The organism is Tsukamurella sp. PLM1 (assembly GCF_023168325.1).
GTDB lineage: Bacteria > Actinomycetota > Actinomycetes > Mycobacteriales > Mycobacteriaceae > Tsukamurella.
This window is the reverse complement of record NZ_AP025688.1, coordinates 1,875,849-1,990,769: the sequence shown is the minus strand read 5'-3', so window position 1 is coordinate 1,990,769 and position 114,921 is coordinate 1,875,849. Positions and strand designations below refer to the sequence as shown.

Annotated in this window: 90 protein-coding genes, 5 tRNA genes and 31 pseudogenes (2 of these 126 running past the window's edge); 43 read left to right on the top strand and 83 right to left on the bottom strand. The window is 71.6% G+C overall.

The genetic code is table 11. The features are described from left to right. Positions 1-503, top strand: the 3' portion of a protein-coding gene (locus MTP03_RS10320; RefSeq protein ID WP_248491828.1) for an ABC transporter substrate-binding protein. The gene continues 295 nt to the left of window position 1, outside the view; 503 of the gene's 798 nt are visible here — the last part of the coding sequence; its start codon lies off the left edge, out of view; it ends in the stop codon at positions 501-503. A gap of 3 nt (positions 504-506) precedes the next feature. Beyond that, complete coding sequence (locus tag MTP03_RS10315) at positions 507-1,496, top strand: LLM class flavin-dependent oxidoreductase (RefSeq protein WP_248491827.1); 990 nt, start codon at positions 507-509, stop codon at positions 1,494-1,496. On the opposite strand, the gene MTP03_RS10310 is transcribed toward MTP03_RS10315, so the two are convergent. The 15 genes and pseudogenes from MTP03_RS10310 to MTP03_RS10245 form a co-directional block, all read right to left on the bottom strand. Then, positions 1,493-2,881, bottom strand: coding sequence for a class I adenylate-forming enzyme family protein (locus MTP03_RS10310; RefSeq protein ID WP_248491826.1), 1,389 nt, complete (start codon positions 2,879-2,881; stop codon positions 1,493-1,495). The genes MTP03_RS10315 and MTP03_RS10310 overlap by 4 nt on opposite strands. Beyond that, entirely contained in the window at positions 2,809-3,117 is a 309-nt protein-coding gene (locus tag MTP03_RS10305) for an AMP-binding protein (protein ID WP_248491825.1), read from the bottom strand. Before MTP03_RS10305 ends, MTP03_RS10310 begins: the two co-directional genes overlap by 73 nt. Before the next feature lie 55 nt (positions 3,118-3,172). Then, a pseudogene (locus MTP03_RS10300) lies at positions 3,173-4,473 on the bottom strand (LLM class flavin-dependent oxidoreductase). A gap of 34 nt (positions 4,474-4,507) precedes the next feature. Further along, positions 4,508-5,533: pseudogene (locus tag MTP03_RS10295) on the bottom strand (MsnO8 family LLM class oxidoreductase). Beyond that, on the bottom strand, positions 5,533-5,991 hold the full coding sequence (locus MTP03_RS10290; RefSeq protein WP_248491824.1) for a hypothetical protein: 459 nt from the start codon (positions 5,989-5,991) through the stop codon (positions 5,533-5,535). The pseudogene MTP03_RS10295 and the gene MTP03_RS10290 overlap by 1 nt, the downstream one beginning before the upstream one ends. Positions 5,992-6,692: 701 nt before the next feature. Then, positions 6,693-8,381 carry an alpha/beta-hydrolase family protein gene (locus tag MTP03_RS10285; RefSeq protein ID WP_248491823.1) on the bottom strand — a complete coding sequence of 563 codons (1,689 nt, stop codon included), beginning with the start codon at positions 8,379-8,381 and terminating at the stop codon, positions 6,693-6,695. A gap of 143 nt (positions 8,382-8,524) precedes the next feature. Further along, a complete protein-coding gene (locus tag MTP03_RS10280) occupies positions 8,525-8,842 on the bottom strand; it encodes an A24 family peptidase (RefSeq protein ID WP_248491822.1) in 318 nt (105 codons plus the stop codon). Then, on the bottom strand, positions 8,740-9,339 hold the full coding sequence (locus tag MTP03_RS10275; RefSeq protein ID WP_248491821.1) for a thioesterase family protein: 600 nt from the start codon (positions 9,337-9,339) through the stop codon (positions 8,740-8,742). The genes MTP03_RS10280 and MTP03_RS10275 overlap by 103 nt, the downstream gene beginning before the upstream one ends. Then, positions 9,336-10,148: a shikimate dehydrogenase gene (locus MTP03_RS10270; RefSeq protein WP_248491820.1), complete on the bottom strand. Its 813-nt coding sequence runs from the start codon at positions 10,146-10,148 to the stop codon at positions 9,336-9,338. Before MTP03_RS10270 ends, MTP03_RS10275 begins: the two co-directional genes overlap by 4 nt. Next, positions 10,145-10,546 carry an endolytic transglycosylase MltG gene (locus MTP03_RS22750; protein ID WP_256465258.1) on the bottom strand — a complete coding sequence of 134 codons (402 nt, stop codon included), beginning with the start codon at positions 10,544-10,546 and terminating at the stop codon, positions 10,145-10,147. Before MTP03_RS22750 ends, MTP03_RS10270 begins: the two co-directional genes overlap by 4 nt. After that, the gene (locus MTP03_RS22745) at positions 10,516-11,517 is read right to left on the bottom strand and encodes an endolytic transglycosylase MltG (RefSeq protein ID WP_256465257.1); all 1,002 of its coding nucleotides are present in this window, start codon (positions 11,515-11,517) and stop codon (positions 10,516-10,518) included. The genes MTP03_RS22750 and MTP03_RS22745 overlap by 31 nt, the downstream gene beginning before the upstream one ends. Continuing rightward, positions 11,514-12,002, bottom strand: coding sequence for a Holliday junction resolvase RuvX (gene ruvX / locus MTP03_RS10260; RefSeq protein ID WP_256465256.1), 489 nt, complete (start codon positions 12,000-12,002; stop codon positions 11,514-11,516). The genes MTP03_RS22745 and ruvX overlap by 4 nt, the downstream gene beginning before the upstream one ends. 2 nt (positions 12,003-12,004) lie before the next feature. Further along, positions 12,005-14,675 (bottom strand): annotated as a pseudogene (alaS, locus tag MTP03_RS10255) (alanine--tRNA ligase). A 102-nt stretch (positions 14,676-14,777) separates the two neighbouring features. Further along, positions 14,778-16,147 (bottom strand): annotated as a pseudogene (locus MTP03_RS10250) (replication-associated recombination protein A). Further along, entirely contained in the window at positions 16,144-16,584 is a 441-nt protein-coding gene (locus MTP03_RS10245) for a hypothetical protein (protein ID WP_248491819.1), read from the bottom strand. Before MTP03_RS10245 ends, MTP03_RS10250 begins: the two are co-directional and overlap by 4 nt. A gap of 212 nt (positions 16,585-16,796) precedes the next feature. Here MTP03_RS10245 and MTP03_RS10240 point away from each other — a divergent pair, with 212 nt between their 5' ends. Beyond that, positions 16,797-16,991, top strand: a complete 195-nt coding sequence (locus tag MTP03_RS10240) for a hypothetical protein (RefSeq protein WP_248491818.1) — start codon at positions 16,797-16,799, stop codon at positions 16,989-16,991. A gap of 272 nt (positions 16,992-17,263) precedes the next feature. On the opposite strand, the gene MTP03_RS10235 is transcribed toward MTP03_RS10240, so the two are convergent. Continuing rightward, entirely contained in the window at positions 17,264-17,569 is a 306-nt protein-coding gene (locus tag MTP03_RS10235; RefSeq protein ID WP_248491817.1) for a helix-turn-helix transcriptional regulator, read from the bottom strand. A 52-nt stretch (positions 17,570-17,621) separates the two neighbouring features. Here MTP03_RS10235 and MTP03_RS10230 point away from each other — a divergent pair, with 52 nt between their 5' ends. The 6 genes and pseudogenes from MTP03_RS10230 to MTP03_RS10210 all read left to right on the top strand — a co-directional run bounded on the left by MTP03_RS10230 (position 17,622) and on the right by MTP03_RS10210 (position 22,424). After that, positions 17,622-19,205: an ABC transporter substrate-binding protein gene (locus tag MTP03_RS10230; protein ID WP_248491816.1), complete on the top strand. Its 1,584-nt coding sequence runs from the start codon at positions 17,622-17,624 to the stop codon at positions 19,203-19,205. After that, a pseudogene (locus MTP03_RS10225) lies at positions 19,202-20,226 on the top strand (ABC transporter permease). The gene MTP03_RS10230 and the pseudogene MTP03_RS10225 overlap by 4 nt, the downstream one beginning before the upstream one ends. Next, entirely contained in the window at positions 20,223-21,032 is an 810-nt protein-coding gene (locus MTP03_RS10220; RefSeq protein WP_248491815.1) for an ABC transporter permease, read from the top strand. Before MTP03_RS10225 ends, MTP03_RS10220 begins: the two are co-directional and overlap by 4 nt. Beyond that, the gene (locus MTP03_RS10215; protein ID WP_248491814.1) at positions 21,029-21,757 is read left to right on the top strand and encodes an ATP-binding cassette domain-containing protein; all 729 of its coding nucleotides are present in this window, start codon (positions 21,029-21,031) and stop codon (positions 21,755-21,757) included. Before MTP03_RS10220 ends, MTP03_RS10215 begins: the two co-directional genes overlap by 4 nt. Next, positions 21,643-21,882 (top strand): annotated as a pseudogene (locus MTP03_RS23625) (hypothetical protein); the annotation flags it as partial. The gene MTP03_RS10215 and the pseudogene MTP03_RS23625, both read left to right, overlap by 115 nt. A gap of 92 nt (positions 21,883-21,974) precedes the next feature. Next, positions 21,975-22,424, top strand: a complete 450-nt coding sequence (locus MTP03_RS10210) for an ATP-binding cassette domain-containing protein (protein WP_371820940.1) — start codon at positions 21,975-21,977, stop codon at positions 22,422-22,424. On the opposite strand, the pseudogene MTP03_RS10205 reads toward MTP03_RS10210, so the two are convergent. The 4 genes and pseudogenes from MTP03_RS10205 to aspS all read right to left on the bottom strand — a co-directional run bounded on the left by MTP03_RS10205 (position 22,364) and on the right by aspS (position 27,523). Then, a pseudogene (locus tag MTP03_RS10205) lies at positions 22,364-23,277 on the bottom strand (transglutaminase N-terminal domain-containing protein). The gene MTP03_RS10210 and the pseudogene MTP03_RS10205 overlap by 61 nt on opposite strands. Then, positions 23,268-24,221, bottom strand: coding sequence for an alpha-E domain-containing protein (locus MTP03_RS10200; protein ID WP_248491813.1), 954 nt, complete (start codon positions 24,219-24,221; stop codon positions 23,268-23,270). Before MTP03_RS10200 ends, MTP03_RS10205 begins: the two are co-directional and overlap by 10 nt. A gap of 266 nt (positions 24,222-24,487) precedes the next feature. Then, positions 24,488-25,504 (bottom strand): annotated as a pseudogene (locus tag MTP03_RS10195) (circularly permuted type 2 ATP-grasp protein); the annotation flags it as partial. A 217-nt stretch (positions 25,505-25,721) separates the two neighbouring features. Next, positions 25,722-27,523, bottom strand: a pseudogene (gene aspS, locus MTP03_RS10190) (aspartate--tRNA ligase). 95 nt (positions 27,524-27,618) lie between these two features. On the opposite strand from aspS, the gene MTP03_RS23620 reads away from it, so the two are divergent. From MTP03_RS23620 to MTP03_RS10180, 3 genes are read left to right on the top strand one after another with little or no spacing between them, the layout of a single operon-like run. After that, positions 27,619-27,840, top strand: coding sequence for a hypothetical protein (locus MTP03_RS23620; RefSeq protein ID WP_371820939.1), 222 nt, complete (start codon positions 27,619-27,621; stop codon positions 27,838-27,840). Continuing rightward, positions 27,837-28,517, top strand: coding sequence for a neutral zinc metallopeptidase (locus tag MTP03_RS10185; protein WP_371820938.1), 681 nt, complete (start codon positions 27,837-27,839; stop codon positions 28,515-28,517). Before MTP03_RS23620 ends, MTP03_RS10185 begins: the two co-directional genes overlap by 4 nt. A gap of 19 nt (positions 28,518-28,536) precedes the next feature. Then, the gene (locus tag MTP03_RS10180) at positions 28,537-30,165 is read left to right on the top strand and encodes a DUF885 domain-containing protein (RefSeq protein WP_248491812.1); all 1,629 of its coding nucleotides are present in this window, start codon (positions 28,537-28,539) and stop codon (positions 30,163-30,165) included. A gap of 253 nt (positions 30,166-30,418) precedes the next feature. Here MTP03_RS10180 and MTP03_RS10175 read toward each other — a convergent pair whose 3' ends face one another. Next, positions 30,419-31,306, bottom strand: coding sequence for a diacylglycerol kinase family protein (locus MTP03_RS10175; protein WP_248491811.1), 888 nt, complete (start codon positions 31,304-31,306; stop codon positions 30,419-30,421). Further along, complete coding sequence (locus tag MTP03_RS10170) at positions 31,303-32,889, bottom strand: FAD-binding oxidoreductase (RefSeq protein ID WP_248491810.1); 1,587 nt, start codon at positions 32,887-32,889, stop codon at positions 31,303-31,305. Before MTP03_RS10170 ends, MTP03_RS10175 begins: the two co-directional genes overlap by 4 nt. 15 nt (positions 32,890-32,904) lie before the next feature. On the opposite strand from MTP03_RS10170, the gene MTP03_RS10165 reads away from it, so the two are divergent. After that, the gene (locus tag MTP03_RS10165; RefSeq protein WP_248491809.1) at positions 32,905-33,510 is read left to right on the top strand and encodes a TetR/AcrR family transcriptional regulator; all 606 of its coding nucleotides are present in this window, start codon (positions 32,905-32,907) and stop codon (positions 33,508-33,510) included. Beyond that, positions 33,507-35,054, top strand: a pseudogene (locus MTP03_RS10160) (glycerol-3-phosphate dehydrogenase/oxidase). The gene MTP03_RS10165 and the pseudogene MTP03_RS10160 overlap by 4 nt, the downstream one beginning before the upstream one ends. Here the strand turns inward: MTP03_RS10160 and MTP03_RS10155 are convergent. The 7 genes and pseudogenes from MTP03_RS10155 to MTP03_RS10125 all read right to left on the bottom strand — a co-directional run bounded on the left by MTP03_RS10155 (position 35,048) and on the right by MTP03_RS10125 (position 40,977). Continuing rightward, positions 35,048-36,201: pseudogene (locus MTP03_RS10155) on the bottom strand (GTP-binding protein). The pseudogenes MTP03_RS10160 and MTP03_RS10155 sit on opposite strands and share 7 nt — an antisense overlap. 46 nt (positions 36,202-36,247) lie before the next feature. Then, positions 36,248-36,739, bottom strand: a complete 492-nt coding sequence (locus MTP03_RS10150; protein ID WP_248491808.1) for an SRPBCC family protein — start codon at positions 36,737-36,739, stop codon at positions 36,248-36,250. Beyond that, positions 36,736-37,131, bottom strand: a complete 396-nt coding sequence (locus tag MTP03_RS10145; RefSeq protein ID WP_248491807.1) for a metalloregulator ArsR/SmtB family transcription factor — start codon at positions 37,129-37,131, stop codon at positions 36,736-36,738. The genes MTP03_RS10150 and MTP03_RS10145 overlap by 4 nt, the downstream gene beginning before the upstream one ends. Positions 37,132-37,164: 33 nt before the next feature. After that, on the bottom strand, positions 37,165-38,202 hold the full coding sequence (locus tag MTP03_RS10140) for an Rv2578c family radical SAM protein (protein ID WP_248491806.1): 1,038 nt from the start codon (positions 38,200-38,202) through the stop codon (positions 37,165-37,167). A 54-nt stretch (positions 38,203-38,256) separates the two neighbouring features. Continuing rightward, on the bottom strand, positions 38,257-38,946 hold the full coding sequence (locus MTP03_RS10135) for a hypothetical protein (RefSeq protein ID WP_248491805.1): 690 nt from the start codon (positions 38,944-38,946) through the stop codon (positions 38,257-38,259). A 7-nt stretch (positions 38,947-38,953) separates the two neighbouring features. Next, a complete protein-coding gene (hisS, locus tag MTP03_RS10130) occupies positions 38,954-40,243 on the bottom strand; it encodes a histidine--tRNA ligase (RefSeq protein WP_248491804.1) in 1,290 nt (429 codons plus the stop codon). Then, entirely contained in the window at positions 40,240-40,977 is a 738-nt protein-coding gene (locus MTP03_RS10125) for an MBL fold metallo-hydrolase (protein ID WP_248491803.1), read from the bottom strand. Before MTP03_RS10125 ends, hisS begins: the two co-directional genes overlap by 4 nt. 108 nt (positions 40,978-41,085) lie before the next feature. Here MTP03_RS10125 and MTP03_RS10120 point away from each other — a divergent pair, with 108 nt between their 5' ends. After that, positions 41,086-42,156 (top strand): peptidylprolyl isomerase, encoded by a 1,071-nt coding sequence (locus MTP03_RS10120; protein WP_248491802.1) that lies wholly within the window; start codon positions 41,086-41,088, stop codon positions 42,154-42,156. Positions 42,157-42,213: 57 nt separating this feature from the next. Here MTP03_RS10120 and MTP03_RS10115 read toward each other — a convergent pair. The 7 genes and pseudogenes from MTP03_RS10115 to MTP03_RS10085 all read right to left on the bottom strand — a co-directional run bounded on the left by MTP03_RS10115 (position 42,214) and on the right by MTP03_RS10085 (position 50,977). After that, positions 42,214-44,489: pseudogene (locus MTP03_RS10115) on the bottom strand (bifunctional (p)ppGpp synthetase/guanosine-3',5'-bis(diphosphate) 3'-pyrophosphohydrolase). 116 nt (positions 44,490-44,605) lie between these two features. Next, positions 44,606-45,232 carry an adenine phosphoribosyltransferase gene (locus tag MTP03_RS10110; RefSeq protein WP_248491801.1) on the bottom strand — a complete coding sequence of 209 codons (627 nt, stop codon included), beginning with the start codon at positions 45,230-45,232 and terminating at the stop codon, positions 44,606-44,608. Further along, positions 45,225-46,368 (bottom strand): annotated as a pseudogene (gene secF / locus MTP03_RS10105) (protein translocase subunit SecF). Before secF ends, MTP03_RS10110 begins: the two are co-directional and overlap by 8 nt. Then, positions 46,369-47,906: pseudogene (secD, locus tag MTP03_RS10100) on the bottom strand (protein translocase subunit SecD); the annotation flags it as partial. Between the two features lie 80 nt (positions 47,907-47,986). Beyond that, the gene (yajC, locus tag MTP03_RS10095; RefSeq protein ID WP_248491800.1) at positions 47,987-48,319 is read right to left on the bottom strand and encodes a preprotein translocase subunit YajC; all 333 of its coding nucleotides are present in this window, start codon (positions 48,317-48,319) and stop codon (positions 47,987-47,989) included. A 101-nt stretch (positions 48,320-48,420) separates the two neighbouring features. Next, positions 48,421-50,542, bottom strand: a pseudogene (locus MTP03_RS10090) (ATP-dependent DNA helicase RecQ). Between the two features lie 81 nt (positions 50,543-50,623). Then, on the bottom strand, positions 50,624-50,977 hold the full coding sequence (locus MTP03_RS10085) for a DUF488 domain-containing protein (protein WP_248491799.1): 354 nt from the start codon (positions 50,975-50,977) through the stop codon (positions 50,624-50,626). 85 nt (positions 50,978-51,062) lie between these two features. Here MTP03_RS10085 and MTP03_RS10080 point away from each other — a divergent pair, with 85 nt between their 5' ends. After that, complete coding sequence (locus MTP03_RS10080) at positions 51,063-51,485, top strand: hypothetical protein (protein ID WP_248491798.1); 423 nt, start codon at positions 51,063-51,065, stop codon at positions 51,483-51,485. Positions 51,486-51,573: 88 nt separating this feature from the next. On the opposite strand, the gene MTP03_RS10075 is transcribed toward MTP03_RS10080, so the two are convergent. The 5 genes and pseudogenes from MTP03_RS10075 to MTP03_RS10055 form a co-directional block, all read right to left on the bottom strand. Then, entirely contained in the window at positions 51,574-52,164 is a 591-nt protein-coding gene (locus tag MTP03_RS10075) for an alpha/beta hydrolase (protein ID WP_248491797.1), read from the bottom strand. After that, a pseudogene (locus MTP03_RS10070) lies at positions 52,161-53,497 on the bottom strand (MFS transporter). The gene MTP03_RS10075 and the pseudogene MTP03_RS10070 overlap by 4 nt, the downstream one beginning before the upstream one ends. 23 nt (positions 53,498-53,520) lie before the next feature. After that, positions 53,521-54,573 carry a 3-keto-5-aminohexanoate cleavage protein gene (locus MTP03_RS10065; RefSeq protein WP_248491796.1) on the bottom strand — a complete coding sequence of 351 codons (1,053 nt, stop codon included), beginning with the start codon at positions 54,571-54,573 and terminating at the stop codon, positions 53,521-53,523. Between the two features lie 63 nt (positions 54,574-54,636). Next, positions 54,637-55,509, bottom strand: a complete 873-nt coding sequence (locus tag MTP03_RS10060; RefSeq protein ID WP_248491795.1) for a TauD/TfdA family dioxygenase — start codon at positions 55,507-55,509, stop codon at positions 54,637-54,639. Positions 55,510-55,542: 33 nt separating this feature from the next. Continuing rightward, a pseudogene (locus MTP03_RS10055) lies at positions 55,543-56,522 on the bottom strand (quinone oxidoreductase). Between the two features lie 128 nt (positions 56,523-56,650). Between MTP03_RS10055 and MTP03_RS10050 the strand changes: the two are divergent. The 3 genes and pseudogenes from MTP03_RS10050 to MTP03_RS10040 all read left to right on the top strand — a co-directional run bounded on the left by MTP03_RS10050 (position 56,651) and on the right by MTP03_RS10040 (position 60,974). Then, positions 56,651-57,682 (top strand): AraC family transcriptional regulator, encoded by a 1,032-nt coding sequence (locus MTP03_RS10050; protein WP_248491794.1) that lies wholly within the window; start codon positions 56,651-56,653, stop codon positions 57,680-57,682. Positions 57,683-57,775: 93 nt separating this feature from the next. Further along, a complete protein-coding gene (locus tag MTP03_RS10045) occupies positions 57,776-59,032 on the top strand; it encodes a bifunctional glycosyltransferase family 2/GtrA family protein (protein WP_248491793.1) in 1,257 nt (418 codons plus the stop codon). Next, positions 59,029-60,974, top strand: a pseudogene (locus MTP03_RS10040) (glycosyltransferase family 39 protein). Before MTP03_RS10045 ends, MTP03_RS10040 begins: the two are co-directional and overlap by 4 nt. Position 60,975: 1 nt before the next feature. On the opposite strand, the gene ruvB reads toward MTP03_RS10040, so the two are convergent. From ruvB to MTP03_RS09920, 24 genes and pseudogenes are all read right to left on the bottom strand, one after another. Continuing rightward, positions 60,976-62,016: a Holliday junction branch migration DNA helicase RuvB gene (gene ruvB, locus MTP03_RS10035; protein WP_248492118.1), complete on the bottom strand. Its 1,041-nt coding sequence runs from the start codon at positions 62,014-62,016 to the stop codon at positions 60,976-60,978. Between the two features lie 48 nt (positions 62,017-62,064). Next, a pseudogene (ruvA, locus tag MTP03_RS10030) lies at positions 62,065-62,662 on the bottom strand (Holliday junction branch migration protein RuvA). Further along, positions 62,659-63,243, bottom strand: coding sequence for a crossover junction endodeoxyribonuclease RuvC (ruvC, locus tag MTP03_RS10025; protein WP_248491792.1), 585 nt, complete (start codon positions 63,241-63,243; stop codon positions 62,659-62,661). The pseudogene ruvA and the gene ruvC overlap by 4 nt, the downstream one beginning before the upstream one ends. Before the next feature lie 105 nt (positions 63,244-63,348). Continuing rightward, a complete protein-coding gene (locus MTP03_RS10020; RefSeq protein ID WP_248491791.1) occupies positions 63,349-64,788 on the bottom strand; it encodes a VanW family protein in 1,440 nt (479 codons plus the stop codon). A gap of 11 nt (positions 64,789-64,799) precedes the next feature. Next, positions 64,800-65,048 carry a hypothetical protein gene (locus tag MTP03_RS10015; protein ID WP_248491790.1) on the bottom strand — a complete coding sequence of 83 codons (249 nt, stop codon included), beginning with the start codon at positions 65,046-65,048 and terminating at the stop codon, positions 64,800-64,802. A gap of 73 nt (positions 65,049-65,121) precedes the next feature. Continuing rightward, positions 65,122-65,877, bottom strand: coding sequence for a YebC/PmpR family DNA-binding transcriptional regulator (locus MTP03_RS10010; protein ID WP_248491789.1), 756 nt, complete (start codon positions 65,875-65,877; stop codon positions 65,122-65,124). A gap of 50 nt (positions 65,878-65,927) precedes the next feature. Continuing rightward, positions 65,928-67,322, bottom strand: coding sequence for a wax ester/triacylglycerol synthase family O-acyltransferase (locus MTP03_RS10005; RefSeq protein ID WP_248492117.1), 1,395 nt, complete (start codon positions 67,320-67,322; stop codon positions 65,928-65,930). Between the two features lie 51 nt (positions 67,323-67,373). Next, entirely contained in the window at positions 67,374-67,976 is a 603-nt protein-coding gene (pdxT, locus tag MTP03_RS10000) for a pyridoxal 5'-phosphate synthase glutaminase subunit PdxT (RefSeq protein ID WP_248491788.1), read from the bottom strand. Positions 67,977-67,998: 22 nt separating this feature from the next. Continuing rightward, positions 67,999-68,823: an acyl-CoA thioesterase II gene (locus MTP03_RS09995; RefSeq protein WP_248491787.1), complete on the bottom strand. Its 825-nt coding sequence runs from the start codon at positions 68,821-68,823 to the stop codon at positions 67,999-68,001. 19 nt (positions 68,824-68,842) lie between these two features. Then, positions 68,843-69,391 carry a PP2C family serine/threonine-protein phosphatase gene (locus MTP03_RS09990; protein WP_248491786.1) on the bottom strand — a complete coding sequence of 183 codons (549 nt, stop codon included), beginning with the start codon at positions 69,389-69,391 and terminating at the stop codon, positions 68,843-68,845. 249 nt (positions 69,392-69,640) lie between these two features. Then, positions 69,641-70,936, bottom strand: a complete 1,296-nt coding sequence (locus MTP03_RS09985) for an RDD family protein (RefSeq protein ID WP_248491785.1) — start codon at positions 70,934-70,936, stop codon at positions 69,641-69,643. A 115-nt stretch (positions 70,937-71,051) separates the two neighbouring features. Continuing rightward, positions 71,052-71,957, bottom strand: a complete 906-nt coding sequence (pdxS, locus tag MTP03_RS09980) for a pyridoxal 5'-phosphate synthase lyase subunit PdxS (RefSeq protein ID WP_256465252.1) — start codon at positions 71,955-71,957, stop codon at positions 71,052-71,054. Between the two features lie 216 nt (positions 71,958-72,173). Next, entirely contained in the window at positions 72,174-73,751 is a 1,578-nt protein-coding gene (locus tag MTP03_RS09975; protein WP_248491784.1) for a serine/threonine-protein kinase, read from the bottom strand. Positions 73,752-73,761: 10 nt separating this feature from the next. After that, positions 73,762-74,777: pseudogene (locus tag MTP03_RS09970) on the bottom strand (NUDIX domain-containing protein). Between the two features lie 13 nt (positions 74,778-74,790). After that, a complete protein-coding gene (locus MTP03_RS09965) occupies positions 74,791-75,915 on the bottom strand; it encodes a glycosyltransferase family 4 protein (protein ID WP_248491783.1) in 1,125 nt (374 codons plus the stop codon). Continuing rightward, positions 75,916-76,841, bottom strand: a pseudogene (locus tag MTP03_RS09960) (phosphatidylinositol mannoside acyltransferase). Between the two features lie 124 nt (positions 76,842-76,965). Next, a pseudogene (gene pgsA / locus MTP03_RS23615) lies at positions 76,966-77,445 on the bottom strand (phosphatidylinositol phosphate synthase); the annotation flags it as partial. Positions 77,446-77,502: 57 nt separating this feature from the next. Further along, positions 77,503-78,052: pseudogene (locus MTP03_RS09950) on the bottom strand (HIT domain-containing protein). A 33-nt stretch (positions 78,053-78,085) separates the two neighbouring features. Then, on the bottom strand, positions 78,086-80,083 hold the full coding sequence (gene thrS, locus MTP03_RS09945) for a threonine--tRNA ligase (RefSeq protein WP_371820965.1): 1,998 nt from the start codon (positions 80,081-80,083) through the stop codon (positions 78,086-78,088). 118 nt (positions 80,084-80,201) lie between these two features. Then, complete coding sequence (locus tag MTP03_RS09940; protein WP_248491781.1) at positions 80,202-81,761, bottom strand: alpha/beta fold hydrolase; 1,560 nt, start codon at positions 81,759-81,761, stop codon at positions 80,202-80,204. Further along, positions 81,689-81,919, bottom strand: a complete 231-nt coding sequence (locus MTP03_RS09935) for a hypothetical protein (RefSeq protein ID WP_248491780.1) — start codon at positions 81,917-81,919, stop codon at positions 81,689-81,691. The genes MTP03_RS09940 and MTP03_RS09935 overlap by 73 nt, the downstream gene beginning before the upstream one ends. Next, positions 81,919-82,341 (bottom strand): TIGR02611 family protein, encoded by a 423-nt coding sequence (locus MTP03_RS09930; RefSeq protein ID WP_248491779.1) that lies wholly within the window; start codon positions 82,339-82,341, stop codon positions 81,919-81,921. Before MTP03_RS09930 ends, MTP03_RS09935 begins: the two co-directional genes overlap by 1 nt. An 18-nt stretch (positions 82,342-82,359) precedes the next feature. After that, positions 82,360-82,578: a hypothetical protein gene (locus MTP03_RS09925; RefSeq protein ID WP_248491778.1), complete on the bottom strand. Its 219-nt coding sequence runs from the start codon at positions 82,576-82,578 to the stop codon at positions 82,360-82,362. Continuing rightward, the gene (locus MTP03_RS09920) at positions 82,575-83,072 is read right to left on the bottom strand and encodes a hypothetical protein (protein ID WP_248491777.1); all 498 of its coding nucleotides are present in this window, start codon (positions 83,070-83,072) and stop codon (positions 82,575-82,577) included. The genes MTP03_RS09925 and MTP03_RS09920 overlap by 4 nt, the downstream gene beginning before the upstream one ends. 395 nt (positions 83,073-83,467) lie before the next feature. Between MTP03_RS09920 and MTP03_RS09915 the strand changes: the two genes are divergently transcribed. From MTP03_RS09915 to MTP03_RS09900, 4 genes are all read left to right on the top strand, one after another. Further along, positions 83,468-84,196, top strand: a complete 729-nt coding sequence (locus MTP03_RS09915) for a hypothetical protein (RefSeq protein ID WP_248491776.1) — start codon at positions 83,468-83,470, stop codon at positions 84,194-84,196. Beyond that, on the top strand, positions 84,142-84,810 hold the full coding sequence (locus MTP03_RS09910) for a hypothetical protein (RefSeq protein ID WP_248491775.1): 669 nt from the start codon (positions 84,142-84,144) through the stop codon (positions 84,808-84,810). The genes MTP03_RS09915 and MTP03_RS09910 overlap by 55 nt, the downstream gene beginning before the upstream one ends. After that, entirely contained in the window at positions 84,807-84,947 is a 141-nt protein-coding gene (locus tag MTP03_RS09905; RefSeq protein ID WP_248491774.1) for a hypothetical protein, read from the top strand. The genes MTP03_RS09910 and MTP03_RS09905 overlap by 4 nt, the downstream gene beginning before the upstream one ends. Before the next feature lie 805 nt (positions 84,948-85,752). Beyond that, the gene (locus MTP03_RS09900) at positions 85,753-87,666 is read left to right on the top strand and encodes an HNH endonuclease signature motif containing protein (RefSeq protein WP_248491773.1); all 1,914 of its coding nucleotides are present in this window, start codon (positions 85,753-85,755) and stop codon (positions 87,664-87,666) included. Between the two features lie 43 nt (positions 87,667-87,709). On the opposite strand, the gene MTP03_RS09895 is transcribed toward MTP03_RS09900, so the two are convergent. The 3 genes from MTP03_RS09895 to MTP03_RS09885 form a co-directional block, all read right to left on the bottom strand. After that, positions 87,710-88,144 (bottom strand): VOC family protein, encoded by a 435-nt coding sequence (locus MTP03_RS09895; protein WP_248491772.1) that lies wholly within the window; start codon positions 88,142-88,144, stop codon positions 87,710-87,712. A 37-nt stretch (positions 88,145-88,181) separates the two neighbouring features. Then, complete coding sequence (locus MTP03_RS09890; protein WP_248491771.1) at positions 88,182-88,541, bottom strand: MmcQ/YjbR family DNA-binding protein; 360 nt, start codon at positions 88,539-88,541, stop codon at positions 88,182-88,184. A 98-nt stretch (positions 88,542-88,639) separates the two neighbouring features. Next, positions 88,640-88,711, bottom strand: a tRNA-Val gene (locus MTP03_RS09885). A 261-nt stretch (positions 88,712-88,972) separates the two neighbouring features. Here MTP03_RS09885 and MTP03_RS09880 point away from each other — a divergent pair. The 5 genes from MTP03_RS09880 to MTP03_RS09860 all read left to right on the top strand — a co-directional run bounded on the left by MTP03_RS09880 (position 88,973) and on the right by MTP03_RS09860 (position 89,868). Then, positions 88,973-89,044, top strand: a tRNA-Gly gene (locus tag MTP03_RS09880). Positions 89,045-89,061: 17 nt separating this feature from the next. After that, positions 89,062-89,135: transfer RNA gene (locus MTP03_RS09875), tRNA-Cys, on the top strand. A 51-nt stretch (positions 89,136-89,186) separates the two neighbouring features. Next, positions 89,187-89,261 (top strand) — tRNA-Val (locus MTP03_RS09870). A gap of 53 nt (positions 89,262-89,314) precedes the next feature. Next, positions 89,315-89,389, top strand: a tRNA-Gly gene (locus tag MTP03_RS09865). 152 nt (positions 89,390-89,541) lie between these two features. Further along, positions 89,542-89,868, top strand: coding sequence for a hypothetical protein (locus tag MTP03_RS09860; RefSeq protein WP_248491770.1), 327 nt, complete (start codon positions 89,542-89,544; stop codon positions 89,866-89,868). On the opposite strand, the gene MTP03_RS09855 is transcribed toward MTP03_RS09860, so the two are convergent. Then, entirely contained in the window at positions 89,865-90,071 is a 207-nt protein-coding gene (locus tag MTP03_RS09855; protein ID WP_248491769.1) for a hypothetical protein, read from the bottom strand. The two genes, MTP03_RS09860 and MTP03_RS09855, sit on opposite strands and share 4 nt — an antisense overlap. Before the next feature lie 119 nt (positions 90,072-90,190). Here MTP03_RS09855 and MTP03_RS09850 point away from each other — a divergent pair, with 119 nt between their 5' ends. From MTP03_RS09850 to MTP03_RS09840, 3 genes and pseudogenes are all read left to right on the top strand, one after another. Next, complete coding sequence (locus MTP03_RS09850; RefSeq protein WP_248491768.1) at positions 90,191-91,753, top strand: acyl-CoA carboxylase subunit beta; 1,563 nt, start codon at positions 90,191-90,193, stop codon at positions 91,751-91,753. 41 nt (positions 91,754-91,794) lie between these two features. Further along, positions 91,795-94,019: pseudogene (locus MTP03_RS09845) on the top strand (heavy metal translocating P-type ATPase). A gap of 5 nt (positions 94,020-94,024) precedes the next feature. After that, positions 94,025-94,330, top strand: a complete 306-nt coding sequence (locus MTP03_RS09840; RefSeq protein WP_305852792.1) for a metal-sensitive transcriptional regulator — start codon at positions 94,025-94,027, stop codon at positions 94,328-94,330. A 187-nt stretch (positions 94,331-94,517) separates the two neighbouring features. Here the strand turns inward: MTP03_RS09840 and zapE are convergent, their stop codons facing one another. Then, positions 94,518-95,546, bottom strand: coding sequence for a cell division protein ZapE (gene zapE, locus MTP03_RS09835; RefSeq protein WP_248491767.1), 1,029 nt, complete (start codon positions 95,544-95,546; stop codon positions 94,518-94,520). 58 nt (positions 95,547-95,604) lie between these two features. Here zapE and MTP03_RS09830 point away from each other — a divergent pair, with 58 nt between their 5' ends. Next, positions 95,605-96,216 (top strand): dihydrofolate reductase family protein, encoded by a 612-nt coding sequence (locus tag MTP03_RS09830; protein WP_248491766.1) that lies wholly within the window; start codon positions 95,605-95,607, stop codon positions 96,214-96,216. Between the two features lie 133 nt (positions 96,217-96,349). Here the strand turns inward: MTP03_RS09830 and MTP03_RS09825 are convergent, their stop codons facing one another. Beyond that, positions 96,350-96,514, bottom strand: coding sequence for a hypothetical protein (locus MTP03_RS09825; protein ID WP_248491765.1), 165 nt, complete (start codon positions 96,512-96,514; stop codon positions 96,350-96,352). A gap of 269 nt (positions 96,515-96,783) precedes the next feature. On the opposite strand from MTP03_RS09825, the gene MTP03_RS09820 reads away from it, so the two are divergent. From MTP03_RS09820 to msrB, 3 genes are all read left to right on the top strand, one after another. Continuing rightward, positions 96,784-97,458, top strand: coding sequence for an alpha/beta fold hydrolase (locus MTP03_RS09820; RefSeq protein WP_248491764.1), 675 nt, complete (start codon positions 96,784-96,786; stop codon positions 97,456-97,458). 85 nt (positions 97,459-97,543) lie between these two features. Beyond that, a complete protein-coding gene (locus tag MTP03_RS09815; protein ID WP_248491763.1) occupies positions 97,544-97,798 on the top strand; it encodes a hypothetical protein in 255 nt (84 codons plus the stop codon). A gap of 26 nt (positions 97,799-97,824) precedes the next feature. Next, positions 97,825-99,534: a peptide-methionine (R)-S-oxide reductase MsrB gene (gene msrB, locus MTP03_RS09810; protein WP_248491762.1), complete on the top strand. Its 1,710-nt coding sequence runs from the start codon at positions 97,825-97,827 to the stop codon at positions 99,532-99,534. 18 nt (positions 99,535-99,552) lie between these two features. On the opposite strand, the gene hemQ is transcribed toward msrB, so the two are convergent. From hemQ to hemE, 3 genes and pseudogenes are all read right to left on the bottom strand, one after another. Continuing rightward, positions 99,553-100,254 (bottom strand): hydrogen peroxide-dependent heme synthase, encoded by a 702-nt coding sequence (gene hemQ, locus MTP03_RS09805; protein ID WP_248491761.1) that lies wholly within the window; start codon positions 100,252-100,254, stop codon positions 99,553-99,555. Between the two features lie 33 nt (positions 100,255-100,287). Further along, positions 100,288-101,553, bottom strand: a complete 1,266-nt coding sequence (gene hemG / locus MTP03_RS09800) for a protoporphyrinogen oxidase (protein ID WP_248491760.1) — start codon at positions 101,551-101,553, stop codon at positions 100,288-100,290. Then, positions 101,550-102,622 (bottom strand): annotated as a pseudogene (gene hemE, locus MTP03_RS09795) (uroporphyrinogen decarboxylase). Before hemE ends, hemG begins: the two are co-directional and overlap by 4 nt. A 95-nt stretch (positions 102,623-102,717) precedes the next feature. On the opposite strand from hemE, the pseudogene MTP03_RS09790 reads away from it, so the two are divergent. The 4 genes and pseudogenes from MTP03_RS09790 to MTP03_RS23600 all read left to right on the top strand — a co-directional run bounded on the left by MTP03_RS09790 (position 102,718) and on the right by MTP03_RS23600 (position 104,560). Continuing rightward, positions 102,718-103,331: pseudogene (locus MTP03_RS09790) on the top strand (DUF3000 domain-containing protein). Further along, the gene (locus MTP03_RS23610; protein ID WP_371820937.1) at positions 103,309-103,605 is read left to right on the top strand and encodes a hypothetical protein; all 297 of its coding nucleotides are present in this window, start codon (positions 103,309-103,311) and stop codon (positions 103,603-103,605) included. Before MTP03_RS09790 ends, MTP03_RS23610 begins: the two are co-directional and overlap by 23 nt. Continuing rightward, positions 103,602-104,174: pseudogene (locus MTP03_RS23605) on the top strand (HRDC domain-containing protein); the annotation flags it as partial. The gene MTP03_RS23610 and the pseudogene MTP03_RS23605, both read left to right, overlap by 4 nt. Before the next feature lie 137 nt (positions 104,175-104,311). Further along, positions 104,312-104,560, top strand: a complete 249-nt coding sequence (locus tag MTP03_RS23600) for a hypothetical protein (protein ID WP_371820936.1) — start codon at positions 104,312-104,314, stop codon at positions 104,558-104,560. A gap of 4 nt (positions 104,561-104,564) precedes the next feature. On the opposite strand, the gene dxs is transcribed toward MTP03_RS23600, so the two are convergent. From dxs to dut, 7 genes and pseudogenes are all read right to left on the bottom strand, one after another. After that, complete coding sequence (gene dxs / locus MTP03_RS09780; RefSeq protein WP_248492114.1) at positions 104,565-106,505, bottom strand: 1-deoxy-D-xylulose-5-phosphate synthase; 1,941 nt, start codon at positions 106,503-106,505, stop codon at positions 104,565-104,567. Positions 106,506-106,545: 40 nt separating this feature from the next. Then, positions 106,546-106,749, bottom strand: a complete 204-nt coding sequence (locus MTP03_RS09775) for a hypothetical protein (RefSeq protein WP_248492113.1) — start codon at positions 106,747-106,749, stop codon at positions 106,546-106,548. An 890-nt stretch (positions 106,750-107,639) separates the two neighbouring features. Beyond that, positions 107,640-107,747: pseudogene (locus MTP03_RS09770) on the bottom strand (hypothetical protein); the annotation flags it as partial. After that, positions 107,731-108,432: a DUF3159 domain-containing protein gene (locus MTP03_RS09765; protein WP_248491759.1), complete on the bottom strand. Its 702-nt coding sequence runs from the start codon at positions 108,430-108,432 to the stop codon at positions 107,731-107,733. The pseudogene MTP03_RS09770 and the gene MTP03_RS09765, both read right to left, overlap by 17 nt. 9 nt (positions 108,433-108,441) lie before the next feature. Next, positions 108,442-108,795: a hypothetical protein gene (locus MTP03_RS09760; protein ID WP_248491758.1), complete on the bottom strand. Its 354-nt coding sequence runs from the start codon at positions 108,793-108,795 to the stop codon at positions 108,442-108,444. 339 nt (positions 108,796-109,134) lie between these two features. Beyond that, positions 109,135-109,962: a DUF3710 domain-containing protein gene (locus MTP03_RS09755; protein WP_248491757.1), complete on the bottom strand. Its 828-nt coding sequence runs from the start codon at positions 109,960-109,962 to the stop codon at positions 109,135-109,137. A gap of 59 nt (positions 109,963-110,021) precedes the next feature. Further along, positions 110,022-110,483, bottom strand: coding sequence for a dUTP diphosphatase (gene dut / locus MTP03_RS09750; RefSeq protein ID WP_248491756.1), 462 nt, complete (start codon positions 110,481-110,483; stop codon positions 110,022-110,024). A gap of 41 nt (positions 110,484-110,524) precedes the next feature. Here dut and MTP03_RS09745 point away from each other — a divergent pair, with 41 nt between their 5' ends. Then, positions 110,525-110,998 (top strand): DUF3093 domain-containing protein, encoded by a 474-nt coding sequence (locus tag MTP03_RS09745; protein ID WP_248491755.1) that lies wholly within the window; start codon positions 110,525-110,527, stop codon positions 110,996-110,998. A gap of 54 nt (positions 110,999-111,052) precedes the next feature. Here the strand turns inward: MTP03_RS09745 and MTP03_RS09740 are convergent, their stop codons facing one another. Continuing rightward, positions 111,053-111,352 (bottom strand): DUF4193 domain-containing protein, encoded by a 300-nt coding sequence (locus tag MTP03_RS09740; protein WP_248491754.1) that lies wholly within the window; start codon positions 111,350-111,352, stop codon positions 111,053-111,055. A gap of 247 nt (positions 111,353-111,599) precedes the next feature. On the opposite strand from MTP03_RS09740, the gene cei reads away from it, so the two are divergent. Continuing rightward, on the top strand, positions 111,600-112,319 hold the full coding sequence (gene cei / locus MTP03_RS09735) for an envelope integrity protein Cei (protein WP_248491753.1): 720 nt from the start codon (positions 111,600-111,602) through the stop codon (positions 112,317-112,319). Positions 112,320-112,322: 3 nt separating this feature from the next. Here the strand turns inward: cei and MTP03_RS09730 are convergent. Next, positions 112,323-113,191, bottom strand: a pseudogene (locus MTP03_RS09730) (inositol monophosphatase family protein). Between the two features lie 86 nt (positions 113,192-113,277). On the opposite strand from MTP03_RS09730, the pseudogene ppgK reads away from it, so the two are divergent. Together ppgK and MTP03_RS09720 are read left to right on the top strand one after the other, a co-directional pair. Then, a pseudogene (gene ppgK, locus MTP03_RS09725) lies at positions 113,278-114,020 on the top strand (polyphosphate--glucose phosphotransferase). A gap of 218 nt (positions 114,021-114,238) precedes the next feature. Continuing rightward, positions 114,239-114,921 (top strand): annotated as a pseudogene (locus tag MTP03_RS09720) (RNA polymerase sigma factor) (it continues 774 nt past the right edge of the window).

Genomic DNA, 114,921 nt, shown 5'->3' with positions numbered 1-114,921 from the left:
AGGTCGTCGACTTCGCGACGTACCTCAACGACGGCCAGTCCTTCGTCGGCTCGTCGAACTCCGGCCTGACGAGTGTGAAGACGCTGGAGGACCTGTGCGGCAAGAAGGTCGTCACCGGTTCGGGCACCACCTTCCAGCAGATCCTGGAGAAGGGCGTCGGCCAATGCACGTCGAAGGGCAAGCCCGCGTACACCGTTCAGTACCTCGACGAGCAGGGCGCGATCATCCTCAGCCTGCAGAACAACCGCGTCGACGCGTACTTCGGGCCCACGCTCTCGCTGCGCTACCTGGTGGACAAGGTGCCCGGCACCACGTTCCTCGGTGAGTACTCCACCACGACGGTCGGTTTCGTCACCGCGAAAGGCTCGCCGCTCGCGCCCGCGGTCAGCCGGGCGATCAACACTCTGATCGAACGAGGCGAGTACCAGAAGCTGTTCGAGAAGTGGAAGGTCCCGCAGTCGGCTCTACCGAAGTCCGACGTCAACCCGGCCGCTGGGTTCTGACCCGTGGCGATCGAGTCGCTCGCCTTCCTCACGCCGGGCAACTACCCCGACGACGATCCCGCCGCCGGCCTGGAGGACACACTGCGGCTCATCGAGTTCGGCGAACGCCTGGGCTACCGGGGCGCGTGGGTGCGCCAACGCCACCTGGAGCACGGGATCTCCTCCGCCGCCGTCTTCCTCGGAGCGGCGTCGCAGCGCACGTCCACGATCGAACTGGGCACCGCGGTCATCCCGATCGGCTACGAGACCCCCTTCCGGCTGGCGGAGGACCTGTCGCTCGCGGACGCCCTGTCCCATGGCAGGCTGCAGCCGGGCTTCTCCACCGGGATGCCGCACGCGGATCTGCTCGCCGACGCGGTCTTCGACGGTGACTGGCGGACGTACGAATTCGGTCACGCGCGGGTGGCGCGCACCGTCGAGCACCTGCGCGGCGCGTACCTCGGCGACGAGGACGCGCGGATCGAATCCCCGGGTAACGTGCAGCGCCCGCGCCTGCAGCCGCACGCGCCGGGCCTCGCCGACCGCTGTTGGTACGGGGGAACGTCACTGGGCTCGTCGCGGTGGACCGGCGAGGCCGGCCTGCACCTGCTCACCGGCAACATAGTCTCGGCGGCCGGGACCGACTCCGACGATTTCGGCACGGTCCAGGCGGCGCTGATCGACGCGTTCCGTGCCGCGGGCGGGGCGGGTAAGCGTGTGGCCGTGGGCCGAGTGATCGTGCCGACCGACAGCGCCGACCGCACCACCGCTGCGCGCTACCGCGAGTACGCGCGCTCCCGGTACGACCGCACCCGGAAGGCGCACGGCGACAAGCGCACTCTGTTCGCGGAGGATCTCGTGGGACCGATCGCCGAGATCGCGGAACGCCTCGCCGCCGACCCCGCGTTCTCCCCGGAATCCGGCCCCGTCACCGAGCTGCGTCTGGAACTGCCGTACGAGTTCGACGTCCGGGAATACGAGCAGATCCTCACCGACGCACGCGGTCTGCTCTAAGTGTGGGTCGCGCGCAGCGTGCGGACCAGGTTCTTCTGGATCTTGCCGGTCGCGGTCTTGGGCAGGGCGTCGACGAACACGATCTCCTTGGGCGCCTTGAAACCCGCGAGGTTCTGGCGTGCGTACTCGAGCAGCGCGTCACCGTCGGCCTCACCCGACGGTGCGGTCACGACGAAGGCGGTGACCGCCTCGCCCCAGTGCTCGTGCGGCGTACCGACGACGGCGACCTCGGCGACGGCGTCGTGGCCGAGCAGGACGCGTTCGACCTCCACCGAGGAGACGTTCTCGCCGCCCGACTTGATGATGTCCTTGGCGCGGTCGGTGAAGTAGACGACACCCTCGTCGTCGAGGTAGCCGATGTCGCCACCGTGGAACCAGCCGTGCGCGAAGGCCTCCGCGTTGGCGGCGGGGTTGTTCCAGTAGCCCTCCATGAGTTGCGGCGAGCGGTACACGATCTCGCCGACCTCGCCGGGCGGGAGGAGGGCACCGCCCTCGCCCATGACCGCGACGTCGGTGGAGACGGTGGCGGGGCCCCACGAGTCGTCCTTGACGCCCTGGTGACCGGCCCACTGGAGCTCCGAAGCCGGCGTCGTCTCGGTCTGGCCGGAGCCGAGAATGATCGCGGCGGAGGCGAACCGGGCGCGCAGCGCCGCGAGGAGTTCGGCCGGCATCGGCGCCATCGCGTACATGCCCGCGACGAGGAACGAGGTGTTCTCGTCGTTCAGTTCGGGCCGGGCCAGCAGGGCGGCCCACATCATCGGCAGCAGGGTGATGTGCGTGACGCGGTGGTCGACGAAGGCCCGCGCCAGCTTCTCGGGGTCGAATCCCCGCAGCAGCACCGCAGTTCCGCCGGTGATGAGTGTCGGCATCATCAGCGCGTCGAGCGCGGTGACGTGGAAGAGCGGCAGCGCGATCGGCTGGACCACGGGCACGGTGTCCGGGCGCAGACCAAGGCCCACCGCAGAGGACAGCGCCGAGATGTGCACCGCCACATGGCTGGTGACCACGCCCTTCGGGCGCGCGGTGGTACCGGAGGTGTACAGGCAGTGCAGCACGTCGCGGTCCTCGACGATCGTCTCGACAACGGAGTCATCCGGATCGAACAGGTCCGCCAGCGGGCCCGACGGTACGCCGCCCACCTCCGCGGGCAGTACCCCGCCGCCGTTGGCCACGAGGTGCACGGCCTCGACCCGGTGGTCGGCTGCGTCGAGCGCTGCGGCGAGGGCCGGGGCGAAGACGTCCTCGCTGATGACGGCGCGGACGCCGCTGTCGGCGAGCTGGTAGGCCACGTCACCCGGCGCGAGCAGCAGGTTCAGCGGCATGGCCACCACGCCGAGCTTCGCGCACGCGAACAGCGAGACCACGAACTCCCAGCGGTTCTGCATCTGCAGCGCGATCGCGTCGCCGCGCTGGTACCCCGCGCCCGCAGGCCGCGGGCCAGGGCGTTCGCGCGGGACTCGAGCTCGCGGTACGACACGCTCTCCGCGCCGTCGACGAGCGCGATCCGGTCGCCGAAGGAGCGGGCCCCGCGGGTGGGCAGATCGCCGATGCACACCCGGTGGGTGAGGTTGACCACCAGAGGGTCGACGCCGGACAGGTCGGGACGCATACCGAGGCTCATGGCCGCACGGTAGTTCCTCCGACCTGCGGCCGCCACCGATTCCGGTGACTATTCGCTAACCCACTCGCCGGGCGGGGGCGGCACCGTCGGGCCGCGGCAGCGCGAGGTGCTCGCGGAGCGTCGCTCCCTCGTACTCGGCGCGGAACGCGCCCCGCTCCTGCAGCAGCGGCACCACCCGGTCGATGAACTCGTCGAGCCCGGTCGGGGTGAGGTGCGGTACCAGGATGAAGCCGTCGGCGGCGTCGGCCTGGACGAAGGTGTCGATCTCGTCGGCCACGGCCTGCGGGGTGCCCACGAACTGCGGCCGCGTGTTGAGCTCGATCACGAGCTCGCGGATGGAGAGTCCGCCGGCCTCGGCGCGCTCACGGTACGTCGCGACGATCTCCCGCGGATCCGCGTGCAGCACCCGGCCCTGGACGGCCGGGGCGTCGAAGACCGGCTCGACGTCGGGCAGCGGACCGTCGGGGTCGAAGGACTGCAGCTCCCGGCCCCACACCTGCTCGAGGAAGTTCAGCGCGGTCTGCGGGCTCACCTGCCGGCGCCGGATGTCGCGGGCCTTCTCCTGCGCCTCGGCGGTCGTGTCGCCGACGACGGCGGCGGCGCCGGGGAAGACCTTGAGGTGGTCCGGGTTGCGCCCGCGGTCGGCGGCGCGGCGCTTGACGTCGGCGTAGAACGCTCGGCCGCTCTCGAGCGAGCCGTGCCGGGTGAAGATCGCGTCCGCCTGCGCCGCCGCGAAGTCGCGCCCCTCGCCGGAGTCGCCCGCCTGCAGCAGCACCGGGTGCCCCTGGGGCGCGGGCGGGAGCGGAGCCGCGCCACGCACGTCGAACTGCGCGCCGTGGTGCACGATCTCGCCGCTGCTCCAGCCGTCCCAGAATCTGCGCGCGACGGTGACGAACTCGTCGGCGCGGCGGTACCTGTCGGCGTGGGCGAGGTACCCGCCGCGGCGGAAGTTCTCGCCCGTGAAGGCGTCGAGCTCGTCACCATGTTCCACGCGGCGCGGCCGCCGCTCAGGTGGTCGAGGGTCGCGAATTGCCTGGCCACGTCGAAGGGCTCGTTGAAGGTCGTGTTGATGGTGCCGGCGAGACCGATGCGCTCGGTGACGGCGGCCAGCGCCGCGAGCACGGTGAACGTGTCCGGACGGCCGACGACGTCGAGGTCGTGGATGCGACCGAGGTGCTCGCGCAGCCGCAGCCCCTCTGCGAGGAAGAAGAAGTCGAACTTCGCGCGCTCGGCGGCGCGGGCGAGGTGGACGAAGGAGTCGAACTCCACCTGACTGCGCGCCGCGGGGTCCGACCACACGGTGTTGTGATTGACGCCCGGGAAATGCGCCGCGAGATGGATCGACTTGCGCTGCACCCCTCCCGAACTGGCACGTCCGAATACCGTGTCGTCACAACAGTCCCCATTCCTTGGCGAGCAGTTCGTGGCTGCGCAGTCGCGCGGCGTGATCGTGCGTCACCGACGTGATCACCAGCTCGTCGGCCCCGGTGCGCTCGACGAGCGCGCGCAACCCGTCCGCGACGCGGCCGGGCCCGCCGACGAACTGCGTCTCGGTGCGGTCCGCGACCGCGGCCCGGTCCGGCGCTGTCAGCCCCGCGCTGTCGCGCGGATACGGTGCCGCCCCCGTCCCGAACCGGATCGAGTGCACCCAGGCGGAAACCGGCCGCTAGATCCACGGCGGCCGCATCGGTCTCGGCGACGACGACGTCCGCGCTCACCACGAGGTGCGGCCGTGCCAACCGCTCCGACGGCACGAACGCGTCCCGGTACGCCTGCGCTGCCTCCACGGTGGTGGAGGGGCTGACGTGGTAGTTCGCGACGAAGGGCAGGCCGCGGGCGCCGGCGAGCCGCGCGCTTTCCCCGCGCTACTGCCGAAGATCCACACAGGCGCGTTCTGCGCCGCCTCGGCGACCGGGGAACGCAGCGAACGGCCTCCGGCGCGATACGTGCCGCCCACCAACGCCAGAACGTCCTCGACCTGTCGCGAGTAGCTCGGCGGTTCCGCCTTCGGGTGGTAGAGCTGCTCGTAGCCGGCGACGATCGCGGGGTTCGGCGCGGGCGCTCCCGGCGGGGGCGTCCGCAGGCGCTGGCCCGTCCGGCCGAGGCCGATGTCCACCCGTCCGGGATGGAGCGCCGCGAGCACGCCGAACGCGTCGGCGACGGCGGGTGCGGTGGTGAAACCGATGAGTACGGCGGCGGAGCCCACCCGGATGCGGTGGGTGGCCGCCAGGATCTCACCGATCAACACGACCGGGGCCGCGCTGGCGACGTGGGCGAAGTGGTGCTCGGCCACCCAGTACCGCCCGTAGCCCCAGTCCTCGGCGCGGCGCGCCAGATCCAGAGTGTTGCGCAGCGCATCGCCGACGGTGCCGCCCGCGGGGATCGGCGCGAGGTCCAGGACGTTCAGCCCGGTCATCAGGCCCCCCTCACGGCGACGAAACGGTTGACCGCTGGTGCGAGGCCGAGGACCTCGCGGAGCGTTCCTGCCCGAGGCGCGCCGGGCAGCAGAGGCGTGAAGGCCGCGCGGATCCTGGGCAGGTCGACGGCGTTGACGCCGGGACGGAGCCGCGCACCGTCGAAGCCGAGGGACTGCCACCCGGAGACGGTGCGCGCCAGCGACTCCCCCGTCCCGGCGAAGACGAGCGTGTCGTCGTCCGCGGGTTCGCGGCGATCCAGCTTCTCGATACGGCGCTGCGCGGTCCGCGCGGAGTCGGCGAGGTGGACGGTGACGTCGACGAGGAGAAGCGAGACGCCGGCGGCGCGGAGACGTCGCGCGGTGTCTGCGAGCTCCGCGTCGGGCGCGGCGGGAACGATCGCGACGTCCGCGTCGGCGGCGACGGACTCCGCAGCGGCGTCGGTGACGCGGACGATCACCGGCGGCCGCCCCTGCGGGGCCGGGGCGTGATCGACGGCCCCTTCACCGCGAAGTTCTCTCCCCGGAAGTCTATGTAGTGCAGGCGGTCCCGGTCGATGAACCGCCCGGTCTCGGCGTCCTTGACGATCGCGTCGTCCTCCCAGCTGTCCCACAGGTCGCGCAGTACGGCGATGTACTCGCGCGCCTCTGCGGCGCGGCTGCGCTCGTCCTGCGGCGCCTTCCGGCCGAAGAGCGCGGCGTCCCCGCGGCCCCCGTGGTGGCCGGGAGCACCCCGCGCGGCCCCCGCTCACGTAGTCGAGCGTCGCGATCGCCTTGGAGGCGTGGAAGGGCTCGGTGTGGGTGGCAGTCACGGTGGCCACCAGGCCGATCCGCGGGACCGACGGTGCCACCCGCGCCGCGAGCAGCACGGCGTCGAAGCGACCGCTGAGGCGGTCGCGGGCGGTGAGGGTGAACGAGTCCTCGAAGGTCACGAAGTCGGCGGCGGCCGCCTCGCGGAGCGGGCCAGCCCAACCCAGTGCTCCGCGGAGGTGGCCTCCAGTGGGTCCGCACCGACCTCCGCGAACGCTGCGGGATGCCAGCCGAACGGCTCCAGGGCGATCCCGAGGACAGGGCGTGTGGTAGGCGCGGTCACGGATTCGACGGTAGGCCGCGCGATTTCGTCTGTGACCCCTTGCGCTCACCGTGGATGCAAGGGAATCGCTCAGGGAAGGCGCCCGTTCATGGCGTCTTCGATCCGCTGCACGGTGGCATGGGGCAGTCGTGAGTCGAGGATGTCGCGCCACAGCCAGACCGCGTCGGGACCGAAGGAGTGCCCGAATCCATCGGGCACCTCGGCCGAGAACACCATGTCCAGGGTGATCTGCCAGAACGAGACGACGGGAAGCCAGCGCATCTTCGGGTCCACGTCGGGTCCGAGCGGCTCGCGCAGCCAATCGGGCCGCTGGTACAGCAGCTGCCAGTTCCACCAGGTGATCGGGTCGCTCGCGTGCTGCCAGTAGACGATCCTCGGGAACCGCCACTCCGTGTTCGGGTCGTGCAAGTCCTGAACGCGGGAAGCGAACCGGATGTTGCGGCCGGCGTCGACGACCGGCAGCCGCTCGTACGATCCCGGGTCGCGCGACTGCGTGAGTCCTCGCCAGGGCTCCGCGAAGTTGGGCGTCCCGACCATCAGCGCACCGTCGACCTGGGCCAGCATGTCGGCGGCGTCCGAGAACGCGCCCTGCCCGCCGTAGCTGCCGAGGCTCTCGCCGAACACCACCAGCTTGGGACGGGAACCCGCGGGCAGCTGCTCCCAGCGGGCGCGGACCGCACTGAACAGAGCCTTCCCGGCATCGAGCGGCGGTTGCCGGTCCGCGACGAAGGAGAGCGCGCTCGGCAGGAACGAGTACTGCATCGCGGCGATGGCCGTATCGCCGCCGTTCACGAACTCGAACGACGTCGCGACGTTGGGGTTGATCCAGCCGCGACCAGTGGTGGTGACGACGGCGAGCACCTTCCGTTCGAATGCGTGGGTGCGTTCGAGTTCTGCCACCACCCGCGCCGCGACGCCGTCGACGGAGTCCGCCGAGACGCGCCCGGCGTACACCCGGATCGGTGTCTTCGCCGGCGTGGCTATGACCTGGGAGATCCGGTCCGCGCTCGGACCGCCGGCGACGAACGTCCGGCCCTCGCGGCCGAGCGAATCCCAGGGCTCGTGCGATGCGGCCGACCCGCTCCGCTCCGGCGCCGTCGGCTGCTCGACCCCGTCCGGGGTGCTCTTGTCGGTCAGCTCCGCCGTGCCCTGTGCGGCGCCGATGACGCCGCGGTCGACGATTCCCTGGACGGTGAGGACCAGCAGCACCGCCACCAGCACGAGCGAACCGGCCGCTGCGATGGGCCGGGGCACCACGCGCAGCAGCGCGTTCCGCATCCAACGGCCCAGCACGCGGATCCCCCGGCCGATATGCAGGACGACCAGTGCGACGACGAGCGCGAGGGCGACGACGGCCGCGTACATCGGCCCCGGATCGCGCTCGATTCCCATCATGTCGCGGACGATCTGCTGCCAGTCGTGGCCGATCACGGTGAGGACCGGGACGGTCACCACGGCCGCGGCGGCGAGCACGCACCACCCGATCCGGCGCAGGCGGCCCGACCAGCGGGGACGGATCCCGGCCGCCCGCGCCAGCGCCTGGACCACCGCCCCGATCCCGTATCCGGCGACCACCGACAGCCCGGTGGCCACCGACTGCAGGTACCACGGCCGCGGCAGTAGTGACGGTGTCATCGACCACCCGAAGAAGACGATCACGAGCACCAGCCCCACGGGTGAGAAGCGCTGCAGCCGGTGTCGTACGACCGTCGCGAACCCCTTGCGGGCGGCCGCATCCGACGATGTCCGATCGCTCATGTGAACCTCCCGTGCTCCCACCGCGGTCACCGGAACGACGCCGATGAGCGAACACTACACGGGGACTTCACGCGTTTGCCGGCGAGCCGGGTCGCCCCTGACTCACACCGCCGCGACGAGAGCCACGGCAACCGCCGCGGCGATCATCGTCGGTCCGTGGGGCGCGGTGCGGTCACGCGCGAGCAGCACCCACGCGAGCGTGAGCAGCTGCGCGCCGAGGATCGCGAGGAGCACCGCGGGGACACCACCGCACCAGGCGACGGCGGCGCGAGCGCAGGCGCCAGCTTCACGTCGCCGGCGCCCATGCCGCGGGCGAGGAAGGCGGCGCCGTTCACTGCGGTCCACAGGACCGCCCCGATCAGCGGGGCGGGGGCACCGTCGAACCAGGTCCAGAGCGAACCGAGGACGGCGACGCACGCCGCGGGCAGGGTGAGCACGTTCGGAAGGCGGCGTTCACGCACGTCGAACCAGCACAGCGCGGCGCACCACACTGCGAGCAGTACCAGGATCGATCCCCCGAAGAGCCCCCACTCCACGGGGCCAGTGTGTCAGGCCTGCAACGCCTCGCGCAGCGCATCGGGATCGGGATCGAACCGGAGCCGTCCGTGGCGATCACCGCGTACACGATGCGCCCGGCGACGGCTTCGGTCGGCTCCTCGGCGTCGAGGTCGGTGACGAAGACGAACTCGATCGTGAAGCTCTTGGTCCCGATCCGCCCGGTCCGCATGACCAGCTCGGTATCGCCCTCGTCGGTCAGCCCGGCCGCGTAGTCGAGCTCGACGTGCACCACCTGCGAGTCGTAGCCGGCGGCGAGCATCACCTCGTACGGCGTGCCCCGGTCGGCGTAGAACTCGCCGATCGCCGTGTCGACGTAGCCGAGGTACCACATGTTGAACATGACGCCCTGGCGGTCGATCTCGTAGTACCGCGGCCGGAACCGGTAGCGGAAGTCCGTCATGACACCTCCCTGGACGCGGCCAGTGCAGCCGCCATCGCCTCCCGCGGCGCGGGCCTGCCGGTGAACCACTCGGCCTGACGGTACGCCGGTGCAGCAGCATCGTCAGGCCGCCGGCGGTGCGCGCCCTTGGACTCGGCGGCAGCCACGAGCAGCGTGGGCCACGGGTCGTAGGCCACATCGGCGACGGCCGGGGCGGCCGAGGACAGCGCGTCCATCAGCGGGAAACCGTCGGGCTGGGCGGAACCGGGCAGCGTCGAGACGACGACGTCGGCCTGCGGCACGGCCGCCGCGGCGAGCGGCGCCCAGGCCGCGGTGAGCCCGAAGGTCTCGGCGGAGGCGAGCGCGCCCTGCGCCCGCTCCTCCGAGCGGGCGAGCACCGTCGTACCGGTGAAGCCGCGGTCCGCGAGCGCGGCGAACACCGGCCGCGCCGTGCCGCCCGCGCCGACGACGATCGCGGTGTCCCCCGCCGCCCCGCACTCGTCCAGCAGGCCGGCGGCACCGTCGACGTCGGTGCAGTCGGCGAGCCACCCAGACCCCGTGCGGACCAGGGTGTTGGCCGAGCCGACGGTGACCGCGCGATCCGTGCGCTCGTCGGCGAACTCCAGCGCGGCGAACTTGCCGGGCATGGTGACCGATAGGCCGACCCACTCGGGGCCGAGGCCGGCGACGAGGCCAGGGAGCGCCTCCGCGTCGCACTCGACGCGCTCGTACGTCCAATCGAGGCCGAGCGCCGCAAACGCGGCGTTGTGCAGGACGGGCGAGAGCGAGTGTGCGATCGGGGTTCCGAGGACGGCGGCGCGCCGCGTCACCGGCCGCATCCCACGGTGAGGAACTTGGTGTCGCACGCCTTCTGCCGGTTGCGCTCGTGCTGCGCGAAGTCGTCGGTGAACAGCGTGGTGCCCTTGTTGTCGACGGTGACGAAGTACAGCCACGGCCCGGGAGCGGGATTCTCGGTCGCGACCAGTGCGTCGGTGCCCACGGCGCCGATGGGAGTGGCGGGCAGGCCCGTCTTGGCGTAGGTGTTCCACTCGGTCTTCTTGAGCAGCTTCTCGCCCGCGACGTCGATGCCGGTCACGGCCTCGCCGTAGTTGACGGTGGAGTCCATCTCCAGCTTCTGGTTCTTGGCCAGCCGGTTGAGGATGACGCGGGCGACCTTCGGGTAGTCGTCGGCCTGGTTCACCTCGCGCTCGACGATGGAGGACGACACCAGCACCTCGTACGGCGCCAGCTTCGCCGCGGAGGTCCGGCTGGCGTTGAGCAGCCCCCGCCCTCGTACACGGTGGCCGATTCTGTGATGAGCTCTTTGAGGATCGACTGCGGCGTACCGGACGGGTCGATCTGGTCCCACACGCCGGGCGCGATGAGCCCCTCGAGCCGGCGGTGGTCGCCCTTGAGCCGGACGACGGTGGCGCTGGCCCACGAGGGCACGCCCAGGTCGGCGGCCGACGCGGTGGACGCCACCTTGACGAAGTCCGCCTTGGAGATCCTCTTCTTGACGCCGTTGACGGTGTGCGCCGTAGCCGCAGAGAGCTGCGTGAAGATGCCGGGCGCGACCTTGTTGTCCCGGCTGCGCTTGTCGTCGAGGACGGCGCCGGCCGGGACGTTGAGCATCCCGACCCGGTGCGTGCGCGCCGGATCGGCGAGCATCTGCACCACCTCGGCGGCCGGCATCGTCTTGCGCAGCTCGTAGTAGCCGGCCGAGATCGGCTTGTCGCCGGCCGCCCGGTTGAAGGCACCGACGGACTTCACGACGCCCGCGTCGAGAAGGTTCTGCGCGAAATCCGAGTTGTTCTGGCCCGTGATGTGGACGACGACCTCGGCGCCGGCCTGGCCCGCCGCGTAGTCCTCCGGCGCCGCCGAGCCGCCGAACAACGAGTGCCGCATCGGCCACAGGACCGCGCCGGCGACCACGAGGAAGACCACGACGAGCGAGAGCAGCGCGATCCGCCGCCGGCGCCGGACCTTCGCCTGCGGCGTCGCCCCGCCGCGCCGCTTGGGCGACCGCCCGCGCGGCGGCTTGGGCGGCTTCGACGGCGTGGCCGCCCTACGCCGCCGCGGCGCGGGATCGACGTCCTGGGCCACCACACGCTGGGGCTTCTGCTTACGGGGCGGCGGGGCGGCGCGGTGACGGCCGACCGACGCCGGCTGGGCGCGCTCGTTGTTCCACCCGTCGCTCACTGATCGACCTCCTCGGAGCCGGCGATCGGCCTCCGCTCATCGAGCCATCCCTGCAGGATGGCCACCGCGGCGGCCTGATCGATCACCGCTCGCTGCTGCTTGGCACGCACCCCATTGTCACGGAGCGCGCGCTGCGCGGTGACCGTGGTGAAACGCTCGTCTGTGAAACATACCCGCGGTGGCGTTGCGTTCCCACGACCCAATGCTCCGGCGAGCCGCCGGGCGAAAGCCTCCGCCATCCGCGCGGACGCTCCCTGCTCACCGCGCAGGGTGCGCGGCATCCCGACCACGATCTCGATCGCCTCGTAGTCCGCCACGAGTTGCACGATCCGCCGGAGGTCGGAGCCGTCCTTGGCCGCACGGACCGTCTCGACCGGGGTCGCGAGGACCCCGTCCGGGTCCGATACCGCCACGCCGATGCGGGCCTTGCCCACGTCGAGGGCCAGCCTGCGGCCCCGCTCCCAGGCCGGTTCCGGGCCACCCACCGTCAGGCGCCCACCGTCCGCGCGACATCTGCCCGGACGGCGGAGAGGGCACCGTCGATCCCGGAGGCGTCCGAACCCGCGCCCTGTGCCATGTCCGCCTTGCCGCCGCCGCGGCCGCCGACCGACGGGGCCGAAGCCTTGACCACGTCGCCCGCCTTGACGCCCAGGTCCTGGGCCGCGTCGTTGACCGCCACCACGAACGGGACCTTCTCGCCGTCGACGGCGAACAGGGCGATGACGGCGGGCTCGGCACCGAGGCGGCCCTTGAGCTGGGTGACCAGGCCGCGGAGCTCGCCCGCCGCGACGCCCTGCGGGGCCTTCGCGGCGACGAGCCGGACTGCGCCGACGCGCTCGGGCGACGAGGCGAGTTCGGCGAGCGCCGACAGCGCGGCCTGGGCGCAGCTTCTCCAGTTCCTTCTCCGCGTCCTTGAGGCGGGTGACCAGCGACTCGACGCGGGCCGGCACCTCCTCGGAGGGCACCTTGAGGGAGCTGGACAGCGCGGAGACGAGCGCGTGCTCCTTGGCGAGGTACTTCTGCGAGTCGAGTCCGACGTACGCCTCGACACGGCGTACGCCGGAGCCGACGGAGCTCTCGCCGAGCACGGTGACGGGGCCGACCAGGCCCGAGCTGGCGACGTGCGTGCCGCCGCACAGTTCCATCGAGAAGGGGCCGCCGATCTCGACGACGCGCACCCGGTCGCCGTAGTTCTCGCCGAACAGCGCCATCGCACCGCGCTGCTTGGCGGTCTCCAGGTCGGTGACATCGGTGTTGACCGCGTAGTCGGCCTGCACCGCCTCGTTGGTGACGCGCTCGATGTCGGTGCGCTGGTCCTCGGTGAGGCCGCCGGACCAGCGGAAGTCGAACCGCAGGTAACCGGGCTTGTTCAGCGAACCGGCCTGCACGGCGTTGGGGCCCAGCACCTGGCGGAGCGCGGCGTGGACGAGGTGGGTGCCGGAGTGGCCCTGCGTGCTGCCGTGGCGGTGGCCCGCGTCGACCTCGACCGTGACGGCGTCGCCCTCGGAGACCTCGCCCGCGGCGACGGTGCCCTGGTGTCGCCACAGCGTCTTGGCGATGCGCTGCACGTCGGTCACAACGATCTGCGCGCCGGCAGCCGTCGTGATGGTGCCGATGTCGGCCAACTGGCCACCGGCCTCGGCGTAGAGCGGGCTGCGGTCGAGCACGATCTCCACGTCGTCGCCCTGATGCACGACCGGTACGCGGACACCGTCGCGGACGAGGCCGAGGACCTGCGCGTCGGAGACCAGTTCGTCGAAGCCGGTGAATTCCGTGGGGCCGCGGTCGAGGAACTCGCGGAACACCGACAGATCGGCGAGCGCCGACTTGCGGGAGTTCGCGTCGTCCTTGGCGCGCTGACGCTGCTCCGCCATGAGCGCGCGGAAGCCGTCCTCGTCGACCGTGAGCCCGGCCTCGGAAGCCATCTCCAGCGTGAGGTCGATCGGGAATCCGTAGGTGTCGTGCAGCGTGAAGGCGTCGTCGCCGGAGAGCACCGTCTTCCCCGAGGACTTGGTGGAGTCGACGGCGTTGCCGAACAGCGTGGTGCCCTGCTCCAGGGTCTTGAGGAACGCCTGCTCCTCGCCGGTCGCGACGGTGCGGATCCGCTGCGCGTCGTCGGCGAGTTCGGGGTACGACGGCGTCATCGTCGAGATGACGGTGTCGACGAAGGCGCCCATGGACTCGCCGGTGGCGCCGAGCAGGCGGGCCGAGCGGACGACGCGGCGCAGCAGGCGACGCAGCACGTAGCCGCGGCCGTCGTTACCGGGGTTCACCCCGTCCTGAATGAGCATGACCGCGGTGCGGGTGTGGTCGGCGATGACGCGGAACAGACGGTCGTGTTCGGCGTCGCCGGCGTTGTAGCGCTGCCCGGTGAGCTCCTGCGCGCGGTCGATCACCGGGCGCAGCAGGTCGGTGTCGTAGACGTTGTCCACGCCCTGCAGCAGGAAGGCCACGCGCTCGACGCCCATGCCGGTGTCGATGTTCTTCTTCGGCAGCTCGCCGAGGATCTCGAAGTTCTCCTTGCCGCCGCCCTGGCCGCGCTCGTTCTGCATGAAGACGAGGTTCCAGATCTCGATGTAGCGGTCCTCGTCGGCCTCGGGGCCGCCCTCCACGCCGTACTCCGGACCGCGGTCGTAGAAGATCTCCGAGCACGGTCCGGCGGGGCCGGGGATGCCCATCGACCAGTAGTTGTCCTTCATGCCGCGGCGCTGGATCCGCTCGGGGACCTGTCCGACCTCGAGCCACAGGTCGCGGGCCTCGTCGTCGTCGAGGTAGACCGTCGACCACAGGCGCTCGGGGTCCATGCCGAAGCCGCCCTCGTCGACCGGGTTCGTCAACAGCGACCAGGCGAACCGGATCGCGTCGCGCTTGAAGTAGTCGCCGAAACTGAAGTTGCCGGCCATCTGGAAGAAGGTGTTGTGCCGCGTGGTGATGCCGACCTCTTCGATGTCCAGCGTGCGGACGCACTTCTGGATCGAGGTCGCGCGGTCGTAGGGCGGGGTCTGTTGGCCCAGGAAGAACGGCACGAACGGGACCATGCCCGCGATGACGAACAGCTGATTCGGATCGTTCAGGACCAGCGATGCGCTCGGCACCTGCGTGTGTCCGGCCTTGACGAAGTGGTCCGTGAACCGCTTCCGAATCTCATGGGTCTGCACTGTGGTCCTTCGCGTCCTCGACATGTGTTGCGACCCGACCACCCTACCGGCGCGCCGCGAGCCACGCACGTGCGTTGCCCGGCCGCGGTGACGTGGTGCCCTCTACCGACGCCTTAATATCCCCCGCAGCCGAGTTACCCGTGGGCCGATCTCCCGTTCGAAGCCGTGATCCGTGGGCCGGTAGTAGTCGGCGCCGACCAACTCGTCGGGCGGGTACTGCTGCGCCGCGACGCCGCCCGGGACGTGGTGCGGGTACACGTATCCCTGCGCGTTGCCCAACTTCTCCGCGCCCGCGTAGTGCCCGTCGCGCAGGTGCGGCGGAACGGCCCCGGCCTTACCCGCCGCGACGTCCGCCAGTGCCGCGCCGATCGCGGCGACGACGCCGTCGGACTTGGGGGCGCTGGCGAGATGGATGGTCGCCTGCGCGAGCGCGAGCCGCGCCTCCGGCATGCCGATCAGCTGCACCGCCTGCGCCGCCGCCGTCGCGACGAGCAGCGCCTGCGGATCGGCCATCCCGATGTCCTCGGAGGCGTGCACCACCAGTCGACGGGCGATGAACCGCGGGTCCTCGCCCGCCGCGATCATGCGGGCCAGGTAGTGCAGCGCCGCGTCGACGTCGGAGCCGCGGATCGACTTGATGAAGGCGCTGATCACGTCGTAGTGCAGGTCGCCCGCGCGGTCGTAGCGGACCGCCGCCGTGTCGATCGACGATTCGACCGCCTCGAGGGTGATCTCGTCGCCGCCCTCCCCCAGCGTGACGTCGGCGGCGGCCTCGAGCGCGGTGAGCGAGCGCCGGGCGTCGCCGCCCGCGAGGCGCACCAGGTGCTCGCGCGCCTCGGACGAGATGGTGAGCGCGCCGTCGTACCCGCGCGCGTCGGTGAGCGCGCGATCGATCAGCTCCGAGATGTGCGCCGGCTCCAGCGGGCGCAGCTGCAGGATCAGCGAGCGCGAGAGCAGCGGCGACACCACGGAGAAGCTGGGGTTCTCGGTGGTCGCCGCCACGAGCAGCACGACCCGGTTCTCGACGGCCGCGAGCAGCGCGTCCTGCTGCGCCTTGGAGAACCGGTGCACCTCGTCGATGAACAGCACGGTCTGCTCATCGACCAGCAGGCGCCGCCGCGCCAGCTCGATCACCGCGCGCACGTCCTTCACGCCCGCCGACAGCGCCGAGAGCGCCTCGAACCGGCGGCCCGTCGCTCCCGAGATCAGCGACGCGATCGTCGTCTTGCCGGTGCCGGGCGGGCCGTACAGGATCACGCTGGCGGCGCCGGCACCGTCGATCAGCCGCCGCAGCGGGTGCCCGGTCCCAGCAGGTGCTCCTGCCCGAGGACCTCGTCCAGGTCTCGGGGGCGCATCCGAACCGCGAGCGGGGTGCCCGCGTGTGTCGGCACGAACTCGACCGGCCCGCGGGACGACGGTGCCTCCGGTGGCGCGCCGAGGTCCCCGTCGTCACCGAACAGGGAGCCGGTCACAGCGCGCGGACCCGATCCGCGGCAGCGGCGGCGAAGTCGTGCACGCGCGGATCGGCCGCGGCGAGACGGTCCCAGCGGGCCGCGAGCTCGGCGTTCGACCATGCCGGCAGGCTGTCGAGGTGGCCGGCGTCGACCCGGCTGCCCGCGTCCAGGTCCAGCGCCCAGTAGGTGGCGAGGGTGAGCCACGCGAGCTTCGCTGTGGTCACATGGCGACGCAGCGCCACATCGTCGGCCAGGCGCGGCCACAGCCGCACCACCTCGGACCGCCACGCCTCCACGATCGCCACGTCGAGCTCGGTGGCGTGGCCGTCCTCGGTGCAGTCCGGATAGGTCAGCAGCACGTACGCCACGTCCAGCGCACCGTCGCGGAAGCCCGCCCATTCGTAGTCGAGGAAGCGCACCGCGCCGCCCACGACGTGCGTGTTGTCGGGCCCCACGTCCGACGGGCTGAACGCCCGGAAGGGCCCTCGGTGAACATCGCGACCGCCGCGTCGAGCACCGCGCGCGCCGCGTCGTCGACTCCCCCGACGACTTCGGGGACGACCTCCGCGGCACGGGCCGCCTCCCCCGCCACCGGGTCGTTCCGGGAATCGGTGTGCTCGCGCCGGGCGAGCGTCGAGAGGTCGCGTTCGCGACCGTAGGTTCCCGCGTGCATACGACCGAGCGCCTGGGCCCACGCGGACAGCACCGTCGCCGCGCCGGACGACGGCGTCCTGCGCAACCGGTCCGCCATCGTCTCACCCTCGCCGAGGTCCTGCAGCACAAGGATCCGCTCCTCGGCGTCGGACGCCAGCAGCTGGGGCCCGGCCGCGAGTCGACGGGAAGCGCGGTGGCGAACTTGTAGGCCGCGCCCTCGCGAGCGAACGCCTCCGAGTAGTCGCCCCGCCCGTGATCTGCGGCGCGCAGCTGGCTGATCACGACGGTGCGCGGCAGCAGCGGGTTGTTGTGCCGCACCTTCGCGCGCATCACCAGCGTGCGACCCGAGCCGCCCAGATCCTCCGGGTCGGCCAGCTCGACGGGTGCACCGACCCGGCGACTGAGCAGGCCCTCCACCGCGGTGAGGGCCGCATGTGTCGTCTCGTACCCCAGCGCGGCAACCATCACTCCCAACCTACCTCAGCCGCCGTGGGTGACGCCCAGGATGTCGTGCAGGATCCGGTGCACGATCACGTCCGACCGGAGGCGGTAGCGCACCGTCCGGCCGTCGCGCTCGGTGAGCACCCAATCGGCCTCGCGCAGCACCCGTAGCGCCTGCGACGCGGCGTTCTCGCCGACGTCGGCGCGCGCGGCCAGTTCGCGCACGCCGAGCCCGGGACGATCGTGCATGGCGATGATCAGCCGGAGCCGGGTGGCGTCGGACAGGAGCGCGAAGCGCGCCGCCCACGCGTCGGCGTCGAGGGCTCGAAGGTGATCGTCGGTCATGTCGCGCTCTCTCGTCTCACATCTGTCCAACCGAACAGATATGGTGCTCGGCATGCGCACGGCCCGCCGCACCGTCGGCCTCATTACAGCACTAGCACTGGCCGCGGCGGCGTGCTCGGCGGAGACCGGCGGCGCGGACGACCGGCTCGTACTCGCGGAGACCCAGCCGTTGGGCGGCTTCAACCCGCTCACCGGGTACGGCGAGCTCGGCGTCTCGCCGCTGTACGAGGGCCTGTACCGGCCCGAGGCACCGTCGGACGACCGGGTCCCGGACCTGCGGCCCGCACTCGCCGCCTCCGCCCCGGAGCGGATCGCGCCGCGCACCTGGCGGATCGCGCTGCGCGACGGCGTGACCTTCTCGGACGGGTCCGCCTTCGACGCCGCGGACGTCGTCGCGACGTACCGCGCCGCGCGCGATGAGAAGGTCGCCGCCGACATCGCGACCCACGTCGCGCCCGTCGAGGACGTGACCGCGGAGGGGCCGCGCACCGTCGTCGTGCGGACGGCGACGGACGGCGAGCCGACCCCGTACCTGCTGCTCGGCATCGTCCCGTCGGAACGGGTGGAGGCCCGCGCCGCGTCCGCGTGGGCGCTGAACCGCGAGCCCGTCGGCACCGGACCGTACCGGCTGGAGTCGCTCGCCACCGACCAGGCCGTCCTGGTGGCGCGCACCGACCGGCCCGGCGCGCAGATCCCGGCGGTCCGGCGCATCGTCTACACGCTGGTCCCCGACGACAACGCCCGCGCGCAGCGCGTGCGGGCCGGGGAGGTCGACGGTGCGCTGCTCCCGCCCCGCCTCGCCGCGTCGCTCGACGGGCGCGACGGGGTCCGCAGCGTGACCGTGAAGTCGGCCGACTGGCGCGGCGTCTCGCTGCCCGCGGGGAATCCCTTCACCGCCGATCCGGCCGCCCGGCGCGCGATGAACCTCGGCGTCGACCGCGCAGGCATCGTGAGCGGCGTTCTGGCGGGCGCCGGGGAGCCCGCGAGCACGCCGTACTCGTCGGTGTACGGCGCGGCGTACGACGCCGGCGCGCGGTTCGCGTTCGACGCCGGCGCGGCGCGGCGCACGCTCGACGACGCCGGGTGGGCCGCCGGCCCGGACGGGATCCGCACGCGCGGGGGCGACCGGGCGGCGTTCGACCTGCTGTACCCCGCCGCGGATTCGGTCCGGCGCGACCTCGCGGTGGCGTTCGCGGCGGCGATGAAGCCGCTCGGGATCGTGGTGACCCCACAGGGGAGCAGCTGGGACGACATCGAACGCCGGACGGGCGACGCCGCGATCCTGCTGGGCGGCGGTGAGACGCCGTTCAGCATCGACTCGCAGGGCTATGACGCGCTGCACACCCGCCTGCCGGACTCGTCGCCGTACAGCAACCCCGGGGACTTCACCGCGCCCGGCCTCGACGGCCTGCTCGACCGGGCGCGCGAGCTCTCGGCGGGGCCCGAGAAGGACGGGCTGTACCGGCAGGTCCAGGCCGCGTACACCGCGCAGCCGTCGGCCGTGTTCCTGGTGCACCTGCACCACACGTACGCGGTCCGCTCCGGCGGCTGGAGCACGCCCGCGCCGATCCTCGAGCCGCATTCGCACGGCGTGACCTGGGGTCCGTGGTGGAACCTGACGGCGTGGCGACGCTGACCCCCGAACGGGGCCTCCACCCGGGCACTCGGCCGGCGGGACGGCGGCGCCGGGGCCGGGCGGTCGCGCGGCTCCTCCTGGTGCGGCTGGCGGTGGCCGTGCCGCTGCTGGCGCTCGTCTCGCTCGCGCTGTTCCTGCTCGCCGACCTCTCGCCGTTCGACCCGCTGGCGTCGCTGCTCGGATCGAACTACCAGTCCGCGACGCAGTCTGGCGCGAGGCGGCCCGCGCGGCCCACGGCCTCGACGCGGGCTGGTTGTCCCTCTGGTGGCACTGGCTCGGCGGCCTAGCGGGCGGCGACCTCGGTTGGTCGTCCACGCAGGAGCGGCCCGTCGCCCGGGTGCTCGCAGAGGGCTCCCGTTCACCGTCGGGTTGTCGGCCGCGGCGCTGGTGTTCGCGACCGCGATCGCGCTGGTCCTGGGCGCGCTCGCGGGCATGCACCGGAGCGGCCCGCTGGACCGGGCCGTCAGCGGTGCCGCGACGGCACTCGCCGCCACTCCCCGTTCGTCGTGTCCCTGCTGCTGGTCGCCGTGTTCGCGGTGGGACTGCGGGCACTGCCCACGTCCGGCGCGCGAGCGCCGGGCGACCCGTACTCGGTGGGCGGGTTGGCCGCACACGCGGTGCTGCCGCTGCTGGCGCTCACGCTCTCCCAGGTCCCGTGGCTGGTGCTGTCGATGCGCGCCGCGGTACACGACGCGGTCGGGTCCGACGCCGTGCGCGGCGCCCGCGCCCGGGCGTGCGCGGCGGTCGGCTGCTCCGGGGCCACGTGCTGCCGGTCTCGGTGCTCCCCGCCCTCGCCCTGGTGGGGACGCGACTGCCGGAGGTGATCGCGGGCGCAGCGGTGGTCGAGGTCGTGTTCGGCTGGCCCGGCGTCGCCGCGGCGCTGGTGGATTCGGCTGCTGCCCTGGACTTCCCGCTGTTCGCCGCGCTGTCGCTGGGGGCCGCGGCGGCGGTGCTGCTGGGCTCCGCCCTGTCGGACGCCGCCGCGATCTGGCTGGACCCGCGGATCGAGCTGGCCGGATGAGGGCCCGGACCGCGACCCCGTGGGTCGTGCTCGGCGCGACCGTCGCCGTCGCGGTGCTGCTGCCCCTCGCGGCGGGACCGCAGACCGCCGACTTCGGGGCGGCGCTGCGCCCGCCCGGGCCCGGCGCGGTGCTGGGCACCGATCACGCGGGCTACGACCTGGCCGTGCGCACCGCGCAGGCGCTCCGGATCTCGCTGCTGCTGGCCGCGGTCTGCGCGGTGGTGTCCACCGTGATCGGGGCAGCGGTGGGGGCCGCCGCCGCGGGTTTCGGGGGCCGGCTCGACGCGATCGTGATGCGGCTGGTCGACGCGGTCAACGCGCTGCCGCACCTGGTGGTGGGCGTGGTGATCGCCGCGCTGTGGCGGGGCGATCCGGTCGCCATCGTGGCGTCCATCGCGCTGACGCACTGGCCTGCGGTGGCCCGGGTCGTGCGCGCCGAGCTGCTCGCCGCGACGTCCTCGGGCTGGGTGGAGTCGTCCCGGTTGGCGGGGGCGTCGACGGTGTTCGTGACGCGCCGCCACCTGCTCCCCGCGGTGACCGGCCAGGCGCTGGTGGCGGCCGTGGTGCTGCTCCCCCACGCGGTGTGGCACGAGAGCACACTGTCGTTCCTCGGGGTCGGACTGTCCCCGGACCGCGCGAGCCTCGGCGCGCTGCTGGGCCAGGCCCGCGGCGACGTCCTGGTCGGCGCATGGTGGACCCTCGCCGTGCCCGGCGCGGCCCTGGTGATCACGGCGCTCGCGTGCGCGGCGTGCGGGTCCGGCCTGCGCCGGCTCACCGCCGCCCCGACCCCGCAGGTGTGGCGATGACCGCCCGCGTGCGGGGCCTGACGGTCCGCGCCGGCGCGGCCACGGTGCTCGACTCCGTCGACCTGGCCCTCCCCGCCGGGACGGTGACCGCCCTCGTGGGCGAGTCCGGGTGCGGCAAGTCCCTCGTCGCGTCCGCGCTGTGCGGGCTGCTGCCGGCGGGCACCGTCGGGACCGGGGAGGTGACGGTGGCCGGCCGGGCGCTCGCCCCGCGGGACCCGGGGTGGGCACGGCTGCGCGGCCACGTGGTGGGCGTGGTCCCGCAGTCGCCGGCCACGTCGTTCACCCCCGTCCGGACGCTCCGCTCGCAACTCGCCGAGGTCGTGGGTGTGCTCTCCTCGCCGCACTCGCCGGCCGAGCTCTCGCTGGCCGCCGGCCTCGATCCCGACGCCCTCGACAAGTACCCGCACGAACTGTCCGGTGGCATGGTGCAGCGCGCCGCCGTGGCAGCGGCCGTCGCCGGGGAGCCCGCGGTGCTGCTGGCCGACGAGCCGACGTCGGCGCTGGATCCGGCCACTGCCCGCGGCGTGCTCGGGCTGCTGCGCGGACACGCGGACGCCGGCGCCGCGGTCCTGGTCATCACGCACGACCTGCCGGCGGTGCTCGCCGCCGGGTGCGAACAGCTGGCCGTGATGCGCGCCGGTACCGTCCTGGTCCAGGGCCCGCCCGCGGGGGTCGAACGCGGCGCCGACGCCTACACCGCCGCATTCTTCGAGGAGGTCGTGTGACATCGCCGATCCGCGCCCGGGGCATCGTCGTCCGCCGGGGCCGCGAGCGGGTGCTCCCCGGCATCGACCTCACCGTCGCGCCCGGGGCCGTCACCGGCGTGCTGGGCCCGTCGGGCTCCGGGAAGACGACGCTGCTGCGCGTCCTGGCCGGGCTGCTGCCTCCCGACGAGGGCACCGTCGACCACGGCGCCGGCGCCCGCGTCCCGCGCCCGGCGCGGTGGCCCTGCTGGCCCAGAACCCGCGGACCGCGTGCAACCCGCGGTGGCGGCTGCGGCGGATCGTCGCGGAACCGCAGGAGATCGCCGGCGCACCCGATGCCCGGGCCGCCGCGGACGCCGCCCGCGCCGCGGGACTCGACGGTGCGCTGCTGGACCGGTTCCCGGCACAGGTCAGCGACGGTCAGCTGCAACGCGCGTGCCTGGCCCGCGTGCTGCTGCAGGCGCCGCGGTTCGTGTTCGCCGACGAACCGGTCGCGATGCTCGACCCGGTGTCGGCGCGGGCCGTCCTATCGGTCCTGGACGAGCTGACGGCCGCCGGCACCGGCCTGATGCTCGTCAGCCACAACGCGGCGCTCGTGCGCCGCCGGGCCGCCGAGCTGGTCGAGCTTCAGTCGAGCGGCGCCACGTCGACCGAGACGCCGATCCGCGACCCCTTGGACTCGGTGTAGATCACGCCGCGCAGCGGCGGGACGTCCTCGTAGTCCCGGCCCCACGCGACGGTCACGTGCCGTTCGTCGACGAACTTGTTGTTCGTCGGGTCGAACGGCAGCCACTGATCGCCCGGCAGCCACACCGCCGCCCACGCGTGCGTCGCGCCCGCGCCGACGACGCGGTCCTCGCCGGGCGGCGGCTCGGTGGCGAGGTAGCCCGACACGTAGCGGGCCGCCAGCCCCTTGGACCGCAGGCAGGCGATCGCCACCCGCGCGAAGTCCTGGCAGACGCCCTCGCGGCGTTCCATCACGGTGCCGACCCGGGTGGAGACGTTGGTGGCACCGGACTTGTACGCGAAGTCCGTGTAGATCCGTGTGGTCAGCTCCTCGATCGCCTCCACCAGCGGCTTGCCGGGCGTGAGGATCGCGTCGGCGTAGGCGCGCACCGCATCGTCGATCTCGGGCGGCCGCTGGTCCAGCCGGAACTGCACCGCGGTCGCGCCGGCGTCGCCCACCGGGCGGGCCAGCTCCACGGCGCGAGCGCCGGCCCCTCGTCGGTGACGGCGCGGTCGAGCGGGTCGACCGCGACCAGGGACTCCCCGCGCACGGTGAGCTCGGTGTGCGGCGTCGTGACGTGGAAGTACGTGTCGGTGTTGCCGAACGCGTCGACGCCCTCGGATCGGTCGGTCGGCTCCGGACCGATGGTGATCGTGTGCTCCTCGACGCGCTGGTCGGGCAGGTCGCGCGGCGCCAGGTAACAGCGGCCGAAGCTGGACGTGACCTCGGCGTCGTATCGGTAGGTGGTCTCGTGGACCACGCGGTAGCGGCGGGTCGAGGAGGCCTCGGTCCGCCGCGAGAAGCTCAGCCCCACGACTGCACCCCCACCCAGATCGGACGCGCCGCGGCCGGCAGCGCGAACCGCGTGCGCTCGAGCACGTCGGAGACCTCACGCAGCCCCTCGTCGACCGCGTCGAGCAGGGCCGCGAGTTCGCCGCGCCGACCGTCTGCGACGGTGTCGGCGTCGTCGGGGTCGAACCGGCCGAGCCGGGCCAGCAGTTCGGTCGCGGTGCGCTCGGCGGCAGCGCTGCGCAGCTCGTCGGGCAGGTGTTGCAGGTCCCGCGACAGCGCGCCCAGCGCCGACACCAGCGACCGGGGGTTCGTGGCGTCGAAGAACATGAGGTCGACTGCCGCGCCCGCCCGCAACACGGCCCGGTGCCGCCGGCGGTAGGTCACGGCCGACTCACAGGTCACCAGGTAGGCGTCGAGCAGGCCCGCCTCGACCTCGGTCCCGTGCTCGGGCACCACCATCGCGCGGGTGACGGCCGCCAGCTGCAGCGATCGTTCGATCCGGCGGCCCGCGTCCATCATCAGCCACGCCGGGTCCTCGACCAGCGACTCCCGGGCCAGGCCGGCGAACGCGAGCAGCGAAACGAGCACGTCGCCGAGCGTCTCGTCGAGCTGCTCGCCCTCGTCGTCGACGTCCTGCGCGAGCCGCCCCAGCGACCGCTCGGCCCCGCTCAGCACCAACCAGGTGTCGGTGGACATCTGGTCGCGCACCGCCCGCAGGCAGGCGCGCAACCGCACGCCCGAATGCGCGACGGTGCCAGGCAGTTCGGTGTCCAGGGTGAGGCGCCGCAACCGCGCGAGGACGTCGGACTGCTCGCTGCCCTCCGCGACGATCCGCCCGAGGTGCTCGGTGACCGACACCTCGACCACCGCGTCGAGCAGGGGCTGCAGCGCGGCGGCGCCGGCCTGCCACGGGCGGTGCCGGAACTCGCGGCTGCGGTCGTGCGCCGTCGACAGCAGCCGCACCATCGCCTCGGTGCGCTCGGCGTACCTGCCGATCCAGAACTGGTCCGACAGGACGCGGGCGTCGCGATCGGCGCGGACGGCCGGACGCTCCGCGGCACCCGCGGCGCGGTCGAGACGCGCGCCGACGCACGCACGTCCTCCGGCGTCGGCACCCAGACGTCGCGGGCCGCGGACGCGTCGAGCAGGGCGCCGGCGGCACCGTCGAGCAGGACCTGGCCGAGCCCGCCGGGCAGGACCGTGTACCCGGACTCCTGGCCGAGGGAGAAGGCGCGCAGCGCGAAGCCCTTGTCCACGACGGAGCCGCGGTCGAGCGCGGGCCGGGTCGCGAGCGGCGTCGGCGTCTTGAGGCACCAGACGGCCGGGTCGGCGGCGACCCGGGATCGGAGCCCGGCCGCGTCGTCGGCGGTGAGGGTCGCGCCCACGATCCGCTCGCCCGCGGCGAAGTCGATGAGGAGCAGCTCGTCGAGCGGACCGTCGAGCGCGGCGCGCCCGGCCGGGGTCGCGGCGTGCAGGGTGGGCGTCGACGCGAGCAGCAGGTCCTCGTCGAGCAGCGCGCGGCACAGCTGCGGCAGATAGGCGTGCAGGGCGGGGTTCTCGAGCACCCCGGAACCCAGGGTGTTGACGACGGTGACCGCTCCCCGGGTCATCATCTCCACGAGTCCGACCACGCCGAGCTGCGAGTCGGTGCGCAGGTCCAGCGGGTCGGAGAACTCCGAGTCGACGCGGCGCAGGATCACGTCGACTCGCTTCATCCGGCCGAGCGCGCGCATGAACACGCCACCGTCGCGGACCGTCAGGTCGGCGGCCTCCACCAGCGGGAAGCCGAGCGCGGATGCGAGGTACGCCTGGTCGAACGCCGTCTCGGAGAAGGCGCCGGGGCTCAGCACGACGACGGTCGGGTCGTCCACGCCGGGCGGCGCCACGTCGAGCAGTTGCACCCGCATGGCGGTCGCGAACGACGACAGCGGGCGCGGCGTCTCGGCGCGGAACTCGCGCGGCAGGGCCCGGGACGTGACCCGCCGGTCGGCCAGCGCGTAGCCCACGCCCGACGGTGCCTGGGTCCGGTCCGCCACGGCGGCCCAGTCGTCCGTTCCGTCCGGGACACCGAGGTCCACGCCGTGCAGGAACAGGGACCTCGGGCCGGGCGACGGTACGCCGACGGCCCGTCGGATGTACCCGGGGTGCGCGAACAGCACCTCGGGCGGCACGAGCCCCGTCCGGACTGTGCGCTGCTCGCCGTAGAAGTCGCTGAGCACCGCGTCCAGCAGCAGCGAACGCTGCGCCACGCCCCGGGCCAGGAGATCCCACTCGTCGGCGCCGAGGAGCACGGGCAGCGGGTCGAGCCGCCACGGCACGGGCTCGACCGGTTCGGCGGCCGCGGGCACCGCGTCGAGGGCGTTGTAGGTGATGCCCTCGTCGTCGATCAGGCCACGGACCCGCGCCGAGAGCCGGCGCAGGCCGGCCGGGTCGAGCCCGCGGAGGCCGTCGATCGTCACCGCGGACCTATGCCTTCGTCGCGCCCTCCGGCGCGGCCGGGCCGGCCTCCGGCTTCTTGGGCTTGGCGTCCATGCCCGACTCGCGGCGCTGCTGCGCGGTGATCGCTGCGGGCGCGTCGGTCAGCGGGTCGACGCCGCCGCCCGACTTCGGGAACGCGATGACCTCGCGGATCGATGACGCGCCGGCGAGCAGCGAGACCACGCGGTCCCAGCCGAAGGCGATGCCGCCGTGCGGCGGAGCGCCGTACGAGAAGGCGTCGAGGAGGAAGCCGAACTTCTCGCGGGCCTGCTCCTCGTCGATGCCCATGATCGCGAAGACGCGCTCCTGAACGTCCTTGCGGTGGATACGGATCGAGCCACCGCCGATCTCGTTGCCGTTGCAGACGATGTCGTAGGCGTAGGCCGGGCGCTGCCCGGGTCGGTGTCGAAGGTGCCGATCGACTCCGGCTTGGGGCTGGTGAATGCGTGGTGCACCGCCGTCCAGGCACCGTCGCCCACGGCCACGTCGCCCGAGGCGGTCGCGTCGTCGGCGGGCTCGAACAGCGGGGCGTCGACCACCCAGGTGAAGGCCCAGTCGCCCTCCTTGATGAGGCCCAGCTTGTCGGCGATCTCGCCGCGGGCCGCACCGAGCAGGGCGCGCATCGTCTTGGTGGGGCCGGCGGCGAAGACGCAGTCGCCCGGCTGGGCGCCCACGTGCGCGGCGAGGCCCGCACGCTCGTCGTCCGAGAGGTTCTTGGCGACGGGTCCGGTGAGCTCGCCGTCCTCGCCGATCAGCACGTACGCGAGGCCGCGGGCGCCGCGCTGCTTGGCCCACTCCTGCCAGGCGTCGAGCTGGCGACGGGGCTGGCTCGCGCCGCCCGGCATGACGACCGCGCCGACGTACGGCGCCTGGAACACCCGGAACGGCGTGTTCGCGAAGTACTCGGTGCACTCGACGAGTTCGAGCCCGAAGCGCAGGTCCGGCTTGTCGGAGCCGAAGCGGCGCATCGCCTCGGCGTACGTCAAGCGCGGGATCGGGGTCGGGATCTCGTGCCCGATGAGCGACCACAAGGCCTTGACGATCTGCTCGCCGAGCGCGATCACGTCCTCCTGGTCCACGAAGCTCATCTCGATGTCGAGCTGGGTGAACTCGGGCTGCCGGTCGGCGCGGAAGTCCTCATCGCGGTAGCAGCGCGCGATCTGGTAGTACCGCTCCATGCCGGCGACCATGAGCAACTGCTTGAACAGCTGCGGGCTCTGCGGCAGCGCGTAGAACGTGCCGGGGCGCAGGCGCGCGGGCACCAGGAAGTCGCGGGCGCCCTCCGGGGTGGACCTGGTCAGCGTTGGCGTCTCGATCTCGACGAAGTCGTTGAGCGCCAGGATGTTCCGCGCCACCGCGTTGGCCTGGCTCCGCAACTTGATCGCGGCCGCGGGGTCCTCGCGGCGCAGGTCGAGGTAGCGGTACTTCAGGCGCGCCTCCTCGCCCGGCTCCTCGTCGAGTTGGAAGGGCAGCGGCGCCGACTCGTTGAGCACGGTCAGCTCGGTGACGTTCACCTCGATCGCGCCCGACGGCAGGTTCGGGTTCTCGCTGCCCTCGGGCCGCTTCTCGACGGTGCCGGTCACCAGCACGCAGTACTCCGAACGCAGCCGGTGCGCCTGCTCGGCGACGTCCGACTCACGGAACACCACCTGCGCGACGCCGGAGCTGTCGCGCAGGTCGATGAAGATGACACCGCCGTGGTCACGCCGGCGGGCGACCCAGCCCGCGAGGGTGACGACGGTGCCGGCGTCATCCGCTCGCAACGATCCGGCCAGGTGGGTGCGCAGCACTTCGGGGTGTCCTTTCGATGGCAAAGATTTCAACCCTGACATGCTACGGGGCGAACCGGTTCACCATCTCACCCCACTCATGGAAAGCTGTCGGCATGACCTTCCGGGATGACAGCTCCATCGACACCAGCGGTGCCAGCGCAGGCGGCGGTGGCGGCGGCATGGGCCGCGGCATGATGATCGGCGGCGGAGGCATCGGTGCAGTGGTCGTCGTCGTCTTGGGCCTGATCTTCGGCGTCGATCTCACCGGCGGTGGATCGTCGCAGGATCCGCAGCAGGGCCGGGCCAGGGGATCTCCGCCGGGCAGGAACAGGTGAATCGCGACATCGCCGCGTGCAAGACCGGCGCGGACGCGAACAAGAACACGACGTGCCGCATCGTGGCCACGTCGAACTCGCTCGACAAGGTGTGGGCGACCCTGGTCCGCGGCTACAAGAAGCCGAGCGCGCTCAAGATCATGCCGACGGATGCCGCGGCCATCAACACGGGCTGCGGCGTCGCCGATGCCGGTACCGGGCCGTTCTACTGCCCCGCCGACAACGTCGCCGTGTTCCAGCTCGACTTCATGGACCGGGTGATCAAGAAGATGGGCGGCTCGAACGCCCCGTTCTCGCAGGAGTACATCGTGGCCCACGAGTGGGGCCATCACATCCAGACGCTGCTCGGGGACATCAACAAGGCACAGCAGGGCAGCGGCGCCCAGGGCGGCTCGGTCCGGGTCGAGCTGCAGGCCGACTGCTACGCCGGCGTGTGGGCCTCCAAGGCCGACAAGGGCGAGGGCGCGATGCTCCAGCCGCTGACGCAGCAGGACATCTCGGGCGCCATCCAGTCCGCCGAGGCGATCGGCGACGACACCATCCAGCGCAACGCCGGCCGCACCGTCAACCCGGAGTCGTTCTCGCACGGCACCTCCGCGCAGCGGGTGAAGTGGTTCAACCAGGGCTACAAGACGGGCTCCCCGGCGCAGTGCAACACCTTCACCGGTTCCATCTGATCGCGCTAGCCTCGCAAGGGTGACTGACTCGTTCACCCCCACTCCCATCGACGCACTCGCGGACCGGCTGGCCCTCCGCCTCGCCGAGGCCGACCCGATCGAGGCGACAGCGGTCGGGATCACCGATGTCGACGACCGGCTCACCGACTTCTCCCCCGCGGGCGTCGCGGCGCGGATCGCGGTCGCGCGGGAGACGCTCGCCGAGTTGTCGACCCTGACGCCGGAGTCGGACGCCGACCGGGTCACCGCGGAAGCGCTGCGCGAGCGGCTCGGGGTGGAGATCGAACTCGCCGATGCGGGGCGGACCGTCGGCGACCTCAACGTGATCGCCTCGCCGCTGCAGGCGATCCGGGACGTCTTCGACCTGATGCCCGACGGTGACCCGCGCCTCGCGCCGCGCCTCGCGGCCGTGCCGCAGGCCGTCGAGTCGGCGATCTCGGGCCTGCGGGCCCGCCTGGCCGACGGCTCCTGGCCGTTCCCCGCGCTGCAGGTGCGCGAGGTTCTCGCGCAGGCCCGCGAGGCGGGCGAGCAGGTCGCGGCCAACGCCGCACGCGCGGCCGACGTCGCGCCCGGCGTCACCGACGACATCCACGCGGCCTTCGAGCGGTTCGCGGAGGTCCTCGAGACGGAGATCGCCCCGTGGGCGATCCCGGTGGACCAGCCGGGCGGCCTCGGCGTGGGCCGCGAGGTCTACCCGCTGTACTCGCGACTGTTCCTGGGCACGGCAGTCGACCTGGAGGAGACCTACGCCTGGGGGCAGGAACTCCTCGCGTCCATCGTCGCCGAACAACACGACGTCGCGGCCCGTCTGTACCCGGGCGCGACGGTCGCAGAGACCCTGGCGAAGCTCGACGCCGAGCCGCGGTACGTGCTCCAGGGAACGGACGCCCTGCGCGAGTGGATGCAGCGGACCTCCGACGAGTCGGTATCCGCCCTCGCGAGAACGCATTTCGACATTCCCATGCAGCTGCACCATCTCGACTGCCGGATCGCACCGAGCAGCAACGGCGGCATCTACTACACCGGACCGTCCGCCGACCTGACGCGGCCGGGCACGATGTGGTGGTCCGTACCGCCCGGTGTCACCGAGTTCCACACGTGGCAGGAGAAGACCACCGTCTACCACGAGGGCGTGCCCGGCCACCACCTGCAGATCGGGCAGGCCGTGATCGCGCCGCTCAACCGGTGGCGCAAGCTCTACTCGTTCACGTCGGGCCACGGCGAGGGCTGGGCGCTGTACGCGGAGCGACTCATGCGGGACCTGGGCTTCCTCGACGACGACGGTGACCTCATGGGCATGCTCGACTCCCAGCGGCTCCGGGCCGCGCGCGTGGTGCTGGACATCGGCGTGCATTGCGGCTTCGACGCGCCCGCCGAGGTCGGCGGCGGCGCGTGGACCTACGACAAGGGCTGGGCCTTCCTCCGCTCGCACGTCGCCATGTCGGACGAGCAACTGCGCTTCGAGTACCACCGCTATCTGGGCTGGCCCGGCCAGGCACCGTCGTACTCCGTGGGCCAGCGGGTGTGGGAGCAGACCCGCGACGGCTACCTCGCGGCGCACCCCGGCGCGTCGATCAAGGACTTCCACCGCGACGCCACGGCGCTGGGCGGCATGGGCCTGGACACGCTGCGCGCAGCAATCGTCTGAGCGGCCTCGGGTTCAGCGTGATCGCCGATCGGTACGGCCGGACCACCTCGCTGTCGCTGACGATCGGCCGCGTCGCGAGCGGCTGGTGCTCAATCCACCTCCATCCCGTCGAACCGCAGGTCGCCGGTGTCGGCCATGAGCGGCACGACGCACATCTTTCGAAGCGTTCTGCGGAGATTCCGCGAGTCGCTTCGCAGAACGCCTCGAAAGATGTTGTCCCCCAACGGACACCGCCACGGATGCGACGGGCGGGTCAGCGGGGCACGAGCACCGGGAGCACGGCCCTACGGATCCCGACGGTAACGGGCAGCTCCTGCAGGTAGTCGCCGTCGGCGTGGACGGGGATCGGCCGGTCGGCACCGACCACGACGTCCCGCCCGCTGAAGGTCAGCACCTCCGCCCGCGCGACGTGGGCGCCGGTCTTGGCCTCCCCCATCGCGCTGATGAGCCTGAGCTTGTTCCCGGCTCCGTCGACGGCGAGCACATCGATCCGGCCGTTGTCGGACGCGGCCGCCGGCACCATGTGCAGGCCGCTGCCGTACCACCCCGAGTTGGCGATCACCACCATGTGCACCGGACCGGACAGCACCTCGGCACCGTCGACCTCGATACGGAAACCGGCGGGCTTCCACCGCAACGCGGCGATCGCGGGCGCGAGCCGGTACGCGAGCGGGCCCATCCAGCGCAGCCTGTTGATCAGCTCGGTGGCCACCGAGTCGAGGCCGACGTACACGTTCCCGACGGCGATCTCGTCACCGACCGTGAGCACGTCCAGATCGCGGCGGCGGCCGTCGCAGAGCACATCGGCGACGGCGGACGGGTCGTCGGGGAGCCGCAGGTGCCGGGCCATGTCGTTGCCGCGGCCGGCGGTCACGATCCCCATCGGCGCGCCGGGCACCCGCAGCACCCCGGAGGCCACGTCGCGGATCTGGCCGTCGCCGCCGACGGCCACGGTCAGCGCGCCGGACGCGGCGGCCTCCGCGGCGAGCCGTCGGGCATCGGCACCGGAGGACGACGCCGAGACCCGTGCGGACACGTCCCGTCGGGCCAGCTCCGCGGCCACGGCGGCCCAGCGTTCCCACGCGGCGCCGCCGCCGGAGATCGGATTCAGGACCGCGACGACGTCGGACGTGCCGGTCATGGGAGCAGGATCCCGGGATTGAGCACGCCCTGCGGATCGAGCGCGGATTTCACGGCGCGCAGCGCTGCGAGCTGCACGTCGCCGATCTCCTCGAGATAGGCGGATCGGTGGTCGGTGCCCACCGCGTGGTGGTGGGTGATCGACGCACCGGCCGCGCGGATGGCGGCGTTCGCCGCGCTCTTCGCCGCGCCCCATTGCGCCAGCGGATCCTCCAGGGCCTTGCAGATCACTGTGAAGTACAGCGACGCGCCCGTCGGGTAGACGTGCGAGATGTGGCACATCACCACGGCGGGGGTGCCGAGGTCGCCGAGCGCGCCGGTGATCGCCGACGTCACGTCGGCCTTGAGCCGATCGACGTTGGACCAGAAGGTCACCGTCTCCAGCGTCTCGACCAGGGCCCCCGCATCAAGCAGCGGATCGCGCAGGTACGGCCCGCGGAACCGGCCGGCGCGCCACGCCTCGCCCGGTTCCGGGCCGAGGAAGGAACCACCGAGCTCGGCGAGCCGCGCGGAGACGTATCCGTCGCGGCAGTCGACGTCCACCTCGTCGCCCTCGAAACCCACGATCATCAGGCATCCGCCCACGGCGGCCTTGCCCGCCGCGCCCGGATCGGCGAGGTTCAGACCGGTTTCCGCCTCGTCGGACAGGCGCAGCACAGTGGGCCGAACGGAACCCTGCGCGAGCACGCGCATGGCGCGCGCGCCGGCGGCGAAGTCGGCGAAGTGCCAGCCGTAGAAGCGGCGCACCGCCGGGACCGGGTGCACCCGCACACGCACCGCGGTGACCACCCCGAACGCGCCTTCGGAGCCGAGGAACAGCTGCCTCAGATCGGGCCCGGCGGCCGACTTGGGGGCGGTGCCGATCTCGGCGACGCCCTGCGGCGTGGCCACCGTGAGTCCGACGACCATCTCGTCGAACCGGCCGTAGCCGATGGATGCCTGCCCGGCGGAACGGGTCGCGGCGCAGCCGCCGACGGTGGCGCCCTCGTAGGACTGCGGGAAGTGGCCGAGTTCGTAGCCGCGTTCGGCGAGCAGCCGCTCCGCGTCGGGGAGCCGCGTGCCGGCCGCCAGTGTGGCGATCTGCGACACCTCGTCGAGGTCGATGAGGCCGGTCATTCCGCGCAGGTCCAGGGCCACGACGGGCCGCGCCTGGTCGGGGGCGAGCCCGCCGGTCACCGAGGTACCGCCGGCGAACGGGCTGACGGTCAGGTCCTTCGCCTCACATACCGCGAGGACCTCGGCCACCTGCTGGGCGGTCGACGCCGTGACCACCACGTCCGGCGCGTCGGAGGTGTCGCCGGCGCGGAACTTGAGCAGGTCCGGCGTGGAGTATCCGCGCAGGTGCGCGATCCGGGCCGCGTCCTCGAGGGAGACCGCCGCGCCGGTGCGCTGCAGCGCCGACAGCGCCCGCCCCGAGACACGCGAGGGCATGAGGAACAACCCCTGCGCGCCGGATGCGGCACCATCGATACCGAGCATGGTGAGTGCGCCGCGCACCGAATCGGACAGGTGCATCGGAGCACCGGGATCGCCCCACCGACCGGGCTCGAAGGCCACGACGGGGATCTGCACCTCGGAAGTCATGATACATTTGTACACATGATGTCGCAGGATCTCAATCCACGGTCGGCCCCGCCTCGCTCGGCCAACGCGGTCGATGACGAGTTGATTCTCGACGCCGCGCGTGACCTGATGTCGACGATCGGCATCCGTCGCACCACGATGGCCGACGTCGCGCGTACCGCCCAGGTCTCCCGCGCCACCCTGTACCGCCGCTACCCCAATGTCCAGGCGCTCGCCGCGGCGGTCACCACCCGCGAGTTCGTCGCCGCGCTCGCCACTGTCGGCCTGTTCGACGGTGCCACCGGCCGCGAGACCGTCACGCGCACCGTCGTCCACGTGACCTCGTCGGCCCGCGCACATCCGCTACTGCGCCGCATCATCGAGCTCGACCCCGAGTTCCTGCTGCCGTACCTGTTGCACCGCACCGGCCGGACCTCGCGAGCGCAGCTCGAGGCCCTCACCGCCGGGATCGCATCCGGCCAGGCCGACGGCAGTATCCGGCAGGGCGACGCGCGCGAGCTCGCCGCCGTCGTGCTCCAGGCCGCGTGGTCGTCCACCTTCACCGGCCCGGTGTTCACCGAATCCACCGAACTGCTCGACGCGCAGCTGTTCGACCTCCTCGACCGGTACCTCGCGCCGTGACAGCGCCTCTCGAGACCGTCGCCCCGTCCACCCGGCTCTCGGCGGCCCGGCGCGCCGCCGACCTCACAGCGCTGGTGGCCGACTCGTCGGTCGACCTGCTGGTGATCGGCGGCGGGGTCACCGGCACCGGCGTCGCCCTCGACGCCGCGAGCCGAGGCCTGCGCGTCGCCCTCGTCGAGAAGCACGACCTGGCGTTCGGCACCAGCCGCTGGTCGTCCAAGCTCGTGCACGGCGGGCTGCGCTATCTGGCTTCGGGCGCCGTGGGAATCGCCTACGAGAGCGCCGTCGAGCGCGACGCCCTGATCCGCACCATCGCCCCGCACCTGACCCGCCCCTGGCCCAGGTGGTGCCCCTCCTCGGCGACGTGTCCCGACGGGACGCCGCCCTCACCCGGGCCGGCTTCCTCGCGGGCGACCTGCTGCGGCGCGCGGCGCGCACGCCGACGTCCGCACTGGCGCGGCCGCGCCGCATCTCCCCCGCCGACGTGATCGCCCTGGCACCCACCGTGCGACGCGCAGGCCTCCGCGGCGGCCTTCTCAACTGGGACGGCCAGCTCACCGACGACGCCCGGCTCACCGTGGGCATCGCGCGCACCGCTGCGAGCCACGGCGCGACGATCCTCACCCACTGCGGCGCCACCCAGGTCACGGGCACTGCGGCCACCGTCACCGACGAGCTGACCGGCCACTCGTTCACCCTCCGCGCCCGCGCGGTGGTGAACGCGACCGGCGTGTGGTCGGGCACCGTCGATCCCGCGATCCGGTTGCGCCCCAGCCGGGGCACCCACCTCGTGTTCCGGCAGGAGAGCTTCGGCGGGCTCACCGCCGGCCTGACCGTGCCCGTACCCCACACGTTCGGCCGGTACGTGTTCGCGCTGCCGCAGCCCGACGGGCGGGTCTACGTGGGCCTGACGGACATCGAGGCCGACGGTCCGCTGCCCGACGTCCCGACGCCCTCGGCCGACGAGATCGACTTCCTGCTCGCGACGGTGAACCTCGCCCTCGGCACGCCCCTGACCCGCGACGACGTGGTGGGCGCGTTCGCCGGCCTGCGGCCGCTGCTCGATTCCGGCGCCGGACAGACGGCGGACGTCTCCCGCAAGCACGCCGTCCTCACCCGCGGCGACGGCCTGGTGACGGTGGTCGGCGGCAAGCTCACGACGTACCGCCGGATGGCGCAGGACGCGGTCGACGCCGCACTCGCCGCATCGGCCTGGCGGCCGGCCCCTGCGTCACCCGGGCCCTTCCCTGGTGGGCGCCGCGCCGCAGGACGCCTTGCGCCGCATCGACGCCCCGGAACGGCTGGTCCGCGCGTACGGCACCGAGGCGCCGGCGGTCCTCGCCCTCGCCGCGGCGGACCCCGCCCTCGCGGAGCCCGTGGCTCCCGGCACCGAGGTCACCGGAGCCGAGCTCGTGTTCGGCGCCCTCGTCGAGGGAGCGACGACCGAGGCCGACCTCCTCGAGCGCCGCACGCGCCTGTCCCTCATCCCGCCGGTCGCAGCAGCAGCGGCGGGTGCCGCGCGGGCCGCGCTCGCCGCTCAGTGACGGTGCGCCGGCACGTTCCACGCCGGTAGCCGGTCCGGGTAGTCGACCCACGCGGCCGGCCCTTCGGCGACCTCGTCGTCGGTGAGCAGCGCACGGTCGAGCAGCTCCCGCATCCGATCGGCGTCGAGCCGGACGCCGATGAAGACCAGCTCCTGCTGCGGCGCACCGTCGACCTGCGACCAGTAGGCGGCGGGCTCGATGGTGAGGTTGGGCCCGGCCTGGGACCAGACGCCGACCAGGTCCGGACGGCTCGCGATCCAGCAGAAACCCTTGCTCCGAGCACGGCACGGACGTCCGCGAGCGATTCGAGCAGCCGCTGCGGATGGAACGGCCGGTCGGCCCGGTAGGCCATCGAGGAGATCCCGTACTCCTCCGTCTCGGGCGTGTGGCCGCCGATCACTTCGTCGTCCCATCCGGCGACCGAGGACGCGGCGTCGTGGTCGAACAGGCCGGTGCCGATCACCTCGGCGACCGCGATCTCGCCGCGCGGCAGCGGCCGCACCCGCGCCCGCGGGTTGAGCCGCCGCACGGTGGCCTCGACGGCGCCGCCGGCGGCCGCGGAGACCAGGTCCAGCTTGCTGATGAGCACGACGTCGGCGAACTCGACCTGGTCGATGAGCAGGTCGGCGATGGACCGCTCGTCGCCCGCGGCGGCGCCGAGGCCGCGCTGCGCGAGGCTCGCGCCCCGGGCGATCTCGCCGAGGAACGTGCTGGCGTCGACCACGGTGACCATCGTGTCGAGGGCGGCGAGGTCGCCGAGGCGGCTGCCGTCGTCGAAGGTCCAGTCGAAGGTCGCGGCCACGGGCATCGGCTCGGAGATGCCCGTGGACTCGATGACGAGATGGTCGAAGCGCGGTCCGCCCTCGGGGGTGCGTTGCCGCGCGATCGCGCCGACGGCGTCGACGAGGTCCTCGCGCAGGGTGCAGCAGATGCACCCGTTGCTGAGCTCGACGAGCTTCTCCTCGGTGCGGTCGAAGCCGCCGAGGTCGACGAGCGCGGCATCGACGTTGACTTCGCTCATGTCGTTGACGATCACCGCGATCCGCAGGCCGTCGCGGTTGGTCAGGAGGTGGTTGAGCAGCGTGGTCTTGCCGGCGCCGAGGAAGCCGGAGAGGACGGTGACGGGCAGTGGGGCTGAGGCGGTCATGCCACTAATAGTAATCATTTCCATTAGTGATGCACGGCCACCCCCGCTACCGGCCGCCGTAGTGCGCGGACATCGCCGGGAAGTAGTCCGCGAAATCTGGTGCCGCGCAACCGTTCTCGGCAGCGACGAGCGCGTCGAGGTAGTACTCCCAGCCCGGCCCCACCTCCGCAGCGTTCGCCGCGGCATCGAGGTGGTGAACGAAGGTCAGCCGGGTGCGGTCGCCGTCGCGCTCGACGAGCGCCTCGAGATCCCACTCTCCGTACTCGTCCTTCGCGCGCACCCCGAGGCGGCGGGGCGGCTCACACGCGGTGATGGTCATGGGCATCACCGGTGAGCCCTCCTCGAAGCCCATCGTCACCTGCACGACGGATCCGACACCCGGATCGCCGCCGGTCCAGCCACCGAACCACCGCGCGGTGCGACCGGGTTCGGTGATCGAGGCCCAGACGTCGTCGACGCCTGCGTCGAAATAGCGCTCGAGTATCAGGTCGCGTCCGCCGTCGGTGGCTTCCACGCGACCCGTCGCCTGCTTCGTCATGCCGTTCCCCGTTCGTGTGCTTCGTCGATCCCGGTCGTGCCCGTATCTCCTGCTGCACGGGCGTTGTCGCGCCGCGCGCGGCGCACCTCGGTGTCCAACGCGGGCGAGCCGAGCAGCCCGGCGAGCCGAGCGGTCCCGCGCACGTGCGCCAACCAGCCGTCGACCTCGTCGAGGGCGGCGACCCGCAGGACGTACGAGCGCTCCCGGCCGTCACCGCCGGGCGGTCCGCCCTCGACGAGGCCCGCATCCCGCAGGACGCGCAGGTGCCGACTGACGGCCGGCCGGCTGATGTCGAACTCGGAGGCGATCCGCCCCGCCGTCATCGGAGCGCCACTCAACAGCACCACGATCCGTCGTCGCACCGGATCGGCGATGGCCGCGAAGACGCTCACCCCAGAAGCGTAACGGATCTGTTACGCATCTGTCTAGAACAACGACTCCTGCAGGTCCTCGGCGACCGAGCCCCGGACGCGCGAAACACGCGGCGAGCGCGGCGGGCTCGCGTACGGATCCTCCAGCCGCGTCAGGCCGAACTCTTCGAGCATCGGCTCCACCCGCCTGCGCAGGTGCGTGCGGTACTCGGCCGACACCCGCCCCGTCGACCCGTAGAGCTGCCGGTACCGCCGGACCAGCATCGGATGATTCTCGGCGAGCCACCCCAGGAACCAATCCCGGTAGCGTCCGGTGAGATTGAGGGCCATCACCGATGCGGTGGCCGCGCCCGCCTCCGCCAGCGCCGCGAACAGCGTGCGCAGCGACGCCGTGTCATCGGTGAGGTACGGCACGACCGGCGCCACCATGACGTGACAGTCGAATCCCGCGTCGGCGATCGACCTGATCAGTTCCAGCCGGGCCGCGGGCTTCGGCGCGCCCGGCTCCAGCGAGGCCTGCAGCTCCGGATCCGACAGGGCAAGCGAGACCGCGAGCTGGACCGGCACCGTGGTCGCGGCGGTCGCGAGCAGCGGCAGGTCCTGGCGCAGCAGCGTGCCCTTGGTGAGGATCGAGATCGGCGATCCCGCGCCGGCCAGCGCCCCGATCACGCCGGGCATCAACCGGTAGCGGCCCTCCGCCCGCTGATAGGGGTCGGTGTTCGTCCCCAGCGCCACCGGCTCAGCCCGCCAGGACGCGCGCCGCAGCTCCTTCCTGAGCACCGAGACCAGGTTGGTCTTCACCACGATCTGGGAGTCGAAATCTCCCCCGGCGTCGAACTCCAGGTACTCATGGCTCGACCGGGCGAAGCAGTAGGTGCACGCGTGAGTGCAACCACGATAGGGATTGACCGTCCACGAGAACGGCATCGCCGACGACTCCGGCAGCCTGTTCAGCGCGCTCTTGCACACCACCTCGTGGAACGTGACGCCCTCGAACTCCGGCGTCGTGACCGTGCGGCCCAGCCCCTCCAGCCCGGGGAGCGCACGCACCCCCGAGCCGGACCCGCTCAGTAACTGACCATCCCATCGCACACCGCAAGTCGAACACGTTGTTCGATTACAGTCAAGTATTCGAACGCGCGCGTCCTACCAACGGGGCCGGGCGATCTCGTCGACCTCGTCGGCGGTGAACACCAATTCGTCGGCGCCGCCCACCTCGCGCGCGATCCCCGCGGCCCGGCACAGCGGACGCTCGCGCAGGGGCACGGACGTGGCCTGTGCACGAGCCTGTTCCGCGAGGACGCGCGCGATGTCCCGCGTCTCCGGCCGGCGGTTGCGCTCGAGCGCCTCGGCGAGCCGCCGCACGCCCAGCATCGGCAGCTCCCGACCCCGCACACGGCCCCGCCCGGACCCGTACAGGGCGACGGGGACGCGCACCGTCGTCCTGCCGTGCCGTACGCGCAGCGACACCTGGATCAGCTCGGCGACCTCGGCCACGAGATCGACCTTCTCGGCCGCGAGCAGGTTCACCCGCCGCGTGCGCAGTGTGCGCCGGGTGAGCACGCGGTGGTCGAGTACCACCCGGCGGCGCGCCACACCGAGGTATCCGCCCAGTCCCGGGGTCGCGCCGGCGACGAGCACCACGCTCCCCCACACCGGCCCGGCGAGGACCGCCACGACCACCGCGACGAGCACGGTCACGGCCAGCCCCACGCCGAGGGCCCGCCGGACCTTCGGCAGGGTGAGCTGCGGCGGGATCAGATCCACATCGACGGCGTCCTCCGCGCTCAGCTCCCGCGGATCGCGGGCGCCCGGCTCGGCAGGACTCGAGGACACGGGCGCGCTACCCGGCGCTCTCGGTCACGATCACGCCCACGACGGTATCGAGCGGGACCGCCCGCTGCTCGCCCTTCGCGAGATCCTTGACCATCACCACGCCCTGGTCGAGCTCGGAATCCCCCAGGATCAGGGCGAATCGGGCGCCGGAACGGTCCGCGGCCTTCATCGCGCCCTTCATCGCGCGGTTGCCGTACGCCATGTCCGACGCGATTCCCGCGGCCCGCAGCCGGCCCAGCAGCGGGACCATCGCATCGCGCGCCGGGTCGCCGAGCGGCACCCCGAACGCCGTCACGCGGGGCGCCGACGGCGCGCGCTTCCCCTCGGCCGCGAGGGCGAGGAGGGTGCGGTCGACGCCGAGCCCGAATCCGACGCCGGTGACGCCCTCTCGGCCGCCCAGCTGCTCGACGAGGCCGTCGTAGCGCCCGCCGCCGCCGATCCCGGACTGTGCCCCGAGACCGTCGTGGACGAACTCGAAACACGTCTTGGTGTAGTAGTCGAGGCCGCGGACCAGGCGCGGGTTCACCACGTACGGAACCCCGAGCGCGTCGAGGTAGCCGAGCACCTTCTCGAAGTGCTCCTTCGGCTCCGCCGTGAGGTTGTCGATCATGAGCGGCGCATCGGCCGTCATCGCCCTCACCTCGGGCCGCTTGTCGTCGAGCACCCGCAGCGGGTTGATCTCGGCGCGCCGACGGGTCTCCTCGTCGAGGTCGAGGCCGAACAGGAACTCCTGCAACTTCTCGCGGTACTGCGGCCGGCAGGTGCCGTCGCCGAGGCTGGAGACCTCCAGCCGGAACCCGTCGAGCCCCACGCTGCGATAGGCACGGTCGGCGACCGCGATCACCTCGGCGTCCAGCGCCGGATCATCGACGCCGATCGCCTCGAGCCCCACCTGCTGCAACTGCCGGTAGCGACCCTCCTGCGGCCGCTCGTACCGGAAGAACGGGCCGGCGTAGGCCGCCTTCACCGGCAACTGGCCGCGGTCGAGGCCGTGCTGCAGGACGGCGCGCACCACGCCCGCCGTGCCCTCGGGACGCAGCGTGACCGAGCGGTCGCCGCGGTCGGCGAACGTGTACATCTCCTTGGCCACGACGTCGGTCGACTCGCCGACCCCGCGTGCGAACAGCGTGGTGTCCTCGAAGATCGGCAGCTCGATGTAGCCGTACCCCGCCTCGGCGGTCGCCCGCAGCAGCGCGGTGCGCACGGCGAGGAAGTCGGCGGAGCTGTTCTTCTCCCCCGACGGCACCGGGATGTAGTCGGGAATGCCCTTGGGAGCCTGGAAGCTACCGGCGCTCACAGTCCGTATCGTCCTTTCCGCTCACCCGGCGTCTGCGTGCCCGTGAGCCCCTGCAGGAACGGGTTCGACGCCCGCTCCCGTCCGATGGTGGTGGCGGGACCGTGCCCGGGCAACACGACGGTGTCGTCCCGCAGGGGCAGCAGCTTCGCCGCGATCGAGGCCAGCAGTCGCTCGTGGCTGCCGCCCGGCAGGTCGGTCCGGCCGATCGAGCCCTGGAAGAGCACGTCACCGTCGAAGGCGACGGTGACCGTCTCGCCCTCGACCGGGGCACCGGCATCGTCGACGGCCGGGGCGTCGACGGTGAACACGACGGAGCCCGGCGAGTGTCCGGGTGCGTGCGCGACCCCGAACGTGATGCCCGCGAGCTCGACGGTTTCACCGTCGTCGAGCTCGATCACCTTCTGCGGTTCGACGAACTCCTGGTCACCGATCATCGCGCCGAGCGCGGCGCCGATCCCGACCGCCGGGTCGGCGAGCATCGGCCGGTCGTCGGCGTGGATGTGCACCGGGATCCCGAACTCGTCGGCGAAGGGCTGCGCCGTCCACGTGTGGTCGAGATGACCGTGCGTGAGCAGCACCGCGACGGGGTTCAGGCGGTGCTCCGCGAGGAGCGCCTTGAGCGGCTCGACGGCGTCCTGACCGGGGTCGATGACGACGGCGTCGGAGCCCGGACCGTCTGCCACGACGTAGCAATTGGTCTGGAACACCCCCGCCGGGAATCCGGTGATCAGCATCCGGCCATTGTGTCACCAGACCCGGTGGCGGCGTCCATCAGGTTTAGCTGGCAGACTTGGCGACCAGTTGTGCCCGCCGGATTTCGGTAATGAGGAGGTCGTCACACCGTGCCGAGCAATGAAGAGCGCCGCCAGGCAGCCCGCGAGAAACTCGCGAAGCAGAACGAGCGGCGTGAAGCCGACGCGCGCAAGCGCAAGATCAAGGCCGGCGCGGTCGCGGGCGTCGTCGTGGTCGCGCTGGTCGCGGCGGGCTGCTACATCTGGCTGCCGCAGGGCCCGCGCGCCCCGCTCCGCGTCGGCGCCGAGGACCGGTTCCGCTCGCTCCACGTGACCTGCGACTTCAAGGACCGGCCGGATCAGGTCGCCGCGGCGCGTAAGAGCATCGACGACATGAAGAAGCAGATCGCCCAGGCCAAGACCCAGTTGGCCGCACTCAACGCCGAGCAGAAGACGGCACTGCAGGAGCAGATCACCACCGCCGAGGCCCGCAATGCGGAGACCGAGAAGATGATCCCGCAGTTGGAGAAGATCTCGGAGCGCAACAAGGGTGTCACCAAGCCCGGCGGCGTCGACGTCCCCAACACCGGGACATTGACCGGCTCGATCACCACCAACCAGGGCGTCATCGGGTTCGAGCTGGACCGCTCGAAGGCCCCGTGCAACGTCGAGACCTTCGTCACGCTGATGCAGGCCAAGTACTTCGACAACACGATCTGCCACCGCGAGACCGCCAGCGAGTCCCCTGACAAGAAGTCCGGCCTGTACGTGCTGCAGTGCGGCGACCCGTCAGGCACCGGCCTGGGCGGCCCGAACTGGACCTCGCCGGACGAGGCGCCCACCTTCCTCAAGGCCGCCGACGGTGCCGCCACCCAGCCGGGCGCCTCGCCGAACGTGATCTACCCCGCCGGCACCATCGCCGTGGCGAACGCGAACAACGCGCAGTCCGGCACGTCGAACACCGGCTCCAGCCAGTTCTTCCTGGTCTACAAGGACACCACGCTGCCCGCCGACTACTCGGTCATCGGCAAGACCGACGACGCGGGCCTGACGGTGCTGCAGCAGGTCGCGAAGAAGGGCATCAAGGCGAAGGCCAGCACGGCGCCGAAACCGGGCCAGCCCGTCACCGACGGCGAGCCCATGCAGCCCGTGACCATCACCTCGATGGCACTCGCGCAGTAGCCGCGTGGACCGCACGCAGGGCCCCGCCCGGCGGGGCCCTGCGTCGTGTGCGGACCGCTACTGCGCGGACGTCACCCGGTACACGTCGTACACGCCCTCGACGTTGCGCACCACGTTGAGGACGTGCCCGAGGTGCTTCGGATCGCCCATCTCGAAGGTGAAGCGCGACACCGCGACCCGGTCCCGGACGTGGTGACCGACGCGGAGAGGATGTTCACCTTCTCGTCCGCGAGCACCTTCGTCACATCGGACAGCAGCCGATGCCGGTCCAGCGCCTCCACCTGGATGGCGACCAGGAACACCGAGGACGCCGACGGCGCCCACTTCACGTCGAGGAAGCGCTCCGGCTCCTTGCGCAGCTCGGCGACGTTGGTGCAGTCCGTGCGGTGCACGCTGACGCCGCCGCCCCGGGTGACGAAGCCGACGATCTCGTCGCCCGGCACCGGCGTGCAGCACTTCGCGAGCTTCGCAAGCACGCCGGGCTGCCCGGTGACCAGCACGCCCACGTCCGTCGTGGCCGTGGGGCCCGCGAAGGTCGACGGGGTGTTCCGCTCGGCGAGCTCCTCGGTGGCCTCCTCGATGCCTCCCAGCTGCTCGACCATCCGCTGCACCACGGTGTGCGCCGACACCTGGTGCTCGCCGACGGCCGTGTACAGCGCGGAGACGTCCGCGTACCGCAGCTCCTTGGCTATCCCCGCCATGGACTCCGCGTTCGTCAGGCGCTGCAACGGGAGGCCCGAACGGCGCACCTCCTTGGCGATGGCGTCCCGGCCGTTCTCCAGCGCCTCCTCGCGCCGTTCCTTCGCGAACCACTGCCGGATCTTGGCCTTCGCCCGCGGCGAGACCACGAACGACTGCCAGTCGCGCGACGGGCCCGCGTTCTCGGCCTTGCTGGTGAACACCTCCACCACCTCGCCGTTCTCGAGCTTGCGCTCGAGGGCGACGAGCCTGCCGTTGACGCGGGCGCCGATGCAGCGGTGCCCCACCTCGGTGTGCACGGCGTAGGCGAAGTCGACCGGGGTGCTGCCCGCGGGCAGCGTGATCACGTCGCCCTTCGGGGTGAAGACGAAGATCTCCTTGACCGCGAGGTCGTACCGCAGCGATTCCAGGAACTCCCCCGGGTCCGCCGCCTCCCGCTGCCAGTCGAGCAGTTGACGCATCCACGCCATGTCGTCGACCTCGGACAATTCGCGCGAGTCAGACCCCTTGCCACCGCCGTTGCGGCCCTTGGTCTCCTTGTAGCGCCAGTGCGCCGCGATCCCGAACTCGGCCGTACGGTGCATCTCGCGGGTGCGGATCTGCACCTCCAGCGGCTTACCCTCCGGCCCGATCACCGTGGTGTGCAGCGACTGATAGACGCCGTACCGCGGTTGCGCGATGTAGTCCTTGAACCGGCCGGCCATCGGCTGCCACAGCGAATGCACGACGCCGACGGCGGCGTAGCAGTCGCGCACCTCGTCGCACAGGATCCGCACGCCGACCAGGTCGTGGATGTCGTCGAAGTCGCGGCCCTTGACGATCATCTTCTGGTAGATCGACCAGTAATGCTTCGGCCGGCCCTGCACATCGGCCACGATCCGCTGGGCGCCGAGCGCGCCGTTGATCTCGGCGCGCACCGACGCCAAGTAGGTGTCGCGCGACGGTGCCCGGTCCGCCACCAGCCGCACGATCTCGTCGTACTTCTTCGGATGGAGGATGGCGAACGCGAGATCCTCCAGCTCCCACTTCACCGTGGCCATACCCAGGCGGTGCGCGAGCGGCGCGATCACCTCGAGCGTCTCGCGAGCCTTGCGCGCCTGCTTCTCCGGCGGCAGGAAGCGCATCGTGCGCATGTTGTGCAGCCGGTCCGCCACCTTGATCACCAGGACGCGCGGATCCCGCGCCATCGCGATGATCATCTTGCGGATGGTCTCCGCCTCGGCCGCGTTGCCGAGCGCCACCTTGTCCAGCTTGGTGACGCCGTCCACCAGATGCGCGACCTCGGCGCCGAACTCCGCCGTGAGCTGCTCCAGGCTGTACCCCGTGTCCTCGACGGTGTCGTGCAGCAGCGCGGCCACCAGCGTGGTCGTGTCCATGCCCAGTTCGGCGAGGATCGTCGCCACCGCCAACGGGTGCGTGATGTACGGGTCACCCGACTTGCGCATCTGCGTGGCGTGCCGCTGATCCGCCACGTCGTACGCGCGCTCGATGAGCGCGACATCCGCCTTCGGGTACACCTCCCGGTGCAACGCGACCAGCGGCTCCAGCACCGGCCGCACGTGGTTGCGAGTGCCGGTCATCCGCCGCGCGAGCCGCGCGCGGACGCGGCGGGTGGTGGATCCGGTCTGCTCCAGGTTCGGGCCCCGGGCGTCGACGGTGCCTCTGCCGTGGGAGTGCGCGCGGCGTCGGGGCCCTGAGACTGCAACGACATGGTGCCTCCCCGTCCTCTGATCGTGAGCGGACTAGGGATTCAGCCTACCGATATCGCCTCGACCGCGACGGGTCCGCCGGGTAATTGCGCGAGGCGCGCCCGACCGCCCAGCGCCGCGAGCTCCAGCACCACCGCGACACGATCCACCACGGCGCCCGCGCGGCGCAGCAGCGCCACCGCGCCGGAGACCGTGCCGCCCGTCGCCAGGACGTCGTCGACCACCAGGATCCGCTTCCCCGCCAGCTCGATCCCCTCCGCCGGGATCTCCAGCGCCGCGGTGCCGTACTCGAGCGTGTACTCCTCGCGCAGCACCGGCGGCGGCAGCTTGCCCGCCTTGCGCACCGCGAGCATCCCCACACCGAGGCGCAGCGCCACTCCCGAGCCCAGAAGGAAACCGCGCGCGTCCAGACCCGCCACCAGGTCGACGGCGACGGCACCGTCGGGCTCGGACGCGCGACTCGCCGCGGGACCGGAATCGCGGCCCGCCGCGGGACCGGAATCGCGGCCCGCCGCGGCGAGCCCGTCGATCACCGCGGCGAGACCGGCACCGTCGGCGAACACCGGCGTGAGGTCGGCGAACACGACCCCCGGCTCCGGGAAGTCCGCGACGTGCCGCGTGCACCGCGCGATAGCGGCGCGCGCGGCTGCGGCACGGCCATCAGTCACGGCGGCGCGACCGCTTCGTCTGCGGACGGGCCGGGGCCTTGTCGAGCTTCACCGCGCCATCGGCCACGGTGTCCTCCGCCGAATCGGCCTTGGCGCGCCGCGCCAGCACCTTCGCAGTGTGCTGCTTGTACTCCGGGCGGCGCTCCTTGAGGCTGACCAGCAACGGCGCCGCGAAGAACACCGACGAGTACGTGCCGACCACGACGCCGACGAGCTGGATCAGGCCCAGGTCCATGAGGGTGCCCACGCCGAGCAGCCAGGCCGCGACCACCATGAGCGAGATGATCGGCAGCGCCGAGATCACCGTGGTGTTGATCGACCGCATGAGCGTCTGGTTGACGGCGAGGTTGGCCTGCTCGCCGTACGTGCGCCTGGTCGTGTGCAGGACGCCGCGCACGTTCTCGTCCACCTTGTCGAACACGACGACGGTGTCGTACAGCGAGAAGCCGAGGATCGTGAGCAGGCCGATGACGGTGGCCGGGCTGACCTCGAAGCCGGACCAGGCGTAGAAGCCCGCGGTCACGATGACATCGAAGAACAGCGACGCCAGCGCCGCGAGGGCCATGTCCCACTCACGGAACCGGACCGCGATGTAGATCGTGACGAGCACCAGGAACACCACGAGTGCGATCAGGCCGCGTTGCGTGATCTGCGCGCCCCAGGTGGAACTGACGTTGGAGAAGCTGATGCTGTTCGCGGACGGCTGCCCGTCGCGCCCCGGGGGTGGAACGTCTCGAACAACACCTCCCGTGCCTTGGTGATCTGGTCGTTGTCGAGCTCGGACAGCGACACCTGGTAGGTCGCCGCGGCACCGGTGCCCGCGGTCTGCACCGCGGACGGCTCCACGCCGGTGGCGCTGCGCACCGTCTCGCGGACCTTGGCGGTATCGACCTCGGCGGTGCCGACCGGGAACGACACCTGCGTGCCGCCCTCGAAGTCGATGCTGAACTTGAAGCCCGGGATCAGGATGCCCAGGATCGCGACGACGATGACGATCCCCGTCGCGATGTAGTACTTGCGGCGCTGGCCGACGATGTCGAACGCGCCGGTGCCCGTGTAGAGCTTGGTGAAGAAGCTCGCCTTCTTCTCGGATTCGAGAACTGTGTCGGTCATGCTCACGCCTCCCCGGAGGTCACAGCGGCGGCCCGCCTACGCTCGCGGCCGATGGCGGCCACCGCGCCGAGGCCGTTCATCGACGGCTTGGCGAAGAACTCGGTCTTCGACGCGAAGTACACCAGCGGGTGCGTCACCAGGAACACGATCACCACGTCGAGGATGGTCGACAGGCCGAGCGTGAACGCGAAGCCCTTCACGTCACCGACCGCCAGCGCGTACAGCACCACGGCCGAGAGCAGCGACACCGCGTTGCCCGTCCAGATGGTGCGCCGGGCGCTGGCCCAGCCGCGCGGAACCGCGGAACGGAAGCTTCGCCCCTCCCGGATCTCGTCCTTGATGCGCTCGAAGTACACGACGAACGAGTCCGCCGTCATGCCGATGCCGATGATGATGCCCGCGATGCCGGACAGGTCGAGCGAGTAGCCCACCCAGCGCCCGAGCAGCACCAACAGCCCGTAGAGCAGGGCCACCGAGAGCGACAGCGACAGCGCCACCAGCACGCCGAGCGCGCGGTAGTACGCGAGCGCGTAGATCAGCACCAGGATCAGGCCGATAGCGCCGGCGATGAGGCCGGCCTTGAGCGACTCGAAGCCGAGCGTCGCGCTCACCGTCTGCGCGGTGCCGGACTTGAAGCTCAGCGGCAGCGAGCCGTACTTGAGCACCGCAGCCAGATCGGCGGCGCTCTGCTGGGTGAAGCTGCCGGAGATCTGCGTCTGCCCGCCCGTGATCGGCTCGTTGATCTGCGGCGCGGTGATCACCTGCGAGTCCATGACGAACGCGGCCTGCTTGCCGCGGTTGTTCGCGGTGAAGTCGGCCCACACCTTCGAGGCGTCGCCCGTGAACTCCAGCGTCACCACGTACTGCACCTGATTCTGCGGCACCCCGGACGACGCGTTCTTGATCGACTGACCGTCGATGATCGCGGGGCCCAGCGTGTACACCGTGCGGCCCTGGCCGGGCTGGCCCGCCTCCGGCCGGTCGCAGGTGACCAGGGGCTTGTCGGGCTGGTCGTTACCGGCCAGGGGTCCGACGGTGCGCTGCAGTTGAGGGCGTCGGCCGCCTTCTTCTGCACCGCGGGATCGGTGGACTGCCGGGTGGCCCGCGCGTCGGCGATCGCCTTCTTCGCCGATTCGGGATCGGTCATGTCCGGGGCGGGCGTGTTCACCTGATTGGCCGGCTGCGACCCGAGCACCGGGCGCACCTTGAGCTGCGCGGTCTGGCCGAGGGTGCGGGCCTGGTCACCGTTCGTGCCCGGCACGGTGATCACCAGGTTGCTGCCGTTGATCTTCACCTCCGAGCCGGAGACGCCGAGGCCGTTCACGCGCTTGTTGAGGATGTCGCGCGCCTGCTCCATCTGCTCCGTCCGGGGCGGCTGCCCGTCGGGCGTGATCGCCTGCAGCGTCACGGTGGTGCCGCCCTGCAGGTCGATGCCCAGCTTGGGTTCGGGCTTGCGGTCACCGGTGAAGAACACGAGTGAAAAGACCACGATCAAGATCAAGCCGAAGGCGATGAGGAGCCGCGACTCGTTCGTGTCGCTACTCGATGTTTTCCTGGCCACGGGTGGTTACGACTCCTCGGCGTGGAGAAACTCCTCCGGCGACGGCCGCCGGAGAAGTGGGCGATAGGGGCGGGTACGGGTCAGCGATCCTCGGGGCGCTTCTCGAGGTCGATCTCGGCCTCGTCGGCGATGTTCTCGATCGAGGGGGCGTCGAGTTCCTCCGGCGTCAGGATCTTCGCGATGGCGCGGCGCACCCACGTGGTGGTGACGCCGGGCGCGATCTCCAGATCGATCGTGTCGTCGCCCAGGCCGACGACGGTGCCGTAGAGACCGGTGCTGGTCATGACCTTGGTGCCGACGGTGAGGCCCGCCTGCATCTCCATCGTCTCGTTCATCTGCTTCTTCTGCTTCCGGAACTGGAAGAACATGAAGACGAGCATCAGCACGAGCATCAGGGGCAGCAAGAGTTCCATATCGGTCTCCTCAGATCGGGGGCCGCGGGCGCTCCGCGGGTGGGACGCCGCCCGGGTCGCGGACAGCACTCAAGGTTCCAGTGTTCCACATGTCGCGGAACTCAGGCGGGACGGTGCACCACCAGCGGCAACACCACCGTCGCACCGGCCTCCCGCAGACGCGCCGCCGCGACCGTCACGGCCCACCCCGTGCCCGACTCGTCGACCACGAGCAGCACGGACCGCCCCCGCACCGCGTCGACCGCCGGGCCACCGACCGCGATCGCGTCGAGCCAGTGCGCGGCCTCCTGCGCACCTGACGCGTCGCGGCCCGGGGCGGGTCCGCTCGGCATCGGGAGACTCGCCCGAGCGAGCCGCCCGACCTCCGCGATCCGGTCCGCCACCGGCTCCACCGGCGCAGGACGATCGGTGAGCTGCAGCGACACCACCACCTCGGGACGGGCACGCCACTGGTCCTTCCACCGAGACAGCGCCGCCACCGCGGCGTCGGCAAGATCCGCGGTCGCCTGCGCATCCCCCGCCCGGGCGGCGCCGACGGTGCCCGCCCACTCCGGCGCGTCGGCGAAGACCAGGACACGCCCCGGCTCCGCCGCGAGATCGGGCCGGATCCGGCCCTTGCGACCCGAGACGCCACCCGGCCACATCTTGCGCGCCTCGAGCACCTGGCTCTGCGACCGCAGCGCGCCGGCCACTGCGCGGGCGGCGTCTGGCGGCACCGGCTCGCCGAGCCCGTCCGGGACGTGCCCCAGGCACACCGAGCAGCGGCCGCAGGGGCCGCCTCCGGATCGTCCAGCGACTCGGTGAGCAACTGCATGAGGCACCGTTCGCCGCGGGTGTAAGCCCGCATGATGTCGGCCTCGCGGCGACGGGTCGCGACGATGCCGTCGTAGTGGGCGCCGTCGTAATGCCAGGGAGCGCCCGTCGCGCGGTAGCCGCCCTCGACCCGCTCGACGGCGCCGTCCACCGCGAGTTGCTTGAGCATCAGATCGATCCGCGTACGCCGGATACCGGTGGCTGCCTCCAGCGCGATCGCCGACTGCCCTCCCCGGACTCGTCCTCCGACAGCGCGCCGAGCACCCGGTCCATCTGTTGCGGATCCGGGATGGTGGCGGTGGCGAAGTAGTCCCACACCCCCGCGTCGGATTCGGACGGCAGCAGCGCCACGACGGCGTGATCGATCGCGCGGCCGGCGCGGCCCACCTGCTGGTAGTAGGACACCGGCGAGGGCGGCGAACCGACGTGCACCACGAAGCCCAGGTCGGGTTTGTCGAACCCCATCCCCAGCGCGGAAGTGGCGATGAGCGCTTTGATCTCGTTGGCCCGCAACGCGTCCTCGAGGCGGGCGCGGGTGTCGGGGTCGAGCTTGCCGGTGTACGCCGCCACCGGATAGCCCGCACCGTGCACCGCCCGGACACCGTCCACCAGGCGGTCCGCGTCCGCCACCGTCAGCGCGTAGACGATGCCCGAACCCGGCAGGTCCGGCAGATGTTTCGCAACCCACGCGTACCGCGTGATGGGCGCCAGCGCCGGCAGCACGTTGAGCTGGAGCGAGCGACGCGCGAGGGGGCCGCGCAGGACGAGGGTGGCGTCCCCCAGCTGGGCCGCCACATCCGCCGTGACGCGGGCGTTCGCGGTCGCCGTGGTGGCGAGCACCGGCGTCCGCGGGTGCAGCCTGGTGAGCACATCGGAGACGCGGCGGTAGTCGGGCCGGAAGTCGTGACCCCAGTCCGACACGGCGTGCGCCTCGTCGATCACGAGCAGGCCGAGCGAACCCTCCAGCGCGTCCAGCACGCGCCGGCCGAACGACGGATTCGCCAGCCGCTCCGGCGAGACCAGCAGAACGTCCACCTCGCCGGCGGCGAGCGCCGCCTCGATGACACCCCATTCCTCGAAGTTGGACGAGTTCAGCGTTGCCGCGCGCAGCCCGGCACGCTCGGCCGCCGCCACCTGGTCCCGCATGAGCGAGAGCAGGGGCGAGACGATGAGCGCGGGCCCCGCACCCTCGGCCCGCCGGAGCGCAGTGGCCACCCAGTACACGGCGGACTTGCCCCAGCCTGTGGCCTGCACCACCAGCACCCGGGCGGCGGGTTCGAGGAGCGCCGCCACCGCGGTCTCCTGGTCGGCGCGGAGCGCCGCACCCGGGCCGGCGAGGGCCTCGATCACCTGGCGCGCCCGCTCCGCGCGGACACCGGTGAGCCCGCTCCCAGGCCGCTCGACGGTCATGTCCTCGGTCATGTCGATCCCCTGATCGGTTGCGTCCGCAAGGCTAGCGGCCCGGTCCGACAGGAATCCGGGCGCGGCTCACTACGCGGGGTGTTTCCGCAGGTAATCGGCGAGGACGGTGGCCTGCTGCCGCACCGGGTCCTTGGCCGCGTACAGCAGGGTGACGGTCGGATGCTCCGCGACGATCCGCTCCAGTTCCGCGGTCGCGGGGTTCGCCTCGAGTTCGGCGGTGTAGCGGCGGGCGAACTCCTCGAACCGCTCCGGCACGTGGCCGAACCACTCGCGCAGCTCGGTGCTGGGGGCGATCTCCTTGTCCCACAGGTCCAGGTGCGCACGGACCTTGGAGACGCCGCGCGGCCACAGCCGGTCGACCAGCACTCGGAACCCGTCCTCCGGCAAGGGCTCCTCGTAGATCCGCTTCGTCCGCACCGTCATGCCTCCACTGTGCCACCGCGGAGCGCGTGGGGCGCACCGGGCACCCGCCGCCGCCCACCTGGTAAGGCGGGCCTAACGTGGGACCATGAACACCGTCGCCGCCGCCCTCGCCTTCGTCTGGCTCGGAATGATCCTCGCGATCTCGTTCCTGGAGGCCCCCGTCAAGTTCCGCGCGCCCGGGATCACGGTGCCGCTCGGCGTCGGCATCGGCCGGCTGGTGTTCCGGGCGCTCAACGCGTGCGAGGCAGTGCTGGCCGTCGGCGTCGCCGTCGCGCTCGCCGTGGGCCCGCACCGCACCGTCACAGTCATCCTGTTCGTCCTCGCCGCAGTCGACCTGGCCGCGTGCGTCGGCCTGCGCCGGGTGATGGACCGGCGCGTGATCGGCGATGCCGCGACCCACGAGATCTCCGACGAGATGCCCCGGCACAACCTGCACTTCGCCTACATCGGCCTCGAGGTGGCCAAGGTGGGGCTGCTCATCGCACTGGGAGTGACGGCCCTCGCGTGACGGTCTCCCCCAGGGTCGCGCTCGGCCGCCCCGTCCCACATCGGGTTCCAGTGCCCCGCCTCGCGCATGGCGCCGACCACCGACTCGCTCACGAGCGGCTCCCCGACGCCACGATCTCCGCGACGAGATCGTCGATCAGCGGCCACTCCCCGTGCCCCGACACCGGGTTGAGGTGCCCGGCGTCGCCGAGGTCCTCCAGCCGGCTCCCCCAGGCCTCCGCGAGGCCGGCGGTCACCCGGTACCTCGCCAGCGGGTCGGTGCGACTCGCGGCGACGACGGTCGGGAAGGGCAATCTCCTCCGCGGGACGGGCTCCCACCCCTCGGCCGCGAGCTCCGCCGGCCGCGGGTGCGGTTCCGGCCAATCGACGCCGAAGTCGGGTGGCGTGACGAGGACGGCGCCCACCACGGCGTCGAGCGCCGCGTCACCGTCGGCCAGCGACCGGAGCCAGTGCACCGTCGCGAGCACGCCCGCGCTGTGCGCCACCAGGATCACGGGTCCGTCGACGGCCGCGACCGTCTCGGCGAGCAGCCGGATCCGTTCCTCGATCGAGTGCCACAGCGACTCCTCGGGGAACGGCACCGCGACCGCCCCGGGCGTCCGGGCAGCGTACAGCTCCTGCCAGTGCGACGGTGCGCTCCCCCGCAGGCCCGGCACGATCACGGGCACGGGCGCGGTCACCGAGCCGCCTCCGCGTTGAGGGCCTGCAACTTGGCGAGGCCGCGCGGGTGCAGGCGCTTGCCGAAGACCATGAACAGCACGGCCGGCACGTAGACGAGCGGGGCGAGCTGCAGCGCGCCCAGCAGGCCCAGCCGGTCCGCGAGCGCACCGATGAGGATGGGCGCCAAGGCGAGACCGAGAAGGTTGTTCGCCAGCGTGAGCGTGCCCATCGCCGAGGCCTGCACCGAGCGGTGCGTCAGCGACGCGACCATGGCGGCCGCCGTGCCGGAACTGCCCGCGGCGAAGAAGGCGCCGATGCCGAGCAGCACGAGCTGCGCTGTGCCCGTGGGCATCCGGAAGGCGATCAGCAGGGCGACGAAGGCGATCGCGCAGTACGCGATACCCGCCGTCCACTTCCGCGTGCCGTCGTGCAGGCTGTACCGGTCCGCCAGGAACCCGCAGACGATCATCCCGGAACCCACCAGCAGTACGAACACCGCCGCGGCGCCTCCGGCCTTATCCACGGAGAGGTGATACGCCTCCTTGAAGTACGTCGGCAACCAGGTGAGCATGACCGCGGCCATGAACATCTGCAGGCCGCTGCCGATGTACGCGCACATCACGGGCGAGTTCGTGAACAGGCTCGACAGCGGGGCGCGTCCGGCACGGATCGGCTCGGCCCTCTCCCACGACGGTGCCGCCCCGGCCTCGTCGACCTGGTTGCGGGACACGCGCGCCTCCGTGACCACGAGCTTGAACACCGCCACCAGCAGCAGTCCGAGGACCGCCATCGCGCCGAGCGACCAGCGCCACCCGAAGTGGACCGCGATGAGGCCGCCGAGGCCGGTGCCGACCATGGTCCCGAAGGAGCCGCCGGCCATGAAGGACGCGGAGAGCGCGGCGTGCACCCGGGGCGCGAACAGGCTGAGCACCAGCGCGATGCCGACGCTGCCGTACGCCGCCTCGCCGACACCGACCACGAACCGGGCGGCGAGGAGCTGCTCGTAGTTCTGCGCGAACGCGCAGGCCAGCGTGGCGACGGACCAGAGCACGGCCATGAGGACGAGGCTGCGCACGCGGCCCCAGCGGTCCGCCAGGATCGAGGCCGGCAGGGTCAGCAGCCCCACCATGAGGGCGACCACGGAGATGAGCGAGCCCTGCTGGGCCTTGTCGAGATGCAGCTCCTGCCCCGGGGGACGAAGACCGCGGCGAGCACCTGCCGGGACATGTAGTCGGACAGGAGCAGTGCGAACGCGAGACCGAAGACCACCCACGGGTAGATCCGCCGGCGGGACCGCACGGGTCCCGCCGGCGTACCGTCGGCGTCCTCGACGTCACCCGAGCGGGTGGGCATGAGGGCCATTGTCATTCATCCGTTCACGCGTGCTGGGTGAAACCGAGCTGGCCGACCTGGCGGTTCGGCGCGTAGCCGAGCTTGGCCAGGGTCTCATCGACGGACGAGTACTGCTCACCGATGTGGTAGATGTCGCGCGCCTCCTTGCCGGTGGCCACGTCACGGCCGAGCTCGTGGCTGATCCGCACCAGCTGCTTGACCTGGTCGACCGACTTGATCTTCTCGCCGGGCTTGCCCCAGATGGTGTCCTCGTTGCCGCAGCGGGTGTGCAGGCCCAGCGCGATGGCCATGGTGTTGACCGGCAGCACCGAGCGCATGAGGGTCTCGAGGGTGAGGATCGCGCCGTCCGGCACCCGGTTGATGAAGTTCATGATGTTGTACGGGTTGGGGCCGTCGAAGCCGCCGCCGATACCGACCCAGGTGACGTTGAGAGGGCCCATGTACTTGCCCCGGCGGATCAGGCGCTCGACGGTCTCCAGCTGCGGGATCGAGCTGAGCTGGAAGTGCGGCTGGATCCCGTTGGCGGTCAGGCGGCGCAGGTGCTCCTCGACCCACTCGGGGCCGGCCGGCACCGTCATCTCGCGGTAGGTGTCGTAGAGCTCCGGACGCTGCATGGAGGTGCCGGCGATGTCCTCGTCCGTCATCAGCTCCATGATGTTCATCTGGCTGGTGTTGATCGCGATGGTCACCTGGTCGGGCTTGGGATCGAGCTCGGCCAGCATGTGCCGGGTGTCGTCCGAGAGCCACTTGGCGTCCGCGCCCTCGCCCTCGGGGGCGAAGGAGATGGAGCCGCCGACCTGCAGGATCATGTCCGGAACGGCCTCACGCAGACCGGAGAGCAGCTCGTTGAACTTGGAGAGGCGCTTGGAGCCGTGGCCGTCCTCCTCGCGGACGTGGATGTGCAGGACGGTGGCGCCGGCCTCGTAGCAGTCGACGGCCTGCTGGACGTGCTGCTCCATGGTGAGCGGCAGGTCCTCGCGGAAGTCGTCGAGCTCCCACTCGGGGCCGTAGGGCGCAACGGTGATGACCTGCTTCTCCTGGACCTCGGGGAACAGGGCGTCGTCGTGGAAATGCATGATGTACTCCTTGATGGGTGGGTTGATCGGGCTGAATGTCTCTGTGTCGGTGATGATTCGGGGTCAGAAGGGGCGGTCGCCGACGATGCCGGCGCGCTCCATCCTCCGGACCGCCGGCCAGTAGTCCTGGACGGCGTAGTGCTGGGTGCAGCGGTTGTCCCAGATGGCGAAGCTGTCCCGGCTCCAGCGCCAGCGCACCTGGAACTCGGGGACCGCGGCCTGGCGCTGCAGGTACTGCAGGAGATCGCCGGCGCCGGGGGCGTAGTCGAAGCCGAAGCGGACGTTCTCGTCGTTGTGGAAGTTCGTCAGGTGCGTGGTGAACGAGTTGACGAACAGGATCTTCTCGCCGGTGTCCGGGTGGGTCCGGACGACGGGGTGCTCCGCGTCGGGGAACTTCGCGTGCATGGCGTGCCGCTGCTCGATCGGCAGGCGCGCACCGAAACTCGCCTCGATCGAGTGCCTGGCCCGCAGCGGTGCGATCCGCGCCTTCACGTCCTCGGGGAGCGCGTCGTACGCGGCCACCATGTCGACCCAGATGGTGTCGCCCCCCACCTCGGGACCCTCCACGCAGCGGAGCACCGACCCGAAGGGCGGGCACTCGCGCCAGGTGGCGTCGCAGTGGAAGGCGTTCTCGTACGCCTCACGATCACTGTCGAGGTCCTTGTAGATCCGCACCAGGCCCGGGTGTTCGGGGTCGCTGCCGAGGACGGGGTGGTCCTCCAGTTCGCCGAAGCGGCGGGCGAGGGCGACGTGGTCGGCGCGGCTGATCGGCTGATCGCGGAAGAACAGCACCTTGTGCTGCACGAGGAGCGCACGCAGCTCGGCGAACAGGTCGTCGTCGTGCGCGACCTCCGCGAGGTCGACATCGGTCAGTTCGGCGCCGATGTGCGCGGTGAGCCGCCGGGCGTTCATGGTTCGGGGGACGGTGACGGTCATGGCGGTAGTCCTTTCCGATGTCGGATCGGGGGATCAGGGCAGGAGGATGGAGGAGCCGGTCAGCGCGCCGGACTCGAGTTCCTTGTGGGCGCGGGCGGCGTCGGCGAGCGGGTACCGCTGGCCGATCTCGATGCTGATCCGGCCGGCGGCGATGTGGCCGAACAGCTCTCCGGCCAGCTCGGCGCGTTCGGCGGGGTCGGCGATGTAGTCGGCGAGCCCGGGCCTAGTCACGAACAACGACCCCTTGATCGCGAGCTGCATCGGATCGATCGGGGGGATCGGGCCCGACGAGGTGCCGAAACACACCAGCAGGCCGCGCTTGGTGAGGCTGTTCAGCGAGGCGTCGACGGTGGCGGCGCCGATGCTGTCGAGCACCACGGGGACGCCGGCGCCGCCGGTGATCTCGCGGACGCGCTGGGCGGTGTCCTCGCGGCGGTAGTAGATGATGTGGTCGACACCGTGGGCCCGGGCGACCTCCGCCTTCTCCTCGGTGGAGACGGTTCCGATCACGGTGAGGCCCAACAGCTTCGCCCACTGCGCCACGATCAGGCCCACGCCGCCGGCCGCGGCGTGCAGCAGGATCGTCTCGTCGCCGCGGAACGGGTGGACGCGACGCATCAGGTACGAGGCGGTCAGCCCCGCATCGTGCACGCGGCCGCGGTCTCGAAGTCCACACCGTCGGGCAGGTGGATGAGGTGCCGGGCCGGCAGCACGAATTCGGAGCTGTACGCGCCGAGCGGGGTGCCGGTGTAGGTGTAGGTCACGCGGTCGCCGGGGGCGAAACCCTCGACCCCGGGACCGACGGCCTCGACCACGCCGGCGGCCTCGACGCCCATGCCGTTGGGCAGGGGCACGGGGTACAGGCCGGTGCGGTAGTAGATGTCGGCGAAGTTCAGGCCGATCGCGTGGTGGCGCACGCGCACCTCGCCCGCGCCCGGAGCGCCGACGGTGACCTCTTCCATACGCAGCACGTCGGGCCCGCCCGTCTCGTGGAATCGGATCGCGTTGGCCATGTCGTGGGTCCTCCAGATGTGTCGAAGTGGTGCGTTCGTCGATGTGATGCGGACTACATTAGGAAGCCGGCACGGCCTAGAATGTTCCTCACGGGACACGTAGGTATTCATATCGGGACAGGAGGGTGATGCCAGTCACAGCCAAGAGGTCCACTCCGCCGCTGTCCCGGTACGCGGCCCTCGCCAGCTATCCAGACCTGGCACGATCGCTCGGCGCAGACCCCCGCGCCCTGATGCGCGCGTCGGGCCTGGACCCGAGCGGAGTGGCGATGCAGGACCGGTGGGTGCCCGCGTCCGCCGTCAACGATCTGCTCGAACGCACCGCACAGGCCGCGGAACGCGACGACCTGGGGCTCCGCCTGGCCGAACTGCGCCGGCTCTCGCACCTCGGCCCGCTCAGCCTGGTGCTCCGTGAGGAGCCCGATGTCCGCAGCGCGCTGCGGCTGCTCGTCCGCAACGAGCGGATGTACAACGAGGCGCTGCACACCCGTCTGTCCATCGCGGACGGGATCGCGACGATCCGCGTGGAGCTCGAACTGGAGAAGCCCGCGCCCGTCGGCCAGGCGATCGACTTCGCCGTGGGCGTGGTCCACGCGATCCTGCGCGATCTGATCGGCGGCGGGTGGTCGCCGCTGTCCGTCTCGTTCGGGCATCCGCCGCACCTTCACCGCGAGACGCCCCGCCGGATGTTCGGCGGATCGCTGCGCTACGACGCCGACTTCAGCGGAATCACTCTCTACGAGCGGGATCTCGACCGCCCGACCACGACGGCGGACCCGCAGTTCCGGGCGTACACGCGCCGGATCGTCGGGGCGGTCGACGAGCAGGCGGCACCCGAATCCACCGAACGGATCCGCGAGCTCGTCGACATGCTGCTGCCCACCGGCCGGTGCTCGGCCGATCAGGTCGCCCGCAGCATCGGCGTGGACCGGCGCACCGTGCACCGGCGCCTGGCCGCGGAGGGCACCACGTTCACACAGGTGGTCGACGATGCCCGGGCCGCGCTGGCGCAACACCTGGTCGCCGGCCGGCGGTACACGTTCACCGAGATCGCGAGCATCCTCGCGTTCTCCAGCCCGTCGAACTTCTCACGCTGGTTCCGCGGCCGGTTCGGCTCGACGCCGCGCGCCTGGCGGATGGCCGCAACCGTCGGCGGCTAGCACCGGGACCGGGCCGGGAGCCGGGCACGGTTCCCAGTGACCGCACAGACGTACGACAGGAGCGCGGCAGCAGCGCAATCGAAGGTTGTCCGCATGACAACCGAGACCGCCCCCGACCGCACGGTCACCTCGACACAGGACCGGACCGAGCCGTCACCGGACGCCCCCGTTCTCGACATCGTGATCCCCGTGTACAACGAGGCCCACACGATAGTGCCCTGCGCGGAGACGCTCCGTGCGTACCTCGATGCCGCACTGGGCATTCCGGCGCGGATCACCATCGCGGACAACGCCAGCACGGATTCCACGCTCACAGTCGCCGAGGGCCTCGCGACCCGGCTCGACGGTGTCCGCGTGGTGCACCTGGACGCGAAGGGCCGCGGCCGCGCGCTCCGCCGCGTGTGGGCGGAGTCCGACGCCCGCGTGCTGGTGTACATGGACGTCGACCTCTCGACCGACCTCAACGCCCTGCATCCCCTGGTCGCACCGCTGCTCTCGGGGCACAGCGACATCGCGATCGGCACCCGCCTGGGACGGGGCGCGAACGTGGTGCGGGGCCCGAAGCGGGAGTTCATCTCCCGCGGCTACAACCTGCTCCTGCACGCCGCTCTCCGGGCCCGCTTCTCCGACGCGCAGTGCGGCTTCAAGGCGATCCGCACCGACGTCGCCCGCGAGTTGCTGCCGCTGGTCGAGGACGGCGAATGGTTCTTCGACACAGAACTGCTGGTGCTCGCCGAACGCGCCGGCCTGCGCATCCACGAGGTCCCCGTCGACTGGACGGACGACCCCGACAGCCGGGTGGACATCGCCGACACCGTGCGCAAGGACCTGAAGGGCGTGTACCGGGTGGGGCGGGCGCTGGCCGCGGGCGCGCTCCCCCTCGACGACGTCCGACGCGCCCTCGGGCGCGAGGAGCCGCAGCTGGCGGGCGTCCCCCGCAACATGATCGGCCAGCTGGCCCGGTTCGCGGCGGTGGGCGTCGCGAGCACGATCGCGTACGCGGCCCTCTACCTGTTGCTGCACTCCCTCCTCGGGGCACAGGGGGCGAACTTCGCCGCGCTGCTCATCACCGCCGTCGGCAACATCGCGGCGAACCGGTCGTTCACCTTCGGCGTGCGCGGCCGCGAGGGCGCCGCCCGGCACCACCTCGAGGGGCTCGTCGTCTTCCTCCTCACGTGGGCACTGACGGCGGGAAGCCTCACCGCGCTGGTACATCTCGCGCCCGACGCGAGCCGGGGCCTGCAGCTGGCCGTCCTGGTGGTCGCGAACCTGGTGGCCACCGTCACCCGTTTCCTGGGGCTGCGCCTGATCTTCCGCGCCGCGACCGCCGAGCGGGCGGGGCGCCGATGACCAGGACGCGCGAACGCATCGCGCTCTCCGCGCTCCTGCTCGGCACGGCCGTCGCCTACCTCTGGGGGCTCGGAAAGTCGGGGTGGGCCAACGCCTTCTACTCCGCCGCCGTGCAGGCCGGCACCGTCAGCTGGAAGGCCATGTTCTTCGGCAGCTCCGACGCCGCGAACTCGATCACCGTCGACAAGCCTCCCGCCTCGCTGTGGGTGATGGAGGTCTCGACCCGCATCTTCGGCGTGAACACCTGGGCGATGCTGGTGCCCGAGCCCTCCTCGGGGTGGCCTCCGTCGGACTGCTGTATGCGACGGTGCGCCGCCGTTTCGGCCCGGTAGCCGGCCTGCTCGCCGGGCTGCTCCTCGCAGTGACACCGGTGGCGGCCATGATGTTCCGGTTCAACAATCCGGACGCGCTGCTGGTGCTGCTGATGATCGCGGCGACGTGGGCGATGCTGCGCGCCGTCGAGGACGGCCGGTGGCGGTGGCTGATCGCGTGCGGCGCCTTCGTCGGCCTGGGCTTCCTCACCAAGCAACTCGCCGTGATGCTCATCGTCCCCGGTCTGGCGCTGACGTACTTGGTCGCCGGGCCGCCGAAGCTCGGCACGCGCGTCGCGCAGTTGTTCGCCGCGGGAGCCTCGATGGTCGTCGCGGCCGGATGGTGGCTGCTGACGGTCGAGCTGTGGCCCGCCTCGTCGCGGCCGTGGATCGGTGGCTCGCAGAACAATTCGATCCTCGAGCTCACCCTCGGCTACAACGGCCTCGGCCGCCTCAACGGCGATGAGACGGGAAGCGTCGGCCCCGGCCGCGGCGGCATGGAGATGCCGCCGGGCTTCGAGCTCCCCGCGGGGATGGAGACGCCTGGGCGCGGCGGCGGGATGTTCGGCGACTCCGGGATCCTCCGGATGTTCCAACCTGAGCAGGCCGGCCAGATCGCCTGGCTGCTCCCCGCGGCATTGATCGCGATCGCCCTCGTGCTGATCCTGCGCCGACGGACCGAACGCACCGATGGCGATCGCGCCGCCGTGATCGCCTGGGGCGGCTGGCTTCTGGTCACGGGGATCACCTTCAGTCTCATGGCCGGGATCTTCCACGCCTACTACACCGTGGCGCTGGCCCCGCCGATCGCGGCACTGGTGGCGATCGGCGTCGCCGTCGGCTGGCGCGAGCGCGCGCGGACGTGGGTCCGAGCGGTCGGCGCCCTCGCCGTCGCCGCCACGGGCGGAACTGCCTGGTACATCCTGGATCAGACGCCCGCGTGGAACCCGTGGCTGCGCTGGACCATCACGGCCGCCGCAGCCGTGGCCGCCCTCGCGCTGCTCACGACTCTGCTCCCCGCACGGCGCCGCACGGGGCACCTCACCGGCCTCATCACCGTCGCCGCGTTGTTCTCCGCGGTCGCCGGGCAGGTGGCCTTCACAGCGGAGACCATCGCCTCACCCAGGCAGGGCGCGATCGTCTCAGCCGGCCCGTCGAGCGGCCACGGCTTCGGCGGTGGCCCGGGCGGCGGGAAGCGGATGGACCGTCTCGGCCCCGCGGACGGCGCGGTGCGAGGGCGCGACACCGAACGTCGGGGCGGCGGACCGTCGTTCCTGACGGGCAGCACGGCCGGGCCCGAGGTAACGGCCCTCCTCCTTCGGGACGCGGACCGGTACACCTGGGTCGCGGCGACGGTCGGCGCGAACGCTGCGGCCGGCTACCAACTGGCGACGGAGAAGCCCGTGATGCCGATCGGCGGGTTCAACGGCACCGATCGCGCCCCTACTCTGGTGCAGTTCCAGCAGTACGTGGCGGACGGGCGGATCCACTACTTCCTCGCCGAATCCGGTGGCGGATTCGGTGGATTCGGGTCGGGTACCGCATCCGAGATCCGCACGTGGGTGGAGAAGACCTTCGCGCCGCGCACCGTCGACGGGGTGACGGTGTACGACCTGACCGCCCCGAAGTAGGTCAGAAGAGGCGCTCGTCGCCGGCGTCGAAGTCGCCGCGGACCTCGATGCCGGAGGCGAGCGCTCCCGCGGGCGGCTCGAGCCCGAGGTGGTGCCAGGCCGCCATGGTGGCGACGCGGCCGCGCGGCGTGCGGGCGAGCATGCCCGCGCGCACGAGGAACGGCTCGCACACCTCCTCGACGGTGCCCGGCTCCTCGCCGACGGCGACCGCGAGGGTCGAAACGCCCACGGGCCCACCGCCGAAGCTGCGGATCAGGGCTCCGAGCACGGCGCGGTCGAGCCGGTCGAGGCCCAGCTCGTCCACGTCGTACACCTTGAGCGCGCCGCGCGCCACGTCGACGGTGACGCTGCCGTCCGCCCGGACGTCGGCGAAGTCGCGGACGCGGCGCAGCAGCCGGTTGGCGATACGGGGCGTGCCGCGGCTGCGGCTACCGATCTCCGCGGCCGCCTCCCGCTCGATCGTGATGCCGAGGATCTTCGCGCTGCGCTCGATGACCTGCACCAGGTCGGCCGTCTCGTAGAAGTCCATGTGCGCGGTGAAGCCGAAGCGGTCGCGCAGCGGGCCGGTGAGCGCGCCGGACCGGGTGGTGGCCCCGACCAGGGTGAACGGCGCCACATCGAGCGGGATGGACGTGGCACCGGGGCCCTTGCCCACCACCACGTCGACGCGGAAGTCCTCCATCGCGAGGTAGAGCATCTCCTCGGCGGGCCGGGCCATGCGGTGGATCTCGTCGATGAACAGAACGTCGCCCTCGACGAGGTTCGACAGCATCGCGGCGAGGTCTCCCGCGCGCTCCAGCGCGGGACCCGAGGTGACCCGCAGGGCGGTGCCGAGCTCGCCGGCGATGATCATCGCGAGGCTGGTCTTGCCGAGGCCGGGCGGCCCGGACAGCAGGATGTGGTCGGGGGTGCCGCCGCGCAGCTTCGCGCCGTGCAGCACCAGCTGCAGTTGTTCGCGGACCTTGGGCTGGCCGATGAACTCATCGAGCGATTTGGGGCGCAACGACTCCGAATCGTCGCCGACGAGGGCCGCCGGGCCCATGATGCCCTCGGCCTCCTCGAACTCGCTGCCGACCTCGTCGTCGTGCATCTAGCCGCGCCCCAGCGACTTCAGCGCGTCGCGCAGCAACTCGGACACCGGCTTGCCGGACCCGGCCTCGACCGCGGCGGCGACGGCCGGCTCCGCCTGTTTCGGGGTGAAGCCGAGGCCCTCGAGCGCGTCCAGCAGCTGTTGTGCGACACCGCCCGCGGGCACCGTCGACCCGGCGACGGCACCGCCGTCGGTGGGCGACGCCGACACCTTGTCCTTGAGCTCGATGTGGATCCGCTCGGCGACGCGCTTGCCGATGCCGGGGATCAGGCACAGGGTCTTGAGATCGCCCGACGCGATCGCCGTCTGCATCTGCGCCGGATCGAGCACCGCGATCGCCGCCATCGCGAGCCGCGGGCCACGCCCTGCACCGTCTGCAGCAGGTGGAACAGCTCCTGCTGCGGCGCGTCGGTGAAGCCGTACAGGGTCTGCGAATCCTCGCGCACCACCATGGAGGTGAGCAGGAAGCCCTCCGCGCCGCGCGTGAGCGCCCCGCCGTGGCCGGGGCGACCAGCACCTTGTAGCCCACACCCGCGCACTCGACCACCACGTGGTCGAGCCCGATGTGCCGTACCTCGCCGCGCAGCGACGCGATCATCGCACTCCTCCTGATACGCGGCCGGCGCTGCGCTGCGCCGCGAGCCGCTGCTCGAACATCTTCTTCTGTTCCGCCGCCTTGCGTTCGGCCTCGGCCATGCGGGCGATCATCGGCGCGCGCCAGCTGTGGCACACGGCGAGCGCGAGCGCGTCCGCCGCGTCGGCCGGCTCCGGGGCCTTCTGCAGGCCCAGGATCCGGGTGATCATGGCGGTGACCTGAGCCTTGCCGGCGTTGCCGTTTCCGGTGACCGCGGCCTTCACCTCGGACGGGGTGTGGAAGTGCACGTCGATACCGCGGCGGGCCGCGGCCAGCGCCACGACGCCGCCCGCCTGCGCGGTGCCCATCGCGGTGGACACGTTGTGCTGCGCGAAGACCCGCTCGATCGCGATGACGTCGGGCTCGTGGGTGTCCATCCAGAACTCGGCGGCCGTCCACACCGCCAGCAGCCGCTCCGGGAGCGGCATGGTGGACGGCGTGCGGACCACATCCACATCGAGCGCCGTGACCCTGCGCCCCACTCCGGTCTCGACCACCGACAGGCCGCAGCGCGTGAGCCCCGGGTCCACGCCCATCACTCGCACACCCGCACCTCCCGCGCACCGGTCCGGCAGCACCGAACAGTCAAACCTTTGTTCGAGAGCATACCTTGCATGCTGCACCGCGAGCGTCAGCAACACACGTCGGCGCTACTCGCAGATGACAGTGGGGACGGGGTCGTACTTCACGGTACGCGTGTGGCGCGAGATCACGCCGCCGGTCTTGGCGTCCGTGATCGTCCGGGTGTTGCTGGTGGTGAATCCGGGCTGGCCGGTGCTCGCGACGCAGTGCGGCCCCTTCGGAAGCCGGATCGTGCTCGGCTGCGTGGGCAGCGAACGCGAACCGGTGCTCGACTGCACTTCACGGGTCTTGGTGCTCCACATCCGGACCGTCACCGACGACGCGCCCGCGCTGGACTCGATGACGATGCCGTGCGGGGTGTTGTTGGTGAACCGCAGGTCGATCGCGCCCTCGAACACCGTGGCCTCACGGGCCTCGGGGTAGCGGGAGATGTAGTAGCTGTGCTCCGTGTGACCGGCGTCCTCGAGCCCGGCGAAGTAGGCGGCGTTGTAGAGAGTGGTCGCGAACTGCGAGATGCCTCCGCCCACGGCCTTGTCCGGGCGGCCGTTGTTGATGATCCCCGACTCGACGTAGCCCTGCGCGGTGCCGCGCGGGCCGGTGAAGCCGTTGAGCGAGAAGGTCTCCCCCGGCAGCACGACGGCGCCGTTCACCTCCTGCGCCACGCGCCGGATGTTCACGCCCGAGGCGTCGCTGAACCCGCCGGTGGAGAACTCACTCACCACCTCGCGCACGCCCAGTTCCTTGGCCCGCGCGGTCGTGAGCTTCGGCTCGACGGCCTTGAACTGCGCCGTCGCCGTGCGGCCGCGGCCCGGCCCCTCCACGACGGCCTTCGCGAGCGCGTCGAGCGTCGGGTCCCACACCACCTCGCGACCGGGGACGGACTCGGTCACCGACGGTGTGCCGCCCGACAGGCTGAACGAGGCGTCCTCGGGCTCACTCACCGCCGAATCCAGGCGCACGTCCAGCACCTTGCGCGCGGCCGCGCGGTCCACCTGCGGGGCGAGCCCGCCGGCACCGTCGGGCCGGAACGACAGGAACTTCCCGATGTCCCCCGCCGTCACCCGCGCGACCGTGCCCGCCGGCACGCCGGCGCCCTCGCCGCGGAGGACCACGTCGGACGCGACCGCCTGCGCGGCGGCGCCGGCGGCGACCGCGCGGGCGGTGTCCACGCTGACCGTCGGCGTGACGTGCTCGGTGGGCACCGTGATGTCCGTGGAATCGGGCCACGCCTCGGCGACCGCGGCGGCGGCCTTCGCGGGATCGATCCGGTCGCCCACCTTCGGCTCGACGACCACGGGCCGGCCGTCGCGGTACACGACGGCCCCGTCGCCCGCCGCCGACGTCAGGGTCGTGGCGGCCTTCGCGACCGCGGCGTCGAACACCGCTCGGTCCACGGTGGAGGCGGCGTGGACATGCCGGTCGCTGACCAGTCCCACGACGTCGCGCCACGGCGACCGCTGCGCGATCGCGCGCTCGACGGTGCCGCGCACGTCCATCCGCAGCCCCAACTGCTGCGGCGTCAGCTCGACGGCGCCCTTACCGGTCCGCAGGGTGACGCGCGCCGCGTCGGCCCGCTCGGCCGCCGGCGCCGGCGCTCGGCCGCCTCGTCGCGCTCCAGCGCGCCGAACGGGACGCCGAGCGCGGTGGCGCCGTGCACCGTCTCGGCGCGCCCGGTCTCCCAGACCGCCGCCCCACCCGCTCCGAGCAGCAACGCCGCCACCAGAGCGAGGGCCGGAACCCGGCGCAGAGCCGTTCGAGTACGAGTCACATCCTGAGAATATCCTGACGCCTTCGGTTACCGAACAGTAGACCCGATTCGAGGCGCTAATTCTGAACAGGGTTCAGTCGTCTTCGAGCTGCGCCAGGACCTCGTCGGAGATATCGACGTTGGTGTAGACGTTCTGCACGTCGTCGCTGTCCTCGAGTGCGTCGACCAGCTTGAACACCTTGCGCGCGCCGTCCGCGTCGACCGGCACCTCGACCGAGGCGCGGAAGCCCGACTCCGCCGACTCGTAGTCGATGCCGGCCTCCTGCAGCGCCGTGCGCACCGCGATCAGGTCCGTCGGCTCCGAGACGATCTCGAACTGCTCGCCGAGGTCACTGATCTCCTCCGCGCCCGCATCCAGCACGGCCATCAGGACGTCGTCCTCGGCCTGATCGTTCTTATCGAGCGTGACGATGCCCTTGCGGGCGAACAGGTACGACACCGAGCCCGGATCCGCCATGTTGCCGCCGTTGCGGGTCATCGCGACACGGACCTCGCCGGCGGCGCGGTTGCGGTTGTCGGTGAGGCACTCGATGAGCACGGCCACGCCGTTCGGGCCGTAGCCCTCGTACATGATCGTCTGCCAGTCGGCGCCGCCGCCCTCCTCGCCGCCGCCGCGCTTGCGGGCGCGCTCGATGTTGTCGTTGGGAACGGAGTTCTTCTTCGCCTTCTGGATCGCGTCGTACAGCGTGGGGTTGCCGTCGGGATCGCCTCCGCCGGTGCGCGCAGCCGCCTCGATGTTCTTGATCAGCTTGGCGAACAGCTTGCCGCGCTTGGCGTCGATGGCCGCCTTCTTGTGCTTGGTGGTAGCCCATTTGGAATGGCCGCTCAAAGGAACCTCCGGGTCTCGTCGGTGTGGGTCACAACGTCAACCCCACGATTTTACGCGTAGGCCTTCTCCAGTTCCGAGAGCGCGTCTTCCAGATGATGGATCAGCCGCTGCACCTTGGGCACCGCCGTCCGGCACGCGACGATGCCGAACTCGAGGTTCCGGTTGTTCGTGCAGATGGTGATGTTGGCCGCCTGACCCTCCCATGCGATCGACGCCGGGTACACGCCGTCGAGGTGGGCACCGTTCCAGTACATGGCCTCGCGCGGCCCCGGAACGTTCGAGATGACGAGGTTGAACGGCGGCCTGGTCAGACCCCGGTACCCGGGCAGCATGCCCGGCGCCAACCCGGCGATGTTCGCCGCGCTCAGCGCGAGGATCTGCAGCGGCGAGAGCTCGCCCATCACCTTGCGCGCCGCCTTGACCGAGTCCTGGATCACCGTCACCCGCTGCGCCGGATCGGTGAGATCGGTTCCCAGCGTGGCGATCACTGCGCCCACCGCGTTGGACGAATCCTCCTCCCCCTCCTTCCGGAGGGAGACCGGGACCATCGCCGTCAGCGACCGATCGGGCAGCACTTCCAGCTCCTCCAGATACGCGCGCAGCGCGCCGCCGCACATCGCAAGCACGATGTCGTTCACCGTGGCGCCCGCCTTGCGCCGCACCTCATCGATCCGGTCCAGCGAGTAGGACTGCGCGACGAACCGCCGCGCCCCGCCGATCGGCACGTTGAAGATCGTGTTCGGCGCCTGGAACGGGGCCATGTAGTCGTGATCCCGGAACGAGGTGCCGACCACCTTGAGCGACGCCGGCAGCATGCCCAGCACCTCGCCGGTGAGGCCGCCGACCTGCTTGACGGTGTCGAGCGGGTTGAACGGGAGCAGGCCCTTGGAGGCCCCTTTGGTCTCCAACTCCGACGGTGCCGGCCGCTTCCGTCGGCCGAGGCCGGGCTGCCAGACGACCCTGCCCTCGCGGTCGTTCGGGTCGGGCGAGAGCGCCAGCGTCATGTACCGCAGCGCGGACACCCCGTCGACCAGCGAGTGGTGCACCTTGGAGAACACCGCGAACCGGCCGTCCTCGAGCCCCTCGACGACGTGCACCTCCCACATCGGGCGGTGCCGGTCGAGCAGCGTCTCGTGCCAGAGCGAGACCTGCTGGAAGAGCTCGCGGATGCGCCCCGGCTGCGGCAACGCCGAGTGCCGGACGTGGTACTCGAGGTCGATCTCGTCCACGTCCGACCACCACGTGTTCCCGAGAATGCCGACCGGATCGGCCGGGCGTCGGCCGAACTTCTCGCTGACCGCCACGTGCGACCGCATCGTCTCCACCACGGAGCGCACGTAATCCGGGCCCGCCCCCTCGGGCGGGGTGAACAGCTGCAGGCCGCCCACGTGCATCGGATGTTCGCGGGACTCCGCCATCAGGAACATCGAATCGGTCACCGGCATGTAGCTCACGAGGCCACTCCTACTCCATCACGCCATGGGGAGGCATTGTCTTCAGCCGCGCCGCACCATCTCCAGGAACCGCCGGTGGATTCGCAGATCGCCGGTGACCTCGGGATGGAAGGATGTGGCCATCGTCACACCTTGCTGCACTGCGACAACCGTACCCGCCGACGCGCCCGCGTCAGCGGGCACCCTGGCGAGCACCTCGACGCCGTCGCCGACCCGCTCCACCCACGGGGCCCGGATGAACACCGCGCGAACGGGCGCACCGTCGAGCCCGGCGACCGCGAGGTCGGTCTCGAACGAGTCCACCTGCCTGCCGAACGCGTTCCGGCGCACCGTCATGTCGATCGTCCCGAGGCAGCGCGCGTCGGGCCGCGTGTCGAGCACCTCGGAGGCGAGCAGGATCATCCCGGCGCACGAGCCGTATGCGGGCAGACCCGCGGCGAGGGCCTCGCGCAGGGGGTCGAAGAGGTCGAAGACACCCAGCAGGCGGCTCATGGTGGTCGACTCGCCGCCCGGGATGACCATGCCGTCGACCGCCGCCAAGTCGGCGGCGGTACGCACGGCCGACGTCCGCGCGCCCACCGCCTCGAGCGCCTGACGATGCTCGCGCACGTCACCCTGCAGAGCCAGTACCCCGATCGTCGTCACGGGGAACCAGCCTATGCGGGCGCTACTTGCGGTAGCGGTGCAGGCCCTCTTGGATGACGACCGCGACGAGCGAGCCGTCGCGCGCGAAGATCCGGCCGGCGGTGAGCGCCCTGCCGCCGCCCGCCGACGGCGACGTCTGGTCGTAGAGCAGCCACTCGTCGGCGCGGAAGGGGCGCAGGAACCACATCGCGTGATCGAGCGAGGCGACCTGCGTGTCGACGCCCGGGTGAGCGACACGGGCCGACCCGAGGAGCGTCATGTCGCTCATGTAGGCCAGGGCGCTGACGTGGGTGTTCTGGTCGTCCGGCAGCGGAGCGATGTGCCGGAACCACACCTGCTGGTGCACCGCGCGGCGCGCGTACGGCTCCGTGAGCTCCTGCGGGACGATGCGGATGTCCCAGTCGCTCCACTCCTCGAACAGCCCGATGCTCTCGCGCGTCGCGTTCGGGTCGTCGCGCGGGCTCATCACCGACTCCGGTTCCGGCGTCGGCGGCATCTCGTCGGTGTGCTCGATGCCCTCCTGCCCGGGGAGCTGGAACGAGGCCGACATCGAGAAGATCGCCTCCCCGTCCTGCACCCCCGTCACCCGGCGCGTGCAGAAGGAGCGCCCGTCGCGGATCCTGTCCACCAGGAACACCGTGTCGGCGTCGGGGTTGCCCGGGCGCAGGAAGTAGCCGTGCAGGGAATGCACCTGCATCTCGTCGGGCGCCGTCGAGATGGCGGAGCGCAGTGCCTGGCCGGCGACCTGGCCGCCGAAGGTGCGCACCAGGATCGACGGTGCGTGGATCCCCCGGAAGATGTCCCGGTCGATCCGCTCCAGACTCAACAGCGCTCGGATGTCAGCCACGAGCGATGACTCTACTGCCTCACCAGTCCGCGCCGGTCGGTTCGGTGGTCGCGTCCACCACGATCACCGTCACGTTGTCGCGGCCGCCCGCGTTGAGCGCTGCGGAGACCAACTGGTCGGCGCACTCATCGATCGGGACGTCACTGTCGAGGATGTGCCGGATCTCGTCGTCGGTCAGCTCGCCGTTGAGCCCGTCGGAGCACACCAGCAGCTTCTCCCGGGGCTGCGCGGGGACGATCCAGAAGTCCGCATCGGGCTCCATCCCGGCGCCCAGGGCGCGGGTGATCACGTTGCGCCGCGGATCCACGCGGGCCTGTTCGGGGCTCAGGAAGCCGCCGTTGATCAGCTCCTCGACCTGCGAGTGGTCGACGGTGAGCTGCTCGAAGTAGCCCTCGGCGAGCCGGTAGGTCCGCGAGTCGCCGATGTTGACGACGAGCCAATGCGGAACGCCCTCGTAGGTGGTGAGCAGCACGCCCGTCACCGTGGTGCCGGCCCGCTTGCCGGTCTCCGAGTCGATCGCCTCGATCGCGGCGTGCGCGTCGCGCAGCCGGTCGACGACCTTCTCCATGACCTCCTGCGCGTCCGCCGGCTCGGGCCGAAGACCTCTGCGAGCGCCTCCAGCGCGGCGGCCGAAGCGACCTCACCCGCGTCGTGTCCGCCCATGCCGTCGGCGAGCAGGAACATGCCGGGGCCGGTGAGCGCACCGTCCTCGTTGGTGAGGCGGACACGCCCCGGATTGCTGATGGCGACCCACTTCATGGACACGCCACCCTGCGCCCCGTAGACGATCTCGGAGCGAGCCTCCCCGCGTCCGTCGTCATCCGCCGAACACCTTGAAACTCCGCTGCCCCATGTGCACGACGCTGCCCTTCTCCACGGCGTACCTGACTCCCTTGGTGAGCTCGGTCCACGACTCGCCGAACGCGATCGCCGAACCGTTGGTCGAGCCCACGTCCTCCACCCACAGTTCACCGCGGGTGATGCCGAACAACAGGTGGGTCTTGGACACCGAGGCGGTGTCGTCCACCAGCACGTGCTTGGTGATCTTCGCCGCGTCCGCGCCCTGCGGGATGACCGGCTCGCGGCCGATGATGCCGTCGCTGCGCACATCCACCGAGTGGCCGTCGTCGAACCGCAGCACGATCGGCGCGCCGCCGGGCTGCATCGGGGCCGGTGCGGCGGGACGGGCCTGCGGGGCCTGCGCGGCCGGCCGGGGCGCCGTCTGCTGCTGCGGGACCGGCGGAGGACCGGCGGGGCGGGGCGGCTGCGCCTGCTGCGGCGCCTGTGGCTGCGGAAACGCCTGCGGCGGCTGGCCGAACGCGGCGGCCGGCGGCAGCGGGGCGGCCGGCGCGTCGCCCTCCGTGGGCGGCGGGCCGAAGCGCGGCGGGATCGGGCGCAGGCCCGGGACGTCGTCCGGGAGCGGCGGCAGCGACGGCGGCTGCAGGCGCTCGCGGACCTCCACGACCTCGGTCTCCGCATTCGCGGCCAGCGGCTCGACGCCCGTCTCCGCCTGCGGGTCGGCGGCGGGTGCGGTCGGGGGCAGCGGGGTGGGGATGCGCTGCAACCCCTGGTCCTGTTCGCCCGTCACCAGTCCGCCCAGCGGGCCCGACGGTGCCGCAGCACGGCGGGCCGGGGCCTCGACGTCAGCGTCGTCGATCACCGTGGACCGGGAGGCCTTCTCGTGGACGCCGCGCCGCGCACCGTCGGCGAGGACCGACCAGCCGGGCAAGTACACGAGGGGGGCGAGGACGTTGAAGACCACCGAACGGATGGCCGCCGACGGGAACCCGACGCGGTGGAACGACTGCGCGTCGACCACCGTGAGCCCGGCCAGCATCTTGCCGGGGCTGGCGCCGAACAGGCCGTGCAGCACGATCGACGCGACGATCGCGACCGCGGCCCCGATACCGACGAACGGCCACCCCATGTCCAGGCCGGCCACCACGTTCACGATCAGCGCGATTGCCACCACCGTGGCGGCGATGCACAGGTCCGCGATGTACGCGAGCACGCGCAACACGATCGGCGCGGCCTCGACCTGGGATCCGCCCGAGATCACGGAGGTCTGCGCCCCGTACTCCTGCGTGGTCCGATCCGTTGCTCGCTCTGACATCCTCCGCCTCACTGCCTACAGAAATTCCAGCACTCGTCGTCCCGTCCACCGGGCACGCGACATGCGCAGCCTCGACGCTAGCGCGATTCGACGAGCACCGGCGGCCGACATGCCGTCACCAGCCGCGTTCGGCCAGCCGATGCGGCTGCGGGATGTCGTCGACGTTGATGCCGACCATCGCCTCGCCGAGTCCGCGGGAGACCTCGGCGAGCTTGCCGGGATCGTCGTAGAAGGTGGTGGCCGCGACGATCGCCTTGGCCCGCTGCTCGGGGTTGCCCGACTTGAAGATGCCCGAGCCCACGAAGACGCCCTCGGCGCCGAGCTGCATCATCATCGCCGCGTCGGCCGGGGTGGCGATGCCGCCCGCGGTGAACAGGGTGACCGGCAGCTTGCCGTTCTTGGCGACCTCGACGACCAGGTCGTACGGCGCCTGCAGTTCCTTGGCGGCGACGTACAGCTCGTCCTCGGGCAGCGAGGTCAGGCGGCGGATCTCGTCGCGGATCTTGCGCATGTGGGTCGTGGCGTTCGACACGTCACCGGTGCCGGCCTCGCCCTTGCTGCGGATCATCGCGGCGCCCTCGGTGATGCGGCGCAGCGCCTCGCCCAGGTTGGTCGCGCCGCAGACGAACGGCACGGTGAACGCGAACTTGTCGATGTGGTTGGTGTAATCGGCCGGGGTCAGGACCTCGGACTCGTCGATGTAGTCCACGCCGAGCGCCTGCAGGATCTGGGCCTCGACGAAGTGGCCGATGCGGGCCTTCGCCATCACCGGGATGCTGACGGCGCTGATGATGCCGTCGATCATGTCGGGATCCGACATGCGGCTGACGCCGCCCTGCGCCCGGATGTCCGCGGGCACGCGCTCGAGCGCCATGACCGCCACCGCACCGGCGTCCTCGGCGATCTTCGCCTGCTCGGGAGTGACGACGTCCATGATCACGCCGCCCTTGAGCATCTCGGCCATGCCGCGCTTGACGCGCGCGGTGCCGGTGACGGGTGCGGTCTGGGGATCAGTGGTCACTGTCGTGAACTCCTTCGGGGCCGGGACGTTGACCTACCAGTATTCCCGATGACGGTGCGCGGTCCCAGGCCGGGTCGACAGGCCGGGCGCCGACGGCACACCCGAGGATCGCGTCGTGATCACCTTCCCGCGGTGGTTCGCGACTGCAGCAGGTGGTTGCAGCCCTGTGAGCAAGAAGGAAACCCCGCGGGAAGAATGCGGGCCGAGCCAGCGACGTCAGCGGGTCCAGGAGGAGCGGGCGGGCTCAGTGGCGACGGAGCGTCCGTCGCCGCGGGTGATCACCAGGCCGCTGGAACTCACGGTGTAGACGGTGTCGTTCTCGGCCTCGCCCTTCACGTCGCGGTTCACCGCGCGGAACACCCCGCCGGCGGAACGACTCGCGGTCAGCGTCAGGCCGCTGTTGTCGCCGGACGCCCGTGCCCCGCGGTAGGTGTAGTCACCGTCGGCGCTGCAGATCACGACCCGGGAACCCGACCCGGCCCCCGAGGTGAGCAGCGCGAACTCCAGGGTCTCGCCGCCGCTGCAGCGGGCCGGGCTCCCGACGAACCCGTATTGGTCGGCTCCTGGCACCGTCGGCGCCGGCTGGGAGGCGGTCGCCGTCGCCGTCGCGGTGACAGTCTCGGTCTCGGTGGCGCCCGTCGGATCGGTGGCGGCCGGGGGCGTGGGCGTCGGCGTCGGCGTCGGCGCGGCGGCCCCGGAGTCGCGCCCGAACGCCAGGTACCCCACACCCGCGAGCGCCACCACCAGCACCGCGACCAGCGCGGCGAGCGCGATCACCTTCCCGTTCCCGCCGGAACCGCTCCCACCCGCAGCAGCGGCGGGTGCCGCCGGCACGGGACCGGTCGGGGTCGCGCCGTACGCCGGCACGGGCGTGGGCGGCGGGGTGGGCCGGAGGACGGTGGCGGGCGCGACCGGTGGACGCTGCGGCGCGGTCGGCCCGACGGTGCGCGGCCGCACCCCGCCCGCGAGCGCGGCACGGAACGCGGCGGCGAACGCGGCGTTGTCGGGGAACCGGTCCCGCGGCTTCTTCGCCATCGCCCGCTCGAACACGGACAGCAGGCCGGCGGGCAGTCCGGTGAGCCGGGCAGCGGGATCGGGCACCGGCGCCTGCAGGTGCGCCATCACTACCGAACTCGGCGATCCAGGACCGAACGGTGGAGTCCCGGTGAGCAGCTCGAACGCGGTGCACGCCAGCGAGTACTCGTCCGCCCGGTTGTCCAGCGGGTCGCCCTCGATCACCTCGGGGGCGAGATAGGCCATCGTGCCGACGGCCGTCCCCGTCGCGGTGAGCGAGCTCGCGTCGTCGCTCGCCTTGGCGATGCCGAAGTCCACCAGTTTCACCGCGGGCGGACGACCGCTCCGCGCGGGCTCGAGCAGTATGTTGCCGGGTTTGACGTCGCGGTGCGTGAGGCGCCGCTCGCTCCACGCCCAGTCGAGCGCGGCGCCCACCTGCTCGATGACGTGTGCGACGGTCTCCGGCGGCAGCGGGCCCCGGGTCCGCAGCACCTGGGCCACGTCCTCGCCCGCGATGAACTCCATCGTCAGCCACAGGCGGCCCTCGTACTCGCCCCGGTCGTAGATCGTCACGATGTTCGGGTGCCGCAGCCCGGCGAGGATGTCCGCCTCGCGCTGGAACCGCGCCGCGAACTCGGGGTCGCCGCCGAACTGCGGCCCCAGCAGCTTCAGCGCGTCCTGCCACGGCAGTCGCGGATGGTCGACGAGGAACACCTCGCCCATCCCACCGGCGCCGAGGCGCCGCACCACGCGGTACCCGGAGATGTCGTTCGGCTCCATGCGACCCTCCTCAGTCGATCGCGACGGGCTCGTCCGGCGCGGTCCCGGCGGCGAGCGCGGCCCGCACGTCGGGGATCAGATCCGCGAGCGCCGCGGGGTAGACGGGGTCCGGCAGGTCCCGGATCTCCTCGGGCGTGCACCAGCGCATCTCGTCCAGGGTGCGGCGCTCGAGCTCCGTCCACCCCGACGGTGCGGGTTCGAAGCGCTCGCACGCGGCGGCGAAGAAGAACTCGACGGAGTCGATCACGGCACCGTCGAACGCGAAGACGGCCTCCCGACGGAACAGCGGGCCCACGAACTCCGGCGCCGTGAGCACGAGCCCGGTTTCCTCCCGCACCTCGCGCACCGCGGCCGCGCGCAGTTCCTCCCCGCGCTCTACTCCCCGCCCACGGTGAACCACCACCGGCTATCGGGGTTGCGCGGCTCGTGTCCCTGCACCACCAGCACGGCGCCGTCGGGGGCGACGAGGATCACGCGCGCCGAGACGCGCCGGTCGTCGGCGCGGGCCAACAGCGCGGCGGGCAGGATCCCGCCGCGGTCGACGATGTCGAAGTAGCGCGGCATCGGCGCGGTGCCGCCCAGGTGCAGCCAGCGAACGAACCGGCGGCCGCGCAGTGCCCGGGTGTCGCGGACGGCGTCGTTGTGGAACCGCCGGGCCATCGTGACGCGCGTATCGGCGTCGGCGACCTCGGCGACCAGCGAGCGCGGCAGCTTCTCGATGTCGATCGCGCCGATCGCGGCGGACAGCCGGTTCTCCATCGGCTCGCGATCCTCGACGCCGGCGTTCTCGGCGCGGTCCGCCGCGGCGCGCAGGGCCCGCCCCTCGTCGGCCGGCAGCGTGGCGGCGACGGCCCGGGCGACGGCGGACCGTCGGGCCAGGGCGGCCTCGAGCGCCTGTAGGGACAGATCCACCCGCACGTGCAGCCGGTCCAGACGGTGCGCGGTCTGGTACGCCAGGGCGGCCACGATCAGGACGGCCATCACGATGAGGCCGATGACGAGCACGGTGGTGGCGGTCAGATTCAGCACGGCGTCCTCATCAATCGTCTATCGACACGACGACACCCGGCACGGCGACGGTCTCGTACACGCGGATGACCTGCTCGGCCACCACCGACCAGTCGAACCGCCACACCACTTCGGACGCGCGGGTCACGAGCTCGGCGCGGCGGAAGTCGTCGGACAGCAGGCCCGCGACGGCGCGGCCGAGGGCGGCACCGTCGCCGATGGGGAACAGCAGGCCGGCCTCGCCCCCGTCGAGCACGCGCTCGAAGGCGTTGAGGTGGCTCGCGACGACGGCGGTGCCGGCGGCCATGGCCTCGACGAGGACGATGCCGAAGCTCTCGCCACCGAGGTTGGGGGCGACGTACACGTCCGCGGAGCGGAGCGCGGCGGCCTTCTCCTCGTCGGTGACCGCCCCGAGCAGGCGCAGGTGCTTCGCGTACGGGCCGGCCTCGCGGAGCAGCTTCTCCTCGTCGCCGCGGCCGATCACGAGCACCTCGACGTCGGGCTGCGCCTCCACGATCGCGGGGAGCGCCTCGAGGAAGACAGCCATCCCCTTGCGCGACTCGTCGTACCGGCCGAGGAACAGCACCGTCTTCCCCGGGCGCGGGTAGCCGGGCAGCAGGGGCCCGTCGGCGAACGCGCGCACGTCCACCCCGTTGGGGATCTCGATGGCGTCGGACCCCAGGGACTCCATCTGCCACCGGCGCGCGAGTTCCGACACGGCGATCTTGCCGCGGATCTTCTCGTGCGAGGGCCGCAGCACGCTCTGGAACACCGAGAGCACCAGCGACTTCTCCGTGGAGGTGTGGAACGTCGCCACGATCGGGCCGTCGGCGATCGCGAGCGCCAGCATGCCCAGGCTCGGCGCGTTCGGCTCGTGCACGTGCAGCACGTCGAACTCGCCGTCGCGGATCCACTTGCGCAACCGGGCGAACGCCTTGGGGCCGAAGGACAGCCGCGAGACGGAGCCGTTGTACGGGATCGCCACCGCCTTGCCGGACGAGACGGCGAAGTCCGGCAGTACCGTCGACTTCGACGACGGCGTGAGCACCGACACCCGGTGCCCCCGATCGATCAGCACGCGCGCCAGGTCGACCACGTGGGCCTGCACGCCGCCCGCCACGTCGAACGAGTACGGGCAGATCATCCCGATCCGCATCTAGGCTCCGCCCGCCGCATCGCCGCCGGTGCCCAGGACCCGCTCGCGCCGCGCCTGCGACCAGTCCGCCTCCCACAGCGGCTGCAGCATGTGCCAGTCGGCGGGGTGCTCGGCGATGTTGCGCTCGAAGGCGTGGGCGAGTTTCTGCGTGGCGTCCTCGATGCCGCCGGACACGTCGATCGGGTCCTCGGACTTGAAGCCCCAGGCGTCGCCCTCGAACCAGCAGTGCACCGGCAGGAGCGGGGCGCCGGTGTCGATCGCCAGCTTCGCGGGGCCGGCGGGCATCCGGGTGCGCTCGCCGAAGAACGTGACGGGGACCCCGTGCCGCGCCAAGTCGCGCTCGCCGAGCAGGCAGATGGGCCGGCCCTCGCGCAGCCGCTGTGCCAGGGCGGGCATGGGCGGCTGCTCGCCGCCGGACAGCGGGAAGATCTCGAACCCCAGCGACTCGCGGTACTCGACGAACCGCCGGAACAGCGATTCGGGCTTGAGCCGCTCGGCCACGGTCGCGAACCGCCCGTACCGGTGCACCAGCCAGACGCCGGCCATGTCCCAGTTGCCGCTGTGCGGGAGCGCCAGTACGGCACCGGTTCCCGCGTCCATCGCCTCGTGCAGGCTCGGCACGTCCACGTACTTCTCGAGCGTCGCGCCGAGCTGCGCCAGGTCCATCGACGGAAGCCGGAACGACTCGCGCCAGTACCGGGCGTACGACCGGGAGGACTCCTCGATCAGGCTCTGCGGCACCGCATCCGGGGTCGTGCCGAGCACGCGCGCGAGGTTCTTGCGCAGCTGCGTGTTCTCGCCACGGCGCCGATGCGCCCGCCCACGTCGTCGATGAGGAACTTCGCGGCGAACTCGGGCACGCGCTTGGCGAGCGCCCAGCCTGCGCCGTACGCGAGGTCGGCCGCCTCCTCCCGGGGGTCGATCACGCGGGTCCCTCCCCTTCGCCGCCCGACGGTGCCGCGGCCGCGATCGGCAGCAGCTCGGTCGCCCCGGCGAGCGCCGCACGCTGAGCGCGCGCTGCACCACGGTGACGATGCTGGTGACCGCGAGGAACCACATCGCCAGGTGGATCGCCCACCAGACGCCCAACCCGGTGAAGCCCGCGCCCACGAGCACGATGATGAGCCGTTCCGGGCGCTCGATCCAGCCACCGTCGCCCCTGAGACCGGAAGCCTCCGCCCGGGCCTTCGCGTAGCTGATGACCTGCGAGGTGACCAGGCAGATCAGGGTGGCGATCAGCAGGTTGTAGCGGTTGTCCTCGGTGAACACGGCCCACCAGGCGAGGCCCGCGAAGACCGCGCCGTCGGCGACGCGGTCGCAGGTGGCGTCGAGCCAGGCCCCGAACCGGGTGCCGCCGCCGCGCACGCGGGCCATCGCGCCATCCAGCATGTCGAACATGACGAAGAACCAGATGATCATGGTTCCCCAGAACAGCTGGTCCGCTGGGAACAGCCAGAGCGCCGCGCCGACGGAGCAGACGGTTCCGAAGAGCGTCACCGCATCGGGCGTCAGACCGGTCTTGATCAGCACCTTCGCGATCGGATGGGTGACCTTCGACACCGCCTCACGACTGAAGATCGCGGACACTCAGACCTCCTCCCAGGCCTTCGCCATCAGCGCGCGGGTCTGTCCCAGCAGCTGCGGCATCACCTTAGTGCCCGAGAGCACCGTGATGTAGTTCGCGTCGCCGGGCCAGCGCGGCACGATGTGCTGGTGCAGGTGCTCGGCGATCGACCCGCCGCCCGAGCGGCCCAGGTTGAAGCCCACGTTGAACGCTGCGGGCCGGGAGATCCGCTTGATCACCCGGATCGTCTTCTGCGTGAGCTTGATCAACTCGAACGCCTCGTCGTCGGTCAGGTCCTCGAGGTCGGCCACCTGCCGGTACGGCACCACCATGCAGTGTCCGGGTTGTACGGGAAGAGGTTGAGCACCACGTAACAGTGCTCGCCCCGGGCCACGATCAGCCCGTCCTCGTCCGCGAGCTTGGGGATCTCGAGGAACGCGGTACTGCCCTCCGGGACGGGAGGGTATCGACGAGGTACCGCATCCGGTACGGCGTCCACAGCCGCTCGATGGTCTCGTCGCCGTCGCCGACCCCGAAGTCGGTGTGCGCGCCGCCGCCCGTGGCGTCCGTCATCGGTTCCTCTCCCGTCTCGTCCGTCGGTCCCCGTCAGGCGGTGCCGACGGTGCTCTCCGCCGGGCCCAGCAACTCGGCCGTCGGGGACTCGTTGCGGCGCGCGTGCACCCAGTCGACGATCCGCTGCACGGCGTCCTCGACGGGCACCTGGTTGACCTGGGTGCCGTCGCGGAACCGGAAGCTCACCGCGCCGGCGTCGCGATCGGTCTCGCCGGCGAGCAGCATGAACGGCACCTTCTGCGTGGTGTGGTTGCGGATCTTCTTCTGCATGCGGTCGTCGCTGTGGTCGACCTCGGCGCGGATCCCGTGCTTACGCAACTCGCGGATCACCGTCTCCAGGTGGTCGCCGAACTGCTCGGCGACGGGGATGCCCACGACCTGCTGCGGGGTGAGCCACGCCGGGAACGCGCCGGCGTAGTGCTCGGTGAGCACGCCGAAGAACCGCTCGATGGAGCCGAACAGGGCGCGGTGGATCATGACCGGGCGCTGCTTGGTGCCGTCGGGCGCGGTGTACTCGAGCTCGAACCGCTCGGGCAGGTTGAAGTCCAGCTGGATGGTGGACATCTGCCAGGTGCGGCCGAGTGCGTCCTTGGCCTGTACGGAGATCTTCGGGCCGTAGAAGGCGGCACCGCCCGGATCCGGCACGAGGTCGAGGCCCGAGGCCTCCGCGACCTGCTGGAGAGTCTTGGTCGCCTCCTCCCAGACGTCGTCGGAGCCGACGTACTTCTCCGGATCCTTGGTGGAGAGCTCGAGGTAGAAGTCGTCGAGGCCGTAGTCCTTGAGCAGCGAGAGCACGAACTCGAGGGTCGTGGTCAGCTCCTCGTGCATCTGCTCCTTGGTGCAGTAGATGTGGGCGTCGTCCTGCGTCATGCCGCGCACGCGGGTCAGGCCGTGGATCACGCCGGACTTCTCGTACCGGTACACCGAGCCGAACTCGAACAGCCGCAGCGGCAGCTCGCGGTACGAACGGCCACGGGCGTCGAAGATCAGGTTGTGCATCGGGCAGTTCATCGGCTTGACGTAGTAGTCCTGGCCCGGCTTGGTGACGTTGCCCTCGTCGTCGTACTCGGCGTCGAGGTGCATGGCCGGGAACATCCCGTCCTTGTACCAGTCCAGGTGGCCCGACACCTCGTACAGCGTGCTCTTGGTGAGGTGCGGGGTGTTGACGAAGTCGTAGCCGGCGTCGATGTGCCGCTGCCGCGAGTACTCCTCCAGCTCCTTGCGGATGATGCCGCCCTTGGGGTGGAAGACCGGCAGACCGGAGCCCAGCTCGTCCGGGAAGCTGAACAGGTCCAGCTCGGCGCCCAGCTTGCGGTGGTCGCGCTTCTCCGCCTCGGCGAGCAGCTCGAGGTACTCGTCCATCGCCTCGGGCGACTCCCAGGCCGTGCCGTAGACGCGCTGCAGGTCGGCGTTGTTCTGGTCGCCACGCCAGTACGCCGCGGAGCTGCGGGTCAGCTTGACGGCGGGGATGTACTTGGTGGTGGGCACGTGCGGGCCGCGGCACAGGTCGCCCCAGATCCGCTCGCCGGTGCGGGGATTGAGATTGTCGTAGGCGGTGAGCTCGGCGCCGCCGACCTCCATGACCTCGCTGTCGTCGGCCGCGCCCTTGTCGTCGATCAGCTCGAGCTTGTACGGCTCGCCCGCCAGCTCGGCGCGCGCCTCGTCCTTCGACTCGTACACGCGCCGCGAGAAGCGCTGCCCCGACTTGATGATCTGCTTCATCTTCTTCTCGAGACCCTTGAGGTCCTCGGGGGTGAACGGCTCAGCGACGTCGAAGTCGTAGTAGAAGCCGTCCTTGATGGGCGGACCGATGCCGAGCTTGGTGCCGGGGAAACCGTCCTGCACCGCCTGCGCGAGCACGTGCGCCGCCGAGTGGCGGATCACGCTGCGCCCGTCCTCCGTGTTCGCCGCGACGGACTCGACCTCGGTGTCGGTCTCGGGGACCCAGCTCAGGTCCTTGAGCGTGCCGTCGGCGGTCTTGACGACGACGACGGCCTCGGGGCCCTTGTTGGGAAGGTCCAGCTCGCGCATAGCTGCCCCGGCGGCGATGCCCGCCGGGACGACGAAGGTGGTGCTCACAGTGCTCCTAGTCATGTAGCGGGCGGCATACCTGGCCGCACGCGGTTGTCAGTGCCACCGATCCTATCGGTCAGCCGATCGCCGTCCGGATCCAGGAGATCACGCGCGCGTCGTCGAGATCGGCCTCGTCGGTGTGGTCGCCGTCGCGGAGATCATCGGTCACCTCGTCGCCGATCGCCCGCATCGCGGCGACCGCGGACGTGGACCATGCGGTGTTCACCAGGGTGTCCGACCGTCCGCGGGTGATGTAGACGGGCATCGTCGTCCGCTTCTGCGGCACCCGCGAGGCCGTGAGGTGGGCGGTCAGCGCCGCGAGTCCCGCCGCGGTGGGGCGGTACTGCGCCGGCGGGACCGCGGCCGGGTCGAACCGGAGCTGCTCGTTCGTGCAGGTCGTCGCGTCCGGCCGGGCCGCCCGCAGCAGCGGTCCGCTGAGCAGGTCGGCCAGTGCGACCCGCGGCTGCGTGGCGACGACGCCCCGGGCGACGTACGGCAGGACCGAGCGGTGCACCGCGGAGGCCCGCCCGGATTCGACCTCGCCCACGAGCGGCGTGAGGTCGAGCGCGGGCGAGGCCAGCGCGGCCCCTCGATAGCGGACGGCCGGCGTGTAGCCGGAGGCCAGTTCGGCGGCACGCGCGGCGGCCTGCCCACCCTGGGAGACGCCGAAGAGCGCCACGCGCGCGGTGTCGATCCTTCCGCCCGCAGCTGCGATCGCCGCGGGAGCCGAATCCAGCACGTCGTACGCGGCCTGCTGCGCATCGACGTACGGGTGGGCGCCGGGCGAGCCGAGTCCGCGGTAGTCGGTGGCGACCACGGCCCAACCGGCGCCGGTGAGCCTCTCGATCGTGCGGAGCGATCCGCGCAGGGTCGCGTCCTGTGAGGGAGCGCACCGGGTTTCGACGCCGGAGGTGCCGTGCGCGAACACCACGAGCGGGACCTTCTTGCCCGCCGCCGTCCGGGGCAGGAAGACGGTGCCCGTGACGTCGCGGACGGAGCGGCCGGACCGGCTGTCGACGCTGGACCGGTACGTGATCGTGCGGGCCGAGGCCAGACGCGCGACGTACGTGCGGTCGATCGCTGTGGCCGGCGCCGACGCCACGAGATCGCCGTGCCGGCCCGCCGCCGCCACCGGGGCGGCGGGAACCGCGAGCGCCACGAGGCATACGGACGCCGCGGCGACAACGTGGCGGGACTTCCGAATCGCGGTATCGCGCATGCCCTTCGCCTTTCCCCGGGAAGCGGACTGCGGCGATCGTACGTGAGAGTAACTACTGCCGCAGGCGCTCGAGGCGTTCCCCTGGCGTCGCCGCGGGCAACTCAGGCATTTCGTGCACCCGGGGCACTGGTAGAGCATGCAGCAGGAGCCCCGTCGGACGACCAGGCCGCGCCCCGGCACCTGCTCGAACCGCGCGGGCGGGGCCTGCGGGCCGCAGGCCGTGAGCGCACCGTCGGCGGCGACGGACGGGACGGGCGCGCCGAGCGCGGCCGAGGCGATGGAGTCCGTGGCGATCGCCCAGAGTGAGCGTTCGGTGGCGCCGGAGGCCGCGGCGATCGCCGGGATCAGTGCGTGGAAGGTGCGCGCGAGGCTCGCGTCCGGGTCGGCCGACGGTGCCGCCTCCCCGGCTCCGGCCACCCGCCGGAGCCGGACCGCACCGGGGCGCTCGCGGCGTCGCGGCCGGCGGCGGCGAGGCGGGCCAGCGCACCCGACAGCGCGTACCAGTAGAGGACGCCGGCCACCCTGTCGTCGGGGGCCGCGACGCCGAGCCGCAGCGCGCCGATCGCTGCCTTCATCAGCCGAAGATCGGGCTGGCCAGCCAGGCCCAGTGGATGCCGAACCACCCGGCGATCATCTTCGCCGCGCCGAGCAGCCACACGGTGGCGAGCACGATCGCGCACGTACCGAGAGCGAACAGCCCCTTGATCACGACGTTCTGCCGGCTCAGCCACTCGGCGAACGCGTCGTACTTGGACCGCGCGAACCGCAGCAGCCGGTGGGCCCATTCGAATTCGGTGGCCAGGATGCCGAGGCCGGCGAACACGATCAGCCACCCCGGGCCCGGGTACGGGATCGCGACGATGCCCGCGATCAGGACGACGCCCCCGATGACGCCGACCGCGATGCGCCACACGAGGCTCCCCTGCTTCGTGGACTTGATCCTCGCCCGCCACGCCCGCGGGCCGGACGTGGCGACGTTCCTGCGCTGGTCGGGCATGGTTCCACCGTACCGGCGTCAGCCGGCGACCTCCTCGAGCAACGGCAGTGCCACCGCGTCGGCGATCGCCGGCGCAACGATCTGCAGCTCGTAGTCGAGGATCTGCACCGCGACACCGAAGGCGTGTTCGACCTCGACGTAGTCGCGCGATGTCGGCTCGGTGCCGCGGATCCGGTCGCGGTCCTCGCGCGGCAGGTAGCCAGACGGTGCCCCCGTCCGCAGGCCCGCTAGGTTCACGAGTGCGGCCCGCAGCGCGTCGAGCGCGACCGCGGCCGCGGGACCGTCGCCACGGCGCAGCGCCGCCCGAGTGCGGAGCGCGGCCAGCCACGCGGGTCCCACCACGTCCGGCGGGCCCGACGGCGCCGCCCCGTGCGGCCCGGTGGGACCGAACACCTGCTGGAACGGTTCCCCGGGCGCGGCCCGAACAGCGCGCCGGGGACGATCGTGACGCGCGCCGTGAGCAGATCCGGCAGCAGGTAGATGAGTGCGCCGTCCTCCCGGGTGTGATGCAGCGCACCGAAGTCGTTGTGCAGCAATCGCGTCCAGTGTCCTCGCAGCTCATCGAGAACGGCGCCCGGCGCCGCCGCGAGTAGCAGGTCGATGCCGGTGTCGTCGTCGAGAGCGCCTGCCGCCGCCGCACCGACCACAGCTCCAGCCGTGACGCCTTCCAGGCCCTCCGCGGCCGCGATCATCCGGTTGGCGACGTCCTGACGTTCCGTGGGAGTGAACACATCGTTCACGGTAGCCCGGGGTAGCCACGCGAGTCCGTTGGACACCGATGTGCGCGGTCCACGATTCTTGCGATCGCTATTCAAAACATAGCCACACGTTACGACAAAAACACGTTTCAATTCCCGGCGATCGCAAAGCTACCAGCGAGTTTGCCTCATCGGTTCACCTAATTCGTTGTTCCATCGGCGGGAACATCCAATCGGATGAATCGCGGAGTAAATGGTGACTTTTCACACACCGAGCTGATAACTTCAGAGCTTCCAGCAGATGCACAGGCGCCGCTTAGAGCACTCCTACCGAGCGCAGACGCCTCGATTTTCTGATGGGTCCCACGCAACAAACCGGTGTTCTCACCCGAGTCCGCCGTGCCTTCATGAACCGGAGGTCGTCCCCCATGTCCCGCAAGTCCCCCAAGCACGCACGCAAGACGGTGCGCCGCGGCGCCGTCGCGGCGGGTGCCATCGCCGCCACCGCGGCCATGACCATCGCCGTCCCCACAGGCGCCGCCAACGCCGCCCCCACCAGAAACCCCCAGATCGACGGACTGCTCGCAGCCGCACCCTACGCACCCGGCCTGCTGACCAGCGCCGGGATCCTCGCGGTCGCGCCCCGGATCACCCAGCTGACCGACGCCTACGCGGAGAACGTCCCCGTCCTCCCCGGACTGTTCCCCGTGAGTAACTCAGCGAGACCGATCGTGTCGGCCGCAGGCCTGCTGCCGTACACCCACACCCCGAACTGGACCGGCGTGGGTGCTGAGAACGTGTTCAGCGCGGGCGCCCCCTTCGGGCTCGGCGGCGTCACCAACACCACGTACGGAATGACCGGCATCTACAGCCAACTGGTGTCGATCCCGGGTCCGCTGCCACTACCCCCAATCGCCATACCGGCAGGCACGGGTAGCACCGCGGGCAATGTCACCGCCATCACAGGCCCGCTGGGCAGCGCCCTGAATCTCCAGTCATCGCTGACGTCCGTGGTCGGTCTGGACGGCAACACCACGTGGACACCGGCCCTGGGTCTGGGCGGCACGTTCCCGCTGGGGCTCGGCACCGCCAGGCGACGATCGTGCCGGTCACCGTCACCTACGGTGAGGACACGTTCCTCGTCGGCCTGCCGGTGATCAACCTCGGGCTCAACATCCCCGGCATCATCGACACGAGCCTGGCGATCAATCTGGGCCAGATCGGTTTCCAGGACGGCAATCTGGTACTCACGACGCCTACCATGAACGCGAACCTCGACACCCCGCTCGGAGGCGGTGAGTTCAACCTCACGCCCGGCACCGTCTCGGTGGGCACTGGAGGTCTGAACGTTTCCGCGCCGGGCGCGAACGGCAACGTCAACATCCTGGACACGGTGACGGCTGAATTCGCCGTGACGGGCGGCGAAGTCGAGGTCACCCCGACCGGCGCCACCGTGACCGGTCCGACGATCGAGGGCGAGGTCGACACTCCGTTGGGCGGTGGTAGCACCACCGTCGAGACCGGTGGCGGCCACGTCGGCACCGACGGCGCGTCGGTCACCGGGCCCGATGTCACGGCCGAGGTGTCTACCCCGGTCGGCGTCGGCGGCAACGTCGATGTCGATACGGGCTCCGGCAGTGTCGGTACCGACGGCACCGTCGACGTCACGGGCCCGAGCGGCGAAGCGGAGCTGAACACCCCGCGGGTGACGTCGGCGGCGGCGTCGACACCGGCAGCGTCGTGGCCGGCCCCGGGACCGGGGTGGACGTGACCGGACCGTCGGGCGAGGTTTCCGTGACCCCGGCGGGCGGCGACACCACCACGGTCGAGGCGAGCACCGGCGGCGGCAGCGTCGACACCGACGGCGACGTCGACATCGATCCCCCGAGCGTAGACGTCACCGACTGATCACAAAGGACGCCGAATGGCCGGGACGAACCGTCTCGGCCATTCGGCGTGACTTCGGAACGCGCACGAATTCAATCGCGATAATCGGACCATTTCCCGCGTTTCGTTGACCGTGAGCAATAGACATTGTTTCGGCATCGCATAGACCACGAATACGCGCGTCGTCTAATCGGATGAATGCGGACCGTTGCCCGCGCCGGCCACGCTCCGGGCGATCGACGTTGCGATGTGGCTCCGGCCTGTAATGCACTGATCGCAGCGCGGTCGTCGCGTTGCGATTCCTGTTCTGGGACGCCGCGGATTCCGGAGGTCACGACCGATCTCGGCCTGTCAGACGGCATCCTCGGCCTCGCACAGTCCGTCCCGGCCCGAATCGCCCACCCGCAGCCGGCACCACAGTCTGGCGATGCCGATCGCGGCGGTGGCCGTCGCGGGGCTCCTCCTGGAGGGCACCGCGACCGACTGGTCTGGCCTGCTTATCTCCCGCGATCTCAGAGGGGCGGCGCCGTCGGATCCGGCGTCGTGGTCGCGTTGAGCGTGGCGATGTTCGTCTCGCGTTCGGCCGGTGATGCTGTAATGGCGCGAGTCGGGCGCGTCCGGTACCTGTTCGGGTCTTCGACGGTGACCGCCCTCGCCTCCGTCGCGCTCCTCGCAGAGAACGAGGACGAGGACGTCCCGCGGTCCTGCGAATGCCCGGCCCACACAGCGCCAGCGGAGCTCGGGTCGCACCTGCAGCGAGTCCGGTGAACAATTCGATTGAACCAGACGTTGTGCACCCCGACTCGAACACGTGTATCATTGAGTCATGGAGCTACCTGGAGCGATTCGCGACCTACCTGGGGAGATGATTCCCGAGGAGTTGGCGGGTGTGCACGGGTATCGGGAGCGGTTGTCGAGCTTGGTGTTCGAACAGCAGCGGGCCGAGAACGCGGCGTTCTGCCAGCGGACGGCGGCGGTGTACTGCCTGTACCGCACGATGTACGCCGACGCCGAGGCAGAGCTTTTGGGACTGCCGGCGGACGCGGAGCTCGGTGATCTGCGGGCACGGCGGCGCGATCTGCGGCTGCGGGAAACGGCGCTGCAGGCGCAGGTCTGCCTGGTGCTGCGGATCGGCACGACCGCGGCGGACCGGGCGGTCGACGAGGCGGTGGGGTTCGTCGAACGCCTGCCCCGGGTGTTCGCCCTGATCGCCGCGAACGTGATCTCCGTGGCGGGCGGCCGGGAGGCGTTGCGCCGTTCGCGGGTCCTCGACCGGGCGAAGGTCCGCGAGTTCGACGGTGCCCTCGCCGACCGGCTGCAGGCCGATCCGCGGGAACTGCTCGCGATCCCCGCGCTGCGCGAGTACGCGAACCTGCTGGTGCAACGGATCGACCAGGACGCGGCGGTCAAACGCCAGGAGCGGTCCCGGGACGACCGCACCGTCACCTTCCGCCCGGAGGACGACGGATTGGCGTCCGCGTTCGCCCTGCTGCCCGCCGAGGATGTGCTGGAGTTCCAGCGCCGTGTCGACGACATCATCGACACGGTGTGCGACCACGATTCGCGGTCCGTCGCGCAACGCCGCGCGGACGGCACGATGATGCTGCTGCGCGGGTTCGTCACCCTCGGCTGCGACTGCGGGGCCTGCGAGAACACCGAACCGCGGACTGCTGCGGACGGGGTTGCCGACGGGGTGATCGTGCGGTACCGGACGCTCGTGCACGTGGTGATCAACGAACGCACCCTCACCGACCCCGACAGCACCGAGGCGGGGTACCTGATCGGGCACGGCCCGATCACCGCCGACCACGCCCGTGACCTCGCCGCCCGCGATGACGCGGTGGTCCGCGAGTTCGGCGACCGCATCACCACAGTCACACCGAACCAGGAGGACACCCTGGACAGCGCGGACACCACCGTGGACCCGGTCGGGTCCACCGCGGAAGCAGGCGATGTCGCTGAAGACGCTTCTGCGCGGCCGGCCCCGGCCGCAGAGCAGAACCCCGCCGCCGACCCCGAGCTGACATCCGAGGCCGAGCCGGCGCCGTTGGTGCGGGCGTCCGGCAGTGGCGGCTACCGGCTCACCGCGGACCTGGCCCGATACCTGACGCTGCTGTACCCGCGGTGCGTGTTCCCGATGTGCACCCGGCCCGCGCACCGCTGCGAGATCGACCACTCCCGCGAATTCGACCATGCCGACCCCGCCCGGGGTGGGCGCACAGAGGCGTGCAATCTGCATCCGTTGTGCACGGCGCATCATCAGCTGAAAACGGCCGGTTCGTGGATCGACGTGCACCTGCCCGACGGCCGGATCCTGTGGATCACCCCGGACGGCCAGCAAATCATCGTCAACCCCGCCGGGATCGTGCTCGCCCTGTTCCCCGACCTGCGCCGGGTCCAGTGGACCGTCCCCGAATTGCCGGCGCCGAAGCCCCGAACCCGGAACAAGCCCACCAAGCTGCAGCGCGAACACAAACGCCGCGAACAGATCCGCGAACGCAACCGCGCCGCCGCCGAACGGCTACGCGAGCCCCGCCCACCCGCCGACGAACAGAATGCGAGACGGTCCGGGGCCGGGATCAGCGTCGTCGAAGAACGACTGCGCTGCCTGCTGCGCAGCCACCGGACACGGCTGCGCGCCGAAACCCGCGCCGCCCGCGCCGCCATCTTCCCCGAAGGCCCACCACCCGAGCGGCCACCCGAACCCGCCCACCCCGACGACGGTCCCCCACCCTTCTGATCACCAGTTCCGTTGGTAGGCATTGTGCTCGGAGCAGGCACCGTCAGGCTGTGATCTCCTGCGCGAGCATGACGATGATCCCGCTGGGGCCGCGCACGTAAGTGAGCCGGTAGACGTCCTCGTACACGCCGACACCTCGGAGCGGATGACAGCCGTGCTTCGCGGCGATCGCGAGGGCCTCGTCGAGATCGTCGACGCTGAAAGCGATGCGATGCATACCTATCTCGTTGGGGAGGGTCGGCTCCGTCTCGATCGCCTCGGGGTGCAGGTACTCGAAGAGTTCGATGTGCCCTTGGCCATCCGGGGTCGCGAGCATCGCGATCTTCGCGTGATTGCCGTCGAGCCCGACGGCGGTGTCGGTCCACTCCCCGCTCACCGTCTGCCGGCCGACCACGGCGAGTCCGAGGTCGGTGAAGAACGCAATCGTCGCGTCCAGGTCACGGACCGCGATCGCGACGTTCTCGAGCCTGATCGCCATACAGCCGAATCTACGGCAGAAGCCGCGCACGATCTGCTCATCCGGGTCCGTTCAGGTGCGCGAGATCGTAGGCGCGGGAGATCTTTTTCGGCACGACCATCCGCCAGGCGTCCACCACCAGCTCGCGCGCTTCCGACGGTTCCAGCGCGGCCAGCCGCGAGCCCACCCAGTTGAATCGCATGTCCGACGGTGCCGGCAGGTGGAACTTCTCGGGCTCGCCCGCCACCAGCGCGGCCCGCTCCTCCTTCGGGAACGCGAACTCCATCACCAGTTCGTCCGCAGAGAACGCCGCATAAACGATCTGCCCGACCCGGAACTTCAACCTGCCGCGCACGTACACCCGGTACGAGCGCTCCAGCGCATCGCCGAGGGCGAGGACGTCATCGAGCACCGCCATGCGCTCACTCTTGCGCACATGCGCCGCGCCGTCGACAGAACCGGGCGCAAATCTGCCCCGAAACGGGGAAAACCGCCTGTCGCCAGGCGGTTTCTCGGTGGTCCTAGCTGGGATCGAACCAGCGACCTTCCCCGTGTGAAGGGGACGCTCTCCCACTGAGCCATAGGACCGAACATCGCGTCCGATTCACCGTTACCAGCGAGCCGAACGAGAGAGAACACTAACACGACCGCTGAGCGAAAGGGTAATCGGGTACCCCACCAGCGATTACCGTGCATACCCGTAAGCCGACGAGGCCGAGGTGGCGTCACCACGACACCCACTGTGCCGTCGAACATGGGGTGACCTGCTGATTTGGCAGAGCGCGCGATGTTCACGTAGTGTTCTCTCTCGCACCGGAAAGGCGCCGAAAGCGCCGGTCCGGACGAGTTGCGGATGTAGCGCAGTGGTAGCGCATCACCTTGCCAAGGTGAGGGTCGCGGGTTCGAATCCCGTCATCCGCTCGAAGTGGGCTTACCGTGGCGGTGTGGCCGAGTGGTGAGGCAACGGCCTGCAAAGCCGTGCACACGGGTTCGATTCCCGTCGCCGCCTCCAACACGCTCAGCCACTCCGCAACGGAGCGGCTGAGCACCACTTCCTGAATAGGCGCGATTAGCTCAGTGGGAGAGCGCTTCCCTGACACGGAAGAGGTCACTGGTTCAATCCCAGTATCGCGCACCACAATCGAGAACCCCCTGGAGACAGGGGGTTTTTGATTGAGTCCCCAGGGACAGGCGGATGTAGCGCAGTGGTAGCGCATCACCTTGCCAAGGTGAGGGTCGCGGGTTCGAATCCCGTCATCCGCTCCAGAAGCCCCGGTCGCGCACGCGGCCGGGGCTTCCGCCACTTCTGCAGGCGCAGCCGCGTGACCTCCGAAGGGAGCACCCGCCGCAGCCGATGGCAGTACCGTGAGTCGGACCGAACCGACTGATCCGTCCTGGAGCAGATGATGAGCACAACGGTGACGAACGAGCAGATCCAGGACCTGGCGCAATCCGCGAAGCCGTTCAGCCTGGTGATCCTCCGCTGGGGCCCGCGGCGCGCTCAGGACGGCGCCGACGCCATCGAGCTGGAGCACCAACGGCGCATGGTCTCACTGCGCGCCGACGGCGTCATCGTGATCCTGTGCCCGATCCTCGACGAGCAGCTTGCGGGGACGGCGATCATGACTGTGCCCACCGAGCGCGCTGAAGAAATCATTGCCGACGACCCGTGCGTGCGAGCCGAGATGATGCACGCCGAGGTCTACCCGTGCCTAGGTTTCCCGGGAGATGCACTGCCCGGCTAGGCGCCCCGCCGCGGCCCCGGATCCCCGCCCTGCGGTGGCCACTGGCCCTGCTGCGGCGGAGACGGCGGATACGGGTACGGCGGCGGCGCGGTCGGGTTCTTCCGCTTGGTCGCCCAGACGATCAGGAACACCACCCCCGCGATCAGTCCCGCGACCAGCGCCAGCACGACGATCAGGACCAGCCCACCCAACATGATGCTCATCCTTGAAGGGTAGGCGGGGCGGCGCGCCGCCGGGCGGCGGACCGGCGGGAATGGACGAACCCCGGCCACTCGTCCACCACGTGTCCACCCACGCAGTGATCGCCTGCTAACTTCCGACGGTGAGCGAACCCACGCCGGAACAGGACCTGAACGACCGCGTCATCGCCGCTTACCAGGCGGTCTCCGACGAGGCGCGGGCCGAGAAGGTGGCCAAACAGCACAGGCGCGGCAAGATGACCGCCCGCGAGCGCGTCGCCGTCCTGGCGAACGGCGGGTTCCACGAGTTCGGCGCCCTCGCCGGCCCGGGCCCGGCGCAGCAGGGCGCCGCGCCGCTGGTCGCACCCGGAGACGGCGTGGTCACCGGGATCGGGTACATCGACGGACGGCCCGCGGCGATCGCGGCGTTCGATTTCACCGTGCTCGGCGGCAGCAACGGCGCCACCGGAATGGCGAAGCTCGACCGCTGCGCGGAACGCGCTCTGCTCGACGAGATCCCGCTGATCATGCTCATGGACGGCGGCGGTCACCGCATGCAGGAAGCGCTCGACTCGCGCCTGGCCGCACCGGGATCGCAGCTGCTCCTGCGGCTCGCGGACCTGTCCGGGCACGTCCCGCTCGTGGCGGCGATGATGGGGCCGGGTTTCGGTGCGCCGGCGAACATCTCGGCGTGTTGCGACTTCGTCACCATCGTGCGCGGCATGGGCACGATCGGCATCTCGTCCGCTCCCCTGGTCCAGGCCGCCACGGGCGAGACCCTCACCAACGACGAGATCGGCGGCGCAGACCTCCAGGCCGAACGCGGCGTCGTGGACGTGGTGACCGCGGACGAGCGCGAGGCCCTCGACGCGATCCGCGCGTTCCTGAGCTATCTCCCGCCGTCGGCCGCGGGCGAACCGGTGATCGCCGCCGGCCCGTACGCGCCCGGCGACACGGCTGCGGACCTCGACACCATGATCCCCGCGTCGATGCGGCAGGCCTACGACGTGCTCGAGGTGATCGAGGGCATCGCCGACCTGGACACCGTCTTCGAGCTCAAGCGACAGCACGCGCCGAACATCGCGACCGCGCTGATCCGCGTCGACGGCAGGCCGATGGGCGTGATCGCGAACCAGCCCCGCTTCCACGCCGGCGCGCTCGACGCCCACGCCTGCGAGAAGGCCGCGCATTTCATCGCGGTGTGCGACGCCTACGGCCTCCCCCTGCTGATTCTCATCGACCTGCCCGGGTTCCTCGTCGGCGCGGGCGCCGAGGAGACGAATCTGGTGCGCCGTAGCGCCCGCCTCGGGTACGAGCTCGGCGCGGCCACAGTGCCGCGGTTCGTGATCGTCACGCGCAAGGCCTACGGCGCGGCGTACATCGCGATGGGCGGCGGCCGCAGCATCCAGGCCGACCTCTCCCTCGCCTGGCCGACCGCCGAGATCTGCGCCATCCCCATCGAGAGCGCCGTCGACCTCGCATTCCGCTCGCAGTACGAGGGCGCGCCCGACCCGCAGCAGGCCCGCTCCGACCTGATCACGCTGTTCCAGGCCAACGTCGACCCGCTGCTCGCCGCCGACGGCTTCGGCATCGACGACGTGGTGCTGCCCTCCGCGACCCGCCCGATGCTCGCCGAGGCGCTGCGGCGCGTCAAACGCCGCCCGCCCCGCGTCCCGCACAAGCGCCGCTCGATCTCGCCCATCTGACCGGCACTCGGCGCCATTACCCCAGGGGGTATCATGACAGTATGCCGGAATGCGCCCCCACCGTCGCGGTGGATCTCGAGATCGAGGGGATGACCTGCGCGTCGTGCGCGAACCGGATCGAGCGCACTCTGGGCAAGCTCGACGGCGTCACCGCCACCGTCAACTTCGCCACCGAGAAGGCGCACATCGTCGCGCCCGCGGGTACCACGACAGAACACCTCGTCGACGCCGTTGCGCGGGCGGGCTACACGGCGCACGCGCCGGCACCGTCGCACCCGGATCCGGCGGCCGACCCACGCGACCCTGCCGACGCGCTCCGGCAACGCCTCCTGATCAGCCTCGCGCTCACGATCCCCGTGATCGCCATGGCCATGATCCCGGCGCTGCAGTTCCGCTCCTGGCAATGGCTCTCGCTCGCATTGGCCGCACCCGTGGTCGTGTGGGGCGGGTATCCCTTCCACCGCGCCGCCTGGGCGAACCTGCGGCACGGCGCGGCCACCATGGACACGTTGATCTCGATGGGCACGCTCGCCGCCTTCGGGTGGTCGGTGTACGCGCTGTTCTGGGGCACCGCTGGGACCTCGGGGATGACGCACCCGTTCCGCCTCGCGATCGAGCGCACCGACGGTGCCGGGAACATCTACCTCGAGGCCGCCGCCGGGGTCACCACGTTCCTGCTGGCCGGCCGCTACTTCGAGGCCCGGAGCAAGCGCACCGCCGGCGCCGCGCTGCGCGCGCTGCTCGACCTGGGCGCGAAGGACGCGACGGTGCTGCGCGACGGCGTCGAGACCCGCGTGCCGATCGACCGCCTCTCCGTCGGCGACGAGTTCGTGGTCCGGCCGGGCGAGAAGATCGCGACCGACGGCGTCGTCGTCGCCGGGCAGTCCGCGATCGACGCCGCGTTGCTCACCGGTGAATCCGTGCCGGTCGAGGTGCGCCCCGGCGATCCGGTCACCGGCGCGACGATCAACGCGGGCGGCCGGCTCGTGGTGCGCGCAATCCGCGTCGGCGCCGACACCGGGCTCGCGCAGATGAGCCGCCTCATCGAGGACGCGCAGGCGGGGAAGTCCCGCGCGCAGCGCCTCGCGGACCGGATCTCCGGGGTCTTCGTCCCGATCGTGATCGCGTTGGCCGTCGCGACACTGGGCTTCTGGCTGGGCACAGGCGCGTCCACGTCGACGGCGCTGACCGCCGCCGTCTCGGTACTCATCATCGCCTGCCCGTGCGCACTCGGACTCGCCACGCCCACAGCGCTCCTCGTCGGCACCGGCCGGGGTGCCCAGCTCGGCATCCTGATCCGGGGCCCGGAGGTCCTCGAATCCACCCGCCACGTGAACACCGTGCTGCTGGACAAGACAGGCACCGCGACCACCGGTGTCATGCGGCTGCACGCCCTGCACGCCGGTCCCGGCGTCGACGAGACCGACGTACTCGCGTCGGCCGGCGCCCTCGAGCACGCCTCCGAGCACCCCATCGCCCGAGCGATCGCCGACGCCGCCCGCGAACGTGCAGAGCTCGCCCCCGTCGACGCCTTCGAGAACCTGCCGGGCCGGGGCGTCCGGGGCACCGTCGGCGGACGGACGGTGACGGTGGGCCGCCCGGACCTGGTGGGCGCGTTGCCGCCCGGCCTGCGCGCGGCGTTCGACGGTGCCCAGGCGCGCGGGATGACCCCGTCGCGGTCGGGTGGAACGGTGCCGTGCACGGCGTCCTGGTCGTGGGCGACGAGGTCAAGCCCTCCGCCACCGGCGCGGTAGCGCGGCTGCGTGAACTGGGGCTGCGGCCGATCATGGTCACCGGCGACAACGAGCGGGCCGCCCGGTACATCGCGGACCGGGTGGGCATCGACGAGGTCATCGCCGACGTACTGCCGGAGCAGAAGGTCGAGACCGTGCGCCGCTTGCAGGCCGACGGCTCCACAGTGGCGATGGTCGGCGACGGGGTCAACGACGCGGCCGCACTCGCGACCGCGGACCTCGGCATCGCCATGGGCACCGGAACCGACGCCGCGATCGAGGCGGCCGACCTCACGCTCGTGAGCGGCGACCTGCGGACCGTGGTCGACGCGATCCGGCTCTCGCGGCGCACTCTCCGGACCATCAGGTCGAACCTGTTCTGGGCATTCGCCTACAACGTGGCCGCACTCCCGCTGGCCGCCGCCGGCCTGCTCAACCCGATGTTGGCGGGCGCCGCGATGGCCCTGTCGTCGGTCTTCGTGGTGAGCAACAGCCTGCGACTGCGGGGATTCACGCCCGAGAAGGGACAATGATCCACATGACCGAGCAGACCACTGAGCACCATCACGGCTACATGTCCGACAAGGACGAGTACCTCAAGCGGTTGCGGCGCATCGAGGGCCGTGCCCGCGGGCTGCAGCGGATGGTCGAGGAGGAGAAGTACTGCATCGACATCCTCACCCAGGTGTCGGCGATGACGAAGGCGCTCCAAGCGGTCGGCCTGGGCCTGCTGGAGGACCACCTGGGGCACTGCGTCGTGGACGCGGCGCGCTCCGGTGACGACGCGGAGACGGCCGCGAAGATCAAGGAGGCGTCGGACGCGATCGCCCGGTTCACCCGCTGACCGGACCCGCGACCCGCCGCGACTCGCCACAGCACCTTGCGATACCGAAAGGTGTCGCAAGTCACTGTGAATTACCGTACAGTCAAGCTTGTCAGCGAAGTGGGATCCGTCTCACTCTCCGGCACCCTCACCCTGGACACCCGCCCGGCCCACACACCACCGGGCGGGTGTCGGTGCGTCAGGGGCGCTACTTGGCGGCGTCCGCCGACGCGAAGCGCGACAGCGCGAGCAGGCGCGACGTGGCGCGCAGGTACTTCTTCCGGTAGCCGCCGGCCACCATCTCCGGCGTGAAGATCTCGTCCAGCTTCGCGCCCGAGACCAGCACGGGGATCCCGGCGTCGTACAGCCGGTCCGCGAGCACCACGATGCGCAGCGCCACCGTCTGGTTGTCGGCCGGGTGCACACCGCTGATGCACACCTTGGAGATGCCCTCGACCAGCTGCTTGTACCGCGACGGGTGCAGCTTGGACAGGTGCTCCGACAGCGCGTCGAACGTGTCCAGCGTGGCGGTCGGGTCGGCCTCCGCGATCGCGATGAGCTCGTCGTCGGTCAGGGGATCCGGGGCGGGCGGCAGGTCGCGGTGACGGTAGTCCGGGCCGTCCACGCGCACCGACTCGAAGACCGAGCTGAGCTTGTTGATCTCGCGCAGGAAGTCCTGCGCCGCGAACCGACCCTCGCCGAGCTGGCCGGGCAGCGTGTTCGAGGTGGCGACGATCGACACGCCCCGCGCCGCGAGCTCCGTGAGCAGCCGCGACATGACCATCGTGTCGCCCGGATCGTCGAGCTCGAACTCGTCGATGCACAGCACACTGTGGTCCGAGAGGTACTCCACGCAGCGATTGAAGCCGAGCGCGCCCACGAGGTGCGTGTACTCGACGAACGTGCCGAACGACTTGGGCGACGGGACGCTGTGGAAGATCGACGCCAGCAGGTGGGTCTTGCCCACGCCGAACCCGCCGTCGAGGTACAGGCCCACGCCGTGCGGCGGCGTGCTCTTGCGCCCGAACAGGCCCTTCTTGTTGCGCTGCTTGGTCAGCTTGATCACGTCCGCCACGAACCGGCGGCCCGTCTGCACCGCCGCCGCCTGCGTCGGTTCGTTGGGATCCGGGATGTAGCTGTCGAAGCTCACCTCGCTGAACATCTCCGGCGGAACGAGCTGCTCCACCATCTGCTCCGGCGTCACCGTCGGGTTGCGATCCTTCAGATGCAGCGTCATGAGTGCTGATCATATGCGGCGGGCCGCCGTGCGCCGAAATCTTCGCTACGGTCGCGGAATGATCGCCGCCCTCCCCACCGACCCCGACGCGCTCGCGGAGCTCTACCGGCACCCCGAAGCGGACGGGCGGCCGTACGTGCGGGCCAACATGATCAGCTCCCTGGACGGCAGCGCGACCGCGGCCGGGCGCTCCGGCGGGCTCGGCGGCGATGGCGACCGCCGACTGTTCCGTGCGCTGCGCGCCGAGGCCGATGTGGTCCTGGTCGGGGCGGCGACGGTCCGCGACGAGGACTACGGCACCCCGGCCCACCCCGCGCTCGCGATCGTCACCCGCGGCGACGTCGCCCGCACACCGCGACTGTATCCCGGCGACGGCCGGGAGCCACTGGTGTACTCGGGACACGGCGAATCAGTGGACCTGCGGCAGGTGCTGCAGGATCTGCACACGCGCGGCCTGCGGCGCGTCCTGGCCGAGGGCGGCCCCGGCGTGCTCGGCGCCCTCCTCGCGCAGGACCTGATCGACGAGCTGTGCCTGACCGTCGCGCCGATGGTCGTCGGCGGCACCGGCCGGCGCATCGTGAGCGGCACCGACCTGTCGACGGCCCACTGGACGCGCGGTCCCGTCCTGGGCGACGACGAGGGCTACCTCTACACACGCTGGCGGCGCTGACCTGGGAATCGTCCGCGCCTCGTTAGGGTGAACGGCATGCCGCGTCTCCGTCCCCTCGCCGCCGCCCTGGCCGGCGTGCTGGCCAGCGCCCGGCCGTGACCGCCTGCGCCCCGATACCGGCGCCCACGCCGGACTACGTGACGGACTTCGGGAAGGACCGCCGCGCACCGTCGACGCCCGAGAACCCGCAGCCGAAGGGCCCCGCGTGGAAGGCGCCCGAGAAGGACCCCCTGCCCTGGCAGGACTGCTCGGGCAGGCTCGCCGACAAGTACGACACGCCCGCGGCCGGCAACGCCACCCTGCAATGCGCCAGCCTGACGGTGCACCTCGGTGAGTCGGAATCCCCGCTGCAGCTCGCGCTCACCCGTGCCGAGGTGCCCGGCACGCCCGACGGGGCGGCGCCCCTGGTGCTGGTCGGCGGGACCGAGTTCACGGGGCAGCGCGCGCTCGCGACCCTCGCATCGGGCGACGCACCCTGCTCGCGAACCGGCCGGTGGTCGCGGTCGAGCGCCGCGGATCGGCGCGTCGGGCGGGCTCACCTGCCGGTCGGCCCCGCAACGAGCCGCGATGCGCAGCGTCGGTACCGCGAGCGGCGACCTCGACACGCGGATCACCGCGGTCGGCGCCGCGGCCCGCGAGGCCGCCACCGCCTGCGGCGACGCGTTCCCCGCGACGCTCACCGAGTACTCGGCCGTCGGCGCGGCCGACGACCTCGAGGCGCTGCGCACCGCATGGAACGTTCCCGCACTGGGCCTGCTCGCCGTCGGCGACGGCTCGACCACGGCGCTCGCCTACGCGGCGAAGCACCCCGCGCAGGTCGCGCGCCTGGTCCTCGACTCCCCCGTCCGCTACAACGGCACCGAGATCCAGCGGGCGGAGGACGCGGCCAAGGGCCTGTCGGACACCGTCGACGCGTTCGCCGCGCAGTGCGGCTCGTCGTGTGCGCTGGGCGCGGACCCCGCCGCCGCGGTCCGCGACGTCATCGACCGCGCCGCGTCGGGCCGGCTGGGTGCCTTCACGGACTCCGATGTCCGACGGGCCGTCGCCGTCACCCTCGGCGTCGGGCCGGGCGACCGCGCCGCGCGCATCACCCGCCTAGCGGCGGCCCTGCAGGGCGCCCGGACCGGCGACTCGGCACCCCTGCGCGCGTGCTGCGCACCGCGGACGACGCGCTGGGCAGCGACGGGCAGTACGTGGGCCGCTGCTCCGACGCGGTCACCAAGGCCTCCCCCGACCAGGTGAAGGCATCCGCACAGAAATGGGGCCCGCAGTACCGGCTCGGGCGGCGAGCGCCCTGGACATGTCCGTCTGCGGTTCGTTCCCGGCGATGCCCGCGCCGCCGGCGCTCACGGACCTGTCCGTGCCCTCCGTGGTCGCGACCGCGGCCGCCGATCCGCTCACCGCCCGGTCCGCGCTCGAGACGCTCACCGGGCAGCTCACCGTCGTCGGGGCCAAGCCCACCAGCATCACCTGGGCCGGTCTGGGCGACGGTGCCGTGGTCCGGTCGGCGTGCATCCAGAAGTCGATCGTGCCCTATCTGGACAAGGTGGACGCCCCATCAGCGCGGGCGTGCCCGGCGTGACGCGCGGCGTTCGGTACGGTTCATCCGTGTCGTCAGTCGCTCTCGCCCGGATGAAGTCCGACCCCGCTCTCGTGGTCAAGGCCATCCTGTGGCCCCTGGCCCTGCTCACGCTGCTGCAGCGGCTGGTCATCCTCGTCCCCAATCGCGCCAAGACGGACGACTTCACCACCGTGTACGACGCGGCCGTGCGGTTCCTGCGGCACGAACCGGTGTACATCGAGAACTACGACACCGTGGACCCCCACTACCTGTACCCGCCGTCGGGCACGCTGCTCATGGCCCCGTTCGGGTACTTCGACCCCGAGACGTCGCGGTACATCTTCGTGGGGCTGAGCACCGTGGCGCTGCTCGTCGCGCTGTACGTGATGATCCGGATGTTCGGGTACGGGTTGAACTCGATCGTGGCGCCCGCGGTGTTGTTCTTCGCCGTCGCGACGGAGGCCGTGACCAGCACACTGGTGTACACGAACTTCAACTGCTTCGTACTGCTCGCGCTGGTCGTCACGATGGCTCTGCTGCTCGAACGGAAGGACCTCTGGGCGGGCGTCCCACTCGGGCTCGCGCTCGCCGTCAAGCCGCCCATGCTGGCGGTGCTGTTCCTGTTCATCCTGCTCAACAAGCAGTGGAAGGCGCTCATCACGGGCATCGGCATCCCGTTCGCGCTGCTCGGGCTCGGGTTCGCACTCTCGGCCGATCCGGGCAACTTCCTGCGGCGCACCGTGCCCTACCTCGGGGAGGCACGGGACTACTACAACAGCTCGATCCAGGGGAACGCCCAGTACTTCGGCCTGCCGGACTGGCTGTCGCTGCTGCTCCGCGCGGGCGTCGTCATCATGGCCGCGGTGTCCGTCTACCTGCTGTGGCGCTTCTACAGCAAGAGCAACGAGCTCCTCTGGATGGCGACGGCCACGGGCATCATGCTGACCACGCTGTGGCTGGTGGGCTCGCTGGGCCAGGGCTACTACTCGATGCTGCTGTTCCCCATGCTGATGACGGTGGTCTACCGCAGTTCGGTGCTGGGCAACTGGGTGTCCTGGGTCGCCGTGTACGGCTTCCTCAGTTACGACAACTGGCTGTCGGGCAAGTGGCCCGCGTTCGGGCGGACGCTGGCGTACCTCAAGTGCACGCTCGGCTGGTCGCTGCTGATCGTGGTGCCGTTCTGCGTGCTCGTGTTCCGGTACTTCGACGCCCGCGCCGAGAACCGTCTGGACGAGGGCATCGACCGACCCCTACCGCCCGAAGACGAGCCCGGCCGCCACGAGGCGGACGCCGGAGCGGGGCTGTGGCACCGTCGGGCGGCCGGGGCTAGCGTGGAAGGCATGAGCGAGCCCAGACCCAAACTCCACCTGAGCGACTCGGAGTGGCGGCAGCGCCTCACGGCGCCCGAATTCCGCGTCCTCCGGCAGGCCGGCACCGAGGCCCCGTTCACGGGCGAGTACACCGACACCAAGACGGCCGGCGTGTACCGCTGCCGGGCGTGCGGCGAGGAGCTGTTCCGCTCGGACTCGAAGTTCGAATCGCACTGCGGGTGGCCGTCGTTCTTCTCCCCGCTCGCCGGCGACAAAGTGATCGAGCGCGAGGACACCTCGCTCGGCATGCGCCGCGTCGAGGTGCTCTGCGCCAACTGCGGCAGCCACCTGGGGCACGTTTTCGAGGGCGAGGGCTACGACACCCCCACCGACCTCCGCTACTGCATCAACTCGATCTCCATGCGGCTGGAGCCGGACGAGGCGTGAGTCCCGCCCGGCCCGCCGTCACGGCAGGGCGGTGACGAGCGCGCGCACGTCCGTTCGCGGACCCGAGAAGAAGGGCGTCTCCTCGCGGGTGTGCAGGCGGGCTTCGGTGTACCGCAGGTCGCGCATGAGGTCCACGATGCGGTGCATCTCGGGCGCCTCGAACGCGAGCAGCCACTCGTAGTCGCCCAGCGCGAACGCGGGCACGGTGTTCGCCCGCACGTCGGGGTACGTCCGCGCCTTGCGGCCGTGGTCGGCCAGCATCTGGCGGCGCTCGTCGTCGGGCAGTAGGTACCACTCGAGGCTGCGGACGAACGGGTACACGCAGATGTACGCGCCCGGCTCCTCGCCCGCGAGGAAGGCGGGGATGTGGCTCTTGTTGAACTCGGCGGGACGATGCAGCGCCGAGTTCGACCACACGGCCGAGCTCGCCCGCCCCAGCGCCGTGCCGCGACGGAATTCGTTGTACGCGGCCTGCAGATCCTCGAGCTTCTCGGCGTGCCACCAGATCATGAAATCTGCGTCGGCCCGCATGCCCGCCACGTTGTACACCCCGCGGACCACGAGGTCGCCCTCCTGGATCTTCGCGAAGAACGCCTCCGCCTCGGTGGCCGCGGCCGCTCGCTCCTCGTCGCCACCCAGTTCGCCCGGCGTGATCGCGAACACCGAGAACATCAGGTAGCGGACGGTCGAATTGAGCTCTGCGTAATCCAGTCTGGCCATGGTCTCGATCGTAGTCCCGCGCGCGGGACCGACTCAGGACAGGTCTGCGAGCACGCGCTGGGCCGCGGCCTCCGCGCGGGCGATGCACGCGGGGACGCCGACCCCGTCGAAGTACGCGCCCGCCAGCGCCAGTCCCTTCGGTGTGGCCGCCTCGATCGCGTCGAGCGTGGCGCGATGCCCCGGCAGATACACCGGAATGCCCTCGTACCAACGTTGGACGTGCACGGCCTCCGGCTCGGTGTCGATACCGAGCACGAACGACAGGTCCTCCCGGGCGGCGGCGATCAGGCCCGCGTCGAGGTCGTCGACGATGCGGCTCACGCCGAGCCGCCCGTACGAGAGCCGGACGGTGCCGCCGGGCAGGTGGTCCCACTTGCGGCCCGACAGGGTGAACGCCTTCGCACTGACCTGCTCGCGGGTCGCGACCAGGACGCCCGAGAGGTCGGGCAGCTCCGTCGCATCCGGCAGCCGCAGGGTGACGAGCGCGGAACTGGCCGCCGGGATCTTGCCGACCGCGTCGCCCAGCTCCGGCAGGTTGAGCCCCAGCAGACGCCCGACCTGCGGCGCGGGCACCGCGAGCACCACGGCGTCGAACAGCGATCCGCGCAGGCTCCAGCCCGGTCGCACCTCGGGCACCGGTGCGCCCAGCATGATCCGGTCGCCGAGCCGCTCGACGAGCGCGTCGAGCAGTTGCTGGTAACCGCCGCGGAACGCGCCGAAAACCGGCCCGTCGCTCGGCTCGCCGAGCGCGTCGCGCACGGCCTCCCCGAGGGTTCCGGCTCCCGCGTCGAGCCGCGCGGCCAGCGCCGGCAGCGCGGCGCGCACCGAGACGTCGTCGGCGTGGGCCGCGAACACCCCCGAGACCATCGGGTCGACGCTGCGCTCGACCACCTCGTCGCCGAGCCGCGAGCGCACCAGTGCGCCGATCGATGCGTCCGCACCGGGGTTCCAGCGCAACGGGATCCGGACCTCGTCCGCCGCCGCAGGGATGCCCATCAGCGTGCGGCCGAAGCCGCCGCGCAGGGCACCGTCGGCGAACAGGGCCGGGCGCCGGCCCGCGGGCTCGACCACCTGATCGGCGAGGCCGAGCTCGTCGGCGAGCGCCAGCACCTCGGGGCGGCGGCGCACGAACGCCTCGGCGCCCACGTCGAGCCGCTCGCCGCCGATCGTCTCCGACCGCAGCTTCCCACCGACCCGGTTGCCCGATTCGAACACGGTGACGCGGGCACCCGCCTGCTGCAGGCGCAGCGCCGCCACCAGACCCGAGATTCCCGCCCCGACGACGGCGACGTTGCTCATAGGTCGTGCACCAGGTCGACGACGCGGGTGAGGACATCGGGGTCCGTCGCCGGGAGAACACCGTGCCCGAGGTTGAAGACGTGGCCCGTGGCCCCGCCGCCCGTGCGGCGTCGGCGTCGGCGAGCACGCGCCGGACCTGCGCCTCGACGGTGGCCTGATCGGCCATCAGCACGGCCGGATCGAGGTTGCCCTGCAGCGCCTTTCCGGCCCCGATGCGCCGTGCGGCATCGTCGAGCGGGGTGCGCCAATCGACGCCCACGACGTCGGCGCCGGCGTCCGCCATCGCCCCCAGCAGTTCGCCGGTGCCCACGCCGAAGTGGAACGCGGGCAGGGCCGGCGCGCTCTCGCGCAGCGCCACGAACACCTTCTCCGAATGCGGCTGGACGTACTCGCGGTAGTCGACGAGCGACAGCGCACCCGCCCACGAGTCGAACAACTGGAACGCCTGTGCTCCGGCGCCGGCCTGCGCGCGCAGGAAGACGATCGCGATGTCGGCCAGCTTGTCGAGCAGCGCGTGCCAGGTCTGCGGGTCCGAGTACATCAGCGCCTTGGTGCGCTCGTGGTTGCGGCTCGGGCCCCCCTCGACGAGGTACGAGGCGAGGGTGAACGGCGCACCGGCGAAACCGATCAGCGCGACGCCCGCGGGCAGCTCGCCGCGCAGCATGCGCACCGCCTCGGCGACGGGCTCCACCTGCTCGGGAACGAGCGCCGGCATCGCGGCGACCGCCGCGGCGTCCCGGACGGGCTGCTCGATCACCGGCCCGATGCCGCTGACGATGTCCAGGTCGATCCCGGCGGCCTTGAGCGGCACCACGATGTCGGAGAACAGGATCGCCGCATCGGTGCGGTGCCGCCGCACCGGCTGCAGCGTGATCTCGCAGACCAAGTCGGGCCGGAAGCAGGACTGCAGCATGCCGATCCCCTCGCGCACCTTGCGGTACTCGGGCAGCGAACGCCCCGCCTGCCGCATGAACCACACCGGGCGCCGGGAGGGCGTCCGTCCCGATGCGGCGGCGAGCAGCGGATACGCGGTGACGTCGTCACGGGTCGGCTCGGTTGTATCACTCATCGTCAACGATCATGTCATGTCGGTCGCTCAGGACGGCCGCTGCCTGCGGCGCGCCTCCCCGGTACGCACCACCGGACGCGCTACGGTCACGATTTGTGAGCCAACCAGGTACGGGTGACGACGAGGCGGGCCGCTCCGCGTCGCAGCGCGGCGGCGACCCGGAGCCGTTCCGGGTCGCGGTCGAGTCGCTGCACACGGCGACGGTGCGGCCCGAGATCGAGATCGGCAGCATCCGGCCGCCGCAGCGGCTGGCCCCCTACAGCTACGCGCTCGGCGCCGAGGTCCGCGCCGCCGAGACCGAGCCGGTCCCCGAGTACTCCGACGGTGAGACCTTCGGTCGCCTCATCCTGCTGTACGACCCGCACGGCCACGAGGCCTGGAACGGACTGATGCGGCTCGTGGCCTACGTGCAGTCCGAGGTCGACGAGTCGCTCGCGTCCGATCCCCTCCTGCCCGAGGTCGCGTGGAGCTGGCTGACCGATGCCCTCGCAGAGCGAGGCCGAGGTGACCGCGCTGGGCGGCACCGTCACCGCCACCGCCTCGGTCCGCTACGGCGACATCGCGGGCCCCGCGCGCGCACCAGCTGGAGCTGCGCGCGTCCTGGACGCCGCTCGGCGAGGACCTGTCGGGGCACGTCGAAGCGTTCTGCTCGGTGTTGGAGATGGCGGCCGGCCTGCCGCCCGCGGGTGTCACCCGCCTCGGCTCGTAGGCCGCGGCGCGTGTCCAAGGCCGTACCGGAGCAGGTCCCGGGAATCCCGCTCACGGAACCGACGGAGGGCGTCCCCGAACCCCTCACCACGATCGACCAGTTCGCCGAATGCGCTGCGGCGCTGCGGCGCGGCAGCGGACCCGTCGCCCTCGACACCGAGCGCGCTTCCGGCTTCACCTACTCGTCGCGGGCCTACCTGATCCAGATCAAACGGACCGGGTCCGGACTGTTCCTCCTCGACCCGATCCTCGAGCCCGAGGGCCTGGCCCGGTGATCGCCGCCCTGCGCGGCGTCGAGTGGGTGCTGCACGCCGCCGACCAGGACCTGCCCTGCCTGCGGGACGACGGGTTCGTCTGCGACGAGCTGTTCGACACGGAGCTCGCCGGGCGCCTGCTGGGCGAGCCGCGGGTGAACCTCGCGGCGATGACGTCGGAGTTCACCGGGTACGCGCTGGCCAAGGGCCACGGCGCCGCCGACTGGAGCACCCGTCCCCTGCCGCACGAGTGGCTCAACTACGCCGCGCTCGACGTGGAGGTACTCGTGGACCTGCGCGATGAGGCGTACGAACGCCTCGGCGAGGCCGGCAAGCTCGACTGGGCGCTGGAGGAGTTCGAATACGAGCGGACCCGCCCCGACCCGGCACCGAAGCCCGACCCTTGGCGGCGCCTCTCCGGGATCAGCGCGCTGCGCACCCGCCGGCAACTGGGCCGCGCCCGCGAACTGTGGCTGGCCCGGGACGAGATGGCCGAGCAGCGCAACGTCGCGCCCGGACGAACCCTGCCCGACGCCGCGATCGTCAACGCCGCCGCGAAGAACCCCACGACCGAGGCGGAGCTGACCGCCCTGCCGGTGTTCGGCGGCCCCCGGATGAAGCGCTCGGCCAAGCGCTGGCTCGGCGCGATCCACCGCGCGAACGCGCTCCCCGACGCCGACCTGCCGCCCCAGCACGGCCCGCGCAACGGCACCCCCGCCGCGAACCGATGGGCGCGGTCAATCCCGAGGCGGCGGACCGTCTGGCCCGGGTCCGAGCGGCCCTCGCGGAGATCTCCGACGAGGTGTCCGTGCCGGTCGAGAACCTGCTGCCCACCGACGCGGTGCGGCAGCTGTGCTGGGAGGGTACGGCGTCCGGCGTCACGCGAGTCGACGACGCCCTGGCCGGGTCCGGTGCCCGCGCCTGGCAGCGCCGCCTGACGGTGCCCGCCGTCGCCGCGGCCCTGGCCTCGGCTTAGGGGCTCAGCGGAGCCCGCGGACCTGTTCCGGTGCCACGGCGCCGTTGGTCGTGGGGACCGCAGCCGGGGTGCACGCCGTGACCCAGCCGGTGATGCGGAACGCGATCTCCGACGGGGTCAGCCCCAGCTCGGAGAGGATCTGGCCGCGCGACGCGTGGTCGAGGAAGCGCTGCTCGATGCCCAGCACGCGGGTGGGCACGTCGACCTCCTCTCGCTGCAGGGCTGCGGTCACAGCCGCGCCCACGCCGCCGGCGACGCCGCTGTCCTCGAGCGTCACGACGAGGTGGTGCGCGCGGGCCAGGTCGACCACGGACGCGGGAACCGGCAGCACCCAGCGCGGATCCACGACGGTGGCGGCGATCCCCTGATCGCGCAGGCGCCCGGCCACGTCCACCGCGGTGTGCGCGAACGGCCCCACGGCCACGATGAGCACGTCGGCCGGCCCCGCGCCGACGAGCACATCGGCACCGTCGGGCAGGCGGCGCACGGCATCGAGATCGGCCGGCACCCCGCCCTTGGGATAACGGATCAGAGTGGGCGCGTCGGCGACGTCGAGGGCCTCGGCGAACTCCTCGCGCAGCCGCGCCGCGTCCCGCGGGACGGCGGCCCGCAGACCGGGCACGATCGCGGCGAGCGACAGGTCCCACATGCCGTGGTGGGACGCGCCGTCGGGGCCGGTGACGCCCGAGCGGTCGAGGACGATCGTCACGTCCTGCTTCAGCAGCGCCACATCCATCAGCAACTGGTCGAACGCGCGATTGAGGAAGGTCGAGTACAGCGCGACCACCGGGTGCATCCCGCCCAGGGCGAGCCCGGCCGCGGAGGTGAGCGCGTGCTGCTCGGCGATGCCCACGTCGTAGATCCGGTCCGGGAACTTGCGGCCGAACTCGGCCACGCCCGTCGGCTCCGCCATGGCACCGGTGATGGCCACGACGTCGGCGCGCCGCTCGCCGTGGGCGATCAGCTCCTCCGAGAACACCGAGGTCCAGTCCTGGCTCCCGCCGCCGGCCCCGCTGATGGGCAGCCCCGTGGCCGGGTCGATGACGCCGATGCCGTGCATCTGATCGGCCTCGTGATTCTCGGCGTGCTCGTAGCCGTTGCCCTTGCGGGTGATGGCGTGCACCACCACCGGGCCGCCGAAGTCCTTGGCGCGCCGCAGCGCCGCTTCGAGGGCCGCCTCGTCGTGCCCGTCGATCGGCCCGACGTACTTCAGGCCCAGGTCGGCGAACAGCGCCTGCGGGCTCACCATGTCCTTGATGCCGGCCTTCATGCCGTGCAGCACCGAGTAGGCGGGCTCCCCCACCACCGGCACCCGCCGCAGCCGCGCGCGCGCCTCGCCGAGCAGCCGCTCGTACTCGGGCTGCGTGCGCAGGCCGGACAGGTGCGTCGCGAGCCCACCGATCGTGGGCGCGTAGGAGCGGCCGTTGTCGTTGACCACGATCACGACGGGGCGCTCCGACGCTGCGATGTTGTTGAGCGCCTCCCAGCACATGCCCCCGGTGAGAGCGCCGTCGCCGACCACGGCGACGACGGTGCGGTCCTCGCCTTTCAGGGCGAACGCCTTGGCCAGGCCGTCGGCGTAGCTGAGCGCCGCCGAGGCGTGCGAGGACTCCACCCAGTCGTGCTCCGACTCGGCCCGGCACGGGTAGCCCGACAGGCCGCCGGCCTGACGCAGCGTGTCGAACATCTCGCGCCGGCCGGTGACCACCTTGTGCACGTACGCCTGGTGCCCCGTGTCGAACAGGATCGGGTCGCGCGGCGAATCGAAGACGCGGTGGATCGCGAGCGTGAGTTCCACGACACCGAGGTTCGGCCCCAGGTGGCCGCCGGTCGCCGAGACCTTCTCCACGAGGAAGTCACGGATCTGACCGGCCAGCTCCGTGAGCCGCCCCTGGTCAAGCCCTCGCAGGTCGCGCGGGGAATCGATGCTGCTGAGCAGATTCATACCGCCGTGCCGCTCCTTCCGGGATTCGTACTCGCCCACTTTACCGGCCGCGCCGGTCCTGCACCCCGGGCACCAGCACCGCGATCGCCTCGAGGTGGTGCGTCCCGGGGAACGCGTCGTACGCCATGAGCCCCGCCACGGCGTACCCGGCATCCCGGGCCGCGCCGAGATCGCGCGCGAACGCCGCCGGGTCGCACCCGACGTGCACGACGGCCCGCGGCCCGGCCTGGGCCACCGCCGCCATGACGGATTTCCCGGCCCCCGTGCGGGGCGGGTCGAGGACCACCACCGACGGTGCGCGCAGCCCCTCAGCCGCGCGGCGACCTCGCCGCGGTGGAAGCGCACCGGGGCGAGGTCGCCGAGGGCCTGCTTGCCCGCGGCGATCGCGCCGCCCGACGTCTCCACCACATCGACGGTGCACCCCTCATCGGCGAGCGTCGCCGCGAACACTCCCGCGCCGCCGTACAGGTCCCAGGCATGTCCTTCGCCGCCGTGCGCGCGGACCGCAGCGGCCACGTCCGCGCAGTAGCGGGTCGCCGCGTCGCGATGCGCCTGCCAGAACCCGCCGACGGGGACCCGCCAGGCCCGCGCACCGACGCGGTACTCGGCGAGCGCCTCGCCCGCGAGGACCTGAACGGGCCGGCCGCGCCGCGCCGGTACCGCGGCATGCGCCGCACCGACGTCGTCGAGGACGAGCGCCACCTCGGTGCCGGGTTCGGCGCGCAGGTCGTTCGCGAGGTCGACGAGCGCGATCGGCAGCTGCGCGCACGGCGCGACGACCGCGGCGTCGCTGCGGAAGGCGTGCTGGCCGAGCCGGCCGGCACCGTCGGCCACCAGCCGCGCGCGGTGCCGCCACCCGGTGACCGGGGCGTTCGAGAGCGGCTCGACGGGCACCTCGAGTGCGCCGGGGGCGAACCCGCCGAACCGCACCAGCAGGTCCGCGAGCACCTCGGCCTTGAGGGCGCGTTGGTAACCGGGATCGGCGAAGGTCAGGTCGCAACAACCGGCACCGGCGGCGGCCGCGGCGCACGCCTCGGGCACCCGGTGCGGCGACGCCTCCAGGACGTCGATCGTGCTCGCGCGGGCGTACGACTTCTTCACCTCGGTGACCCGGGCGCGCACCGTCTCCCCCGGCAGCGCGCCGCGCACGAACACCGCACGACCCTCGTGCCGGGCGATGACGAACCCGCCGTGCCCCGGCGCCCCGCAGGTCAGTTCGAGGGCGTCACTCACCGTGAGCATGCGTGAGCCTCCGCGCCACGAGGAAGGTGATCAGCACGCCGACCGCGAACATGGGCCAGCCCATGAGGATCCGGGCCACGCCGAGCCCACCCACGTTGTCGCCCACGTACAGGTAGTACTGGACGCCGAAGCGGACCACGAACATGACGAACCACAGGACCGTCAGCCAGGCGAACGCCCGGTACTGGCGCCGGTCCGCGCGCCAGTCGTGCTGGCCCGCCGCCGCTCCGGCGTCCGGCGCGGCGCCGTCCGCGTCCTGCTTGCGCTCGGAGAACAGGTGCCACAGCACGCCCACGAGCGGCCGCCGAACGAGCAGGGACACTGCGAACGCGACCGCGAACACGGCCTGCATCACGATGCCGTAGAGGAAGTAGCCCTTGCCGTTGCCGCCGACGAGCATCGCGATCACCACGCACACCGCGACCCCGAAGAATCCCGAGATCGCGGGCTGGATCGACGACCTCGTGGCGATCCGGACCACCGCGACGATCGCGGCGACCGCCAGCGCCGCGATCGCGCCGCCCGTGAGCCCCAGACCGCGTTGGCCGGTACGAATGCCACCACGGGCAGGGCCGAGTACACCATGCCCTGCCAGCCGCCCATCTGCTCGAGCACCTGCTCCTTGAGAGGGCTCGGCGGTCTCGCGCGCCGCCGCCCGGGCGTCCTGTTCAGCACCATCCGTCACCCGACCACCCTACTGGCATGCTCGTGCCATGCAGTTCGCCGCGCACACCGCAGTGCTCCTGCCCGGGTCCGGGTCCGACGCCGACTTCGTGCGGCGCGCGTTCGCTCCGCTCGCGGAGCGCTGCGCGCGCACCGTGGCCGTCGACGCGATGCCACCCTCGGTGGTGGCCGGGTACCGCGCCGCGCTCGACGCGGCCGCGTCGAGAGGTCCGCTGCTGGCCTGCGGTGTGTCGCTGGGCTCGGCCGTGGCCGCGAGCTGGGCGCTCGAGAACCCGGACGCGGAGGTGGCGCTGGTGCTCACGCTGCCGCCGTGGTCCGGCCCCGCGGGACCGGACACGCCGGCCGCGCTCTCCGCGAGCGTCACCGCCGGCACCGTCGACGACCTCGGCGCCGCGGAGGCGATCGCGCGGATGCGGGCCGGCAGCCCCGCCTGGCTGGCGCGGGAGCTGACCCGGTCGTGGGCCGCGCACGGCTCGTTCCTCGCGGCCGCGCTGCGCGAGGCGGCGGGCTACGTCGCGCCGACGGAGGCCGCGCTGGCCGGGCTCAGGGCGCGCACCGTCGTCGTGGGCGCCGACGGTGACCTGATCCACCCGGTGGGCACGGCGCGCGCGTGGGGCGATCCCCGGGGCGCGCACCGTGGTCGTGGATCTGCAGGACCTTGGCCCCGACCCGGCCGTGCTGGGCCGGGCCGGGCTCGACGGCCTTACTTCTGCTGCTGGTTGAGCCGAGACAGGGCCGAGCCCTGCGTGAGCCGGTCCTGGTTGCTCTGCCGCAGGGCCGCGGGCCCGTCGGCTGCGGCACGCTGCGCGACCTGCGCGGCGATCGCCGCTGCGGCCTGCTCCTGCTGCTGTGCCTGCGCCGCCATCGCCTGCTGCAGCTGCTGCACCAGCTCGGCGGGGAGTTCGATCTCGAGGTGGTCGCGAGGCGGACGCGGGTCGGTGCCGCGGCGGATCACGGTCTCGGCCAGCATCGCGCGCGCGATCTGAGCGGCCTGATCCGCGGTCTCGAGCGGCGAGGCGACGACGAACCGGACCATCCACCGCGGACCGTCGACACCGATGAAGCGGAGAACGCCGTCGGGCTGCGTACCCACCACCTCGCGGCCCCAGTGACCGTCCTCGATCGTGACCTGGGCGCCGTTCTCGCGCAGCGAGTCCGCGAGCTCGGTGACCACCTCGCGCCACTGGTTGCCCGAGCGCGGCGCGGCGAAGACGCCGGGCGTGACGCGGCCGGCGGGGGTGTCGAGGTGGACGCCGACCGGGGCGCCCTCGGGACTCATCTCGACCTGCAGCTGCGACTCGGGCGGCATCGCGAGGATGATCGAGCCGAGATCGAGGCGCCCCTCCTCCATGCCCTCGGTGTCCTCGAGGGCCGCCAGGTCGTACGGGCCGGCACCGGTGCCGAGCTCCTGCACCTCGTCCTCCTCCGGCGGCGCGGGGGCGGTGTGGTGCTCGGGCTGCCCGATCGAGGCGTACGGGTCGACGCTCGCGCTGCTGCGCTGCTTACCGGACTTGCGGCGGCCGAAGGCCATGAGTGGTGCTCCTTGATTCGTGGGGGCGGATGACTGGGGCGCGGAAGATCGGCGCTCGACTACTGGGACGGCTCGAGGCTGGCGTGCCCGCCCGACGAACCGTAGCCGCCGGTGCCGCGGTCCGTCTCGTCCAGGAACGAGACCTCCTTGAAGTCGGGCAGCTCCACGCGCTGGACGAGCAGCTGGGCGATGCGGTCGCCGCGCTTGATCTCGACCGCGGCCTCGCGGTCGGTGTTGAGCAGGCACACCTTGATCTCGCCGCGGTAGCCCGCGTCGACCGTGCCGGGGGTGTTCACGACGGTGATGCCGTGCTTCGCGGCGAGCCCCGACCGCGGATGGATCAGCCCGACGGTGCCGTACGGAAGCGCGAGTGCCACGCCCGTGGGGATCAGAGTGCGCGCGCCCGGTTCGAGCCGCACGTCGATGGACGAGTACAGGTCCACGCCCGCGTCGCCGGGGTGTGCGCGCTGGGGAAGTGGCAGGCCCTCGTCGAGCCGCAGTAGGGGTATCTGGCTGACCATGCGTTGCAGACTACGCTGGTGGGGTGGCACACGATCGAACAGTGAAGACCTCGAACGCCGGGACCGGGTACTTCGAACGGCTGACAGTGCCGTGGTACTGGTGGCTCGCGGGCGCCGTCGTGGCGGGCCTGATCTGCTTCGAGATCACTCTCGCGGCGAACTGGGCAACCTGGATGATCGGTGCGTTCGTCATCGTGATCGCGGTGATCGCGGTGCTGCTGTGGTCGATGGGCCGCGGCTCGGTCGGGGTGCGCGACGGTGAGCTGTGGGCCGGTAACGCGCACCTGCCGCTGGAACTGGTGTCGCGGGCCGCGGCCGTTCCGGCCGAGGCCAAGAGCACCGCGCTCGGCCGACAGCTCGACCCCGCCGCGTTCGTGTACCACCGTGGCTGGATCAAGACGATGATCGTGGTGGTCCTCGACGACCCCGACGATCCGACGCCGTACTGGATGATCTCCACCCGGCGTCCCGAGGAGATGCTCGCCCGGATCCCCGCCGCGACCACGCTCGGCTGAGAGCGAGTCGCCGCGGGCCGGCGGGAACCGGTCCCGCCGCGTGGGCACGCGCCGTCAGGCGCAGTCGATGCAGATCAGCTCGCCGCTGTTCGGGTCGGCCAGCCGGCTGCGGTGGTACACCAGGAAGCAGCTGGTACAGGTGAACTCGTCAGCCTGCTTCGGCACCACCCGGACACTCAGTTCCTCACCGGACAGGTCCGCACCGGGGAGCTCGAACGACTCGGCCGTCTCGCCCTCGTCGACATCGACCGTGCCGGACTGGCCCTCGTTGCGGCGGGCCTTGAGCTCCTCCAGCGAATCCTCCGAGATCTCGTCCGCCTCGGAGCGCCGCGGCGCGTCGTAATCAGTTGCCATACCGTGTCATCCCCATCCTTCGCTCGTGCCCCCGGTCTCGGGGTTTCCGAGACCGCCGGGCCGCGTCTTGCCGCGCGAGCGGCCCAGAGTGTAGCTCACATCGGTACCGAAGTCACGATATTGATCCGAGCGCTCCGATTCCGCGTCGTGCAGCCGGTCTAACGCGTGATCGGACGCAATGATTCCCGGCCGCGCACCCGGCGCCGCCTCCGCTCGGATCGAACACCTCTGACGTACAGTCGGGGCCGTGGTTTCCCAGCTCACCGGCACGGGCCGGCGGTTCGACCGGAACGGCGAGCCGTTCCGGCGCCGCAACATGTTGCCGGTCCTCATCGTGATCGCGGTCCTCGCCGTCGTCGCCATCGGTACGTGGGCGCGCGCGATGTCCTCGCAGGAGGAGGCCGCGGCACCAGTGTCGTGCCCGTCCCCGCCGGCACCGTCGTCCTCCACGACGCCCGCGACCCCGGCCCGGGCGGGCGCAACGACCCCGCCGCCGGCGCCCGCGCAGTTCGAGGTGGTGGCCCCCGGCGACATGGTCTCGGTACGCCCCGCTCCGCTCGCGTCGACGACGGTCCGCGTCCTCAACGCGTCGGGGCAGGCCGGCCGCGCGGAGACCACGCTGAACAAGCTGGCCGACTACGGCTTCGCCGCTCCGGCCACGGAGGGGTACGCCAACGACACCGTGTACCAGCAGATGGAGTGCCAGGCCCAACTCCGTTTCGGCGATGCCGGGCGGGCCGCCGCGGCCGCGGCCTGGATCATCGCGCCGTGCGCGGAGCTGATCAACGACGGTCGCCGCTCCGCGTCCGTCGACCTGGTGCTGGGGACGTTCTTCACCGACCTGGAACCCAGCACCGACGCGCAGGAGATCCTGCGCATCCTACGCGCGGCCCCGTCGGGCGCGACGGACGGCGGCGCGAACCCGGCGTTGGTCGCCGCGGTGCACGACCAGTCCTGCAGCCGGTAACCGCTACAGGTCGTCGAGGCCGCCCGCGTCGCGCAGGATCGCGATCACACGGTCTGCGATGCCAGGGGCCACGGCGAGGGTGAGCGCACCGTCCGCGCTGGTCGAATCGTGTGCTGGCACGATCACCGTGGCGCCCGCCTCCTGCGCGATCAGCGCCCCGGCCGCCCAGTCCCACGGACTGAGGCCGTGCTCGTAGTGCGCGTCGGCGCGGCCCGCCGCCACCATGCACAGATCGAGCGCCGCGGAGCCGATCCGCCGCACGTCGCGCACCTGCGGCAGGACCTGCGCCAGCACCCTGCCCTGCTTCTCCCGGCGATCGCGCGAGTACCCGAATCCGGTCGCCACCAGCGCGAGCCCCGGGTCGGTGATCGGGTTGGCGCGCAGCTCGCGGACCGCACCGTCGGGGGCGATCTCGCGCGCGCCCCGCCCAGCGCGGCGGCGTAGACGGTGCCGCGCACGACGTCGGCGACGGCGCCGGCCACGGACACCCCGTCGACCTGCGCACCGAGGGAGACCGCGTAGGCGGGCACCCCGTAGAGGAAGTTGACGGTGCCGTCGATCGGGTCGACCACCCATCGCACGCCTCCGCATTCCGACCCCTCACCGCCGTACTCCTCGCCGAGGACGGCATCGCCGGGGCGGAGCTCCGCGAGGCGCTCGCGCACGAACCGCTCGGTCTCGGTGTCGACGACGGTGACCGGATCGGTCGGGGTCGACTTGGTCGCAACGCCGTCGGGGGACTCCCCCGGCCCGTCGAATGCGTTGGCGCCGAACACCTCCGTCCGACGGGACGCCACGCGGACCGCGGCCTCCCGGGCGACGGTGACGGCGATCTCGGACAACTCCCACCGGTCCTGCTGCACGGCCTCCACAGAACCACAATCCACGGTAGTTTGACAGCGTTGGGGGCACCCACGGCGCGTGCGGGTCCGGCACTTCGAGGAATGCGGAGCAGGCAATGACGGAGAATCTGGGTTTCGGTGTCGATATCGGCGGCAGTGGGATCAAGGGCGGCATCGTCGATCTGGACACGGGCGAGTTGGTCGGCGACCGGTTCAAGGTGCTCACGCCGCAGCCCTCCACCCCGGCGCGTGCGCCGGCGCCGTGCGCGAGGTGATCGACCACTTCGGCTGGGACGGCCCCGTCGGCATCACGGTGCCCGCCGTGGTGACGAACGGCACGGTGCGCAGCGCCGCCAACATCGATCCGGGCTGGATCGGTGCGGACGCGAGCGAGCTGTTCACCTCCACCCTGGGGCGCGCGGTGACGGTGCTCAACGATGCCGACGCCGCCGGGCTGGCCGAGGACCGGTACGGCGCGGGCCGCGACTTCGACGGCGTGATCCTGTTGCTCACCATGGGGACGGGCATCGGCTCGGCGCTGATCTACCGCGGGACGCTCGTACCCAACACGGAGTTCGGGCACATCGAAGTGGAGGGCAAGGAGGCCGAGCACCGTGCCGCCAGTTCGGTGAAGGAGAAGCGCGGGTGGAGCTACGAGAAGTGGGCCGGGCACGTGAGCCGCGTGTTCCGCGAGTACGAGAAGTTGTTGTGGCCGGACCTGATCATCGTGGGCGGCGGCATCGGCCGCAAGTCCGAGAAATGGGTTCCGCTACTCGAGGTGAAGACCCCCGTGATCCCGGCGAAGTTGCTGAACACCGCAGGGATCGTCGGTGCGGCGATGGCGTCCAAGCGCACCTGATCCACCGCGGTTCCGCCTCGTTGACCGCAGGTGAATGCGGGCGGAGCGACCGAATCGTTACAATGGGGGCCCGGCGTCGATACGCCGGACCAGACGCCGGACCACCTCGCCCCCGGACGCCTCAGCTGCCACCACGCCCCGCACGGCTCGGGACCGGTGGCGTTGCCGCGCCCGAAGGCGACCGCCGGTGCACGAACGGACAGCAGGAAAGGGCGTAAGTGGCAGCGACGCAGACCAGCTCCAGCGCACCGTCGGCAGACGGCGTGGACGGTTCGGCCACCTCGGCGGAGACCCCCGCCAAGAAGACCACCGCCAAGAAGGCAGCCGCGAAGAAGGCCCCGGCCAAGAAGGCCGCGGCGAAGAAGGCCCTGCCAAGAAGGCGGCGGCCAAGAAGGCCCCCGCCAAGGCCGCGGCGAAGAAGGCTCCGGCGAAGCGCACGGCGAAGAAGGCCGCGGGCAAGAAGGACGCTTCGGCGGCCGGCGCCGAGGATGGTGCGATCGACGAGGACGCCGATGTCGAGCTCGACGGCGATCCCGACCCCACCGACCTCTCCGAGGAAGACATCGCGCTCGACGCGGACGAGGCGAGTGACGACACACCGAGACTCCGGCCGCGAAGAGCGCCGTCACGAAGCCTGCTCCGGCCGACGCCGAGGACGACGAGCCGTCCGAGCAGGACAAGGCCTCCGGCGACTTCGTCTGGGACGAGGAGGAGTCCGAGGCGCTGCGGCAGGCCCGCAAGGACGCCGAGCTCACCGCCTCGGCCGACTCGGTCCGCGCGTACCTCAAGCAGATCGGCAAGGTCGCGCTGCTCAACGCCGAGGAGGAGGTCGAGCTCGCCAAGCGGATCGAGGCCGGCCTGTTCGCCGAGCAGATGATCAACCGCTGGCTCGAGCGCGGCG

Bases quoted from the DNA above. Each gene is read 5' to 3' on its own strand.
- MTP03_RS10310 (WP_248491826.1), bottom strand. From the start codon at position 2,881: ATGCAGAACCGCTGGGAGTTCGTGGTCTCGCTGTTCGCGTGCGCGAAG.
- MTP03_RS10305 (WP_248491825.1), bottom strand. From the start codon at position 3,117: ATGAGCCTCGGTATGCGTCCCGACCTGTCCGGCGTCGACCCTCTGGTG.
- MTP03_RS10285 (WP_248491823.1), bottom strand. From the start codon at position 8,381: ATGAGCGATCGGACATCGTCGGATGCGGCCGCCCGCAAGGGGTTCGCG.
- MTP03_RS10275 (WP_248491821.1), bottom strand. From the start codon at position 9,339: ATGACGGACTTCCGCTACCGGTTCCGGCCGCGGTACTACGAGATCGAC.
- MTP03_RS10235 (WP_248491817.1), bottom strand. From the start codon at position 17,569: ATGACCGACGATCACCTTCGAGCCCTCGACGCCGACGCGTGGGCGGCG.
- MTP03_RS10230 (WP_248491816.1), top strand. From the start codon at position 17,622: ATGCGCACGGCCCGCCGCACCGTCGGCCTCATTACAGCACTAGCACTG.
- MTP03_RS10220 (WP_248491815.1), top strand. From the start codon at position 20,223: ATGAGGGCCCGGACCGCGACCCCGTGGGTCGTGCTCGGCGCGACCGTC.
- MTP03_RS10215 (WP_248491814.1), top strand. From the start codon at position 21,029: ATGACCGCCCGCGTGCGGGGCCTGACGGTCCGCGCCGGCGCGGCCACG.
- MTP03_RS10200 (WP_248491813.1), bottom strand. From the start codon at position 24,221: ATGGTGCGGCTGCTGTCGACGGCGCACGACCGCAGCCGCGAGTTCCGG.
- MTP03_RS23620 (WP_371820939.1), top strand. From the start codon at position 27,619: ATGACCTTCCGGGATGACAGCTCCATCGACACCAGCGGTGCCAGCGCA.
- MTP03_RS10175 (WP_248491811.1), bottom strand. From the start codon at position 31,306: ATGACCGGCACGTCCGACGTCGTCGCGGTCCTGAATCCGATCTCCGGC.
- MTP03_RS10170 (WP_248491810.1), bottom strand. From the start codon at position 32,889: ATGACTTCCGAGGTGCAGATCCCCGTCGTGGCCTTCGAGCCCGGTCGG.
- MTP03_RS10165 (WP_248491809.1), top strand. From the start codon at position 32,905: ATGATGTCGCAGGATCTCAATCCACGGTCGGCCCCGCCTCGCTCGGCC.
- MTP03_RS10150 (WP_248491808.1), bottom strand. From the start codon at position 36,739: ATGACGAAGCAGGCGACGGGTCGCGTGGAAGCCACCGACGGCGGACGC.
- MTP03_RS10125 (WP_248491803.1), bottom strand. From the start codon at position 40,977: ATGCTGATCACCGGATTCCCGGCGGGGGTGTTCCAGACCAATTGCTAC.
- yajC (WP_248491800.1), bottom strand. From the start codon at position 48,319: ATGGAACTCTTGCTGCCCCTGATGCTCGTGCTGATGCTCGTCTTCATG.
- MTP03_RS10085 (WP_248491799.1), bottom strand. From the start codon at position 50,977: ATGACGGTGCGGACGAAGCGGATCTACGAGGAGCCCTTGCCGGAGGAC.
- MTP03_RS10080 (WP_248491798.1), top strand. From the start codon at position 51,063: ATGAACACCGTCGCCGCCGCCCTCGCCTTCGTCTGGCTCGGAATGATC.
- MTP03_RS10065 (WP_248491796.1), bottom strand. From the start codon at position 54,573: ATGCATTTCCACGACGACGCCCTGTTCCCCGAGGTCCAGGAGAAGCAG.
- MTP03_RS10060 (WP_248491795.1), bottom strand. From the start codon at position 55,509: ATGACCGTCACCGTCCCCCGAACCATGAACGCCCGGCGGCTCACCGCG.
- MTP03_RS10050 (WP_248491794.1), top strand. From the start codon at position 56,651: ATGCCAGTCACAGCCAAGAGGTCCACTCCGCCGCTGTCCCGGTACGCG.
- MTP03_RS10045 (WP_248491793.1), top strand. From the start codon at position 57,776: ATGACAACCGAGACCGCCCCCGACCGCACGGTCACCTCGACACAGGAC.
- ruvB (WP_248492118.1), bottom strand. From the start codon at position 62,016: ATGGGCCCGGCGGCCCTCGTCGGCGACGATTCGGAGTCGTTGCGCCCC.
- MTP03_RS10005 (WP_248492117.1), bottom strand. From the start codon at position 67,322: ATGCCGGTGACCGATTCGATGTTCCTGATGGCGGAGTCCCGCGAACAT.
- MTP03_RS09990 (WP_248491786.1), bottom strand. From the start codon at position 69,391: ATGGAGAAGGTCGTCGACCGGCTGCGCGACGCGCACGCCGCGATCGAG.
- MTP03_RS09985 (WP_248491785.1), bottom strand. From the start codon at position 70,936: ATGTCAGAGCGAGCAACGGATCGGACCACGCAGGAGTACGGGGCGCAG.
- MTP03_RS09975 (WP_248491784.1), bottom strand. From the start codon at position 73,751: ATGGAGCCGAACGACATCTCCGGGTACCGCGTGGTGCGGCGCCTCGGC.
- MTP03_RS09965 (WP_248491783.1), bottom strand. From the start codon at position 75,915: ATGCGGATCGGGATGATCTGCCCGTACTCGTTCGACGTGGCGGGCGGC.
- thrS (WP_371820965.1), bottom strand. From the start codon at position 80,083: ATGCGCGAGCTGGACCTTCCCAACAAGGGCCCCGAGGCCGTCGTCGTC.
- MTP03_RS09935 (WP_248491780.1), bottom strand. From the start codon at position 81,919: ATGAAGGCAGCGATCGGCGCGCTGCGGCTCGGCGTCGCGGCCCCCGAC.
- MTP03_RS09930 (WP_248491779.1), bottom strand. From the start codon at position 82,341: ATGCCCGACCAGCGCAGGAACGTCGCCACGTCCGGCCCGCGGGCGTGG.
- MTP03_RS09915 (WP_248491776.1), top strand. From the start codon at position 83,468: ATGTCCCGCAAGTCCCCCAAGCACGCACGCAAGACGGTGCGCCGCGGC.
- MTP03_RS09900 (WP_248491773.1), top strand. From the start codon at position 85,753: ATGGAGCTACCTGGAGCGATTCGCGACCTACCTGGGGAGATGATTCCC.
- MTP03_RS09895 (WP_248491772.1), bottom strand. From the start codon at position 88,144: ATGGCGATCAGGCTCGAGAACGTCGCGATCGCGGTCCGTGACCTGGAC.
- MTP03_RS09890 (WP_248491771.1), bottom strand. From the start codon at position 88,541: ATGGCGGTGCTCGATGACGTCCTCGCCCTCGGCGATGCGCTGGAGCGC.
- MTP03_RS09855 (WP_248491769.1), bottom strand. From the start codon at position 90,071: ATGAGCATCATGTTGGGTGGGCTGGTCCTGATCGTCGTGCTGGCGCTG.
- MTP03_RS09840 (WP_305852792.1), top strand. From the start codon at position 94,025: ATGACCGAGCAGACCACTGAGCACCATCACGGCTACATGTCCGACAAG.
- zapE (WP_248491767.1), bottom strand. From the start codon at position 95,546: ATGACGCTGCATCTGAAGGATCGCAACCCGACGGTGACGCCGGAGCAG.
- MTP03_RS09830 (WP_248491766.1), top strand. From the start codon at position 95,605: ATGATCGCCGCCCTCCCCACCGACCCCGACGCGCTCGCGGAGCTCTAC.
- MTP03_RS09820 (WP_248491764.1), top strand. From the start codon at position 96,784: ATGCGCAGCGTCGGTACCGCGAGCGGCGACCTCGACACGCGGATCACC.
- MTP03_RS09815 (WP_248491763.1), top strand. From the start codon at position 97,544: ATGCCCGCGCCGCCGGCGCTCACGGACCTGTCCGTGCCCTCCGTGGTC.
- hemQ (WP_248491761.1), bottom strand. From the start codon at position 100,254: ATGGCCAGACTGGATTACGCAGAGCTCAATTCGACCGTCCGCTACCTG.
- hemG (WP_248491760.1), bottom strand. From the start codon at position 101,553: ATGAGCAACGTCGCCGTCGTCGGGGCGGGAATCTCGGGTCTGGTGGCG.
- MTP03_RS23600 (WP_371820936.1), top strand. From the start codon at position 104,312: ATGGGCGCGGTCAATCCCGAGGCGGCGGACCGTCTGGCCCGGGTCCGA.
- dxs (WP_248492114.1), bottom strand. From the start codon at position 106,505: ATGAATCTGCTCAGCAGCATCGATTCCCCGCGCGACCTGCGAGGGCTT.
- MTP03_RS09775 (WP_248492113.1), bottom strand. From the start codon at position 106,749: ATGGCGGCGGTGGCCCAGGCCGGGCCGCGGGCCGTCGTGCACGTCGGG.
- MTP03_RS09755 (WP_248491757.1), bottom strand. From the start codon at position 109,962: ATGGCCTTCGGCCGCCGCAAGTCCGGTAAGCAGCGCAGCAGCGCGAGC.
- dut (WP_248491756.1), bottom strand. From the start codon at position 110,483: ATGGTCAGCCAGATACCCCTACTGCGGCTCGACGAGGGCCTGCCACTT.
- MTP03_RS09740 (WP_248491754.1), bottom strand. From the start codon at position 111,352: ATGGCAACTGATTACGACGCGCCGCGGCGCTCCGAGGCGGACGAGATC.